Origin of the sequence: Exiguobacterium sp. OS-77 (genome assembly GCF_000414195.2) — a bacterium.
Taxonomy (GTDB): Bacteria; Bacillota; Bacilli; order Exiguobacteriales; family Exiguobacteriaceae; genus Exiguobacterium_A; species Exiguobacterium_A indicum.
On the sequence record NZ_DF239008.1, the window covers coordinates 2,716,345 to 2,821,877 of the forward strand.

At 48.6% G+C, this 105,533-nt stretch carries 105 protein-coding genes and 4 riboswitches; of the genes, 35 read left to right on the forward strand and 70 right to left on the reverse strand.

The annotated features are described in order from the left end of the window. Nucleotides 1–96 precede the first annotated feature (96 nt). The 9 genes from guaA to mtnK form a co-directional block, all read right to left on the reverse strand. Complete coding sequence (gene guaA, locus EXG77_RS13875) at nt 97–1,617, reverse strand: glutamine-hydrolyzing GMP synthase (protein WP_051353615.1); 1,521 nt, start codon at nt 1,615–1,617, stop codon at nt 97–99. A 129-nt stretch (nt 1,618–1,746) separates the two neighbouring features. After that, nucleotides 1,747–1,848, reverse strand: a riboswitch (purine riboswitch). A gap of 40 nt (nt 1,849–1,888) precedes the next feature. Continuing rightward, nucleotides 1,889–3,961: a transglutaminase domain-containing protein gene (locus EXG77_RS13880; protein WP_035398986.1), complete on the reverse strand. Its 2,073-nt coding sequence runs from the start codon at nt 3,959–3,961 to the stop codon at nt 1,889–1,891. Beyond that, nucleotides 3,958–5,040 (reverse strand): DUF58 domain-containing protein, encoded by a 1,083-nt coding sequence (locus tag EXG77_RS13885; RefSeq protein WP_035398988.1) that lies wholly within the window; start codon nt 5,038–5,040, stop codon nt 3,958–3,960. The genes EXG77_RS13880 and EXG77_RS13885 overlap by 4 nt, the downstream gene beginning before the upstream one ends. Then, nucleotides 5,037–5,993, reverse strand: coding sequence for a MoxR family ATPase (locus EXG77_RS13890; protein WP_023467045.1), 957 nt, complete (start codon nt 5,991–5,993; stop codon nt 5,037–5,039). The genes EXG77_RS13885 and EXG77_RS13890 overlap by 4 nt, the downstream gene beginning before the upstream one ends. A 365-nt stretch (nt 5,994–6,358) precedes the next feature. Beyond that, nucleotides 6,359–7,363 carry an ABC transporter permease gene (locus EXG77_RS13895; protein ID WP_035398989.1) on the reverse strand — a complete coding sequence of 335 codons (1,005 nt, stop codon included), beginning with the start codon at nt 7,361–7,363 and terminating at the stop codon, nt 6,359–6,361. Then, entirely contained in the window at nt 7,360–8,868 is a 1,509-nt protein-coding gene (locus EXG77_RS13900) for a sugar ABC transporter ATP-binding protein (RefSeq protein ID WP_035398991.1), read from the reverse strand. The genes EXG77_RS13895 and EXG77_RS13900 overlap by 4 nt, the downstream gene beginning before the upstream one ends. Continuing rightward, the gene (locus EXG77_RS13905; protein ID WP_029340727.1) at nt 8,865–9,947 is read right to left on the reverse strand and encodes a sugar ABC transporter substrate-binding protein; all 1,083 of its coding nucleotides are present in this window, start codon (nt 9,945–9,947) and stop codon (nt 8,865–8,867) included. The genes EXG77_RS13900 and EXG77_RS13905 overlap by 4 nt, the downstream gene beginning before the upstream one ends. A gap of 11 nt (nt 9,948–9,958) precedes the next feature. Further along, nucleotides 9,959–11,008 carry an S-methyl-5-thioribose-1-phosphate isomerase gene (gene mtnA, locus EXG77_RS13910; RefSeq protein WP_023467041.1) on the reverse strand — a complete coding sequence of 350 codons (1,050 nt, stop codon included), beginning with the start codon at nt 11,006–11,008 and terminating at the stop codon, nt 9,959–9,961. After that, the gene (gene mtnK / locus EXG77_RS13915; protein WP_035398993.1) at nt 11,005–12,171 is read right to left on the reverse strand and encodes an S-methyl-5-thioribose kinase; all 1,167 of its coding nucleotides are present in this window, start codon (nt 12,169–12,171) and stop codon (nt 11,005–11,007) included. Before mtnK ends, mtnA begins: the two co-directional genes overlap by 4 nt. A 78-nt stretch (nt 12,172–12,249) precedes the next feature. Beyond that, nucleotides 12,250–12,353: riboswitch (SAM riboswitch) on the reverse strand. Nucleotides 12,354–12,558: 205 nt separating this feature from the next. Next, nucleotides 12,559–12,660, forward strand: a riboswitch (SAM riboswitch). A gap of 70 nt (nt 12,661–12,730) precedes the next feature. On the opposite strand from mtnK, the gene EXG77_RS13920 reads away from it, so the two are divergent. From EXG77_RS13920 to EXG77_RS13945, 6 genes are all read left to right on the forward strand, one after another. Then, on the forward strand, nt 12,731–13,921 hold the full coding sequence (locus tag EXG77_RS13920; protein ID WP_023467037.1) for a 2,3-diketo-5-methylthiopentyl-1-phosphate enolase: 1,191 nt from the start codon (nt 12,731–12,733) through the stop codon (nt 13,919–13,921). Next, the gene (locus EXG77_RS13925; RefSeq protein WP_035398995.1) at nt 13,918–14,577 is read left to right on the forward strand and encodes a 2-hydroxy-3-keto-5-methylthiopentenyl-1-phosphate phosphatase; all 660 of its coding nucleotides are present in this window, start codon (nt 13,918–13,920) and stop codon (nt 14,575–14,577) included. Before EXG77_RS13920 ends, EXG77_RS13925 begins: the two co-directional genes overlap by 4 nt. Then, nucleotides 14,574–15,194: a methylthioribulose 1-phosphate dehydratase gene (locus tag EXG77_RS13930; protein ID WP_023467033.1), complete on the forward strand. Its 621-nt coding sequence runs from the start codon at nt 14,574–14,576 to the stop codon at nt 15,192–15,194. The genes EXG77_RS13925 and EXG77_RS13930 overlap by 4 nt, the downstream gene beginning before the upstream one ends. A gap of 16 nt (nt 15,195–15,210) precedes the next feature. Next, nucleotides 15,211–15,747 carry an acireductone dioxygenase gene (locus tag EXG77_RS13935; RefSeq protein WP_023467032.1) on the forward strand — a complete coding sequence of 179 codons (537 nt, stop codon included), beginning with the start codon at nt 15,211–15,213 and terminating at the stop codon, nt 15,745–15,747. Between the two features lie 124 nt (nt 15,748–15,871). Beyond that, nucleotides 15,872–16,360: an arsinothricin resistance N-acetyltransferase ArsN1 family A gene (locus EXG77_RS13940; protein WP_035398996.1), complete on the forward strand. Its 489-nt coding sequence runs from the start codon at nt 15,872–15,874 to the stop codon at nt 16,358–16,360. A 60-nt stretch (nt 16,361–16,420) separates the two neighbouring features. Then, complete coding sequence (locus tag EXG77_RS13945) at nt 16,421–17,176, forward strand: MBL fold metallo-hydrolase (RefSeq protein WP_035398998.1); 756 nt, start codon at nt 16,421–16,423, stop codon at nt 17,174–17,176. 68 nt (nt 17,177–17,244) lie between these two features. Here EXG77_RS13945 and EXG77_RS13950 read toward each other — a convergent pair whose 3' ends face one another. Then, entirely contained in the window at nt 17,245–17,883 is a 639-nt protein-coding gene (locus EXG77_RS13950; protein ID WP_023467029.1) for a pentapeptide repeat-containing protein, read from the reverse strand. Nucleotides 17,884–18,059: 176 nt separating this feature from the next. Here EXG77_RS13950 and EXG77_RS13955 point away from each other — a divergent pair, with 176 nt between their 5' ends. The 8 genes from EXG77_RS13955 (at nt 18,060) to EXG77_RS13990 (ending at nt 24,613) form a co-directional block, all read left to right on the forward strand. Next, nucleotides 18,060–19,382 carry a DNA polymerase gene (locus EXG77_RS13955; protein WP_035399000.1) on the forward strand — a complete coding sequence of 441 codons (1,323 nt, stop codon included), beginning with the start codon at nt 18,060–18,062 and terminating at the stop codon, nt 19,380–19,382. Next, complete coding sequence (locus EXG77_RS13960) at nt 19,366–19,695, forward strand: YolD-like family protein (protein WP_023467027.1); 330 nt, start codon at nt 19,366–19,368, stop codon at nt 19,693–19,695. The genes EXG77_RS13955 and EXG77_RS13960 overlap by 17 nt, the downstream gene beginning before the upstream one ends. Nucleotides 19,696–19,746: 51 nt before the next feature. Continuing rightward, nucleotides 19,747–20,559 (forward strand): ZIP family metal transporter, encoded by an 813-nt coding sequence (locus EXG77_RS13965; protein ID WP_023467025.1) that lies wholly within the window; start codon nt 19,747–19,749, stop codon nt 20,557–20,559. A gap of 359 nt (nt 20,560–20,918) precedes the next feature. Beyond that, nucleotides 20,919–21,755 (forward strand): undecaprenyl-diphosphate phosphatase, encoded by an 837-nt coding sequence (locus EXG77_RS13970; protein WP_023467024.1) that lies wholly within the window; start codon nt 20,919–20,921, stop codon nt 21,753–21,755. 107 nt (nt 21,756–21,862) lie between these two features. Then, nucleotides 21,863–22,456, forward strand: coding sequence for a LemA family protein (locus EXG77_RS13975; protein WP_023467023.1), 594 nt, complete (start codon nt 21,863–21,865; stop codon nt 22,454–22,456). Next, a complete protein-coding gene (locus EXG77_RS13980) occupies nt 22,453–23,190 on the forward strand; it encodes a YgcG family protein (protein WP_023467022.1) in 738 nt (245 codons plus the stop codon). Before EXG77_RS13975 ends, EXG77_RS13980 begins: the two co-directional genes overlap by 4 nt. A gap of 18 nt (nt 23,191–23,208) precedes the next feature. Then, on the forward strand, nt 23,209–23,472 hold the full coding sequence (locus EXG77_RS13985) for a DUF1294 domain-containing protein (RefSeq protein ID WP_023467021.1): 264 nt from the start codon (nt 23,209–23,211) through the stop codon (nt 23,470–23,472). Nucleotides 23,473–23,650: 178 nt separating this feature from the next. Further along, nucleotides 23,651–24,613: an EAL domain-containing protein gene (locus EXG77_RS13990; RefSeq protein WP_023467020.1), complete on the forward strand. Its 963-nt coding sequence runs from the start codon at nt 23,651–23,653 to the stop codon at nt 24,611–24,613. Between the two features lie 51 nt (nt 24,614–24,664). On the opposite strand, the gene EXG77_RS13995 is transcribed toward EXG77_RS13990, so the two are convergent. Next, nucleotides 24,665–25,690, reverse strand: coding sequence for an iron-containing alcohol dehydrogenase family protein (locus EXG77_RS13995; protein ID WP_035399001.1), 1,026 nt, complete (start codon nt 25,688–25,690; stop codon nt 24,665–24,667). 132 nt (nt 25,691–25,822) lie between these two features. Between EXG77_RS13995 and EXG77_RS14000 the strand changes: the two genes are divergently transcribed. Then, entirely contained in the window at nt 25,823–26,638 is an 816-nt protein-coding gene (locus tag EXG77_RS14000) for an aldo/keto reductase (protein WP_023467018.1), read from the forward strand. A gap of 111 nt (nt 26,639–26,749) precedes the next feature. Here the strand turns inward: EXG77_RS14000 and EXG77_RS14005 are convergent, their stop codons facing one another. From EXG77_RS14005 to EXG77_RS14015, 3 genes are all read right to left on the reverse strand, one after another. After that, entirely contained in the window at nt 26,750–27,493 is a 744-nt protein-coding gene (locus EXG77_RS14005) for a general stress protein (protein WP_035399003.1), read from the reverse strand. A 128-nt stretch (nt 27,494–27,621) separates the two neighbouring features. Continuing rightward, nucleotides 27,622–27,939: a multidrug efflux SMR transporter gene (locus EXG77_RS14010; RefSeq protein ID WP_023467016.1), complete on the reverse strand. Its 318-nt coding sequence runs from the start codon at nt 27,937–27,939 to the stop codon at nt 27,622–27,624. Continuing rightward, a complete protein-coding gene (locus EXG77_RS14015; protein ID WP_035399004.1) occupies nt 27,936–28,265 on the reverse strand; it encodes a multidrug efflux SMR transporter in 330 nt (109 codons plus the stop codon). Before EXG77_RS14015 ends, EXG77_RS14010 begins: the two co-directional genes overlap by 4 nt. A 269-nt stretch (nt 28,266–28,534) precedes the next feature. Here EXG77_RS14015 and EXG77_RS14020 point away from each other — a divergent pair, with 269 nt between their 5' ends. Both EXG77_RS14020 and EXG77_RS14025 read left to right on the forward strand, forming a co-directional pair. Then, complete coding sequence (locus EXG77_RS14020) at nt 28,535–29,089, forward strand: GNAT family N-acetyltransferase (protein WP_023467014.1); 555 nt, start codon at nt 28,535–28,537, stop codon at nt 29,087–29,089. 141 nt (nt 29,090–29,230) lie between these two features. Next, on the forward strand, nt 29,231–31,585 hold the full coding sequence (locus EXG77_RS14025) for an SH3 domain-containing protein (protein ID WP_238987959.1): 2,355 nt from the start codon (nt 29,231–29,233) through the stop codon (nt 31,583–31,585). A 58-nt stretch (nt 31,586–31,643) separates the two neighbouring features. On the opposite strand, the gene EXG77_RS14030 is transcribed toward EXG77_RS14025, so the two are convergent. Next, nucleotides 31,644–31,937 (reverse strand): putative quinol monooxygenase, encoded by a 294-nt coding sequence (locus EXG77_RS14030; protein WP_035399006.1) that lies wholly within the window; start codon nt 31,935–31,937, stop codon nt 31,644–31,646. Nucleotides 31,938–32,014: 77 nt separating this feature from the next. On the opposite strand from EXG77_RS14030, the gene EXG77_RS14035 reads away from it, so the two are divergent. The 4 genes from EXG77_RS14035 (at nt 32,015) to EXG77_RS14050 (ending at nt 36,051) form a co-directional block, all read left to right on the forward strand. Further along, nucleotides 32,015–33,193: a M20 family metallopeptidase gene (locus tag EXG77_RS14035; RefSeq protein ID WP_035399007.1), complete on the forward strand. Its 1,179-nt coding sequence runs from the start codon at nt 32,015–32,017 to the stop codon at nt 33,191–33,193. A 62-nt stretch (nt 33,194–33,255) separates the two neighbouring features. Beyond that, a riboswitch (SAM riboswitch) is annotated at nt 33,256–33,359 on the forward strand. Between the two features lie 95 nt (nt 33,360–33,454). After that, on the forward strand, nt 33,455–33,985 hold the full coding sequence (gene msrA, locus EXG77_RS14040; protein ID WP_023467010.1) for a peptide-methionine (S)-S-oxide reductase MsrA: 531 nt from the start codon (nt 33,455–33,457) through the stop codon (nt 33,983–33,985). Between the two features lie 231 nt (nt 33,986–34,216). After that, nucleotides 34,217–34,816, forward strand: coding sequence for a winged helix-turn-helix domain-containing protein (locus EXG77_RS14045; protein WP_035399009.1), 600 nt, complete (start codon nt 34,217–34,219; stop codon nt 34,814–34,816). A 29-nt stretch (nt 34,817–34,845) separates the two neighbouring features. Next, nucleotides 34,846–36,051: an MFS transporter gene (locus tag EXG77_RS14050; RefSeq protein WP_255415728.1), complete on the forward strand. Its 1,206-nt coding sequence runs from the start codon at nt 34,846–34,848 to the stop codon at nt 36,049–36,051. Between the two features lie 53 nt (nt 36,052–36,104). On the opposite strand, the gene EXG77_RS14055 is transcribed toward EXG77_RS14050, so the two are convergent. From EXG77_RS14055 to EXG77_RS14070, 4 genes are all read right to left on the reverse strand, one after another. Continuing rightward, entirely contained in the window at nt 36,105–36,587 is a 483-nt protein-coding gene (locus tag EXG77_RS14055; protein WP_035399013.1) for a DMT family transporter, read from the reverse strand. 12 nt (nt 36,588–36,599) lie between these two features. After that, nucleotides 36,600–37,268: a Crp/Fnr family transcriptional regulator gene (locus EXG77_RS14060; protein ID WP_035399014.1), complete on the reverse strand. Its 669-nt coding sequence runs from the start codon at nt 37,266–37,268 to the stop codon at nt 36,600–36,602. Between the two features lie 15 nt (nt 37,269–37,283). Next, nucleotides 37,284–37,712, reverse strand: coding sequence for a DMT family transporter (locus EXG77_RS14065; RefSeq protein WP_035399016.1), 429 nt, complete (start codon nt 37,710–37,712; stop codon nt 37,284–37,286). Nucleotides 37,713–37,847: 135 nt separating this feature from the next. Further along, nucleotides 37,848–38,786, reverse strand: coding sequence for a nitronate monooxygenase family protein (locus tag EXG77_RS14070; RefSeq protein WP_035399018.1), 939 nt, complete (start codon nt 38,784–38,786; stop codon nt 37,848–37,850). A gap of 91 nt (nt 38,787–38,877) precedes the next feature. Between EXG77_RS14070 and EXG77_RS14075 the strand changes: the two genes are divergently transcribed. Further along, nucleotides 38,878–39,417, forward strand: a complete 540-nt coding sequence (locus EXG77_RS14075; RefSeq protein ID WP_035399020.1) for a gamma carbonic anhydrase family protein — start codon at nt 38,878–38,880, stop codon at nt 39,415–39,417. Nucleotides 39,418–39,473: 56 nt separating this feature from the next. Here EXG77_RS14075 and paaX read toward each other — a convergent pair whose 3' ends face one another. From paaX to EXG77_RS14135, 12 genes are all read right to left on the reverse strand, one after another. Beyond that, on the reverse strand, nt 39,474–40,358 hold the full coding sequence (gene paaX, locus EXG77_RS14080; RefSeq protein WP_035399021.1) for a phenylacetic acid degradation operon negative regulatory protein PaaX: 885 nt from the start codon (nt 40,356–40,358) through the stop codon (nt 39,474–39,476). 73 nt (nt 40,359–40,431) lie between these two features. Continuing rightward, on the reverse strand, nt 40,432–41,199 hold the full coding sequence (locus EXG77_RS14085; RefSeq protein WP_035399024.1) for an enoyl-CoA hydratase-related protein: 768 nt from the start codon (nt 41,197–41,199) through the stop codon (nt 40,432–40,434). Further along, nucleotides 41,196–42,404, reverse strand: coding sequence for an acetyl-CoA C-acyltransferase (locus tag EXG77_RS14090; RefSeq protein WP_035399026.1), 1,209 nt, complete (start codon nt 42,402–42,404; stop codon nt 41,196–41,198). The genes EXG77_RS14085 and EXG77_RS14090 overlap by 4 nt, the downstream gene beginning before the upstream one ends. Next, entirely contained in the window at nt 42,401–43,267 is an 867-nt protein-coding gene (locus tag EXG77_RS14095) for a 3-hydroxyacyl-CoA dehydrogenase (protein WP_035399028.1), read from the reverse strand. Before EXG77_RS14095 ends, EXG77_RS14090 begins: the two co-directional genes overlap by 4 nt. Before the next feature lie 74 nt (nt 43,268–43,341). Continuing rightward, a complete protein-coding gene (locus EXG77_RS14100) occupies nt 43,342–44,850 on the reverse strand; it encodes an aldehyde dehydrogenase (RefSeq protein WP_035399029.1) in 1,509 nt (502 codons plus the stop codon). A gap of 5 nt (nt 44,851–44,855) precedes the next feature. Beyond that, nucleotides 44,856–45,635: an enoyl-CoA hydratase/isomerase family protein gene (locus EXG77_RS14105; protein WP_023466997.1), complete on the reverse strand. Its 780-nt coding sequence runs from the start codon at nt 45,633–45,635 to the stop codon at nt 44,856–44,858. After that, entirely contained in the window at nt 45,613–45,936 is a 324-nt protein-coding gene (locus EXG77_RS14110) for an EthD family reductase (RefSeq protein WP_023466996.1), read from the reverse strand. Before EXG77_RS14110 ends, EXG77_RS14105 begins: the two co-directional genes overlap by 23 nt. A gap of 15 nt (nt 45,937–45,951) precedes the next feature. After that, nucleotides 45,952–46,446 (reverse strand): 1,2-phenylacetyl-CoA epoxidase subunit PaaD, encoded by a 495-nt coding sequence (gene paaD / locus EXG77_RS14115; RefSeq protein ID WP_035399031.1) that lies wholly within the window; start codon nt 46,444–46,446, stop codon nt 45,952–45,954. Nucleotides 46,447–46,460: 14 nt separating this feature from the next. Next, a complete protein-coding gene (gene paaC / locus EXG77_RS14120) occupies nt 46,461–47,246 on the reverse strand; it encodes a 1,2-phenylacetyl-CoA epoxidase subunit PaaC (protein ID WP_035399033.1) in 786 nt (261 codons plus the stop codon). After that, entirely contained in the window at nt 47,243–47,587 is a 345-nt protein-coding gene (gene paaB, locus EXG77_RS14125; RefSeq protein WP_023466991.1) for a 1,2-phenylacetyl-CoA epoxidase subunit PaaB, read from the reverse strand. The genes paaC and paaB overlap by 4 nt, the downstream gene beginning before the upstream one ends. 14 nt (nt 47,588–47,601) lie before the next feature. After that, nucleotides 47,602–48,573: a 1,2-phenylacetyl-CoA epoxidase subunit PaaA gene (gene paaA, locus EXG77_RS14130; RefSeq protein ID WP_023466990.1), complete on the reverse strand. Its 972-nt coding sequence runs from the start codon at nt 48,571–48,573 to the stop codon at nt 47,602–47,604. Between the two features lie 18 nt (nt 48,574–48,591). Further along, nucleotides 48,592–49,869, reverse strand: a complete 1,278-nt coding sequence (locus EXG77_RS14135; RefSeq protein ID WP_052017212.1) for a phenylacetate--CoA ligase family protein — start codon at nt 49,867–49,869, stop codon at nt 48,592–48,594. Nucleotides 49,870–50,200: 331 nt separating this feature from the next. On the opposite strand from EXG77_RS14135, the gene EXG77_RS14140 reads away from it, so the two are divergent. The 7 genes from EXG77_RS14140 (at nt 50,201) to EXG77_RS14170 (ending at nt 57,054) form a co-directional block, all read left to right on the forward strand. After that, nucleotides 50,201–50,602 carry a thioesterase family protein gene (locus EXG77_RS14140; protein WP_023466986.1) on the forward strand — a complete coding sequence of 134 codons (402 nt, stop codon included), beginning with the start codon at nt 50,201–50,203 and terminating at the stop codon, nt 50,600–50,602. Nucleotides 50,603–50,639: 37 nt separating this feature from the next. After that, the gene (locus tag EXG77_RS14145) at nt 50,640–51,782 is read left to right on the forward strand and encodes a Glu/Leu/Phe/Val dehydrogenase (RefSeq protein WP_023466985.1); all 1,143 of its coding nucleotides are present in this window, start codon (nt 50,640–50,642) and stop codon (nt 51,780–51,782) included. 13 nt (nt 51,783–51,795) lie between these two features. Then, nucleotides 51,796–52,845 carry a pyruvate dehydrogenase (acetyl-transferring) E1 component subunit alpha gene (pdhA, locus tag EXG77_RS14150; RefSeq protein ID WP_023466984.1) on the forward strand — a complete coding sequence of 350 codons (1,050 nt, stop codon included), beginning with the start codon at nt 51,796–51,798 and terminating at the stop codon, nt 52,843–52,845. Between the two features lies 1 nt (nt 52,846). Further along, complete coding sequence (locus EXG77_RS14155; protein ID WP_035399036.1) at nt 52,847–53,845, forward strand: alpha-ketoacid dehydrogenase subunit beta; 999 nt, start codon at nt 52,847–52,849, stop codon at nt 53,843–53,845. A 13-nt stretch (nt 53,846–53,858) separates the two neighbouring features. After that, entirely contained in the window at nt 53,859–55,076 is a 1,218-nt protein-coding gene (locus EXG77_RS14160; protein WP_203229919.1) for a dihydrolipoamide acetyltransferase family protein, read from the forward strand. A 1-nt stretch (nt 55,077) separates the two neighbouring features. Then, nucleotides 55,078–56,475: an NAD(P)/FAD-dependent oxidoreductase gene (locus tag EXG77_RS14165; RefSeq protein WP_035399037.1), complete on the forward strand. Its 1,398-nt coding sequence runs from the start codon at nt 55,078–55,080 to the stop codon at nt 56,473–56,475. Nucleotides 56,476–56,553: 78 nt separating this feature from the next. Next, nucleotides 56,554–57,054: a methylated-DNA--[protein]-cysteine S-methyltransferase gene (locus tag EXG77_RS14170; RefSeq protein ID WP_035399038.1), complete on the forward strand. Its 501-nt coding sequence runs from the start codon at nt 56,554–56,556 to the stop codon at nt 57,052–57,054. On the opposite strand, the gene EXG77_RS14175 is transcribed toward EXG77_RS14170, so the two are convergent. From EXG77_RS14175 to EXG77_RS14250, 17 genes are all read right to left on the reverse strand, one after another. Then, a complete protein-coding gene (locus EXG77_RS14175) occupies nt 57,028–57,438 on the reverse strand; it encodes a VOC family protein (protein WP_035399040.1) in 411 nt (136 codons plus the stop codon). The two genes, EXG77_RS14170 and EXG77_RS14175, sit on opposite strands and share 27 nt — an antisense overlap. Nucleotides 57,439–57,557: 119 nt before the next feature. Further along, nucleotides 57,558–58,562 (reverse strand): aldose epimerase family protein, encoded by a 1,005-nt coding sequence (locus EXG77_RS14180; protein ID WP_035399043.1) that lies wholly within the window; start codon nt 58,560–58,562, stop codon nt 57,558–57,560. Further along, on the reverse strand, nt 58,559–60,055 hold the full coding sequence (locus EXG77_RS14185; protein ID WP_035399044.1) for a UDP-glucose--hexose-1-phosphate uridylyltransferase: 1,497 nt from the start codon (nt 60,053–60,055) through the stop codon (nt 58,559–58,561). The genes EXG77_RS14180 and EXG77_RS14185 overlap by 4 nt, the downstream gene beginning before the upstream one ends. 30 nt (nt 60,056–60,085) lie before the next feature. Next, the gene (gene galE / locus EXG77_RS14190) at nt 60,086–61,084 is read right to left on the reverse strand and encodes a UDP-glucose 4-epimerase GalE (RefSeq protein ID WP_035399046.1); all 999 of its coding nucleotides are present in this window, start codon (nt 61,082–61,084) and stop codon (nt 60,086–60,088) included. Further along, nucleotides 61,085–62,257 (reverse strand): galactokinase, encoded by a 1,173-nt coding sequence (locus tag EXG77_RS14195; RefSeq protein ID WP_035399048.1) that lies wholly within the window; start codon nt 62,255–62,257, stop codon nt 61,085–61,087. Beyond that, nucleotides 62,254–64,377 carry an alpha-galactosidase gene (locus EXG77_RS14200; RefSeq protein WP_035399050.1) on the reverse strand — a complete coding sequence of 708 codons (2,124 nt, stop codon included), beginning with the start codon at nt 64,375–64,377 and terminating at the stop codon, nt 62,254–62,256. Before EXG77_RS14200 ends, EXG77_RS14195 begins: the two co-directional genes overlap by 4 nt. 14 nt (nt 64,378–64,391) lie before the next feature. Beyond that, nucleotides 64,392–66,386: a beta-galactosidase gene (locus tag EXG77_RS14205; RefSeq protein WP_035399052.1), complete on the reverse strand. Its 1,995-nt coding sequence runs from the start codon at nt 66,384–66,386 to the stop codon at nt 64,392–64,394. Between the two features lie 25 nt (nt 66,387–66,411). Next, nucleotides 66,412–67,197, reverse strand: a complete 786-nt coding sequence (locus EXG77_RS14210; protein WP_023466970.1) for a carbohydrate ABC transporter permease — start codon at nt 67,195–67,197, stop codon at nt 66,412–66,414. Between the two features lie 13 nt (nt 67,198–67,210). Then, complete coding sequence (locus EXG77_RS14215) at nt 67,211–68,173, reverse strand: carbohydrate ABC transporter permease (protein WP_023466969.1); 963 nt, start codon at nt 68,171–68,173, stop codon at nt 67,211–67,213. Between the two features lie 73 nt (nt 68,174–68,246). Continuing rightward, nucleotides 68,247–69,557 (reverse strand): ABC transporter substrate-binding protein, encoded by a 1,311-nt coding sequence (locus EXG77_RS14220; RefSeq protein ID WP_035399053.1) that lies wholly within the window; start codon nt 69,555–69,557, stop codon nt 68,247–68,249. Between the two features lie 29 nt (nt 69,558–69,586). After that, nucleotides 69,587–70,069 carry a hypothetical protein gene (locus EXG77_RS14225; protein ID WP_035399054.1) on the reverse strand — a complete coding sequence of 161 codons (483 nt, stop codon included), beginning with the start codon at nt 70,067–70,069 and terminating at the stop codon, nt 69,587–69,589. Between the two features lie 221 nt (nt 70,070–70,290). Further along, complete coding sequence (locus EXG77_RS14230; protein ID WP_023466966.1) at nt 70,291–71,451, reverse strand: ROK family transcriptional regulator; 1,161 nt, start codon at nt 71,449–71,451, stop codon at nt 70,291–70,293. Nucleotides 71,452–71,561: 110 nt separating this feature from the next. Further along, the gene (locus EXG77_RS14235; protein WP_035399056.1) at nt 71,562–72,266 is read right to left on the reverse strand and encodes a hypothetical protein; all 705 of its coding nucleotides are present in this window, start codon (nt 72,264–72,266) and stop codon (nt 71,562–71,564) included. Between the two features lie 107 nt (nt 72,267–72,373). Further along, a complete protein-coding gene (locus EXG77_RS16620) occupies nt 72,374–72,502 on the reverse strand; it encodes a hypothetical protein (protein WP_255415721.1) in 129 nt (42 codons plus the stop codon). A gap of 77 nt (nt 72,503–72,579) precedes the next feature. After that, the gene (locus tag EXG77_RS14240) at nt 72,580–73,428 is read right to left on the reverse strand and encodes an MBL fold metallo-hydrolase (protein WP_023466961.1); all 849 of its coding nucleotides are present in this window, start codon (nt 73,426–73,428) and stop codon (nt 72,580–72,582) included. A gap of 84 nt (nt 73,429–73,512) precedes the next feature. Next, entirely contained in the window at nt 73,513–76,179 is a 2,667-nt protein-coding gene (locus EXG77_RS14245) for an MMPL family transporter (protein WP_035399058.1), read from the reverse strand. 31 nt (nt 76,180–76,210) lie between these two features. Then, nucleotides 76,211–76,654 (reverse strand): MarR family transcriptional regulator, encoded by a 444-nt coding sequence (locus tag EXG77_RS14250; protein ID WP_029343331.1) that lies wholly within the window; start codon nt 76,652–76,654, stop codon nt 76,211–76,213. A 128-nt stretch (nt 76,655–76,782) separates the two neighbouring features. Between EXG77_RS14250 and EXG77_RS14255 the strand changes: the two genes are divergently transcribed. After that, on the forward strand, nt 76,783–76,980 hold the full coding sequence (locus EXG77_RS14255; RefSeq protein WP_023466956.1) for a hypothetical protein: 198 nt from the start codon (nt 76,783–76,785) through the stop codon (nt 76,978–76,980). A gap of 40 nt (nt 76,981–77,020) precedes the next feature. On the opposite strand, the gene EXG77_RS14260 is transcribed toward EXG77_RS14255, so the two are convergent. From EXG77_RS14260 to EXG77_RS14270, 3 genes are all read right to left on the reverse strand, one after another. Next, entirely contained in the window at nt 77,021–77,470 is a 450-nt protein-coding gene (locus tag EXG77_RS14260; protein ID WP_023466954.1) for a universal stress protein, read from the reverse strand. A 28-nt stretch (nt 77,471–77,498) separates the two neighbouring features. Continuing rightward, nucleotides 77,499–77,948, reverse strand: a complete 450-nt coding sequence (locus EXG77_RS14265) for a general stress protein (protein ID WP_035399060.1) — start codon at nt 77,946–77,948, stop codon at nt 77,499–77,501. A gap of 64 nt (nt 77,949–78,012) precedes the next feature. Next, complete coding sequence (locus EXG77_RS14270; protein ID WP_035399062.1) at nt 78,013–78,747, reverse strand: hypothetical protein; 735 nt, start codon at nt 78,745–78,747, stop codon at nt 78,013–78,015. A gap of 123 nt (nt 78,748–78,870) precedes the next feature. Between EXG77_RS14270 and EXG77_RS14275 the strand changes: the two genes are divergently transcribed. Next, on the forward strand, nt 78,871–79,509 hold the full coding sequence (locus tag EXG77_RS14275; protein WP_035399063.1) for a FusB/FusC family EF-G-binding protein: 639 nt from the start codon (nt 78,871–78,873) through the stop codon (nt 79,507–79,509). Between the two features lie 66 nt (nt 79,510–79,575). On the opposite strand, the gene EXG77_RS14280 is transcribed toward EXG77_RS14275, so the two are convergent. The 12 genes from EXG77_RS14280 to EXG77_RS14335 all read right to left on the reverse strand — a co-directional run bounded on the left by EXG77_RS14280 (nt 79,576) and on the right by EXG77_RS14335 (nt 92,851). Next, nucleotides 79,576–81,114, reverse strand: coding sequence for a GGDEF domain-containing protein (locus EXG77_RS14280; RefSeq protein ID WP_035399064.1), 1,539 nt, complete (start codon nt 81,112–81,114; stop codon nt 79,576–79,578). A 198-nt stretch (nt 81,115–81,312) separates the two neighbouring features. Beyond that, the gene (locus EXG77_RS14285; RefSeq protein WP_052017213.1) at nt 81,313–83,883 is read right to left on the reverse strand and encodes an ATP-binding protein; all 2,571 of its coding nucleotides are present in this window, start codon (nt 83,881–83,883) and stop codon (nt 81,313–81,315) included. 145 nt (nt 83,884–84,028) lie between these two features. After that, a complete protein-coding gene (locus EXG77_RS14290) occupies nt 84,029–86,875 on the reverse strand; it encodes a S8 family serine peptidase (protein ID WP_035399066.1) in 2,847 nt (948 codons plus the stop codon). Between the two features lie 145 nt (nt 86,876–87,020). Further along, complete coding sequence (gene msrB, locus EXG77_RS14295) at nt 87,021–88,121, reverse strand: peptide-methionine (R)-S-oxide reductase MsrB (RefSeq protein WP_035399068.1); 1,101 nt, start codon at nt 88,119–88,121, stop codon at nt 87,021–87,023. 186 nt (nt 88,122–88,307) lie between these two features. Further along, on the reverse strand, nt 88,308–88,535 hold the full coding sequence (locus EXG77_RS14300; RefSeq protein ID WP_023466945.1) for a sulfurtransferase TusA family protein: 228 nt from the start codon (nt 88,533–88,535) through the stop codon (nt 88,308–88,310). A gap of 43 nt (nt 88,536–88,578) precedes the next feature. Beyond that, nucleotides 88,579–89,715, reverse strand: a complete 1,137-nt coding sequence (locus EXG77_RS14305; RefSeq protein WP_023466943.1) for an MBL fold metallo-hydrolase — start codon at nt 89,713–89,715, stop codon at nt 88,579–88,581. Between the two features lie 35 nt (nt 89,716–89,750). Then, nucleotides 89,751–90,326, reverse strand: a complete 576-nt coding sequence (locus EXG77_RS14310) for a sulfurtransferase TusA family protein (protein WP_035399070.1) — start codon at nt 90,324–90,326, stop codon at nt 89,751–89,753. 28 nt (nt 90,327–90,354) lie between these two features. Beyond that, complete coding sequence (locus EXG77_RS14315) at nt 90,355–90,651, reverse strand: rhodanese-like domain-containing protein (protein WP_023466941.1); 297 nt, start codon at nt 90,649–90,651, stop codon at nt 90,355–90,357. A gap of 25 nt (nt 90,652–90,676) precedes the next feature. After that, a complete protein-coding gene (locus EXG77_RS14320; RefSeq protein ID WP_035399072.1) occupies nt 90,677–91,036 on the reverse strand; it encodes a rhodanese-like domain-containing protein in 360 nt (119 codons plus the stop codon). Between the two features lie 22 nt (nt 91,037–91,058). After that, nucleotides 91,059–91,538, reverse strand: a complete 480-nt coding sequence (locus EXG77_RS14325; protein ID WP_023466937.1) for a DsrE/DsrF/DrsH-like family protein — start codon at nt 91,536–91,538, stop codon at nt 91,059–91,061. Between the two features lie 56 nt (nt 91,539–91,594). Beyond that, nucleotides 91,595–91,858, reverse strand: coding sequence for a metal-sensitive transcriptional regulator (locus tag EXG77_RS14330; protein ID WP_023466936.1), 264 nt, complete (start codon nt 91,856–91,858; stop codon nt 91,595–91,597). A gap of 144 nt (nt 91,859–92,002) precedes the next feature. Then, complete coding sequence (locus EXG77_RS14335; protein ID WP_035399074.1) at nt 92,003–92,851, reverse strand: LysR family transcriptional regulator; 849 nt, start codon at nt 92,849–92,851, stop codon at nt 92,003–92,005. 115 nt (nt 92,852–92,966) lie between these two features. Here EXG77_RS14335 and EXG77_RS14340 point away from each other — a divergent pair, with 115 nt between their 5' ends. Next, the gene (locus EXG77_RS14340) at nt 92,967–93,815 is read left to right on the forward strand and encodes a sulfite exporter TauE/SafE family protein (protein WP_035399075.1); all 849 of its coding nucleotides are present in this window, start codon (nt 92,967–92,969) and stop codon (nt 93,813–93,815) included. Between the two features lie 50 nt (nt 93,816–93,865). Here the strand turns inward: EXG77_RS14340 and EXG77_RS14345 are convergent, their stop codons facing one another. Next, a complete protein-coding gene (locus EXG77_RS14345; RefSeq protein WP_023466934.1) occupies nt 93,866–94,723 on the reverse strand; it encodes a YihY/virulence factor BrkB family protein in 858 nt (285 codons plus the stop codon). Nucleotides 94,724–94,910: 187 nt separating this feature from the next. Between EXG77_RS14345 and EXG77_RS14350 the strand changes: the two genes are divergently transcribed. Then, a complete protein-coding gene (locus EXG77_RS14350; protein ID WP_035399077.1) occupies nt 94,911–96,005 on the forward strand; it encodes a nitric oxide synthase oxygenase in 1,095 nt (364 codons plus the stop codon). Further along, nucleotides 96,002–96,448 (forward strand): NUDIX hydrolase, encoded by a 447-nt coding sequence (locus EXG77_RS14355; protein WP_035399079.1) that lies wholly within the window; start codon nt 96,002–96,004, stop codon nt 96,446–96,448. The genes EXG77_RS14350 and EXG77_RS14355 overlap by 4 nt, the downstream gene beginning before the upstream one ends. A gap of 21 nt (nt 96,449–96,469) precedes the next feature. Here the strand turns inward: EXG77_RS14355 and EXG77_RS14360 are convergent, their stop codons facing one another. The 6 genes from EXG77_RS14360 to EXG77_RS14385 form a co-directional block, all read right to left on the reverse strand. After that, on the reverse strand, nt 96,470–97,249 hold the full coding sequence (locus tag EXG77_RS14360) for a GNAT family N-acetyltransferase (protein ID WP_158408683.1): 780 nt from the start codon (nt 97,247–97,249) through the stop codon (nt 96,470–96,472). Nucleotides 97,250–97,342: 93 nt separating this feature from the next. Further along, a complete protein-coding gene (locus tag EXG77_RS14365) occupies nt 97,343–98,731 on the reverse strand; it encodes an amino acid permease (RefSeq protein ID WP_023466930.1) in 1,389 nt (462 codons plus the stop codon). A 216-nt stretch (nt 98,732–98,947) separates the two neighbouring features. Beyond that, entirely contained in the window at nt 98,948–100,744 is a 1,797-nt protein-coding gene (locus EXG77_RS14370; protein ID WP_023466929.1) for a mechanosensitive ion channel, read from the reverse strand. Between the two features lie 215 nt (nt 100,745–100,959). Continuing rightward, entirely contained in the window at nt 100,960–102,816 is a 1,857-nt protein-coding gene (locus EXG77_RS14375) for an ABC transporter ATP-binding protein (protein ID WP_035399080.1), read from the reverse strand. Further along, nucleotides 102,813–104,537, reverse strand: coding sequence for an ABC transporter ATP-binding protein (locus EXG77_RS14380; protein WP_035399082.1), 1,725 nt, complete (start codon nt 104,535–104,537; stop codon nt 102,813–102,815). Before EXG77_RS14380 ends, EXG77_RS14375 begins: the two co-directional genes overlap by 4 nt. After that, nucleotides 104,530–105,015 (reverse strand): MarR family winged helix-turn-helix transcriptional regulator, encoded by a 486-nt coding sequence (locus tag EXG77_RS14385; RefSeq protein ID WP_023466926.1) that lies wholly within the window; start codon nt 105,013–105,015, stop codon nt 104,530–104,532. Before EXG77_RS14385 ends, EXG77_RS14380 begins: the two co-directional genes overlap by 8 nt. Before the next feature lie 156 nt (nt 105,016–105,171). On the opposite strand from EXG77_RS14385, the gene EXG77_RS14390 reads away from it, so the two are divergent. Next, complete coding sequence (locus tag EXG77_RS14390; RefSeq protein WP_035399084.1) at nt 105,172–105,513, forward strand: ASCH domain-containing protein; 342 nt, start codon at nt 105,172–105,174, stop codon at nt 105,511–105,513. Nucleotides 105,514–105,533 lie beyond the last annotated feature (20 nt).

Here is a 105,533-nt window from a genome sequence, read left to right on the forward strand (position 1 = left end):
GTGGTTGAAGGTGAAACAGATTCATCTTCACCTTTCTCCTTTAAAAGGGTGTTACGACAGGATTCATGAGACGAATCGTCTCAGTAAGCCCAGTACTTATTCCCACTCAATCGTTGAAGGTGGTTTCGACGTCACATCGTACAGGACGCGGTTAACGTTCTGAACTTCATTGACGATTCGAACCGAGATCTTCTCGAGCACGTCCCATGGGATACGTGCCCAGTCTGATGTCATTCCGTCAATAGACGTGACAGCGCGGATTCCGACGGCATAGTCGTATGTCCGCTCATCGCCCATGACACCAACCGAACGGATTGGAGGAAGGACTGTGAAGTATTGCCAGATTTCGCGCTCGAGTCCAGCTTTTTTAATTTCATCACGAAGAATGAAATCAGATTCGCGGACGATTTCGAGTTTCTCATCTGTGATTTCACCGAGGACACGAATTCCGAGACCTGGTCCTGGGAACGGCTGACGCCACACGATTTCATCGGAAAGACCGAGTTCTTTCCCGAGTTCACGGACTTCATCCTTGAACAACGTGTTGATCGGCTCGATCAATTCAAACTGCATGTCTTCCGGCAATCCACCGACGTTGTGGTGTGACTTGATCGTTTGTGCCGTATCCGTACCACTCTCGATGATATCTGTGTAGAGCGTACCTTGGGCAAGGAAGTCCATGTCCGTTAGTTTTGAAGCTTCTTCATCAAAGACGTAGACGAACTCGTTGCCGATGATTTTACGTTTCTGCTCTGGATCTGAGATACCACGGAGTTTGTCGAGGAAACGGTCCTGGGCATCAATCTTGATGACGTTCATGTGGAAGTGATCCGCGAATGTCTTCATGACGCTCTCCGCTTCACCCTTACGCAGTAAACCGTGATCGACGAACATACATGTCAATTGATCACCGATTGCTTTGTGAATCAAGGCTGCGACGACAGACGAGTCGACACCACCAGAAAGTGCACAGAGGACTTTTTTGTCGCCGACTTGTTCTTGAATCTTCGCTACTTCGATTTCGATGAAGTTCTCCATCGACCAATCGCCTGCACATTTACAGACTTCAAAGAGGAAGTTCTTGAGCAATTCTTTTCCGAAGACCGTATGGTTCACTTCCGGGTGATACTGCACACCGTACATTTTCAATTCTTCGTTCTTGATCGAAGCGATCGGACATGACACGTTCGTTCCATCGACGACGAATCCGTTTGGCACAGATGTGACGAGGTCGCTGTGGCTCATCCAGACCGTTTGTTCAAGCGGTAGGTTCGCATACATCGGTGACGGGTCTTGTAACGTCAATGTGGCTTTTCCATATTCACGATGTCCCGCACGTTCTACTGTTCCGCCGAAATGTTGTGACATGAGCTGCATGCCGTAACAGATCCCGAAGATTGGAATACCGAGGTCGAAGATTTCTGGGTCACACCGGTACGCATCCTCTGCGTAGACGCTACGTGGACCACCTGAGAAGATGATACCAGCAGGTGCGATTTCCTTTACTTCTGCTGCAGTGATTTTATGCGAATGCAATTCACTATAGACACCAAGGTCCCGAATACGACGTGTGATCAATTGATTGTACTGTCCTCCAAAATCGAGGACGAGAATCATTTCCTGGTCCAAATGTGCTTCCAAATCTGTTCCCGCCTTTCTGATTTCATGCGCACCCTATGAAAAAAGCCCACTCTTCGCCCATGGATAAAATGGAAAAAGAGCAGGCCGCTTCACAAAAAAATGTATACGAAGGGTCTGCTCCTTCATAGTCAGGTCGTTTAAGGTGACCCGGTAGAGACTCTCGCGCCATATTCGCGAGTATATACAAAGGAGATTGCATGTGTGTGATTTACGTTGTTCCCATTGTAACTGTATCGTTTCGTAAATATCAACCCTCTACATGACGAATGATATTTTCGAAATATTCACGTTTTTTCTCGGCAGATAATGATTCTCCACCATAGACCATCCGTTCGTAAGCATCCGTCAACGGTCGCATCGCGTACGTCTCGTAGTACCCATCGACTTCGTGAGCGAGTTCCGCAAGCGTCCGACCATCTTGATAATGGAATCCTTTTTTATCAAGACGTCGCAAGAGGTACCGGTACATCCGTCGGAATCCTTCTGGTCGCTCGATTTGTCTCCGGAAGAAGAGAATCGCGAGTGTTCGAATGATTGGTTTTCGGAACAGGTAAAGGAACAAGAGAGCGAGTGCCGTCATAAGGATTGGCCAAAACGGAATTGACTTCTGCTCCGTCTGTCCGGCGCTAGTCGTCTGTTCTTCGTCGAGAAGATTTTCCTGCGGACGATTTGGTGTCGTCGTCTCTGTATTATTTTCTGTTTCGCGTTGTGGATTTGTTTGCTCCGTCTCGTTGTTCGTTTCTCGGTCAATCGTATATTGACCTGCTCCGTCGAAGCTAACAGTCGGCTCAAGCGGTACCCAGCCTGGTCCTTCAATGTAGACTTCGACCCACGAGTGGGCATTTTTATTTCGTACCGTATAACTGGTCACGGCGGAGCCGATGACATCGGACTCGCCTCCCGTGAACCCTTTTACCCAGCGTGCGGGTAATCCAGCTGCCCGAAGCAACACAGCGGCGGACGTCGAGAAGTTATCACAGTATCCGAGCTTCGTTTCGAACAGGAATTGATCGACGTAATCTTGATTTTCTCCTGGTACGGCGACTTCCTCCGTATTATATTCGAAGTTTTCTTCTTCGAAATAGTTTTCAATCGCTCGCGCCTTGTCCCACGGTGTTTCTTCACCCTCAACGATTTGATTCGCTAAATCACGGACACGTTGTGGTAATCCATCTGGTAGCTGCAGGTACCGACGTGTGTCATCCGCTGATAAATCGAGCGGCTCATCTGTCTGTAACTGCTCTTCTGTGAAGAGTGGATAGGCATATTCGATTTGATAGTTGCGCTGCTGATTCGTATCGTCGAGATACGAGATTTTTTGATTCTCAGGATCAACCAGTACATTTTGTCGTTGCTGGTCGACCGTCAACCGAACATTATCACCATTGTACGGAACGAACGGCAGTTCACGTGCCATCTCAAACGTTGCCGTCTCATTTCTTGTCTTGACCTCTTTTCCGAAATGCGAGAAGAAACCACGCGCATCGATTTCCGGATTCGATTCCGACAGCACCCACCCCTTGCCGGTATAGATATCTTTCGTCTCGACTCGCCAGTAGCGGTTCCCTTCACTTTCGACTTGGAAAACTTCTCGATCGTCCATCTGAAACGGTCCACCGAGTTGCTCATCATTGTTACCGTAGCCGACCTTTTGAATCGCATTTGACGGCTCTCCTTCACCTTCAAGACCGGACGTCAAATCGTACCAACTGTCTTGCCATGTCGCATTGATGACAGGACTTTGGACAGCAGCGACGATGACAGCACCCATGATGAATAAAGCACTCAGCGGACGAACGTAAGAAGCGCGCGGTCGTTCGTTAACTTCCGTCGCATAGAGTAATAATAAAGATAGAATGATCGGATAGAGAATGAAAGTCTCTCCCGAATAATCCGTCCACGTATCGCAATAGGCGATAAATCCGATGACACCGAAGGCAAGACCAAACACAAATCCGCGATTCGGGAATGTCCGCCGTGCTAAATAAGCGATCAAGAAACTGATCAGTCCGATCGAGAGTGCAAAGGCTGGTCGTCCCGGTAACTCACCATTGATGACACTTTGAACATCTGAGCTGATTTCCGTAAAGATGCCCCATGGTGCTGCTCCCGGCGTCAAAATCAAATAAAACGATAGGAGTAGTCCACCGAGACTTCCGAGTAAAAAGTAACGCCGCGATAGATGCGACAACAGCAACGGCAGAAACAGCATCGGTAAGAAGGACCAAAGATGTTCGAACGTCGTCAGTTCAAGAAGTGGTGGCATGAAACAAGTCAGGACGGCTGCCGCGATAGCGTTCCAAAGTAAGCGTCGCATCATCGCACTCCCCTCCGTTCTGGTGTATAGACATGAACGGTGGCTTCTTGATTAATCTTCGAGATCCATAGTTCATTGTTCGATTCAAGATCCGGCGTGATGAAGAGGACGTTGCCACTCAATCGAAGCGCTTTTGACGAGTACTCCCATGACTCGATGAACGTCCGCGTCCGACTCGGTTGCGCCGTCATCAAGTAATGCGTCAGTTTCGCACCCTCGAGTGGTAACGATAACGATTGAACAGCATGTCCGACGAGGTGAATGCGGTAGCTCAGCCGTCTTTTATTTAGCTGATCCGTCGCTTCTGCCAGCATCGAGATGACGCGTTCGAAAGCTTCACCCGCTTCCGTCCCCTCATCAAAGACGATCGTCGTCTCCCGTTCCTGCTCTCGTTCAAACGTTTTCGTCATTAAACCTTGGCGTTTTGCTGTCGCTTTCCAATCGATCTGATTCATCCGGTCACCACTGACGTATTCCCGGACCCCGACGACAGTAAAGGACGACTGACGAAGATCAAGCGACACAGGGGAGATTCCTCCATCGCCGCGATCCTCCTCATGCGGAAGTTGAACGGTAAGGCGTGCCGGTTCAATCGCAAGATACGTCTCGACCGGAAACATCCGTTTCCGCTTGAACAGACCAAACGGATCCGTAATTTCAACGATACAGCCAGGAATCTGGTAGACTCCTCGACGAATCGATGGAATCGTGTAGTCGATTTGCTCTGTCTTCCGGTAGTGGGCACGGAGCGGACGGCTGATATCGAGTTTTTCTTCGCTGAGTTCGTTTGGAATCGCCTCCGTCACCTCGACGGCTCCGACCAAAAACGGAAAACGCCGGCGAACCCGTAAGGAAACCGGGATATCTGTTCCGGCAACGAGCATCTTATTCGAGACTTCGCGCGTCGCCAGTGCCTGCGTGACGGGCCAAACGAGGAAGAGCGTCCAGTAGACAGTCAGACCGGCCATGACATAAAACAGCAAGGAAGCGACATTTCCGCCATCGACGCGCGCATATGTCCATAAGGCAACCGTCGTCAAAAGGAGTACAGCGTAACGCCAACCAATTTGCCACTTCGTCATAGGGACTCCACGTCTTGTTGGATAGGTACAGCAACCTCTTTTTTGATTTGTTCTAAAATCCGTTCAGACGATTGACCGTGATAACGCGCGTCCGCTGTCAAAATCAAGCGGTGTGACAGGACCGGAATCAAGAGATGTTTGACATCATCCGGTAAGACGAAACTGCGTCCTTCCATGTATGCCCACGCTTGCGCGACTTTCATCAAAGCAATCGAAGAACGGGGACTCGCGCCGAGATAAAGTGAACCGTTCGTCCGGGTCGCTTGGACGAGATGGACGATATATTTTTTGACGGGCTGTGAGACATGGACGTTCTTGACTTCTTCTTTCATCTGGAGCAATTGCTCGCGACCAATCACCGCTTCGAGCGTTTCAATTGGTTCATCCCGTTCGAAACGTGTCAGTAGCTTCATTTCCTGGTGGAAATCAGGATAACCCATTTTGACTTTGACGAGAAAACGGTCGAGTTGTGCTTCTGGTAACGGATACGTTCCTTCGTGTTCGATCGGGTTTTGTGTCGCCATGACGAAAAAGGGATTCGGAAGCGTATGAATCTCACCATCGACGGTGACGTTCGCTTCCGCCATTCCCTCGAGTAAGGCAGATTGAGTTTTTGGTGATGTTCGGTTAATCTCATCGGCTAAGACGATGTTTCCCATTAAAGGACCCGGTCTATATTCGAATTGGCTAGTTTTCTGATTATACATCGATACACCCGTCAAATCTGACGGAAGTAGGTCTGGCGTGAACTGAACACGTTTGAAGGTCAACCCGATCGATCGGCTGAACGCACGAACGAGCATCGTCTTCCCGACTCCCGGTACGTCTTCTAATAGGACGTGACCGCCCGCTAGTAATGCTGCCAATGATTGTGTGATGACATCTTCCTTACCAATGATGACTTTCTCTACGTTGTCGATAATCGCTTGAATCTCCTTAGTGTATGTTCGCATTGTCAGGCCCCTTGCTCTCGTAGTAGTTGAATTTTCTGACTTTTTATATCATCTCATATTCCGCTACGCTTTTAAAGAAATACGAGCAGTTTCTAGCACATGAAAAAGGGGGAACGCCGTAGCGTTTCCCCCTTATTTGTTTCAGGAACGAACACATGCCGTGATCCGTTCTTGAACCGTGCAGTTGCACGTAAAACACGAATACATCCGTGTCAATGGACAACGTTCGTCAAGTCCGGTGATCCTCTTCTTTCAGAAGCGACATGCGATCGTTCCCTCTACATTGGTAATCATTCATGTGCATCACCATCCTTTCATATATTGAATATTACCGAATATGTTATAAACGAAACGTCGAATTTTAATTATTTTTTTCGATACCGTGCATAGGTCGTCGCGAGTGCGACCGCAAGGACCAGCCCTTTGATGATATTCAACGAATAGTATGGAACAGACAGCATAACGAGACCATTTTCAAGAATCCCGACGAGACAAGCCCCGACGAGTGTGCCAAGCGCATTCGGCTTCCCTTGTCCCGCGAACGACGAGCCGATGAATGCGGCTGCGACCGCTGGCATCAGATAACCGGAACCGGCATTAATTTGTGACGATCCGACTTGTGACGCAAGTAAAATTCCACCGATTGCCGCAAGTAATCCAGCAATCAGATACGCGAGTGCCCGGTAGCGATTGACACGAATTCCTGTCAGGCGTGCTGCTTCTGGATTCCCACCGATGATATAGAGAAAACGACCGTGTCGCGTATGGCTTAAGAAGACATGTGTCACAGCGACGACGACGAGCATGATGACGATGATCCAAGGCGCCTGGCTGATTTTCGCGAATGCCTCCGGAATCGTGCCGACTGTTGGTGTACCGTCCAGGCGCGGCATTCCGGCACTGATTGAACCACCACCGGTATACGTCATCGCGACACCTTCGACGATAAACATCGTCGCAAGCGTCGCAAACAAATCCGGAATCTTAAACCAAACGATGAGTAAGATGTTCACCAGAGCAACGCTAAGAGATAAGAGAAGTGCTAAACTAATCGAGACACCGAGCGGCAGACTGTACCAGACGAAGAACGAAACGACGAAAGAACTCGCAAGCGTCGCGGTCGAACCGACCGATAAATCAAATCCATTGACCGTCAAAGAGACGGTCAAGCCGATCGCGATAATCGTCACGATGGAGATACTTCGTAAAATATTAATCAAATTCGTCCCTTGTAGGAATGTTGGAGCCGTCGTCGCAAAAAACAGGACGAGGGCAAGGATCGCGAGGACGATCCCCCAGTCGTTCAAGAATCCGAGGACAGGACGTAACCCCTTCCCTCGGTTCGTTTGTTTTGATACTACCTCATTCATCGTTGCCCTCCTCCTGTCGCATACCACAACAAGGTTTCTTCTGATGTATCCGCCGTCTTCGTTTCATGGACGATCCGTCCATCGAACATGACGTAGATTCGGTCCGTGACGGTCAAAAGTTCATCCCATTCACTCGTCGCGTAAAGGATCCCTTTTTGTTGTTGCGCGAGTCCGTCAATCAGACGATAGATATCTTGTTTGGCTCCGACGTCGACACCTTTTGTCGGTTCGTCCAAGACGAGTACAGAAACATCGGTCAGTAACCATTTTCCGATGGCGACTTTTTGTTGATTCCCACCGGATAGTTGACCTACTTCCTGTTTCACGTCTGCCACTTTAATGCCCAGCTCCTTGACCCATTGCGATGCCTGATCTGCTTCTTTGCGACGATTCATCAGCCCCCAACGGTTGACGAAATCATGAGCTGCCGCTGCTGTTAGGTTTTCTGCGACAGAATCGGCAACGAGGATCCCTTCTTTTCGTCGTTCTTCTGGAACGAGACCGATCCCCGCTTGAATCGCAGCTTGTGGATTGCGAAGGCGATGGGCTTTTCCACCTATCCGAACCTCCCCTTCCTGAAACGGACGATCACCGAACAATGCTTTGCATAATTCCGTTTTACCGGCACCGACAAGACCCGCGATACCAACGACTTCACCTGCTTGAACCGTCAAGGAGATATCGTGGACGTCCGCATTCGTGGCACTCTCGACCGTCAGTACGTTCGTTGCATTTACCTGTGACGTTTTCGCAACAGACGTAAGCTGACGCCCAAGCATTTGCTCAACGACATCTTCCTTCGTGATGTCTGTCAAAAGATGTCGCGAGATGAGTTGACCGTCGCGCATGACCGAGATGGAGTCGCAAATCTCATATAGTTCCTGTAAACGATGCGAGATGAAGATGATCCCAAGCCCCCGTTCGGCTAAACGACGCACGACTGAAAAGAGATGGCTTGTTTCCGCCTGACTGAGCGGTGCCGTTGGTTCATCTAAAATCAAAAAACGGCGTTCTTGGACGAGGGCGCGAGCAATCAGTACGAGTTGCTTTTCAGCAAGCCGCAACTCCTCGACACGTGTCTTGACGGAAATATCCGCCTGTAATGTTGCTAACGCTTCTTTGGCACGCTGTATGTAACGGCGTTGGGATACGAAGCCAGTCATCGTTCCGTCCGTCAACAGATCGAGACAGATATTCTCAGCGACCGTCAAATACGGGACAAGCGCCACATCGACCTCTTGTTGGACGAGGTCGATTCCAATCTGTTTCGCATCACGCGGTGACGTGATGGTCAACTCCTTCCCGTCGAGACGGATCGTTCCTTCGTCCGCTGTTTCCGCTCCGGATAAGACTTTCATCAACGTCGACTTACCGGCACCATTCGCACCGACAAGCGCGTGGATTTCACCGGATTTCACTTCAAACGAGACTTGTTTTAAGGCTTGCACTCCCGGAAACGCCAGTGAAATCCCGGTCATCTTCAAGTGATGATTGGTAGACGTCATTGTTTCTTATGGACGTCACGCAACCGGTCCATCCACGGTTCATTGAATTTGTCCGATGTACTCCATCCTTTGATGATCGTATCGAGATTGTACATCGTCGTGTCCTGCTTCAACGCCTTCTGCTCCACGAGTTTCGCGTCGAGATCAAAGCTATCCGGTGTCTTCTCGCCAGCGATTTTCTTAGCCAGTAATCGCATGTCCGTTTGTCCAATCAAGAATGGATCCACCGCACTCGTCGAGACCCAGTTACTGCCTTTTTCACGCATCAGGTTGATATCCTGATTCGAGACATCGATCGAGATTAGCGGGATTTCTTGACGTTTATTATCCTTGAGCGATTTGTAAGCCCCTTTTGCGACTTCGTCCCACGCTCCCCAAACCGCATCAATGCTTCCTTTCGGATATTTCGCGAGAATCGCATTCATCTTCGTTGCGATATCCCCTTGGACATCTTGGAAATTTGTCGGTCCAACTGTCTCAAGCGTTTTGATTTTACCGTCTGCTTCGTACGTCTTATAGATTTCCTGACGACGATCGAGCGGGGCAAAACCTGGTCCGAACCAAAGTTTGATGACACGGACTGGCTTTTTGTCCGTCACCTTCGTCACTTCATCAAGCGATAGCTTCGCGAGTTGATGATCGTTTTGGAACGTTTCCGTCACACCTTTTAACGCCGTTCCTTTTTTCTTCGTGACCGTATCGAACGTCACGACCTTCAGCCCTTTGTCGACCGCTGGTTTAATCATGTCATAGGCGTAGTCTTCCTTACCATGCGAGATGATGAGCCCATCATAATCTTGCTGAATCGCTTGCGCGACAAGCTCCTTGAACTTGACGTCGTTACCTTCCGAAATGAACGTGCTGACTTTAAAGCCAAGCGCTTCGCCTTCACTTCGTGCGCCATCAAGGAATTGTTTCGTATGGTCGTCCGATGCTAGGTTGCGGATCACGGCGATCTTGACGTCTGATTGAACCCCTTTTGGTACATCCTTAACGACCTTCGTCGTCGTGGCTTCTCCATTCGCACAAGCCGCTAGTAACAGTGCCGGTGCTAGGACGGCGTAAGCTAGTTTTTTCATGACATATCTCCTTATCCGAGGGGTTGAAGCCCTGTTAATTGTTCAATCGTTTCTTCATTCGGTTGCGTGATGACACCAAGTTCGGTGATGATGCCCGTGATGAATGTGTGTGGTGTGACATCAAACGCCGGATTGAAGACAGCGACGCCTTCCGGTGCTGTCGCGACACCTTGGACAGTCGTCACTTCTTGCGGATCACGTTCTTCGATTTCGATCGCGTCTCCGGAAACGAGCGAGAAGTCGAACGTCGAGAGCGGTGCTGCGACGTAAAACGGAATACCAAAAGCTTGCGCGAGCAATGCTAATTGGAACGTCCCGATTTTATTCGCGGTATCTCCGTTTCGTGTAATGCGGTCGGCACCGACGATGATCGCATCGATCTGTTTTTCTTTCAGCGTATGGGCGACCATGTTGTCCGTAATTAACGTGACATCGATCCCGGCACGTTGAAGCTCCCATGTCGTCAATCGTGCTCCCTGCAGTAACGGTCGCGTCTCACTCGCAAAAACGGATAATTCAATGCCGCGTTCTTTTGCGATGTAGAACGGCGCAAGTGCTGTTCCATAAGCAGCGGTCGCAATCGATCCAGCATTACAAATTGTTAGAATCCGGTCGCCTGACTGGAATAATTCCAGTGCATGAATCCCGATTTGACGTGACGTCTGCGCATCCTGGTCGTATAAAGCGACCGTCCGTTTTTCCAACCGTTCGCGAATCTCTTCTACCGACGTCCCGTCTTGAATGATTGGATTCAATTGATCGAGGACATTTCGCAAGTTGACGGCCGTCGGTCGTGTCGCGAGTAACGTCGCCGATGTCTCAAGCAAGGCTTGCTTGTAGACCGGAAGCGCCGCTTCAAACCGGTATGCTTCTTGAACGAGCACGAATCCCCCAAATAAACTGATCGCAGGTGCGCCCCGAACGCGCAGTTGTTTAATCGCCTCAACGGCTTGCGCGAGATCAGCAATGACTTCATAGTGCTCTTCCTGCGGTAGACGTGTCTGATCGAGAATCGTCAAGACACGGTCTTCGTAACGGATACTTTGAACGAATGTAGTCATCGGCTAAGTTCCTCCGTTACGTCAAAGTTTCGTAAATCATCGAATGTCCGACATTCTGTACGGCGTTTGATTAACGCTGTTCCTAGACGGAGAGCGTGACGTTTCCGCTCTAAGCGTTCCGTCGTTGAATTGATTGATTCTAAATCAGCGACCAGTGCTAGACCGATCGTCCGCCGAATCAATTCGCAACCGGCGAAGCCAAGGGCATCCTGCAAGATCGTGCTCAGTACATCATCGACGAGTCCTGGTGCCTGGAACGGTTCGACGGCTTCCCGTTCCCATAAGGCACGGAACGTTGAAGCGAACGTCAGCCAGAACGTATCGATATCCTTGATTCGGGCGTCACGTCGTGTAGGGTAATCCGGATATGCCGCGAAGAATAAGTGGGCGATGAACTGTCCGACATCGAATCCAAATGGACCATAAAAGGCGAATTCAGGATCGATGACTTTCGTTTCCGTCGCTGAGGCGAAGATGCTTCCTGTATGTAGATCGCCGTGCAGCAATGCATCTCCTTTCGTGATGAAGAGCGCTTCGAGTTTTGCGACTTCGCGTTTCAACTCATCGTCTGCCCATAGACGTGCCACCTCTTCTTCGAGTCCGGCTTCAATCTCGTTCGTCTCCGCGTCATGAAACGGATCCGTGAAGATTAATTTTTCCGTGATGTCGCACAAGTCTGGATTGTAGTACGTTCGGGCGACACGTTTCTTTTCAACCGGACCAAGCGCAAAGTCCGATGTATGGAATAACGTCCGAGCGAGATAAGAACCGATATGTTCCGCAAGCAACGGATACTGTTCACCTGCGAGTAAACCGCTTCGAACGATCGTCAAATGTGAAAGATCTTCCATGACCGTATACGCCTCTTCGTGACTAGCATGAAAAACACGTGGTACGAACGGTACGGCATGTCGCGCGAATTCACGGAGTGCGGATTGCTCGATCCACGCTCGTTCGAGCGATAACGGCCAGCTCTCCCCGACGACCTTCGCATATGGTAATGCTTGTTTTAAAATCAAGCGATGTTCGCCTTCTCGAATCCGAAAGACGAGGTTGAGGTTCCCGTCGCCAATCTCTTCTGCTTCGACGGCTCCATCGCCGATCAGTCCTAATGTCCGAACACGATCAATCGCGTCCTGTTCTGTGAATGCTTTATATGTCATCTCAGTTTCCCCCTATGTGATACACGAAAAAGCGCCTCTTTTCGTCATCGAAAAGAGGCGCAGAAAAGTCACTGCGTCCTCTTATCTCTCAGACGAAACGTCTGTTGGATGTAGCACCGTGCCTAGTGGTCGGTTGCTGCGGCGTCATCGGGCCAATTCCCTCTGCCAACTCGCGATAAGAGTCGTATGTAGTTGTCGTGTGTGATATTGATTTGAATCTTACGCAATCGACTTCCTCGCTGTCAAATCGAAATCAAGCAGAAACGGACATCATTTTTAAGTCATCTATAGAAAGAGTATTTCCAAAAAAATAAATTTTCTAAAAATAGTTTGACAAGTCACGATTCTCATGTAAAAATTGCAATTAGATTTCACAATTTCATCCAATTCTTATCAAGAGCAGACGGAGGGACAAGCCCTACGATGTCGCAGCAACCGACCTTTTGGCACGGTGCTAATTCTTGCAGCTACTAAGCTGACAGATAAGAGTCCACGTTCGAATCATTCATGGTCTCTTGTCGCTGACGAGAGACCATTTTTTTGTTGAAGGAGGAAAGACATGGCTTATATCACTGCTACTTATCAATTGACTGCCCGTGATCGACTCGAGCAGCGCGCTGAACAACTCGCGCTTGGTCTGACAGTCGGTTCTTGGACGGAACTGAATCATCTCGAACAACAACAACTCGCCTCGTTCAAAGGGGAAGTCGTACATACCGAAGAGCGCGATGGCAAAGGATATATCACGATTCGTTATCCGGAACATAACGTGTCGCGCGACTTTTCTGCGATTCTGACGACCGTCTTCGGGAAACTCTCACTCGACGGTGAAATCAAATTAACGGAATTGCTACTACCCGATACATTTACGTCGGACTTTCCAGGTGCGAAATTCGGGATTGAAGGGGTCCGTTCCTTGATCGGTGTCGAAGATCGCCCATTATTAATGAGCATCTTCAAAGGAGTCATCGGACGCGATTTATCGTTTCTTCGTGATCAACTCGAAGGACAACTCGCTGGTGGGATTGATCTCGTCAAGGACGATGAGATCCTATACGACAATCCATTGACGCCAACGATTGACCGGGCACGAATTGGACGTGAGGTCATCGACGCTCACTTCCACCGGACCGGTAAACGCGCGTTATATGCAATCACACTCAGCGGTCCCGTCTTTACGCTCAAGGATAAAGCCAAGCGATTGATTGACGCTGGAGCGACCGCTTTCTTGCTGAATACCTTCACATACGGACTCGACGTCTTACGCGAACTGGCAAGTGATCCGGAAATCAACGTCCCAATCTTCAATCATCCGGCCTATAGCGGTGCGTTGATCGCTAGCCCGAATCACGGAGTCGCAGCTCCTGTCTTACTTGGCACATTACCGCGTGCTGCTGGAGCAGACTTGACGCTATTCCCGTCGCCTTACGGCAATGTCGCTTTGCCAAAGGATGTCGCCCGTGGTATCGCGGTCGAAGCGACCCGTCTCGGTCAGACGAAATCGATCTTCCCGGTTCCTTCAGCCGGTATTCATCCTGGACTCGTCGCTCAACTCGTACGGGACTTCGGGATCGATTCCGTCATCAACGCCGGTGGCGGCGTACATGGTCATCCGCAAGGTGCTGCGGCTGGTGTCACCGCTTTCCGTCAGGCACTCGATGCGGCACTCGCAAATGAATCCCTATCGACGGCAGCATCGCGTCATGAAGAATTACGGATCGCCCTCGACGCTTGGGGGATCAAGTCATGACCGTACGGATTCTTTGTGACTTCGACGGTACCGTGACGACACAGGATAATATCATCGCACTCATGCAGGCATTTGCGCCAGCGAGCGACTTCGAACCGTTGAAACAAGGTGTACTCGACCGGACGTTATCGATTCAAAGTGGTGTCGGGCAAATGTTCGCACTTCTGCCATCTGATGGGAAAGCGTCCTATCTTGACTTTTTACTGGAGCGCGCCGTCATTCGCGACGGATTTTCGGAGTTGCTTCAGTACAGTCGTCGTCAAGACATCGATTTCTCGATCGTCAGCGGCGGAATGGACTTTTTCGTCGAACCGATCTTAGCGCCATTCCTTGAGCAGGAGCGCATCTATTGCAATGTCGCAAATTTTGACGGTCCATTCGTTCATATCGATTGGCCACACGCCTGCGATACCCATTGCACGAACGGGTGCGGCTGTTGTAAAACGTCCGTTGCTCGGACACTACGTAAAGACGGTGACGTCATCATCGTCATCGGCGACTCGGTGACGGACTTCGAACTCGCAAAACAAGCGGATCGTGTCTATGCCCGTGATTATCTGATCACGTTGTGTGAAGAGAACGATATCGCCTATACACCGTTTGAGACGTTCCATGATATCGTTCATGATTTAACACGAGCGGAGGTGACAACATGACATTCATGCGACGCTATGAAGAGCTACGCGCCATCAAACAAGAGCTTGCGGCTCGCGATTGGTTCCCTGGTACGAGTGGCAATCTCGCCATTCGGACATCCGGTGTCCCGGTTGAATTCCTTGTGACGGCAAGCGGAAAAGATAAACGGCAGACGACTCCTGACGACTTCGTTCATGTCGATGCGACCGGTCAATTGATCGGTGAGCAATCCGGGCGTCCTTCTGCTGAGACATTGCTCCATGTCGAAGTGTTCAATCGAACGGACGCCGGTTGTTCCCTGCATGTCCATACGATTGCGAACAATGTGATTTCGGAACTCTATGGCGATCAAGGCAGCATCACCTTTTCCGGTCAAGAAATCATCAAGGCACTCGGACACTGGGAAGAGGATGCGACGGTCACGGTACCGATCATTCCGAATCATGCGGACATTCCGACGCTTGCCGCTGCTTTTGCACCTCATGTCACAGCAGACAGTGGTGCCGTCCTGATCCGCAATCACGGAATCACGGTCTGGGCACCGACCGCCTTTGAAGCAAAGAAACACCTCGAAGCCTTCGAGTTTTTATTCAATTACACGTTGACGTTGCAATCATGCCGTCAATCCATTCATTAAAAGGAGGAATCATCTCATGGCAACAGTCTTATTCCAAGAAACAAACACACGGTATACGGATCAAACGGAAGTCGCTGACTTCCTTGCGTCACGCGGCGTTCTTTACGAACAATGGGACGTTTCGAAACTTCCAGCGCCTCTCGTTGAGAACTTCACACTGACGGATGCAGACAAACAAACGATTCTCGATACGTTCGCTCCCGAAATCAAAGACGTATCAGAACGTCGTGGGTATCAGACAGCTGATATCATCTCACTTTCGGATACGACACCGAACCTGGATGAGTTACTCGTCAACTTCCAGAAAGAACATCATCACACGGATGATGAAGTTCGTTTCATCGTTAGCGGTCATGGCGTCTTCGCGATCAAAGACGAAGAAGTCGGCTACTATAACATCGAACTCAATCCTGGTGATTTGATTTCCGTTCCTGTTAACACACGCCACTACTTTACGCTTCAAGACGATCGTAAAGTCGTTGCTGTTCGGATCTTCGTCACGACAGACGGCTGGGTTCCGATTTATGAAAACGAGACGTCAACGGTCTCTTAAGAACGATATAAGCGCTGATTTCCTTTATGTGAAGGAAATCAGCGCTTTTCTTATCGCACAAACATATCACTACATTGATACGTAACCGATATAATGAAGGAAAAGCGATGAGGAAGTGAGCGTCATGCATATTCGTCCCGTAACGGAACACGACTTATCAGCGATTCTCGCCATCTATAACGAAGGCATCGAAGATCGAATCGCAACGCTTGAGACCGACCAAAAGGACTTATCCTTCATGACCCAGTGGTATGTAGAACGCACCGATCGATATGCCGGATATGTCGCTGAAGATGACACAGGTGTCCTCGGCTTCATTTCCCTCGATCCGTATAATCCGCGTCCTGTCTACGCATCCGTCGGTGAGATTTCGGTTTATATCACCCGGACTCATCGTGGACAAGGGATTGGCACACGTTTGCTTGAAACGGCTGAGCAACACGCCCGTGATCATCAGATGCATAAACTCATTCTCTTCACCTTCCCATTCAATAAAATCGGACAAAAACTCTATATCCGCTCCGGGTTCCGGATCGTCGGAACGTTTAAGGAGCAAGGACAGTTGAACGGCGAATATGTCGACGTCATGGCGATGGAGAAACGCTTGCGATAGGATTCATTGAATGCCAGACGGGGAATAGTCAATCCGAGTCATTGAGAGAGGATGAACCTAATGGATATTCAACAAATTCGCAATGCAACACTCGTTGTCACGTATGCCAATCAAGTCTTACTAATTGATCCGTTCCTCGGCGAAAAAGGCAGCTTGCCTCCCTTCGGTCAAACACCGAATGCCGTCGCCAATCCACTCGTCGACTTACCGGTCGATGTCAAGACACTGCTCGATCCTGACGCCATCTTCGTCACGCACCTGCACGCTGATCATTTCGATGATGCTGCTAAACAACTATTACCCAAGCATTTGCCACTCTATGCGCAGCAAGAAGAAGACGCGCAGCACATCCGAGAAGCCGGCTTCACGAACGTCTCTTCCTTCGATTCCGGTGTGACGATTGGTGATATTCAAATCCATCGAACAGGTGGACAGCATGGTGTCGGTGAAATCGGCAAACGGATGGGACGTGTGTCTGGGCTCGTCCTCACCCATCCGGACGAACCAACACTTTATATCGCAGGTGATACGATCTGGTGCGACGAGGTCGCGCATGCAATCGAACAACATACACCCGATATCATCGTCGTCAACAGTGGAGCCGCCCAGTTCTTGACCGGAGAGCCGATCACGATGTCACAGCGTGATCTCCTTGCCGTACACGAAGCAGCGGCGGAAGCAACGATCATCGTCTCGCACCTCGAGTCCGTCAACCACTGTCTCTTGCGACGTGATATGATTGCTGACTTTTTAACTGCTTTCCATCTCTCTGCCCATTTCCTGATTCCGGAGGACGGCGAAACGATGTCATTTTAAAAACAGTAACCTTCATCAAAAAGAAGTCCTGCTTTTCGAGTAACAATCGAAAGCAGGACTTCTTTTTGTTATGGGATGACAAGGCCTAACAAGCGAGCAAAGGCGACTGCTTGCTCTTCCGTAATGACAGCGCCTGGTAAAAATCGCGGATCGATCGTAATACCAGAGAGTTCCGTCTGCCGGAGGTCGAGACCTTTTAACGGTGTTTCAATCCATTGGCTATCTGTAAGCCGGACCGCTTCGAGTTTCCAATGGGTCGGCTTCACTTCGAAGAACTGTGCTTCTTTCATCGTCGTTTCGCTCCAGTGTTGATGACGGACCGTACTGCGAATGAACTGTGCGTAATCCGCAAGCCCTTCCTGAATCGTTAAATGGTCAAGCGTACAATCTTCAAACTGGATGCCCGTCATCCGGCATCCGACGAAGGACACACGGTGAAAACGAGTTTCTTGGAAGTGACATCCCGTTAAGTCGCATTGCTCAAAACGAATATCTTCGAACGAACCACGGTCAAAGGTCAGATTCGCGAACGAGACATTTTGAAAACACACTTGATAGGCATCGATGCGTTCTGTCAGTTCACTCGGCATCGACTCTTTCTCATAACGCGCTCCTTTTAGATACGGGTCATCGATTTCGACTTGATCGAACGTCTCTGGCTGAAGCGTCTTCGGTAATTCTGGTAATCGGATAACGGTCTCTTTCAATGAAGGTTCCCCCTTTTTTCTCTCCCTTAGTGTACCAAACTCCTTTTATATGAGGAGAAATCGTTCGAATTCCCCTTTTTTCAACAGTTTTTATTTTGAGACACTTTGAGACCATGCTATAGTCAAGGAAAATCAAAATAAGAACATACGTTCTTTTATGTAAAGGAGTGATTCAGATGTTTCCTTCCGTCGTTTTACCACAAGATAAACGTATTTTTTGCGTCGACAGTGTGTCCTTCTACGCCAGCTGTGAATGCCAGTATCGCAATCTTCCTCCCTTGACGACACGCCTGGCGGTCGTCTCCGATTTAAAACGAAGCGGATCCGTCATTCTCGCTGCCACCCCTGCCTTAAAAGCACTAGGAATCAAGACAGCCGGTCGACTGTACGAAATCGAGCAATTGCCATACGCTGTTCGTCGTACGATTCAACTCGTCGAACCACGTATGCTCGCTTATATGAAGACGTCGATTCGTGTCCTGGATGTCCTGCACCAATTCGCCCCACCTGAAGCCATCCGCGTCTATTCGATTGATGAAAGTTTCATTGACATGACCGGAACCGATCGCCTATTTGGTTCCGACCTGCAAGCTGCCCTCAAAATTAAAGAAGCAATCCTGAAACAGACCGGCATCCACGTCCGGATCGGGATTGGTCCAAATAACGTCATCGCGAAACTGACGCTTGATTTAATCGGGAAAAAAGAAGGCATCGCGCGATGTGGATATGCTGATGTCGCACGACGTCTTCATGACTTTCCGATTCGGAAGATGTGGGGAGTCGGACACCGCATGGAACAACATCTGCAGATGATGGGGATTGAAACAATCGGTGATCTTGCCATGCGCCCTGTCGAAGAGTTACACGAACGCTTCGGTGTCATCGGTGCCGAACTGTGGCATCACGCTTGGGGACTCGACGCGTCACCGACACTGCTCCCCCCGCGTCATCTGTTCGAGAAAACTCCTCAACGGACGATTGGACACGGTGTGACCTTAATGCAGGACTATTATCAGTTCGAACGCATCCGGAATGTGCTCAATGAACTGGTGCAGGATGTCGCCGCACGTTGCCGCTTTTCGAATCAAGTCGGCTGGACCGTTCACATCGGTGTCCGTTATTCTCGAAACGTCGTCCGAAGTGGCTTCTCCCGTCAAGTGCGGTTGCCTTACCCGACATCCGATGAACGCATCATTCTGCGTCACGTCTTACAATTGTTCGAACCGAATTGGCTCGATGGGGAACCTGTTCGATTTTTATCCGTTGCAGTGGGGCATTTGACTGCCGATCAAGGCACCTTACAGTTGTCTTTGTTCGAGGATAATGCACGGCTCTGGAAACGGCGACGGTTATTAAAAGCAATGGATGTCGTTAACCTCCGCTACGGAAAAGGAACGATTCGCCTCGCTGTCTCGTTTCTTGATACGAGTGTCGCCAAACGTCGCCTTCGTTTTGTCGGCGGTCATCCGGGAGGTGATCTTCATGACAGCGTATCGTGATCGGGGAAATTTAAAATGGATTCCTTTTCTCATGCCGGAACATTTGCAATTGCTGCGGGAATACTATGTCCAGATGCATCAGCTCGACTTGCCTGAAATTGATGAACAGTTGCAAGAATCATGGCACTTTCTGCTTCAAGAAGCTTTAATAGAAGGAAACGAACTTGAAATCACGTATTATAAGGAAAGTAGCTACGTGACGGTCGTCGGTTTCGTCGAACGATTAGAACCCGAACGTTCCGTTCTCTTTCTGCGCGGACGTGAAGTCATTGAAATTCCCTTCACACGAATCGTCCGGATCGAAAACGGGTAAGCTCTCATACAGATGGATGCTTTAAATCGTGCCCGGAAAGAAGGAATAGTCATGTTGGATTGGTTTACTTCTCTCCCCGTCGTCGTGCAAGCACTGCTTGCCGGAATGATGACGTGGGGGTTAACCGCACTTGGTGCGGCACTCGTCTTTGTCTTTACGACGATTGAAAAACGCGTCATGAACATGATGCTCGGTTTTGCTGCCGGCGTCATGATTGCCGCGTCGTTTTGGTCGCTGCTTGCTCCTGCGATCGAGTTCACGGAGCAGGATGGAGGAATCGCCTGGATTCCTGCCGCCATCGGTTTTCTCGCTGGTGGATTTTTCGTCCGTCTCCTCGACTTCGTTACGCCGCATTTGCACTTATCTGCACCACTCGAGACAGCGGAAGGTCCTTCGACAGGACTCAAGAAAACGACGTTACTATTTCTTGCGATCACGTTGCACAATATTCCCGAAGGTCTTGCGATTGGTGTCGCTTTTGGCGCCGCTGCCTTGAACATGGACGGAGCGACCGTCGCCGGTGCTTTGACGCTCGCACTCGGGATTGGGATTCAAAACATGCCGGAAGGAGCTGCCCTATCGATTCCATTACGCGGTGAAGGGATGTCGCGCCGGCGCGCCTTCCATTACGGTCAATTGTCAGCGATCGTCGAACCGATTGCCGCGATGGTCGGAGCAGCCGCGGTCTTCTTCGTTCAACCGCTTCTCCCGTATGCGTTATCGTTTGCTGCCGGAGCGATGATTTTCGTCGTCGTCGAAGAATTGATTCCGGAATCACAAGCAGAAAACGGATCCGATTTAGCAACGCTTGGTTTGATGGTCGGTTTTACGGTCATGATGATTCTTGACGTCGCTTTAGGATGAAGCCGTTGCAAAACGAGCAGTGGATGATACCGTCTTCTGCTCGTTTTTCTGTTTGTAGATTCAGGCGCATTCTAGCAAAACCAATCGATTTGAAGTTTTTCTGACCTTGTGTCCTAACAGAAAAATTTCCCTATCTCTCATAACTATCTCAATGTGAATGGACACGACGGAGTGTCTTAGTCATATCCTATGGAATCTAGATAACTGCTCACTCTTATTCAAACGAATCTAGGCATCGGGTTTCGTCTGAAGCGCATCATACTTTCTCAGACCTGCGCCCGATATTCCGATTAGTTCTATCTCACAAGAATAAAACATGATATGTTTTTAACTAGCACATCGTATAGAAGGAGATTACCATGACAATCATTGAACTTTTAAAAGCGCTCTTACTCGGTTTCGTCGAAGGGATGACGGAATTTGCACCGGTCTCTTCCACGGGTCACATGATCATCGTCGATGACATGTGGTTGCAAACTACCGATTTTCTCGGTAAATATTCGGCGAACACCTTTAAAATCGTCATTCAGCTCGGATCGATTCTTGCGGTCGTCGTCGTCTTTTGGAAACGCCTCTTCAGCTTGATCGGTTTGTATAAGATTGAAGGCGAACATGACGCAGCAGGGACACACAAGTTAAAACTACGGCACGTCTTGATCGGTCTTCTACCAGCAGCTGTTCTCGGATTGTTATTCGAAGATTTCATCGATGAGAACCTCTTCTCGATTGAGACGGTCATCATCGGTCTTGCAGTCGGTGCCCTCTTGATGATTGCAGCCGATAAATTCGGACCAAAGGAACCAAAAACGACATCGCTTGATCAGATTACATATCGCCAAGCAGCACTCGTCGGTCTGTTCCAATGTATTTCCCTTTGGCCTGGCTTCTCTCGTTCTGGTTCAACGATTTCCGGAGGGGTCTTCCTCGGGATGAATCACCGGACGGCAGCTGACTTTACGTTCATCATGGCTGTACCGATCATGTTCGGTGCTAGTTTCCTTTCGCTCGTTAAGAACTGGGAGAACATTCAACCGAACCACTTCGCATTCTATGCTGTCGGTTTCGTTGCGTCGTTCGTGTTTGCCCTCTTATCGATTCGCTTCTTCTTGAAGCTGATCAACAAGATCAAACTCGTTCCGTTCGCCATCTACCGTCTTGTCTTAGCGGCTGTCTTAGCTGTCATCGTCTACATGTAAGTTCAAACCGTTAGCTATTTTAGCTGACGGTTTTTCATTTTTTTGAAACTAATTCAGTCGCTTAAGGGTATATAGGGATGAGACATAATTAAAGGAGTGAATGCCACATGGCACGCAGAAGTCGGAGTACATCAAAACTCCCAATCATCATCGGAGTCGTTATTGTTGCCGTGATTGCCTTTTTAGCAATCGGACAATACAATAGCCTCGTCAATGTAGAAGAAGATGTATCGAATAAATGGTCGCAAGTCGACAACCAAATCAAGCGTCGTGCGGATTTGATTCCGAATCTCGTTGAAACTGTCAAAGGTGTCGCGGGTCAAGAAGAAAAAGTATATGGAAAAGTCGCAGAAGCCCAAGCTGGTCTTGCGCGTGCTGCGTCAACCGAACAACGGATCGAAGCCGACCAACAAGTCACGTCTTCGCTTCGCGGATTGATTGCCTTGCAGACGACTTATCCTGAACTAAAATCAAGCGAACGGTTCCAATCTTTGATGGATACGCTGGAAGGAACAGAAAATCGTCTCGGGATCGCCCGCAAAGATTACAACGATGCTGTAACCCTCTATAACAAAAAACGTCGGAGCTTCCCAACGACACTCTACGCATCCGCCTTCGGATTCGAGAAAAAACCATATTACGAGATTTCAGACAGCGACCGGGAAAATCCGACCGTCGACTTTAACAGTGATTCGAAATGATTCGGCGGTGGACGCGACTTCTATTGAGCGCGTTCCTCGTCTTCTTCCTCTTCGTTCCAACAGCTAGTGCCGTTTCAGAACGGACGGGAGCAGCCTTCTTCATTCAGGATGATGCTCAGCTGCTCACCCCTTCGGAAGAAGCCGAACTCGCGCAACTCGGTCAGGAACTCGAACAATATACGACGGCACAAGTCGTCCTCAAGACGGTTCCCGATCTAAAGGGACAGGATTTAAGCTCTTACGCCAATGAAACGTTCCGGCGCCAAGGCATTGGTCAAGAAGGAAAAGACAATGGTGTTCTTGTCGTCGTCGCTCCAAACGAAAAGGATCGCCAATTTCGGATCGAGGTTGGGTATAAACTCGAAGGGATTTTGACAGACATCACAGCCGGACGTATTCTCGATCAATATGCTGTTCCCTATAAAGAGAACGGTGAGTATGGGAAAGCAGCGTCTGAAACATATAAAGCGGTCGTCAGTGTCATTTCAAAGGATCAGTCGCTTGAGTCACAGGATCCTCCGAAAACACAAAATGACGACGGACTTCCGCTTTGGACGAAGATTCTGATCGGTGCTGGATTACTGATCTTATTGTTCCTCGATATGAAGTTCACCGGTGGTATGTTCTTCTTCGCGATTTTGAACATCTTCTCCGCGATCATGCGTGGTGGCGGTGGAAATGGTGGCAGTCGTGGTGGTGGCGGAAGTTCTGGCGGTGGTGGTGCCGAACGGTAGAAAAGGAGTCGTTTTTTCATGAGGATCATCTTAGGGTATTACCTCCTCCTGACACTCATCGGATTTGTCTCGATGTGGCAGGATAAACGTCGAGCGCAACAACATGCTTACCGGACACCCGAAGCAACACTATTGACGATTGCTTTCCTCGGTGGTGCGCTCGGTTCTTGGATTGGTATGTACACAGTCCGGCACAAGACACGGAAAGCGAAGTTCCAATGGCTCGTTCCAATAGCCGCTATCTTGCATCTCGCTTTCTGGTTTGTTTACACTTCACAATGAAAGAATGTGACCGATAGAGAAGAGAACGTACGGAAATGTGTCCGTCGTTCCTTCTTTTTTTGTATGAGGTCAATGATTATGAATAACAGGTTTAATTTCTTTTTTGTTCAGGGTAAAGAATTTAACCAATTTAATAAATACATCTTTTTTTGATGTACTGAGAGGTGGACATCCCTTTATGTGGCATCCTTGCGCCGAATGTACGACATCAATCCGTTTCGTTGAAGCGGGAGCACTCCATATTCAATCACCAACGCCAGAAATCTATTCCTATCAATCGTTCGAACAGCTCGAACAGTTATTGACATCGCTCTTACGTGTAGCGGATTATCCAGTGTCGTGTCGCGCCACACAATCGCGTTACGTGACAGCACCTATCCTAGCTTCAGCGCTTCTAGAACAACTGAAGCATCGATCTGCGATTGATTTCATCCAGCATGGGGTCATGACGAGCCACCTACAACCGATTTATGATATCCAGCGTAACGTGCTCGTCGCGAACGAAGCCTTGCTACGAGCAGCTGATGACAATACGCCGATTTCACCAGGTGTCCTGTTTTCAACGGCCTCGAAGATGGGACTTCATTCCCGTCTCGATCAACGAGCGCGTGAAGAAGCCATCCGTGCGACGCACCATATTGGTGGCACAGCAAAAACGTTCATCAACTTCCTTCCTTCGACGATCTATAATCCGGAGTATTGCCTGCGCCATACGTTTGAGATCGTCGAACGTTATCAAGTCGATCCGAGTCGGCTCGTCTTCGAAGTCGTCGAAACGGAAAAAATTGAAGACGTCAACCATTTGAAACACGTCTTCGAACAGTATAAAAAGCAAGGTATTCAAGTAGCACTGGACGATGTTGGCGCTGGTTTCTCGACACTCGATATGTTGTCCTTGCTTCAACCGGATTATATTAAGATCGATCGTTCCTTCATCGATCACTGTGATACGAACTCAGAAAACGAAGCCTTTTTACGAAAAGCCCGTCATCTGACACGAGAAATGGGGATTCAAATCTTAGCGGAAGGTATCGAACGGCAAGAAGAACTCGATCTTTGCCGCGAACTCGGCTTCGATCTTGGTCAAGGATACTTACTCGGTCGTCCTGCTCCTTATGCTCGCTTTGCGAAAGCACAATAAAAATACGCACATGGACCTTCTGATGATTCGGTCCATGTGCGTATCTTTATGTTAAGTCGTCGAAACGGAAACCGTCTCGTTCCGTGTGATAGCATCGACTAATTGTTCTGTTGATACAATCGGACGCAACAGACGACACAGTTCCTCTTTTGATGTCCGTAAAGCAAGTGCTTCGACGACATCGAGCGATAATGCGAAGTCTGCGAGTGTCGTCGGCTGTTCTTGTACAAGAAGATAGTCACGCAACTCTGCATAATCGTCATCATGTCCGAGTAACTTCTCCTGAACGAGTAGTCCGTAACCGACCTTACTCCCGTGTAAAAACGCATGCGTTTCTGGATGAGGCGATAACGCGTTATGCACTGCGTGTCCGATTGCACCACGCGTCGCCGCGTCACCAAAACCACCAATGCTTCCGGCTAACGGAATGACGGTTTCGACGAGATGTTGGATTTCAACGGGATACTCACGAAAACGCGTTTCCGTTATATTCGTCGACAAGATAAGATCCTTACAACGTTCAGCTGTCCGAAGCGCCATCTCAATGATGGGATCTTCAGCCGATGATCCGCTTAAGGCACGTGCTTCATACCACTTCGCTAGCGTATCGACGAGTCCCGCTACAAAATAAGCATACGGACTTGCTGCGATGATCCGATGATCGAGTAAAAGGGCTTCAATCACGACGGGGAACGTATCAAATCGGATGTACTGTCCCTCTTCGTTATACATGACACTGAGCGGAGTCCACGGAGCACAGTTCGAGACGATCGTCGGAATGACGATGACCGGGCGTTGTAATTGAAACGCGACCTGTTTTGCCGTATCGATGACACTCCCACCTCCGAGCGCGAGAATCACATCGTACGGAGCACATACTTGTTTGAAAGCTTCCACTTGTTGATCCGTACAATGCCCTTCAAATGAAAGACGTGGTAATGCTGGTAAAGCAAAAGCGGCTGCTTCATAGGCTTGACGTCCATGAATCAGGACTGCTGAACGATTACCTATCACTTCTTTGAGTTGATCGAGCGCGTTTTCCTCATGTATGTATTGCAAAACAGCTTGTCGAATCACAGAATCGCCTCCTAATATTTGTTATCGCTCAGTATACGCAAAAGAACCCGCTTCGGCAATCATTCGATTTTTATAAGAGGAGCGCGTACACTAGAAAAGAGAAGAATTTACTAAAAAGGAGTCGATGAATCGATGCAACAGATTACGTTAAACAACGGTATCAGCATGCCCCAACTCGGATATGGTGTCTTTAAAGTACCGGAAGAAGAAGTATATGAAGCGGTCAGCGAAGCACTCCGCGCCGGGTATCGTTCGATCGATACGGCGATGATTTACGAGAATGAAGAAGGTGTCGGTCGCGCACTGCGTGACTCCGGCATTCCCCGAGAAGAGATCTTTCTGACGACGAAAGTCTGGAATTCCGATCACGGCTACGAAGAGACACTTGCCGCTTTCGAGACGAGTCTACAAAAGCTTGGTGTCGATTATGTTGACTTGTATCTGATTCATTGGCCGATGCCAAAAGAAGATCGTTATGTCGAGACATGGCGGGCGCTCGAACATCTCTATGCCGAAGGGAAGACGCGTGCTATCGGTGTTTCGAACTTCCATATTCCGCACTTGGAACGAATTTTAGCCGAAGGATCGATCGTTCCTGCCGTCAATCAGATTGAACTCCATCCGTTCCTTAGCCAAGAAGCGATCCGAGACTTTTGCCGCAAGCACGGTATCGTCGTTGAAGCTTGGAGTCCGTTGATGAAAGGACGCGACGCGTTGACGCATCCGGTCATCGTCGATATCGCGAATCGTCATCAGAAAACGCCGGCTCAAGTCGTCCTCCGTTGGCACTTGCAACACGATATCGTCGCGATTCCGAAATCCGTCACGCCAAGCCGCATTCGCGAAAATCTTGATGTCTTCGACTTCAGCTTGTCAGACGCTGATATGCAAGCCATCGATCAATTGAACGCCAACGTGCGTACAGGATCAAATCCGGATCATAAATAAGACGAGACGATTCTCGTTTAATCTCCATACAAAAAGAAGGTACTTTTCGGATTTGATCCGGAAAGTACCTTCTTTGATGATGACCCTAACGCGTGATTCCAATCGATTATTTTAGCGGTCTAAATTATTTCCATGATCTTGCTTGGCGATGTCATCCGATTGATGTTTCGATTGACGACTTTCTTCGCCGTCTTGCGTTGCATCATGTTCTTTTTCCTCGCGTTCTGTTTCCGGACGTCGGAAATCGTCATCCCGACGCATTGCAATATCCGGTTCTCGGTTCCCGTCGAGTTTTTTTGAATGATCGATTGCCTGCTCGTCTTGCGGCATCTTATCCGTACCGGCGCGATGCAAATCAATTTCCGCATGCTCTTCCTTCGAATCTTTATCAACATCAAGCGGATTACCGGAGCCGAGCTGTGCATTGGAATTCGCATCTGATGACGTATGCGTCTCTTCGCCACTACCATAGCGAACTTTAACATCAGGATGCGTATTATCTGTATTTAAATGTGGATCGAACTGGATGTCTTGGACTTCAAGTAACAGAACGAAGCCCCCACCTTCGACTTCCGTTTTGCGTTGTTCGATTTCATTGTCTGATAGATCAAGTGATCCAAACAAATCATCGACTTCTTGATCGCGTCCTTTGTTCCCGCGAATTCGATCAATCCAAGACGGTTTCGTCGTCGCGATTTCGGCATCCATTTGGCTACGAACGAGTGCGATGTTCGACTTCTCTTTGACGATGACGTAGAAGTCTTCCTCCCGATGCCCTTGAATGTGCAATTCGTCCATTTTTGAGATCAATTCTTCTTCTGAATAGAATGTTCCGATATATTGTTTCGTTTTCATGGATGTTCTCCCCTTATCGACACGATTTGTCATGCGTGACTTCTATAAGGAGTATTTCCTCTTTTGCGTTAAAATATGCCAAAAAACATGCGTTCCATTAAAACGTCATCTGTTTGACATGTAAACGATCATTCGCCGACAAGTTTCAGACCAATCGTCGCACTTAAGACAAGACCTATACAAACCAGTCGCTTCCAGTCTTTTGATTCGTTATAGAGCACCATGCTGAGGATCGCACCGCCCGCTGCTCCGATACCCGTCCATACCGCGTACGCCGTTCCCATCGGTAAACCATTCATCGCAAGTGTCAAAAATAGAAAACTGAGTCCAAATCCTGTTCCCATCAACAGTAGATTCTTTGCATTCTTATTTTGATTGAACGTATTGATCAAGACGACACCAAACATCTCAAAGATTCCGGCAATGATTAAATAAATCCAACTCATGCTGATTTCTCCTCTCCACTGACTAATTTCAGACCGATGACGCCGACGAGTAAGACAGCAATCAATGCTAATTTCATCACGGAAGCGGTTTGATCGAACAAGACGATGTCCGTCACGACCGTTCCTGCTGTTCCGAGACCGACGAAAACAGCATAGACCGTTCCAACTGGTAAATGGTTACTCGCTTTAATTAGCACGGTAAAGCTAACGATGATACAGACGATCGTTGCAGCCCACTCAAGTGGTGTTGCCGCATGTTTTAATCCGATGACCCAGCCCACTTCAAAACACGCTGCGACGATGATCCCAATCCAATACTTTGCCATAATAATTGCCTCCTAATAGGTAAATTCAAATGAAAAAGCCCGGGAGCAAGCGAGACGATTCGCTTTACTCCCGGGCTTTTATCCCTCCGTTGCATGGACAAACGTCCATGTTCCTCCCTCGGTCCAGCCGTACGGAACCCTAGAGGATACTCCCTATTCCATTCGATACAACCACCCTAGCACGCCCTTTTTCCCATGTCAAACAGGAATCTGTTCCCCATCTGTCAAATAGAATCAAAGTGACTTCATCTGAATGAGGAGGATGCTGCATGCGTTATAAAATCAATGATCAACTTCGGATTCGTCGTTTTACACCAGAAGATGTAGAAGCGGTTCACGCCTATGCCTCACAACCCATCGTCAGTCAATTCCAGTCATGGGGACCGAATACCGAAACGGATACGAAACAATTCCTACACGATGCGCTTGAAAGTGAACTCGAGACACCAAGACGTCGTTATGTCTTTGCCGTGACGTTTCCAAGTGACGTCGTCATCGGTGCCGGTGAACTCGTCATCACAGACGTTGAGAATAAAATCGCCGAAATCGGATACGTCCTCTCGCCTGATGAATGGGGGAACGGATACGCGACGTCAATCGCCTCTTTCCTTCTCCAATTCGGTTTCGAAAAACTAGAACTACACCGAATCACGGCAACGTGTGACCCACGAAACGTCGCTTCCGAACGTGTCTTGCAAAAGGTCGGCATGACGAAGGAAGGACAGCTTCGCGAGACGGTCTATCTCGAAGACCACTGGCGCGATTCCTTGATTTACGGCATGCTCGACTGGGAATGGCAAGTGGATCACGAAGAAGATAACTAACATATGACTTCAAACGGTGTGCCGAGGCATACCGTTTTTTCATGAACAACCTCCTATTTTTTTGATTTTTATCAATTTTTAAACAAGCGCATGCTACACTATTCATAATGACAAATTTTAAGAATTGGAGTGAACCTCTTGATGAAAAAATGGACTGCTCATGTTGCTGGACTTGCCGCAACGTTAATGTTGAGCTCGGTTTTACCCGCACCCGCTTTTGCTGAATCGCCACCTGTTCAACCGACAGCAGAAACACAAACAGTCACCGAGACAACCGGGACGGCTTATTTGAAAGAGGATGCTGCGTTGCTACAAACGGCTGATTCCACAACGGTCATCCAACAACTACCAGCAGGAACGACATTCAAGACACTCGGTACGGACGGTGACTTCACTCGTGTCAGTTGGCAAGAAGGTACTGCTTATGTCGCAACAAACGCGTTAACGCAAACAGCACCTGTTTTTCAAAAACAAGCAACGCTGATGTCGAAAAGTTCACTCTCATTAGTTGCTTCACCATTTGATCCCACCGTCGTGACGACACTTCCCGCTTATCAGCGAATCGATACATACGGCACCTTCGACACGTTCACGCGTCTGAAATGGAACGAGCAATACGCCTATGTATCAACGACACAACTCGAGCAACTTCCGAAATTGGTTGGGACGCGTTATGCCAAACGAGCGACTTCTCTTTTCGTTGAGCCGAAGACGACGAGCGCGAAGACTGCCGTCACTCAAAATCAATCATTCGAAACGTTCGGAACGACGGGTACTTTTACACGTGTGGCGACTAAGACCGGTTACGCCTTCGTATTGACGACTGATTTAGCTGATACGCAGGTCGTGAGCCATCCAGAAACAGGAGTGCGTTACGTCCAACAGCAGACGACGGTCTATGCCACTGCGACTACGAAAGGAGAAGTCGTACAATCGCTTCCTGTGAATACTTCTCTTCAGACGTACGGCGTCGAGGGTTCATTTACACGAATCAAACGAAACGACGAGTATGCCTATGTATTGACGGCACATCTCGGTACGTTGAAATACTATCCAAAGACCGCACGCCTCTATGTTCAGCGCGCTACACCGATCTATAGTGCACCGAATGCTTCCGGCTCCATAATCGATCAACAAAAAACAAATACTTTATTAACGATCTATGGTAAAAGTGGCGTCTACAGTCGAATTATTTTCCGCGGAGTCCATGCCTACGTTAAAACAGCTGATCTTGGTAGTGAAAAAGTATACGCCGCAACCGGAACACGGTACGCAAAACGCAACTTGTCCGTCTATACGTCTGCTTCAACGAAAAGTAAAATGATGTATTCTGTCAAACGAGCTGATAAACTAACGATTTATGGTACGAGCGGTAGTTACACTCGATTAAAAAAAGGGACGGTCTATGGTTACGTCAAGACGAGTGATCTCGTCACGAAAAAGCCGGATCTGTATGACGTTACCGGTCAACGTTACGTGACAGAGGACGACGTCGTCATTCGGTCACAGGCAAAACTGTCGGGTAAAAAAATCGGTACGTTGAAAAAAGGAAAATCGATCACCATCTATGGAAAAAGCGGTTATTTTACACGTGTCAAATATAACAATATCTTTGGTTTCGTCGATTCGAGTCGGATCGGACTAAATAAACCAAAAGCAAAAGCGAAAAAAGGGACAACGTTTTATGTCCATCTGGACCAAACGCCACTCTTCTCTGCTGACGTCGCTTACAGTCGGCCAGCTGCCTATTTGAAAAAAGGGACAAAATTGATTGGTCTGAAATCAATTGATGATGATTTTTGGCAAGTTCGCTTAGTCAGCGGTCAAACGGGTTACGTCCTCAACCCTTATATCAGCACGAGCAAACCCGATATGAAACTGACACAAAAAGCAATCAATCGAACGAAAATCTATACCGTCAAACAGACGACATCCTTCTTTTCGAGTCCAACCAGTCCAAAAGGCAGCGGACTCGTTGAGCAAGGCAAACGTGTTTATCCGCGTCACCGGGTCGGAAACTTCTATGTCATCCAGTCAGGCTGGACACCCGTCTATCTTCCGGTCTCAGCTGTGACGATTACGTCCGATAAACGGGTCATTAAAAAGAATAACACGCGCGGTGAAAAGCTGATTCAAGCAGCCGTCCAACATATCGGTACACCTTACACATGGGGATCGCAAAATGCCGTGAACGGTGGCTTCGATTGTTCCGGTTTGATTCACTACGCGACAAATAAGGCTGGAAAATACGGTGGTCGGACGAACGTTCGCGGCTACTGGTACGGTGCTTTCTTTACGAATCGCCGGACGAGTATCTCGAGTGGTAAACGCTCGGATATCGTCTTCTTCCAGAACACCTACACGGATGGTCCATCGCATATCGGAATCATGCTCGATAGCGAACACTTCATCCATGCGGGCGGTTCACAGCTCCAAATCAATTCGATTTATGAACCGCGTTGGCAAGAGCATTTCCTCGGATTTAAATCGATGTAAGACAAAAAAAGACGAAGCCGTCGAATTCGACGGCTTCGTCTCTTCTTATCGCAACACGTCAGAATGTCATCTCGACGTATTTCGTTACTTGTCGATCCATCAAGTATAACTCGATCTGTTCACGGTATGCTTTATAGTGATCGGATGCGATATGCGCTTCAAGTGCCTCTTCGTCCTGATACACTTCATACAGCATGAATTGATGCTCGTCTTCGATCGATTGGTGCAAGGAATAGCGTAAGCATCCTTCCTCTTTTTGTGCGGCATGATAGACCGTTTCTAAAATCGGAAAGACTTGATCCGCGAGTCCTGCTTTGATTGTAAGTACAGCGTTGACGACGATTTCTCCCATGTTTCATTATCCCCTTTCGTGATTACCTGTATCTGTACCCATTTTCACGAAAAAACACACGTCAAAGGAGCTTGAAGATGCAAACTCAACTTTTTGAAGCACTCGAACAATTCGAACCGACGATGATCGCGTTACGGCGTGATTTCCATCGACATCCGGAACTCTCTTTTCAGGAAGTCCGCACACCAGAACGAATTGCAAACTTTTACGCGGAACGGGGCATCCCTCACGAAACAGCCGTCGGAGGTCGTGGTGTCGTCGCGACGATCGAAGGCAAACACCCTGGCCCAACGATTGCGGTCCGTGCAGATTTTGATGCTTTACCACTTCAAGAAGAGACAACACTTGCTTTCCGGTCAATCCATCCCGGTGTCATGCATGCTTGCGGACACGATGGGCATACGGCGATGGTGATGGCTCTTGCTGCTACGCTCTATCCGTTACGGGATCAATTGCAAGGAACGATTCGAATCATTCATCAGCATGGAGAAGAGGTCTTTCCTGGCGGAGCCATCCAAATGATCGAAGCCGGCGTTCTCGAAGGCGTCGATGCGATTTTCGCGACACATCTCGAAAATGATTTACCGGTTGGTACGATTGGGTTTCGGGAAGGACATACATTATGTGCGATCGACGAATTCGAAATCATCGTTCATGGTCAAGGTGGGCATGCCCAGGCACCGCACAAAACAAAAGATGCGCTCGTCGCTGGGGCACAACTCGTCTGTAACTTACAACACCTTGTCAGTCGACGGGTCGACCCATTTGAGCCAGCAGTTCTCGCAATCGGATCCTTCCACGCAGGAACGGCGCCGAACATCGTCACGGGTGAAGCACGCATCGTCGGGGAGATCCGGACGTTCAATGAAACCCTGCGGCATCAGCTCCGACAAGAAGTCGACCTTGTCGCCAAAACGACGTGTGCCGGCATCGGTGCTACTTATTCGATTGACTTCACGACGGGTTACCCGGCGCTTTGGAATCATCCGGACGAGACAAAACTCGTTCAGGAAGCTGCTTCTTTCTTACCGGAAGCATCTGTCCGGTCACTCACACCGATGATGGCGGCGGACGACTTCGCACATTATCTAACACACGTCCCGGGAAGTTACTTCTTTACCGGCTCCGGATATACGGACGGTCGCATCAATCATCCACAGCATCATCCGCAGTACGAGATCAACGAACAAGCGTTATTGGTTGGTGCGAAAACACTCGGAGCGACGGTTTTACGTGCCTTGAAACCTAAGGATTGACTTTATTTCTATGTGAATGGTATCATCACAACAATGATAACGAATGACATCAACTTCATATACCCTTATCAAGAGTGGACCGAGAGATCTGGATCGATGACGTCCCAGCAACCTGCGTATAGCAAGGTGCTACGACCAGCAAAGCGAAAGCTTTGGTTGATAAAAAGCGGCGACTCCTTTTGCAACCAAGCGAAGGAGTCGTTTTCGTTTTTCTCGCTGTCAGACATACAATGGGAATTTCCCACGGAGAGGAAGAGACGGATGGAAAAAGCAACATTTGCAGGTGGATGTTTTTGGTGCATGGTGACACCATTTGAAGAATTACCAGGAATCGAGGGAATCGTATCAGGTTACATGGGCGGTCACGTCGACAATCCGACGTATGAGCAAGTCAAAACAGGAACGACGGGACATCTCGAAGTCGTCCAAATCACGTTTGATCCGAGCCTATTCCCGTACGAGCGTCTGCTCGAACTCTACTGGCCACAAACGGATCCGACGGATGCAGAAGGTCAATTCCAAGATCGTGGCACGCAGTACGCACCAGCGATTTTCTATCATACGGATGCGCAGCATGAAGCAGCAATCGCTTCCCGTGACGCCCTTGCTGCAAGCAATCGTTTCAAACAACCCATCGTGACGCGGATCGATGCCGCTTCTGAATTTTATCCGGCGGAAGAGTACCATCAAGACTTCCATAAGAAAAATCCAGAACACTATAAAAAAGATCGTGCTGCCTCTGGTCGCGATGCTTTCATCGAGCAGGAATGGAAAGATACGACGACGGTCTAATCACCTCGAACCACATACAGTAGCTTAGACTGATTTCAAACATCTCGTTCTTCCCCTACTTTCCAGTAGAAAGTGGAGGATGACCGAGATGTCACTGGAGTCAGTCTTTTTGTATGTAAACAAATGATGTCTTCTTTACCAACACCCTCACACAAATTTGTAATCGTTTACAAATGAAGTCTTTTGTTTTACGGTTAATAAAAATTAACCGGTTAAAAAGGAGATGATTGCATGGAACAAAAAGCGATTCACATATTAGAGAGCTATGAACAGTTAAAAGTGATCAGTGATCCGTTACGAACAAAAATCCTCATGTTTCTCGTCGAAAAACCACATACGGTACATCAGTTAGCCCACTTGCTGACGTTATCCCGCGCAAAGATCCTCTATCATGTACGAGAACTTGAAAAGCATGACTTGATTCGCCTCGTCCGGACGGAAGAACAGGGCGGCAATCTATTGAAATACTATCAAGCGATTGCTCGAGGCTACATTCCTGCCGATCATCTACTGAACTTCGTCGAGACGAATGAAGCGACCCGGCAGTCGTATCTTGAGGTATTGGACCGAGCAAAGACACGCGTCCTCACCGCTCCAACTACTGCTTTTTCTCCTGTGTCTTCAAACGTTGAAGACTGGATGAGCTTATCGCTTCAAAAGGAACTGACGATGTCTGAAGCCAATTTTCGGCAATTTGCTACCAAATATCGTGCTCTATTGGACGAGTTCACACGGTCCCCTTCACTAGACGAAGAAGATAAAAAACACTTCTATATCATGACGACTGCCTTTGCAATTGATGAACCACTATTTGAGAATGACGACGTCTAAACCGGAGGTGCCATATGCTGCCTGTTGAAATGGATACGCAACAATCGCTGTTTAAAAATCGATCTTTTTTATTTTTATGGGGGTCCAGTATGTGCTCTGCCCTCTCCCTATCAACCTATTTATTTGTTGAACAATGGTATGTCATCCATACGCTAAACCAGGCGTCATATCTCGGATTCGTCCTCATGGCCACCTTGTTACCCCGTATTTTTCTCATGTTGTTCGGTGGCGTCTTATCCGATCGCTATAAACGTTCGACGATCATGCGCATCTCGAGCGCTTTACGAATCAGTTTCATTCTCTGTCTTCTCGTATTACTTCATGCCGATCAGCTTACATTGTTGACGATTTTAGGATTCGCCTTGCTATTCGGTAGTGTGGATGCATTCTTTTCGCCAGCGAATGCTTCCTTACTGCCTACACTCGTTCCGAAAGAACAGCTCACTAAAGCCAATTCACTGATTCAAACATCTAATCAAATCGCCCTCTTTTCAGGTCCGATTCTTGGTGGAGTCATCCTCAGCCATTCTTCTTACTCGCACGTCTTTCTCGTGATTTTCGGCACACTCTGTCTGACGCTTCTCTTCACGTATGGTATTCGTGAATCTAAGATCAAGCGATCGCTTCAGCATTCAGCTCTCTTTGAACTAAAAGAAGGGCTACATTACGTCTTTCACCTTCAGCAACTCAAGCAGACACTTTTTCTTGTCATCTGTGTCAATTTCTTTTTCTTTGGACCACTCTTACTCGGAATCCCCTTACTCGTTCATGATGTGCTCCAAGGAGATGCGATGGATTTAAGTTATATGCAAGGGGCTTATCAAATGGGAATGCTCGGAGGGGCGCTCTGGAGTGGTTTAACGCAGAAGAAAGAAAACGGACTTACCTCATCGGTCCGATTGATTGGCGCCTTAGGTTTGCTTTTCTTCCTGCTTAGTCAAGTCCAGCAGATTTCGTTGTACCTGATCATCCTGTTATCACTTGGTGTCCTTTCTTCGATCATCAATATTCGCTTCATTACGTTCATCCAGTCTCAGTGTGCGGAAAAGACGATGGGACGTGTCATGAGTGTCGTGAATGCCGCGTCAAATGGTCTCGTTCCATTATCTTACGCGCTCCTTTCGTTTCTACTGTCGTTTCACGTTTCGATCACGACAATCATGTTGTACTGTGGTCTTCTCATTATTGTTCTCTCGCTTTACTTCAGAAAACGCATGATCCAGGTCGAAAACTAGTCAAAAAAAGACAGTGGATTGGAATGCCACCGTCCTTGTTCTGTATTCGGTTATTACGAAACACGTTCTAGTTGATCCTTTGCCTGTTGTTCCGGTGCCACGACTTGATACCGTTTCAAGACGAAGATGCCACACACCATGACAGCGAGACCGATGAGCTGACCAAACGATAAGTCGATTTGCGGCAAACCGAACCAACCGAACGTATCAACGGCGAGGGCAAAGCTTAACTGCGAAATCAGAACGACAGAGATCGCGACGGACGGACCAAGCAACTGAATCCCACGCATGACACAAAAAACGACGCCAACACCGACAAGTCCACCAAACCAATAGAGTGGTGATACGTTTTGGATCTGCCCGATTGTTCCACCACGAAACAGAACATACGTGACATTTGCTCCGATGAAGCCGACGAAGAAGACCAACGTCGTCGTCGCCCAAGCACCGAACGCGTCACTCATCCGGGCATTCAATACCGTCTGTAAACTGATTAGCATCCCTGCCAATACAGCACACACGATGCCTATTACCATGTTCGTTCCTCCTTACTCATAGCTGTTGCCGTTCGCCTTCTCGCGAATCCGCTCCAGATCAACGATGATGATTTTCCCACGTCGTCGAACGAGAATCTCTTCTTCACACAACTTCGTGATGATCCGGTTGAGATGGCGATAACTTGTTCCAAGCCAGTCAGCAACGTCATGTAGATTCGACGTCCGCATCTCCTGATAAAACAAACTGTCACTAGCTTCGGACGCAATCGATAATAAGTAGCCTGCAAATCGCTCCTCGACCGTATAGAGTACGTGGTGCGACGCTGATTTCGAATCGGCATACCACTTCGCTGTGATCGTGCGTAATAAGAATTGCAGAAAGACATTCGTCGTATTGTGCTCGCGTAAAATCGCATACGGCACGCTCAACACATCGACATCGGTCACCGCCTCAACTGTATTCAACACTTCTCGTTCATTGATGAACTCGGCGTCACCAATCACTGTCAGTGGTGTTTTGAATCGTAAAATCCGTTGTTTCCCTTCTGACGAAGCAGCAGAAATCTTGACCTTGCCTGCGACGATGAAGTACATCCGGTCGATTGTCGCACCGGTCGTACAGAGGAGTTCTCCTTTTCGGAAGGTTTCTTCACGCAACCAAGCGCGCGTCTCTTCCGTCAAAATCGTATCCAGTCCATATTGTTGGATGACGGTTTCCATGTTCGTTCCCTCCCTTTAGGCAAGTGAGAAAATCGCAACTCCTACAAGCATGAGACCCACACCAACCCACTGACCACGATTTCCTTGTTTTTTTAAGACACCGAACCATCCTTTTAAATCAATCAGAAAGGCACATAAAATCTGCGCGACGAGTAACAAACACATCGCCCATGTCATCCCGAGTTTTTGGATCGCTGTGAGTTCCGTTACGACGACTAGCACGCCAATCAAACCACCGCTCGCATAAATCCACGGTAACTGACGGAATCCGCCGATTTTCCGATCTCGTACGAAGCTATAAATGACTAAACAACCCATCAGACCAACAAAGTGGACGATCAATACGGATAACCACGGTCCGACGCCTGTCGCAAGGCGCGCATTGAATATACCTTGCAGGGCGATGAACAGACCGCTCATCAAAGCAAACACGACTCCTTGCACGTCATCTCCTCCTTTAATCTCTACACTAGAGTAGACCTTATTCGTGCCTCACTTGAAAAGGACAAATGTCCCGTTTTCAAAAAAACATGAAAAACCCGCTTTCCACAAGCGGGTTTACGGGTCATCATTGTATGTTCATGTCGCAAAACGAGCAGTCGTCCGCTTCAGCTGTTCCTCTGCTTCCTCCATCATGCGCGTAAACAACTCAGCAACCGTTGGCACATCACGAATCAAACCGGCAACCAGTCCAGCGTTGACATATCCTTTCTCTTCATCGCCTTCAAGAGCGCCTGTAATATGATACGACTCATTCGTCTGATCGAGAAAAGCAGCAGGTGTCTTGGCTGTGAGCTGTTCGACGTAAGGACCATCAAGGACACGTCGGACAAATCCAACGGAGCGCCCGATGATGCGTGTATCGGTATCTGTCGCATCCGTTAAGCGCGATTTATAAACTGGGTGGACCTTCGCATCTTCCGTCGCGATCAACCGTGTTCCGAGCTGGACGCCGGCAGCACCAAGCAACAAAACAGCTGCCAGTCCACGACCGTCACCAATCCCCCCTGCTGCAAGAACTGGAATGTTGACCCGATCGACGAGTTGCGGAATCAAGGTCAGCGTCGTCAACTCGAGCGGTGAGTTGATGCCTGCCGCTTCAACTCCCTCCGCTACGAGTACATCTGCCCCTGCCTGTTCTGCCTTTAACGCCTGTTTGACTGAAGCGACAACCGCGATCGTTTTGATGCCGGCAGCTCGGAGTCGCTCTATGTACGGTGCCGGATTTCCTGCCGACAAGGAGACGACCGGAATCTTTTCTGCGATCGCGAGATCAATCAGTGCTTCTGTATAGGGAGACACACGAATCGCAATGTTCAAGGCAAATGGTTGATCCGTCAGCATTCGTGTCTCGCGAATCCGCGACGCCACTTCGTCGACCGACAATGTCCCGCACCCGAGCGTTCCGAGTCCCCCGGCATTCGACACTGCTGCCGTCAGCGCCGCATGACTAATGTTACCCATTCCTCCTTGGATCAAAGGATATCGAATTTTAAAGAGCTCACAAATCGGAAACATGTCTTTCCTCCGTTCTCGCCTTCACTCACATGCTATACTGACATGGAATGAATAGTAGTTCATCTTATTATAGAAACGAGGTCATTCTGTTATGAAGATTCCGTATCAATCGATTCATCCGAACGTCGCCTCCGATGTGTTCATCGCTCCTGGCGCTTATCTGATCGGAGACGTCACGATCGGTTCCGAGTCTACCGTCTGGTTCAACGCTGTCTTACGCGGTGACGAAGGACCGATTACAATTGGGAAACGATGCAGTATCCAGGACAACGCGACGATTCATCTCTATGAAGGGGCACCCGTCGTCATTGAAGATGAAGTAACGGTCGGACATAACGCGATTTTACATGGTTGCAAAATCGGACGTCGTTCGATCGTCGGAATGGGTGCGACCGTTCTTGATCATGCAGAGATCGGTGAAGAATGCATCATCGGGGCGAATACGTTAATTCCATCGGGAAAAGTTTTCCCACCCCGTTCGCTGATCATCGGCTCACCCGGTAAAGTCGTGCGTGAACTAACAGAAGCGGATCTTGCGATGATTCAGGAGTCGATTGATTCTTACGTCGATAAAGGATATGCCTTCCGAAACATTCTCGCAGAATCAGCTGAACAGAACACATCTGAATGACACGAATGCGGGGCGGATCAACTGATCCGTCCCGCTCTTTTCATTCGAATATATGCTCACCGCTCTGCAAACAGCGGGTGTTCCGCTGCGTCGTACGAGGCACTGCGTTGCGACACATCGTGCGTCTCTTCAAAGATCGATTCGAAGAACCGACTCGCTGGTTGTGCGAGCAATCGGTAATATTGTTCGAACAAGAGCGCCGCGTGATGTCCGCTCCAAGCATCTGGTAACAGTTCTTGCGGTAATCCGGGATCCGTGAACAGAAACTTCCGGTACTCATGTACGAGCATCGTCCGTTCGACGAAACACTGTTCATCCGTCATTTCTCCGAGTTGGAGCTGACTCTGATGGACGATGTATTGCCGGCTGTAATCCGTGATGAACGTCTCGTAACGCTCCTGCAATTCCTCCAGCGGAAACGCGCGCTCAACGAGGGATTGATCCTGCTTCGGACCATGGTATTCACCGACGAAGAAATCGACATACTCTTCGATCTCATACGACGCGATCAATCGTTCCGCCTCTTTTTCAAGTGGGTTCGGTGAAATCCAAACCCCGTTCGATAAGTTGCCAAACCCACTCCACGTCAGTTCTTTACGGAGCTCGTCACGAATCTGGCGTTTATCCTCCGGAATCGTGTACATCAGCGTCCGCCATTTCCCGTCCCAGTCGTGCGGTGTTGATCTGTAGATCCGCCGTGCGGCCTCCTCCATCCGTTCCACCCCACGTGGTGTTAATGAATAAAAGCTTTTATTTCCTTGTTTTTCGGAGACGAGCCAGCCTTGTTTAACCATTCGGGAGACAGCAACCCGAACGGCCTGCTCGTTATGTCCGAACTCTTTGACAAGTCGAATCAAACTCCCGACCCAGATGTGATTGCCGTAATGACGGATATAATCGCCGTAAATCGTAAAGATCATCGATTGGGTGTTCGCACTCATGGTATTCACTCTCTCTTCAGTCGTTCATAGTGTGTATCGTTAGTATACGGGTTATTTCAAACGTCGACCATCCTCATCTTCCTTCAAAGCGCGGTGGTCGTTTTTCAGCGAAGGCTTGTAGCGCTTCCTGACGATCAGCCGTCGGAATGACGACTTCATAGGCTTCTGTTTCGAGCTGCAGTCCTTGTTCGAGCGAGACGTCCCGCCCTTGATCAATCGCTCGCTTCGCCTGGCGCAAGGCGATTGGTCCGTTCTGTAACATCTGATTAGCAAACTCAAGACACGTCGTCATCAACGCTTCCCGGGCAACGACGGCTGTCGCGAGTCCGTACCGTTCTGCTGTCATCGCATCGATTTTTTTCGCCGTGAAGATCAGTTCCTTTGCCCGTGTCTCCCCAATCAGTCGTGGCAAGCGTTGTGTTCCACCGGCTCCTGGAATGATCCCGAAGCTAGTTTCCGTCAAGCCGACGAGTGCATCCTCGACGAGAAAACGGAAATCACAGGCAAGGATCCACTCGAACCCACCGCCGAGCGCGTGACCGTTGACGGCTGCGATTGTTGGTTGCGGCAATTGTGCGATCGAAGTGAAGACATTCCGGATCGCAAGGACATTGCGCCGGACTTCTTCTTCGTTTAAATGCACGCGTTCTTTTAAATCGGCGCCGGCGCTAAATGCTTTCCCCGTTCCCGTAAACAGGACGACCCGCGCTTCCGAGTCGACTGATAACGCATCGACCTGTTCTTGCAAAGCGACAAGCGTCGGATAATCGAGACAGTTCAAACGTTCCGGACGATCAATCCGGACGATTGCGATATAGCCTTCTCGTTCTAAGTGAATCATGCGAGTCCCTCCCGATCGACGACAAGTGCGATCCCTTGTCCGACTCCGACACACATCGTCGCAAGACCATACGTCCGGTTCGTCCGGCGCATCTCATGCAATAATGTCGTCAAAATCCGCGCCCCACTCGCACCGAGTGGATGACCGAAAGCGATCGCACCGCCGTTGACGTTGACCTTTTCGCTTGGTAAACCAAGTGCTTCGATACAGGCAAGACTTTGAGCCGCAAACGCTTCATTCAACTCGATTTGATCGAGCTGTTCGACCGTCAACCCTGCCCGCCGGAGAACTTTTTCCGTCGCGTCGATCGGTCCAATCCCCATGATGGCAGGTTCGACCCCTGCCGTCGCACTCGCCCGGTAATACCCGAGCGGCGTCAAACCGAGTTCGTTTGCTTTTTCTTCACTCATCAATAACAGTGCCGACGCACCGTCGTTGACACCAGATGCATTCCCCGCCGTCACGGTACCACTTGGGAATAACGGACGAAGTGTCGCCAGTTTCTCACGTGTCGTCTCGGGACGAGGATGTTCATCACGATCGAAGACGCTGACGTTGCCTTTCCGGTCCGTTTGTGTGACCGTAATCAGTTCGTCCGTGAAGCGCTCTGCCTCGATCGCTCGTTTCGCGCGTTGCTGGCTTTCGAACGCAAAGTCGTCCTGCGCTTCGCGTGAGATCCCGTACTGACGGGCGACGTTCTCGGCTGTCTCCGGCATCGAATCCGTTCCGTATTGATCTGCTAAACGATCATTGACGAAGCGCCAACCAATCGTCGTATCGTACATCGTCTGATTGCCACGTGGGTTGGCCTGATCCGGCTTCGCGAGAACGAACGGTGCACGCGTCATGCTTTCCGTCCCACCAGCGATATAGATATCGCCTTCACCTAAGGCAATCCCGCGCGCCGCCGCGATGACAGCGTCGAGCCCTGACCCACATAAGCGATTGATCGTCGTACCGGCGACTTCGACCGGTAGACCAGCTAGTAGTCCCGACATCCGGGCGACGTTACGATTGTCTTCTCCCGCCTGATTCGCATTGCCGAAAATGACTTCCTCGATCGTCTTCGGATCGACTTGTGGATTACGCTCAAGCAACGCTTCGATGACGCGTGCTCCTAAGTCATCCGGACGAACCTGACGCAATGCGCCGTTATAGCGACCGATCGGTGTCCGAACGGCATCGATGATGGCGACCCGTTTCATGATGTCACCTCGCGATTCGTATAGTCATAGACGCCACGACCGGTTTTACGTCCGAGTCGTCCGGCTTTGACATACTGTTCGAGCAGTGGTGCCGGACGGTATTTTTCGCCGAGCTTCTCATGCAGATACTTTAAGTTATGGAGACGGGTATCGAGTCCGACTAAGTCCCCGAGTTCGAAGGGTCCCATTGGATAGTTTAAGCCGAGTTTGATTGCTTTATCGATCTCTTCTGCTGTCCCGAGTCCTTCTTGTAACATGTAGAACGCTTCGTTTCCGACGAGCGCACTGATCCGCGAAGTCACGAACCCCGGAAACTCGCGGATGACGACCGTTTCCTTCTGCATCTGACGCGCCACCTGCTCAAGAGCTGCGACCGTCTCATCCGACGTCTCAAGACCACGAACGAGCTCGATCAGTGGCATCAGATGGACCGGATTGAAGAAATGCATCGCCATGACCCGGTCCGCTCGGTTCGTAAAGGAGGCAATTTCCGTTGGACTCATCGTTGACGTGTTCGTCGCAAAATAACAGTCCGGACGTGCATGTGCTTCTAGCGTTTCAAAGACTTGCTGTTTGATGCTGAGTTGTTCCGGTACTGCTTCAATGACGAGATTTGCTTGTTGTGCCGCCTCGGCTAGATCGGTCGACAGATGCAGCCGATCGAACAGTCCCTCGACCTCACTTGTCGTCATCTTGCCACGGATGATGCCTTTTTCCGCGATTCGTTCTAATTCTTGCAGTGCTCCTTTGACGTATTCCTCTTTGATATCAACGAGTGTCACCTGAAATCCGCGGTGTGCGGCAACGTACGCAATGCCACGTCCCATGACGCCGGATCCGACAACGACGATTTGTTCTACCATCTAAATTCCCCCTTATCCCCTGTGCTGTTAAAAAAGGCTGGACTTCCCGACGGAACCCCAGCCTTCCCTCTTGCTTATAGTCCGAACGGATTGAGTGGACGACTGCCGTAATACGACAAGATACTTTTTGTTTCCGTGTACAGATCAAGTGTTTCAATACAGAGTTCACGACCGAAGCCCGATTGTTTATAGCCACCAAACGGTGTACCCGGGAAGGCAGAGAACGGACAGTTGACCATGACGATGCCGGCTTTGATTTGATTTGCGACACGTGTCGCTTTCGCGCCGTCTTTCGTCCAAACAGCTGAGCCGAGTCCAAACGATGTATCGTTTGCTAGACGAATCGCTTCTTTTTCATCTTTGAACGGCATGACGACGACGACCGGTCCGAAGATTTCTTCATTGACCGCTTTCATCTCATGTGTGACGTCTGTGATAATCGTCGGTGCGTACCAGAAGCCTTTTTCGTATCCTTCTGGTGCTGAAGCATGACCTCCTGTGACGATTGTTGCCCCGTCCGCTTTCGCTGACTGGACGTATCCATCGATGACATCGACTTGTTGTTGGTCGATGATCGCTCCAACGTGTGTTCCTTTATCGAATGGATTACCAAGGACGAGTTGTTTTGTCTTCGCGACGAACTGTTCCATGAATGCTTCGTAGATCTCTTCGTGGACATACAGGCGCGAGCGCGCTTCACACGATTGACCGCTGTTATAGAAGATGCCGAACAACGAACCATCAACGGCTGCTGTCACGTCCGCATCTTCAAAGACGATGTTCGGTGATTTCCCACCGAGTTCGAGTGTGACTCGTTTTAGCGTCTCGGACGCACGTCCCATGATGTCTTTACCGACTGGCGTTGAGCCCGTGAAGGCGACTTTATCGACGTGAGGATGCTCGACGAGATGGTTGCCGATCTCGCGTCCGGATCCCGGGATGACGTTAACGACACCTGCCGGTACGCCAGCCTCTAGACAAATCTCTCCGAGAATGATCGCTGTCAACGGTGTCAATGTCGCTGGTTTGACGACGACCGAGCAACCGACTGCGATTGCTGGTGCGACTTTCCAAGCTGCCATCATCAACGGATAGTTCCACGGAATGATTTGTGCACAGACACCGACCGCTTCTTTTTCCGTGTAGTTATGGAATTGCCCCGGTACGTTATTGACGACACCACGATGACCGACGATCGCACCCGCATAGAATTCAAAGTCTTCAATCGCTTGCGTGACTTGTCCTTGCGCCGCTGCCAGTGATTTCCCTGTATCAAGAATCTCCAGTTCGACGATTTCGTTGAAGCGGGAACGCATGATGCTCGCAATTTTATTCAAGATTTGTGCCCGACGCCCGACCGGCCACATCTTCCACTTTCCGTGATCAAACGCATCGCGCGCTGCTTGAACAGCACGATCCGCGTCTTCTTTTGATGCTTTTGCGACTTCCGCGATCACTTCGCCCGTCGCCGGATTGTATGTTTTGAACGTCTCGCCTGTTGCGCCCTCGACCTGTTCGCCGTTAATGAGCAAATGATAGACGGACCGTTTCATTTCAAGTGTTTTTTCATGTACTGTCGACATTGTATTCACTCCTGTTCCTGTTGATTGAAAATCGGTGATCGTTTTTCGAGAAATGCTTGCATGCCTTCTGTTTGATCGGCTGTCGCGAACAAGAGATAGAAGTTACGGCGTTCGTGCTCCATCCCATCCTGTAACGATAAATCGACGGCTTTGTTTGCCGCGTCCTTGATCAGTCGCAACGCCATACTCGGTTGGTTCGATAACCGCTCTGCCATTGCCAGTACCGTCGCTTCGACATCAGCCGTCACCCGGTTGATGATACCAAGTCGTTCCGCTTCCTCTGCCTTCATCCGGTCGCCGGTGAAGAGCCACTCGAGCGCCCGCGTTCGACCGATGCATTTCGTCAAGCGCTGCGTCCCGCCTGCTCCTGGCATGACGCCGAGTCCGACTTCCGGGAATCCAAACTGTGTCTCGGGATCTGCGTAGATTAAATCACAAGCGAGTGCCAGTTCAAAACCGCCGCCAAGGACGAACCCATGGACACCTGCGATGATCGGCTTTTTGATTCGGCTGATCCGGTCCCAGTCCGCGAACGGATCGAGGAGTTCCATCGAGATCGGTGTCGCCTCGAGCATCTCCTCGATATCGGCGCCCGCTGAGAACGATTTTCCATTTCCGGTCAAGACGATGACCGTCACCCGTTCGTCTCGGTCGAACGTCTCCATCGCCTCGACGATTTCCCGGACCATCGTTCGGTTCAGCGCATTGTATCGTGCCGTTCGGTCGAGTCGAATCCGACCGATCCGATCGACCATTTCCGTCTTAACGTACTGTTGTGTCGGCATGGACATCTTCACCAATCATCAATGTGACGAGATCCCCCGCAAAGCTCATCAAGTCTTTCCCGGACGCTTTTCCTTCGAGCGAACGCATACCTGCTTGCATCGCTTCCTGACTTTCATAGACCATCTCGCACATCAAGTAATACTTTCCGTCTCCGCCCATTGGTGAACCGACGATTTTCGTGACATTCATTTCTTGCAGTCCTGGAATTTTTGCTGTCAATGGACCATGGACCTCAAAGTAGTGCTGATCGAATGCTTCCTTGTTTTCTGGATGTTTGTACAGTGCGATTAATTTTGCCATCTTGATTACCTTCCTTCACATGAGAGTAGAGACGGGTTTCATCGCCTCGAATGGATTTTTACACGATTTACAGTAGAGAATACTTCGACATGCTGTCGGTCCGAATAAGTTTTCCATCGTCACATACGTCGATCCACAATACGGACAGTCAATCTCCCACTTCCCTTGCTCAAACCGAGGAGGAGCGATACCGAATTCCTTCAATCCTTGCATGCCTTGTTCCGTGATCCGGTCTGATGTCCACGGTGGATCAAACCGGAACTGGACGTCGACCTGTTCGACATTTGGAATCACCTGCAAGGCAGATTCGGTGTTTTTTTTAATGATTTCAAGCGCCGGGCAACCGAGAAACGTCGGGAGAAGCGTGACGCGCACCAGGTAACCATGCTCCGTCGCTTCCGCGTCCATCGTCTCGACCATGCCAAGATCTAAAATACTGACGCTATCAATTTCCGGATCCTTCACCCCGTTCAGGGCTTCCCGGATTGCATCCTGGAGTGTCGTCGTCATGCTTCCCTCTCCTTTCACCACGTCGCGGTCTGATCAATCAAGTAGACTTCTCCGAGTGTCGCAAGCGCGTCATTCAAATCTTCCGTGTGATCGCCGTCCCGCCCGTTACGCGTCATCTGCATTTCCGGAAGCGTCACGTTCAATTCGACGAGTAACGGTGTGATCGTCTGATACCAACGATCGAGTAAAATCCCTTGCCCTTCGATCAACCGCATCTCTTCGATCAATTGACCGTGTTCGCCATAATCGAACATGTCACCGAAGTCATAGAGGACTTTTTCTAGGGCTGCATCCATCTTCTGCCGCGCCGTCTCCGTCGATTGATAAAGCTGGGTGAACCACGTTTGCCAGTGCAGCAAATGATAGTACAATTCCATGTTGATCTTGACGGCAGCCGTAGCGAGTGGCTCGTAACTGCTCGACTTCAAAGCATCAATCCGAATCTTTTTCGCGACCGTGTAGCAATAGTTCCGTACGACGGCGAATGCCCAGTCATATTCAGGCTTCTCCATGTAGTAGCCAGGTCCGTTGACACGTTCGACGAGAATCGAATTCTTTCGTTCATGCGCCAGTCGGACATGAGCTAATGCATCAGCATTTCCTTCGCCGAGTTCTTCGAGGAGTTGGTAATACATCGCCGCGTGTCCCATCGAATCTTGCGCAATCGACGAGGAAGCGACGTCCTCTTCGATATGCGGTGCGAGTCCGAGCCATTCCGAACCACGATACGCGTAAAGGAAATCATCATCCGCGAGTTGATAGAGTAAGGAAGCGAGTACCGTCCGTTCTTGTTCCGTCATTTGGAATCGCCTCCTTGCCAAGACATGATCTCTTTTTCATCGAGCATCTGTTGCTCGTAATGACGCCATTTTTTCTTCAAGTAGCCGTATCCTTTCGTTGTCCGGTAGTCCTTATTATCGAGGCGTTGGAGCATCTGCTTCTCATCGGGTGATAAACCACGGATATCTTCGCGTTTGACGACCCAAATGTCGACGACCGGTTCCCGGCGCATGAAGTTTTCTTGCGCCATCAACAGTGCCATCTCCTTGTTCGGAGCGAGCAAGCTGAATTGATGGGTGAACGCCGCGTTCGGCGTCCGTTTGCTAAAGACTTCGAATTCATGATAAAACGTCTCGTTCATCGTGCTTTCCCCTCTCATGCCTTCGTTTCAGCGAGTGCATCCCGTACCCAGGCGTTATTTTCGTAAGATGTCCGGCGCAGATCCAGTCGCTCTTTCGAACGTGGTCCTCCCCCTTGGATGATTGTCTTGAATTTTGTCCAGTCTGGCTGCGCATATTCCCATTGCCCTGTCTCTTCATCAAAACGTAACGTCGGGTCTGGAATGACGAGTCCGAGTGAACGAATCCGTGGCACGTACTTCGTAAAGAAGTTTTGTCGGAGCTCTTCATTCGTTTTCGTCCGAATCTTATAAGCGATCGTCACGTCCTGTTTTGATGTCCCGGTCGTCTCTTTCGAGGCTGGTCCAAAGAACATCAACAAGGATTCCCACCACTCATCCAGTGATTCCTGAATCATCGCCCGCTGTTCCGGTGTTCCTTCCGCGAGTGCCATGATGATCGACTCTCCGTGTTGCGCATGGAAGACCTCTTCCGCACAGATTCGTTGCAAAGCCCGTGCGTAAGGACCGTACGAAGCCCCGAGCATGTTTGTCTGCGTGATGATCGCCGCGCCATCGACGAGCCAACCGATCATCCCGGCATCGGCCCATGACCGCGTCGGCATGTGGAAGACGTTGTGGAACTTCAATCGTCCCGTGAACAAATCATCCATCAAATCCCCGCGCGTCTTGCCATATGGCTTCATCAAATCCTCGACGACACGAAGTAACAGTTGCCCGTGTCCCATCTCATCCTGGACCTTCGCCATGATGCCGAGCTTCCGGCGAAGTGATGGTGCTTTTGGAACCCATTCTTTTTCCGGAAGCGCACCCATGATTTCACTGATACCATGCATCGAAATCAATTTAATTAGCGTGTCCCGGTAAAAATCAGGCATCCAGTCATCGGCTTCGATCTTTTCACCTTGCTCGATTCGTTCCTTGAAGCGTGCTAATTTTTCTTCTTCCGTCAGTTGGACGGGTTCGAACAGTTGTGTTGCATCATACATGCTAGTTCCTCCTTTGAATCAGACGAGTGATGTCGAGCGTCGATCAACGATCCGAACGGCTTTCCCTTCCGATCGTGGTAACCCTTGGTGCGGGTGACAGACGAGATCAATGGAAATGAGGCATTCCGACTTGATGGCGTCACATATCGAACGCATTTGTCGCTCCGAGATGTTTTCGAATTCGATATGTAGCTCAACGGCATCGAGTCCTGCTTTACGCACGAGATGAATTTGATAATGCGGCGTCACGTCCGGTTGTTGGAGTAAGACCCGCTCGATTTCTGACGGGAAGACGTTGACCCCTCGGATAATCAGCATGTCGTCCGTTCGCCCTTTGACACGTGACATCCGTGTCGTCGTCCGACCACAAGCACACGCTTCGTGCGTGATCGATGCTAAGTCACCTGTCCGGTAACGAATTATTGGAAGCGCTTTCTTTTTCAAGCTTGTAAAAACGAGTTCCCCGACCATGCCATCTGGTACCGGTTCCCCCGTAACGGGATCGACGACTTCCGTAATGAATAAGTCATCCATGATATGCAGACCTGCCTGCTCCTGACATTCCATCGCGACACCTGGTCCCATGATTTCACTGAGTCCATAAATATCGAATGCCTGTAGATCAAAGGTCTGTTCGAGTGTCTGACGCATCTCTTCCGACCAGGGTTCAGCTCCGAAGATGCCGTAACGCATGCTTGTCTTTCGTGGATCGATGCCCCGCTCGATCATGCGTTCTGCTAATCGCAAGATATAAGAAGGTGTCCCACAGATGCCATCCGGTCGGAAATCCTCGATCAATGTGATTTGGCGATCCGTATTGCCGCCGGAAATCGGCAAGATTGTCATACCTAGTTTTTCAGCACCTGCATGAAGACCGAGTCCACCTGTGAACAGTCCGTAGCCGTATGCATTGTGCAACAAGTCGGCTGATGATCCACCGGCTAAGACTAAGCTACGTGCCACGGCACCTGCCCAGTCGTCTAAATCTTCTTGCGTATACCCGACGACGGTCGGTTTACCACTCGTACCAGACGAGGCGTGAATTCGGGTGACCTGTTCTCGTTCGACGGCAAATAGCCCGAACGGATAATGATCGCGTAAATCTTGTTTACGTGTGAAGGGAAACTTTCGTAGATCCTCAATCGTTTGAAAGTCATTCGCTGTCATCTGTAAGGCCTGGAGGCGTTCTTGATAGAACGGGACACGCGTGACGTGTTCCATCGTTTGACGCAATTGCTCCATCTGTAGCTGCTCCCGCGTTTGAGCATCCATCGTTTCGTGATGTTGATCGTACATACCTGCACCTCCTCATCATGTATACAATAATAAAACGGTCGTTTATTTTTAGTTATATGTTTAACGTACGACACGTTCACAATGTTGTCAATCTTGTTTTGTTAAATGCTCCCAAACGATTCTCACTTTATCACTTCAACGCACTTTATCAATAAAATAATTGGCTTAGAACAAGAGATTTCATGATAGACAGTCTTTTTTTGGAAAATATTTCTGAAATGATTTGCTCATTTTGTAACGGGTTGATAAAATATCGTGTGACAAGTGTTATACTATTTTTGGTAAGACCACTTAATTGAATAAAGATTCGGTGTTGTGAAAGGGGATCACGATGAAACTAGGATTAGCTGTCGGGGATACAGCAGAGATTCAAGCGGTCGTCTCAGAAGATATGTTTGCACGATTTGAAGGTCAGCTCGTTCATCCTGCATACTCCACCGTTTCGATGGTTTATCACATGGAATGGGCAGCACGTCAACTGATTTTGCCTTACTTAGAAGCTGGTGAAGAAGGTGTCGGGGGTGCAGTTTCACTGAAGCATCTTGGTATGGCAGCTGAAGGAACACGATTGATCGTTACCGCTACAGTAACTGCGATGACATCACGTCGCGTTGATGCTAGCATCGAAGTCCGAGACGGACAAACGATCATCGGTACAGGGGAAGTCACACAATTCATTTTAGAAAAAAGCCGGATTCAAGAAAAATTACAAAATAACGTTCCAACAAAATGAAAGCGCTTACTTATATTTGATAGAGGAGGACTCTACTATGAACATGTTAAATCCATCTACAAATCCAACGCTCTCGATCATGGAAAAAATCGCTGGTCACGAACAAGTCGTCTTTTGCAACGATCCTGTCTCGGGGTTACAAGCCATCATCGCGATTCACGATACGACGCTCGGTCCTGCTCTCGGCGGATGTCGAATGGCGCCTTACGCTTCTGTTGATGAAGCACTCGACGATGTGCTGCGTTTGTCACGCGGTATGACGTATAAATGCGCTGCCGCTGACGTTGATTTCGGTGGTGGTAAAGCTGTCATCATCGGTAATCCAGCGACGGATAAATCACCGGAGCTTTTCCGTGCTTTCGGTCGCTTCGTCGATTCGCTTGGTGGTCGGTTCTACACGGGAACAGACATGGGCACGACGATGGATGATTTCGTCCATGCTAGCCGAGAAACATCACGGATCGTCGGCATTCCGGAAGCATTTGGTGGTAGTGGTGATTCATCGATTCCGACGGCTGAAGGTGTCGTTTACGGGCTTCGAGCGACGATCGAGACGCTCTTCGGTTCAGACGACTTAAGTCGGGCAACCTATGCGATCCAAGGACTCGGAAAAGTCGGCTTTAAGGTCGCAGAACAACTGTTGCTCGCAGGGGCGACGATTTATGTCTCTGACGTCAATGAAGCCGCACTCGCAGCAATCGTAACCCAAGCTGAAATGGCTCCTGGCACGGTTCGCGTCGTCTCGCCTCACGAAATCCATCTGACGGATGCTGATATTTTTGTTCCGTGTGCATACGGTGGTGTCATTCACGCCCAAAATATTGCTCTCTTACCGTGCAAAGCCATCTGTGGTTCGGCGAACAACCAACTCGCGGAAGAACAACTTGCTCACGTCTTGATGGATCGCGGCATCTTATATGCCCCAGACTATATCGTCAATGGTGGTGGTCTGATCCAAGTAGCAGACGAACTCTATGGAGCGAATCATGAACGGGTTCTCTTAAAGACACGCCACATCTACGACGCAGTGCTCGAAGTCTTCAAGGAGTCGCAAGCAGAAAACATCACAACGGTCGAAGCGGCGAACCGGATGTGTGAAAAACGGATGCAGATCCGAGCGAAGCATAACAACATTTTCACGAACACGACAAAACCAAAATGGGATATCCGTAACCACTGAAGGAGGGACTGACATGGAGCAACATTTTCCGATTCAACGCATCATCGATGAAGAAGGTCGTCTCATCGACGCATCAAAAGAACACGATCTGACAAAAGAGCTCGCCCTCACCCTGTATGAACAGATGCACCGAATTCGGACGTTCGACCGGAAAGCGATTAACCTACAACGTCAAGGGCGCCTCGGCACTTATGCACCGTTCGAAGGACAAGAAGCCGCTCAAGTCGGTAGTGCACTCGCGTTGTCCGATCAAGACTGGTTATTTCCGACGTACCGGGATCATGGTGCGACATTGACGTTTGGCGCTGACATGGTTCGGACGCTGCTCTACTGGAACGGTCGTGTCGAAGGTTGTGTTCCGTCTGAGAAACACATCTTCCCTCCTGCCGTTCCAATTGCAACGCAAATTCCGCATGCCGTCGGTGCCGCGTGGGCTGAAAAACGAAAAGGTACGAAGAATGTCGCTGTCGCCTACTTTGGTGACGGGGCGACGTCTGAAGGCGATTTCCATGAAGGAATGAACTTCGCAAGCGTCTTCCAAGCACCAGTCATCCTCTTTAACCAAAATAATCAGTTCGCGATCTCTGTTCCGATCGAAAAACAGATGCATTCTGAGACGATTGCGCAAAAAGCGATTGCCTACGGGATGCCGAGTGTTCGGATTGATGGAAATGATGCCTTTGCCGTCTATTTTACGATGCAAGCAGCCGTTGAACGTGCCCGCTCTGGTGGTGGACCAACATTGATCGAAGCTGTCACGTGGCGGTTTGGTGCCCATACGACAGCAGATGATCCAACGAAATACCGGGATCAAGCCCGCTCGCGTGACCGGGTCGATCCGCTCGATCGACTCGAACAATTCCTAAAACACCAAGGCTATTTTGACGAAACGTGGATGCAACAGCTGCAGGAACGGCATCAAACAGAAGTCGAAGCGGCAGTAGCTGCGATGGAGCAATTCAAGGCACCAGATGTCAATGATCTGTTCGATCATACGTACGCGACCTTACCGGTTGATGTCCAGCAACAAAAAGAAGCGTATCTGCTAGCAAGGGGGAAATGAGATGGCAACACCAATCAATCGTCAAACAGAGATGACACTCGTTCAAGCTGTCACGGATGCCCTGCGGACAAAATTGTCGGAGGATAAGACAACGCTCGTTCTTGGAGAAGACGTCGGAAAAAACGGTGGTGTCTTCCGAGCGACAGACGGCTTACAGGAAGAGTTCGGGGAAGACCGGATCGTCGATACACCGCTTAGCGAAGCTGGCATCGTCGGTACGTCGATCGGTCTTGCCATCAATGGCTTTAAACCGATCGTCGAGATTCAATTTCTCGGCTTCATCTACCCTGCCTATGAACAAATCATGACGCACGTCTCCCGTATCCGGATGCGGACGATGGGACGGTACAGTGTGCCGATGGTCATCCGTGCGCCTTATGGTGCCGGCATCCGGGCACCGGAAATCCATTCCGACAGCACAGAAGCGCTCTTTACATCGATGCCTGGTCTCAAGGTTGTCTGCCCGGCAACACCGTACGATGCAAAAGGGTTGTTGATTGCTGCGATTGAAGATCCAGATCCTGTTTTGTTCCTCGAGTCGATGCGCAGTTACCGCTCATTCAAGGAAGTCGTACCGAGCGAATCCTATACCGTTGAGATCGGAAAAGCGCGCTGCGTCAGTGAAGGGACGGACGTGACATTGATCGCTTGGGGAGCAATGGTTCAAGTAGCCCAAAAGGCAGCAACGGTTGCACAGGAACGCGGGATTTCTTGCGAAGTCCTCGACTTACGGACGCTTTATCCATTTGACCGGGAAACGATTGCTGCTTCCGTTCAAAAGACGGGTCGTGCCGTCATCGTCCATGAAGCCGCAGCAATGGGTGGTCTCGGTAATGATCTCGTGACTTTGATTAATGATACGGCGTTTCTTTATTTACGGGCACCGATTGCCCGCGTGACCGGTTTTGATGTTCCGGTCCCGCTGTTCGCCCTCGAAGACCATTACATTCCGACGCCAGAACGTGTCCTTGCGACGATTCAGCGTACGGTCGAGTTTTAAGGAGCTGAATGCCATGATCGAAGTTAAATTGCATGATGTCGGTGAAGGAATGACAGAAGGTGAAATCGCCCATTATCTCGTTCAAGTCGGAGACCATGTCACGACGGATCAACCAGTCGTCGAGGTTGCGACCGATAAGATGGTCGCCGAACTACCGGCTCCCGTTTCCGGAATCGTCAAGGAAATCATCATCCCGGTCGGTCAGACGGTGCAAGTCGGTACGACGTTATTGCACATCGAAGCAAGTAACGCTTCCGACATGCCAGTCGCGGTAACACCGGAAGCGTCGCCCGCTCCTGAACCAGCATTGGTTGCTGTCACCGCCCCACCTGTTCAAGTTTCTCCAGCAAAACGGGTCCTTGCGACACCCTATACACGAAAAATCGCTCGTGATCACGGGATTGATATCGAAACTGTCACGGCTTCCGATCCATCAGGTCGTGTCTCCGAGGACGATGTGCTTCGCTTCGTCCAGACTGCTACTGCTCCACAAGAATCAGTTGCGCCGATCATTGAAGAGGTCACGTACCAAGAGACCTCACCGGAAACGATTCCGTTCCGCGGCATTCGCAAGCAAATCGCGAAAAAAATGACCCAGTCGCTGTACACGATTCCCCATGTCACTCACTTCGAAGAAGTCGATATGACGCGTTTGCTTGCACTACGTGCCGAATGGAAAGCAGCTGGACGAAACATCAACGTCAACGCCTTCTTCATCAAAGCCTTGATTGTTGCCTTAAAAGAGTATCCTGTCTTTCATGCCAAACTCGATGAAACAAATGCATGTATTCGATTAGAGCAGGATTTCCACTTTGGCATGGCAACCGAAACATCGGACGGGTTGATGGTTCCGGTCATCCGTCATGCCGATCAGCTCTCACTGACGGAACTGCATGAACAATTGGTCGCGTTGCAACAACGTGCTCAAAACGGTGCCTTGCGCGCAGCGGACTTAAAACCAAGCACTTTTACGATGAGTAATGTGGGTCCGCTCGGCAGTACGGGAGCAACACCGATCATCAACTATCCGGAGACAGCACTGATTGCCTTCCATAAGACGAAAAAACGAGCCTGTGTCGATGAGAATGATCAAATCGTCGTTCGCTCGATGATGAATTTGTCGATGTCGTTCGATCATCGTGTCGCAGACGGGGCAACGGCTGTTGCCTTTACGAACCGATTCGTGTCACTGATTGAACATCCGACTACCCTACTTCTGGAGTTGATCTAACATGGTTGTTGGCGAACTTACACAAGAACGGGATCTTCTGATCATCGGTGGAGGTCCCGCAGGTTACACGGCAGCGATCCGTGCTGCACAAGGCGGTCGAAACGTTACATTGATTGAACAAGCTGAACTCGGTGGACTTTGTCTGAACCGAGGCTGTATCCCGTCCAAGGTCTATGCGCATGCGGCAGAAGAGATGTTACGCTTGCCGCATCTTGAAGACCTTGGATTCACCGCCCCTGCTGTCCATGATTTCAGTAAACTGAATGCTTACCGGAATCGTGTCGTGCAACAATTACGTCAAGGAGTGGTCGCCCTCTGTCAGGCGAACCAGATTGAGCATATCTCTGGTGCAGCCTCCTTCCTGTCAGAGGACCGGATCGGCGTCGAGTCGGGACATCAGTTCGATACGTACCGGTTCCAGGACGTCATCATTGCGACCGGTAGTCACAGCATCCAGCACGAGGAAGCGTGCCGTTTGAATGCCGAACAGCTTTATCAACTCGAGCAACTACCAGAGAGCTTATTGATCATTGGATCTGACACGTTAGCACTCGAAGCGGCCGCCTGTTTCCATGCACTTGGGACAGAGGTGACGTTGTTCGCGGATCAATTCTCACTCGAACCTAGCCTTGAAAAGGAACTGAAGCGGACATTCAAAAAACAAAAAATCCGTCTCGTGTCGGATGTCGTGACACGTATCGAGGCTTCATCGGACGCGACCGTCACCGTCATGAAAAACGGAGAAGAAGTCGCCTATCAGGGTGCCTATCTGTTCCAGTCTCTTTCCCGGATCCCGAACAGTTTGACACTCGGTCTCGAACGGATCGGTGTGACGCTTGCAGAAGACGGGACGATTCCAGTTGACGCAACTGGACGAACGAATCAACCGCATATTTACGCAATCGGTGATGTGACACCAGGTCCACAGCTCGCCATCCGTGCGATTCATGAAGCGAAGCGAACGGCAGCTCACTTGTCTGGTCAAGACGTCGATCCGACGACACCGTATTACCCGACGGTTCTACGGACCTTCCCACCGATTGCTTCGGTCGGGATGACAGAACAAGAAGCGGTCGAAGCCGGACATGCTGTTCAGAGCGGACAGTTCCCGCTGAATGCAAACGGAGCGACGACGATCGAAGGTGGCAGTGGGTTCGTCAAGGTCATCGCTGACGAGCAGACATCACTGATCCTTGGTATTCACATGATCGGGGACGATGCTCATCGTCTCGTCGGACAATTCACCCAAGCGCTGGAACTGACAGCAAAACGGGAGGATCTCCTCTTCCCTGTCATGGCCCATCCGAGTCGAAGCGAAGCCTTGACGGAATCGATGGAAGCCTTATTTGGTCAATCGATCCATCTTCCACCACGTCAACAAGTCGGTTCGCGCGCGTAATCAAAAAGAGGTGCCTCTGCGTCAGAAGCACCTCTTTTGGATTCATCACTTCATTTCGCGTAGAAAGGAAAACATGTCATGGAACTGTACTTCACTCGTTTGCACTGGAATACGCATACGTTTCCGGTCGCTGCTACAGCAGATGGTCTCTGTTATGTTGGCGCTTGGGATGAACCGGAGGATGTATTCGACGACTGGTCGCGGAAACACTTCCCCCGAGCCGATCGGATTGCTTCTGATACCGCGCTTGCTCTGTATACGGAGCAGCTACTAGCTTATCTAAATCAACAGTCGACGACACTGTCCTTTCCAATCGCTCCAGTCGGTACCCCGTTTCAACTTGAAGTCTGGCATGCTTTACGCGCGGTACCGTACGGTCAAACCGCCACCTACTCCGATATCGCGGAACGTCTCTTCCGGCCGAACGCGACTCGCGCAATTGGCACAGCAATCGGGAAAAATCGATTACTGCTTGCGATCCCATGTCACCGGATCATTGGCAAAAAAGGCGATCTGCTCGGCTATCATGGCGGTCTGAATATGAAGCGGACACTACTCGCGCTCGAGCAACGCCTCTGATTCTCGTCCCTCTTCGCTGAAAGATAGAGCGAACAGAATCCCGAACGGGTCGCGGACTTGCGCATACCAACCTCCAAAGTCTGCTACCGCAAGGGGTGTGACGATTTGACCGTCTGTCGTTAATTGCAGATACACTTGCTCGAGCTCTTCAAGCGACGTAAAAGTCAACAACAGATGGAGCGAAGAAGAGGTATTCGGTGCGTCACCCTCGTCCCAGAGCATCAATTCAAACGCACCATTGGATAAATGTGCGTGGTAGACGGTATCTCCCGCTTCATCCAGTAAGAGACGACGACGTGTCATCGCAAATACGTTTTCGTAGTACACGATCGCCTGCTTGGCTTGTCCCGAAAAAACGAGACAAGGAGTAGCGGCATACTGCATGAAAAGCCCTCCTTTCATTATGCTTTAGTATCATCTTTCGCACTTTTCTTCCCGATTTCCTTCTATACACAAAAAGCCCCACTTTCCTGTCCAACCGGACATGGAAAATGGGGCTTTTTTCAAGAAACTACACCAAAGCGATAAGTTGTTTTCCAGTGATAGGTTTCACCGGGTGACAACAAGATTGATGGAAAAGCAGATTCATGGACTGCATTCGGATGGACTTGTGCTTCAAGGCATAGACCAAGTGATGGTCGAGCCGGAACACCATGAACCGTATAATCAGTCAGCAGTTGCGTTCCAGTATAGAGCACGACCGCCGGCTGATTCGTTGTCACGTCGACGAAACGACCGGACACCGGATCTTCAAGTCGAAGTGTGTCATCCCGTAATACGAAGGGATGATCATAGCCGTTTCCAACTGCAATCGTCTCGGGATGCTCAAGCGTAATCCCGTCACGAATCGACTGACCGTTTCGGAAATCGAACGGGGTTCCGGAGACGTCCCGTTGTTCCCCTGTCGGCAAGCCGTCTGGCTGGACCGGTAAGTAGCAGTCGCTTGGTAACGTCAAGACATGATCCAACACATCCCGCTTCGCATTTCCCGATAAGTTGAAGTACGTATGATTCGTCAGATTGAGGGGTGTCGTCTGATCCGTCACGGCCGTCATCTCAAGCGTCAGTGTCGTTCCCTCTAATCGATAATACACGTCGAGTGTGACCGTTCCCGGATAACCTTCTTCTCCATCCGGACTGTTCAAGCGCAAATGGAACAATGTATCCGTCGCTTCAATGACATCGAACCATGCTTGATCGAATCCGTGAATCCCCCCATGCAGATGATTCGCACCGTCGTTTGCGACGAGCGGATAGACCTCTCCCGCTACTTCGAAGCGTGCTTGTCCGATTCGACCAGCGACGCGTCCGACGATTGCCCCGAAGTAAGGCGAATGCTGTTGATAATCTTTCACCGTTTCAAGACCGAGGACGACACTTTCCAAATGCCCCTCCCGATCAGTCGTCCGGATATCTTGGATGATGCCGCCGTAGTTCCAGAGTGTCACTTCGATGCCTTCCTGGCGTAACGTATGTCGGATCAACTCTTTCTCAAGTAGTTGTGTCATCGTTGTTCCTCCACCGGTTGGCGCGTCACGAGTTGAACGAATCGTCCGAACGCCGCCTGACCTGCTTCCGTCTGTTTAAAGACGCCACAGTCCTCGAGACCACGTACGAATTTCGCAGCGACCGCTTGCTCGACGTACATCGTGACATCTTGACCGTCATACGCTTGTTTTAGTTCTTGCGCCCAGTCAGCATGCGCGACTGCCACTTCGTCGACTTCACCTGTGATGAACTGTTCGACCTGTTGCAACTCTTGAAGCAGGCGTGCCGGTAAGACTGCCAGTCCCATCACTTCGATCAAACCGATATTTTCCCGTTTGATGTGGTGAATATCGGCATGCGTATGGAAAATACCGTCCGGATGTTCTGCTGACGTCCGGTTGTTCCGTAAGACGAGATCGAGCTCGAATTGTCCATCACGTTGACGGGCGATCGGCGTCACCGTATTGTGTCGCGTCTCACCGGTATGTGAACGGATCTCTTGGCTCTCATCCGTATACGTCAACCACGTCTCATAAACGGTCGTCGCAGCATCGAGTAGTGCCGACGCATCTTCACTCTTCAGACGCAACACACTCAGTGGCCAGTGTAAGGTTTCGCCAGTGACTGTCGGCTGATCCGGGAACGTAAAGGATGTTAATGCGTTTGCCCGGTCCATCGCAAACGTATAGCGTCCACCTTGATAATGATCATGCGTCAGAATCGATCCACCGACGATCGGCAGGTCCGCATTCGAACCAGCAAAGTAATGTGGGAACTGCTCGACGAAGGCGAGCAGACGTGCAAACGCATCCCGATTAATGACCATGTCACGATGTTCCTGCGACAAGATGATGCTATGTTCGTTGTAATAGACGTATGGTGAATACTGCAATGCCCACGATTCTTCCGTCAGCGTCAGCGGAACGATTCGGTGGTTCGCACGGGCTGGATGATTCGCACGCCCCGCGTAGCCAACGTTTTCGACGCACAACAGACACGTTGGATAGTTCGACGCCGTTGGTGCCTCCGTCCGAGCTGCTGCGATTTCACGTGGATCTTTTTCCGGCTTCGATAAGTTGATCGTGACATCAATCGTCCCGTAAGCCGTATCCGCTTGATAGCGTTTATTCTTAGCAATTCGTTTTGTTTGGATGTAGTTACTCGCTTGGCTCAGTTGATAAAAGTAATCCGTCGCCGCTACTGGTGATTCAGCGTACAGACGCCGGAATGTCGCTGTCACGTCAGACGGACGGGCGACGAAGACATCCATCACGTCTGCAGCAAACTGTTCTTTATCCTCAAGGCGCGCCGGTAGCTGTCCGCTTGTGATCAACACTTCAATCATGTCGTCCAAAATATCCGGAATTGGACGTGATGGTACGTCTGCCTGTTCTTCATAATCGGCTTGACCAATTTGTGCTAGAATTCGATTTCGGGCATAGATCGCATCTTCCGGTTCAATCAAGCGTTCCTGGATCGCTTGTGCTACTAACTGTTGGATGAGTTCATTCATCGCCGTCACTCTCCTCTTTCTGTCTCTCTATTAACGAACGCTCGTCCGGTATCCTTCTGGGTTGTGCGCATGCCAATTCCAAGCATCACGGATGATCGTTTCGATATCGGTGCGTTGTGGTATCCAGCCGAGAACTTCTTTTGCTTTGGCGGATCCAGCGATTAAGATACTCGGATCCCCTGCACGACGTTCAATGATTCGTTCCGGAATCGGATGTCCCGTCACGCGACGTGCAGCTTCGATGATTTCCCGAACAGAGAACCCTTGGCTCGAACCAAGATTAAAGACTGTGCTATCGTTTCCGTCCGCCAAGTAATCGAGTGCCCGTACGTGGGCATCAATCAAGTCCTCGACATGGATGTAGTCGCGGATGCAGGTACCATCTGGTGTTCGATAATCATCACCGTAGATCGAAATTTCTGCCCGTTGTCGGTTAGCGACTTCAAGGACGAGTGGAATCAAATGTGTTTCCGGTGTGTGGTCTTCTCCGATTTCCCCCGTTGTACGCGCACCGGCGACATTGAAGTAACGTAACGCGACGTAACGTAAGCCATACGCTTGTTCAGACCAGCGCATCATCTTCTCCATCATCAACTTCGTCTCGCCATATGCATTCGTCGGACTCGTTTCCGCTGTTTCAAGAATCGGCATCTGTTCCTGTTCACCGTACGTTGCTGCCGTCGAAGAGAAGACGATCTGTTTGATGTCGTGAGCAATCATCGCTTCGAGCAACACTTGTGTACCATAGACGTTGTTGTCAAAGTAGCGTAATGGTTCTGCCATCGACTCTCCAACGAGTGAGAAGGCAGCGAAATGAACGACTTGTTCAATCGTCTCTTCCGTAAAGACGCGATCGAGAAAAGCACGATCGCGTATATCTCCTTCATATAAACGTGCTTGCGGGTGAACCGCTTCACGATGACCGGATTGCAGATGGTCGATGACGACGACATCCTTTCCGGCATCAATCAATTGATAGACGGCATGGGAGCCGATATAACCAGCTCCACCTACGACTAACGTTGCCATTTAGATGACCTCCCGTTCGATTTCACGTGCTCCGTCACCGACCGTCGCCGTATAGAACGTCGCCGGGTATCCGATCCGTGCTTCATAGTGTTCGCCGACAGATTGTTTGAACGCATCGACTACCTCGTCTTCAACGATCGCAATCGCACAGCCACCAAAACCAGCACCTGTCATCCGTGCGCCGAGTACGCCCGGTTGCTCCCAAGCGGCTTCGACGAGTGTATCGAGTTCAATCCCTGTCACTTCATAATCTTCCCGTAACGAGACGTGTGACGCATTCATCAACTGACCGAACGTCGTCAGTTCTCCCGCTTCGAGTGCCGCTAGCGCCTGAAGCGTTCGTTCATTTTCTGAAATCGCATGGCGAGCGCGACGCATCAAGATTTCTTCTTCCCACGCCACTTTTGCGAATTCTGACGTCGTCCATTGTCCGAGTGCTTCCCGTGGCGTGAATTGATTGAGATAAGCGAGTGCTGCTTCACACTCTGCACGGCGTTCATTGTATTTTGAATCCGCTAGTTCACGGCGTTTGTTCGTATTCATGATGATGATCGTATATCCTGTCAAATCGAGTGGGGCATACGTATAATCGAGCGTCTCACAATCGAGCAACAATCCCGCTCCTGCTTTTCCCATACCGATCGCAAATTGATCCATGATGCCACTGTTGACGCCAATATAACGGTTTTCGACTTGTTGACCGAACCGGACGAGATCAAGACGTGGAATCTCTAATCCGTATAATCGATCGAGCAAGACACCAATGACGAGTTCAAGCGAAGCCGATGATGAAAGACCTGCCCCGTTCGGGATGTCACCTTGAATCAGGATGTCACATCCCGTATCGATTCGGTATCCTGCTTCCTGTAAGACTGTAATCATACCCTTCGCATAGTTCGCCCAACCGTGCGTCGCGTCATACGCAAGTTCGTCGAGCGCGACTTCGATGATGCCGTCTTGCTCGAAATTCAGTGAGTAGAAGCGGAAGCGTTGATCGTCTCGTTTTCGTGCGATTGCATGCGTACCGAACGTCAACGCACATGGAAAGACGTGACCGCCATTGTAATCCGTATGTTCGCCGATTAAGTTGATCCGTCCTGGTGCAAAGAAGCGATGCGTCGACGGTAAGCCAAACCGCTGTTCAAATTGTTCTTCTAACGTCTGGTCTGTCATACGATCGTCTCCTTTGATTCGAGTAGTGAGAGCGCACGGTGGACTGGCTGAATCCGCAAGCAGCGGGCTTCATAGTCCGTCGTGTATGAGAATGTTAAGCCTTGCTGCATCAAGTAAGCGCCGCTTAACGTCCGGTCCTCGACTTGATAACGCATTGCTGGGTCGAGTCCTTTTAGCTTGAAGTGATACTGATGTGTTCCGTATTGTCGAAGTGGCGCGATCGCAAGTAGAACCGTTTCTTCTTCTGATGTATACTGCATGACGCTTGGCGTCTGTTGTGTAAAAGCAGATAAGCGATACTGGATACCGCGTTGAATCGTCGGACGAATCGCTTGATATGTCTCGATCCAGCCTTTTGCTTCCGCAAGTTCATCCGTTGACCATTCGCTTAAGTTACCACCAATGCCGAGTGTGCCTTGCATCGAGGAGACAAAGCGTGTTGCAAGCGGTACGTTGCGTCCATTTAACCAGTTCGGTCCGTCCGTCACCCAACAGCTCATCATTTTCGCATTGTAAGCATACGAGAAGTCGTACTGAATTTGTAAGCGATCGAGTGGATCGGTGTTATCACTCGTCCAGACTTGTTCCGTCCGTGAGAGGATTCCAAGGTCAATCCGTCCGCCACCACCTGCACAGGCTTCAAAGTCGACCGTCGGATGCAAGCGACGTAATTCATCAAAGATTCGGTACAACGCATCGACGTGACGTTTCCATAATTCCTGTTGGCGATCCGTCTGGTCTTTTGGAACACCTGGTTCTGAAAAGGCGCGGTTCATGTCCCATTTGATGTAGTCGATCGCGTGACGTGTCAGCAAGTCGTCCATCATCTCGAGAATGAATTGCTCGACTTCTGGTAATCCGAGGTTTAAGACGTATTGATTCCGAGACGTCGTCCGGACTGCATCGCGCGCATGGTAAATCCAGTCTGGATGCGCCCGGTATAGATCAGAATCCGGATTGACCATCTCCGGTTCGACCCACAGACCGAATTGTAACCCTTGTTGTTTCACATACGAGATCAAAGGCTGAAGACCGTTCGGGAACTTTTCTCGATTGACATGCCAGTCACCGAGTCCCGCTTGATCGGTATGGCGTTCACCGAACCACCCGTCATCGACGACGAACAGTTCACAGCCGATTCCTGCTGCCAGATCAACGAGTTCACGTTGACCAGATTCCGTGACATCGAAATACGTCGCTTCCCATGAGTTATAAAGAACCGGACGATCGGTCGCACGTGGCATGATGACGTCACGCTGAAAGGCATGCGCATGGGCGCTCATATCCGCGAAACCGTCCGCATAGCCGATGTAGAACGTTGGTGTCGTCAACTGTTGTTGATGTGATAGTTTCCAACTGAAGTCAAACGGATTCATGCCACCTGATAGCTGAACGAAACCGAACGCATCTTGTTCGACGTGAATCGCCCAGTTACCGGAATAAGCAAAATGTCCGTAGACGACTTCACCGCCATCTTCTGTCGCGTCCTGCTCGAGTGCGAACCAAGGGTTCGCTTGGTGACTTGTCACTCCACGTCGACTTTCAATCGTCTGGCGCCCTGGTGTCACTGGTGTGATCTGTTTCTTGAACTCACCTGTCCACATGCCAGCGAAGTGATGCAGTTTTAAATTCGGTTGATGCCAGCGTCCCATCGCAAAGGACTGGGCTGCTGTTAAACGAACAGGTAATCGACCTGTGTTTTCAACGACAATCGAACGACCGATGATGTCGTAATCAGCGAACACTTCGTACTGAACCCCGACACGCATCTCCTGCAAGGGATCAAACAGCCAGAGTGTCAATTTCGTTTCCGTCTGTTCGGAGCGCTCAAACTGGAACTGGTGAATCCGCTGTCCATCCTCTCGTTCCGATTTCAAAGTTGGCTCCGTATACAACATCTCGCCGAATGGTACGAAATCGTACGTCGCGACGCCGTCTGGTGATTCAAACGAACTGTGCGCGACGACTGGACTCGGTAACGCTTTATAATCATCCCGGTATGGTAACTTGGCACCGAAATAGGTGTGAATCAGCTTACCGTTCGCACCGACCGTCACGACGTGAGCGACCCGTTTCCCTTCGACGACGAAACGACGTCCTGCTACTTCAAAGATTGCCATGGTTCTCTTCCTCCTTACGTCGTCAGAATCAGTGTCTCGAGTGGTGCGAGCCGGACCGTTCCACGATATGTCTCTTCATCTGTCAATACTTTATATGTGCCGTCCAAGTTAACGTCCCGTGCTTCTTTCGTGTCATGGTTCATCAAGAAGAGGAAATCGCGTTTTTCGCCGTGACGACGCACGATTTCGACTTGATCCGGCGCCTCGATCATCTCGATGCCGGCCTCCGTGAACGCTTGACGGTAAATCGTATCGATCATCGCGTCATCAATCGATGAGCCGATGTAGGTAATCATTCCTTTATAGGCATTGCGCGTCACAGCCGCTACACCCTCGTAGAACGTATCTTTATAAACAGCGAGCGTCTCCGCTGTCGTTGGTGTGATGAGATCACACCAGAGGCGGGCTGTTGAGGATTGTCCTGCCATCTCGCCGATGCCTGCCACCTGATGTTGCTGAACGGATTGGAGTGACTCGTATTCGTCGATCTCGATGCCCGCATACGGTGCGAACTTACCTGGTAACGTCGTCGGTACGACATGATTCCGTGCATCCTTCACGCCTGTCCGGTACGTGAAGATGACGTGACCGCCTTGTTCCATGTACGCAATCAAGGCGTCATCGAACGTTGGATTCGTTAAGAAATAGAGCGGAACGATGATCAGTTTATAACGAGATAGATCATCATCTGGGAAGACGATGTCGGTTGCGACTTGTTGACGAACCGCTCCACCATAGAAGCGGACGAACTCCGTCCGGAAATCAAACGCATCACTGTGTGGCTGGTGTGTCCACGCCCAGACGTTTTCTTGATCGAAATAGACACCGACTTTCGCGTCGTAACGGCTCGCGTTGATCTCATCGCCATACGTATTCAGTTCCGTCATGATCTGCTTGACTTCTTCGAATTTCCGTTTCGGTTTGCCATCATGATCGATGATACCGTGACAGAACTCCTCTGTTCCGAAATGAGCAGCCCGGAAGCGGAAGTAGACAATCGCTTCTGCTCCCCGCGCGACCGCTTGGTACGTCCAGAGGCGAATGTGTCCTGGTCGTGGCAAGTAACCAATTTTGCTCCAGCCCTGTGCGCCACTCAATTGCTCCATGACCCAGAACCCTTTTCCTTGCTTCGAAGAGCGGCAAAGATCGTGATCACTCGCCATCTTCTCGAACCGGTTCGGCTCAGGTAGTCCACCCCAGACTGGGTAGTTATCGAACGCCACGTAATCAAGGTCTTGCGCCATTTGTTGCTGATTGACCGCCATGTCACTGTAGACCAGGTTGTGCGTGATGAAGACGTTCTCTGGAATGTAGCGACGTAAGACATCGACTTGTAATTTGTTGTAGTACGTATAGCCGTCGGCACAGAAGCGATCGAAGTCGACGAGCAGTGATGGGTTGTGTTCCTGATAGACTTTACGCGGTACCGGGATTTGCTCCCACGCCGTGTACGTCTGACTCCAGAAGACGGTTCCCCACGCTTCGTTCAAGGCATCGAGCGTTCCGTAACGATTTTCTAACCAACGCTGAAAAGCAGCGCGGTCGACATCACCGTAAGAACGATCCGATTTCTCATGCCCGTATTCATTATCCGTTTGCCACCCGATGACACGAGGATGTTGACCGTAGCGTTTCGCCATCTCTTCCGTGATCTTGACGGATAGACGCTGGTACGTTTCGCTGTGGACCGTATAATGGCGACGGGCACCAAAGCTGATCGTCACACCGTTCTCATCGACCGGTAAGATTTCTGGATACTTCGTACATAACCAAGCCGGTGGTGTCGCAGTTGGTGTTCCGAGTACGATATCGAATCCTTCCGCACTCAAGCGTTCGATGACGTCATCCCAAAAGCTGAAGTCATAGACGCCTTCTTCCGGCTCCATCATCGACCAAGCGAATTCCGCGAGACGAACGACGTTGACGCCAAGTTCCTTCATCAGTCGGAAGTCTTCCTCCCATAGTGCTCGTGGTGTTTGTTCTGGATAATAATCGACTCCTAAATACATTGTGCTCCCCCTTACGCAAAAACAATTATTTTACTGCACCCGCCGTCATTCCTTTTTGGAAGAAACGTTGGAAGAAGATATAGAAGATCATCGTCGGTAAACTGATCAAAACAAGTGATGCGTAGATTTTTCCTGGATCCCCACCGAGCGCATCCTTGAAGAAACTTGGTGCCATCGTCACTGTCTGATAGGCAGGATCCGTCATGAACGTAAGAACCATCAAGTATTCGTTCCATGAGTTAAGGAACGCATAGATTAAAGCTGTTGCGAGCGCTGGTTTTGCGAGTGGTAGCATGACTTTGAAGAACACTTCAAGAATCGTCGCCCCATCGATATACGCCGCTTCCATCAGTTCGTTTGGTAGTTCATCGAAGTATCCTTTGATGAGCATTAGACCGAATGGTAAGAAGAACGCAACTTCCGCTCCGATCAGTCCCCAGTGGTTGTTCAGTCCGTCAAACGAACGGAGCGTGAAGAACAATGGAACGATCATCGAAGCGACGGGTAACATCAGACCCGCTAAGACCATGTTGAACAACAGGCGTTTTCCAGCAAACTCAAGTTTCGAGAAGGCAAACGCCGCGAATGCCAGAATCGTGATCGAGATGATGATCATGAAGAAGGCAACGAAGAAACTGTTGAAGACGAACGTTGGGAAGTTCGGGTTTTGTAGTGTCGCGATATAGTTGTCGAATCCATTGATTCGGAGACTCTCTTTGAACATGACGAAAATCGGGAATAACCAGACGATTGATGCCAGCACCAATACAAGGTTGATCATCCAGCGGCTTTTTTTAGATTCTACATCCATGGGTCGTTCCTCCTTAGTTATCCATTTTCTTTTGTACGCGCAATTGGAAGTACGTGATGAGCAGGGCAATCGTCAATAGGATGATGGCAACAGCACTCGAGTAACCGACTTCCTGTTGCAACATCGATTTCCGGAATAGATAAGTCGAAATGAACTCCGTCGACGATCCCGGTCCGCCGGCTGTCGTGATCCAGACTAAGTCAAACGTCTTCAGACCACCGATGACACCGAGGATCGAAAGTGTGAACGTCGTTCCTTTCAAGTTCGGGAAGACGATGCTCCACAGTGTCCGGAAGAATCCAGCTCCATCGATTTTTGCTGCTTCGAAGATTTCCTTCTCAATCGTCAACATCGCCATGTAGTACATGACCATTGAAGAACCCGTCCACTGGAAGATGTTGATTGCAATGACGGAATAAAGCGCGATGTCCGGATCACCGAGCCAGTTCTGTTCGAGGCTACCGAGACCAATCGCACGGAGGAATTCATTGATGTAACCAAACTGGAAATCATAGATTTGTGAGAATGCCGCACCGAGTACGACAGGGCTCAAGACGACCGGGAAGAAGAAGACCGACTTCATCGCCGTCCGCAATGGTCCCGGTGTATGCAGGAAGTACGCCAAGACAAGACCGATACCGGCTTGGATCGTGACTGTTAAAATCGTGAAGATGAACGTATTCTTCAGCGAGAGATAGAAGTCTGGATCTTGGAACATCTCAGCATAGTTGTCGAGTCCGACGAACGCTTTGTCAAACGAGATTCCGTCCCACGAGAAGAACGAGTTATAGGCGTTATAGAAGATCCCATAATAGATGAAGCTGACAACGAACAAGACGATCGGGGCAACGAAAGCCCATCCGACCATGTTCCGCTTCATGTTCTTTTTCTTCTTTGGCGCAGGCGTACGTGTCGCTACCGGCTGGAGCGGTTCTGCTTTTGGTTTAATCGGCAATTCCTGTCGCTCTGTCTGCATATGGATTCCCCACTTTCCTCAAGTCCAAAAAATCAGGAAGTGGCACGCAGGCGTACCACTTCACTGTCGAGTCTTATTTCGCTGATTGATCCGCTGCGTCTTGAACGCGTTGTAATGCTTCTTTCGGATCTTGTCCTGTCGCGATGTTTTGAAGTTCCTTACCGAGGATATCGTTTAATTTCGTATCCCGGATACCACGGCTAGCAACCGCTTTTGCTAATGTGTCGTTCAACATCTTGTACGACTCTTTTTCACCTTCCGTTGTGAAGGCAGCATCCGAATCGACTTTGACGTCCTTGATGCCAGGCGCCATCTCGAACTCACCCATGTAGACTTCTTGTCCTTTCCCTTGGCTCATGAAAGCGATGAACTCCGCTGCACCCTCTTGTTGTTTTGACTCTTTGTTGACACCAAGTGCCATATCGATCGATGCGATGACAGGTTGCTCTGTTCCGCCTGCTAAGTTCGGGAGTGGAACGAATCCGAGCTCATCATCGATTTTCCATTTTTCTTTTTTCTCTTTCGTCGTCATCGAGTGTGCTTCCCATGAACCGATGACCCACATCGCTGCTTTTTTATCGAAGAACTGGTTCATCCCGTCATTGTATGTCGCTAGACCAAGTGCACCTTCTTGGAAGACTTTATCCTTGAAGAGGTCTTGCCAGATTTGTGCTGTTTTGACCATCTCGTCGTCTGTCCACTTCGCTTCACCCGAAAGAACTTTTTGGATGTAACCTGGCGCCACTTGGTGACTGAGGACGTTGTAGACGTCGATATCGATCCACGCATCTTTTGCTCCGAGCATGAGTGGGATGACTTTATCACCTGAGTCTTTGATCTTCTTGACTGCACTGACTGTTTCTTTGTAGTTCTTCGGTGGTGTCACGCCGTATTTGTCGAGCATCGTCTTGTTGTACATCAAGTACGCTTGACCTGTGAACCCGATTGGCACTGCATATTGTTTACCGTCGAGTGTCGTTTGTTCGATTCCAAGCTCGACGAACTTGTCTTTCCAGCCTTTGCCTGCTGCTTTATCCATGTACGAATCAACCGGTACGACACGATCCTTGTACTGCTGGATCATCGGTTCTTTTAGACCGATGATGTCTGGACCCTTACCTGACAACATCGCGACTTGTAATTGTTTTTCATAGTCTTCACTGTAGCGTTTGAATTGAACGACGTATTTGTCTTGCGATTCGTTGAACGCATCAACGACTGCTTTCCCCGCTTCTGGTTGTGGCGCCCAGCCCCACCATGTGACGATCGTCTTGCCGTCTTTCGTTTTCGTTTGTTGCTCGTCTTCGCCACCACAAGCAGCAAGGAATGCGGATAATGTTAGGACTGATGCTGCAGCAACGAGTTTCGTTTTTTTGAATTTCATGTAAGAGCTCCCCTTTTATGTGTAAGTAGTCAAGCGTATCGTCTAGCGTGCTCCCCTTCAATTTGTGCTTGTTTGCACCATTCTTCGATCACTTTCGTCTGAATCGGCATTCCCTGTAGCTGAATCAATACGCGGGCAATCAATCGAAGACGGTACGCCAGCGTATCAACGTCCGGTCGGACGAAGAGATATAACTCCCCACCGAGCGTCAAACAACCGGCAGAGCGCATGTGTTTCATGAGTGCGCGTAATTCAATGTATCCGCTCTCATTTTTTCGAATGTGTAGCTCGGATGAACGGATCGTCAGGACCCCTTGTACCGATGACATCCGGAATTGAAACACACCGTCACGTCGTGGTCGGACGAGCACGATATCCTGCTCGTCTGTCGGGACATCGCCTGGACCCTGTTCTGTCATCTGTTGCGTCGACCGATGAAAATAAAAACCGCGGATTGCTCCGTAACGCCCGAAAGCTTCACGGTACGAAACCCATGGATCGTATGGTTCCATTGCGCGATGCCTCCCTTTCCTGCTTCAGCTTGATTAGCCCCTGCTAACCTGCATCCACCTCCACTTAGTTGACCATGAACTTAGTAAATTAAATTTATTATCTAACTTTACATCGACTATAGCACATCACTTTTTAATTTGTAAACGGTTTCATTAAATTATTTTTGAATAACAAAACCGATTCCATCTCTTGCTGGTTCGCAAGACACGGAATCGGCTCATTAAATCGTTTGAAATAAACTGTTTGTTGCAAGGGCCGCTGCACTGAGTGCTCCCTGTTTTTCACCCCACGGGACCATCTTGACATCGGTTTCACGTGAAGCAGCGGTCAACGCCGTGTGCTCGACCCGTTCCTTGATTTGATCAACGATCGTAGGTGCGAGCTCGAACATCGGTCCCCCAAGTAAAATCCGGCGTGGATTCAAAAGATGAATCGTATTCAAGACCCCGATTCCGATATATTCCCCCGCCCGTTCATACGCACGAACCGCCTGCTCGTCTCCCTCGTTCAACCGCTTGCGCAAATCAGCAAGCGTCGAGACTTGTGGATCAACGACAGCATAATCCCGTAACAATGCTTTTTCGCCTGCCAACGCTTCAAGACATCCTCGGTTCCCACACGAGCAAATCGGACCATCGAGATCAAGGCGCATATGTCCGACCTCTCCCGTAATATGATGTTGTCCGTCGACAAGCTGTCCGTCGAGCACATAAGCACCCCCGATTCCTTCCCCAGCATAGAGATAGAAGAATTGTTCGACCCCGACGCCTTCACCGAACAATAACTCAAACGAAGCGAGTGCCCGGACATCATTTTCGATGAAGACAGGATAGTCAAAACGTGCTTCGAGTTGTACCTTCAACTCAACATCATGCAGATGGAATCGTGGAGCAAAAAGAATGACACCTGTCTCCGGATTGACCATCCCGTGGACAGAGATGCCGATTCCGTGAATCGTTCCCCGTCCTTTTGTCTGTGCAATCAACGTCTCGCATAAGCGACCGATTGCTTCAATCAATTCTTCATTCGTCTCAAAGCGTCCCACGGCTTCGGACTCATGAATCGTGTTCCCACTTAAATCCGCAACGACACCGATGAATTGGTGACTTGTTGCATCGATGCCGATGACGTATTGCTCTGTTGCGACGAGTTCGAGCATGATCGGTTTTCGTCCCCCATTTGATACCCCAAGCTCTCGCTCTGTCACGAGTTGTTCTGCAATCAATTCACTGACGATGTTTGATACCGTCGGCTTCGTCAAGTTCGTCCGTTGTGCTAACTCGACCCGCGAAATCGGTTGATGCATCCGGATCAGTCGCAAGACGAGTGCTCGATTATAAGAACGCATCCATTTAGAATTACGCGGTGTTTCTTTCGCCATGTCCCCCTCAACCCCTTTGGTCTGTCTCTTTACTATCTTCGCATATTTTGTAAGGGATTTCACGGTCTCACACAAAAACCGTTCATCTGCTGAACGGTTTTTGTGCACTTTCATGCTTCGTCGTATGGTTGTTCCAAGATCAAGACACGTGAACCGTCCGGATTCTCGGTCAGTTCGATTTCGACGATAGCTTGACCGACTAACAAGACGATCGGTTGAGACGGATCATTCTCGCGAAAGAAACCGATTTTTCCATGATATGCATCCATATAGTCCGCATATAAAAACGTTCCGTTGACGTGTAACTCATCCTTCATGCGATTAAACGTCAGACGTGGAACACCGTACCAAGCTTCTCCATTCAAATAAAGTAACGGACGCTCGCCGACCGATTCATTCATCGCCCGTCGGACTTCAATCGCCCCCGTCGTATCGTAATACAATCGATCCTGACCACGTGTCGCGATGACGATCGGATGTTTCTGATACAAGACGACTTCTAAAATTTCATCTGCTTGTTCGACGAAATAACCAGTCTCATCCGACTGGGCAAAACTAATCGTATACAGCTGCATCCAGGAAACAATGTCCGTCACTTGAACCGGTTTATGAAAAAGCGCAGAAACAAGCAGTGTTTCTTGCGGAGTCACAATCAGATTGACGGAGATATCCGCTAAGCGGATCGTCCGGATTTGTGTCGAAGGATACGTATGGTCATAACTCGGAACAAGCATCGCTTCATAGTGATCATCCTTTTCGACCAGTTCAATCGATGGCATGCGTCGATCAAAATCCGCAATTTGAATTCGTTTCATCCGACATCTCCTCTCACCTTCTCGAACAGCCTCACGCAAGTTATTACCCAATATCTGGTTTTCGTGCACTCCCCTGAATTCAAAAAACCGGAACGCATGCGTCCCGGTCATTGTAGGTACAAATCATATAGTAGATATAGAATGCCTCCGACGATGATTAAAAACGAGAAGATGCCCGCTTTCCCAAAAAAGACGCGATCGACGGTTTCATCCCGTTCGAATCTTGGCTTCGTCATGTAGTACCGCTCCCTTTAACAAGCTCGTAGTACTTCTCTTTTTCGACGTCTCGTATCCGATCCCTTGTTATGATCTGTCATTTCGTTCCATTTGCGAAATAAATCAATGTTTCGGTCTCATCTTCTGTCAACGGTCGTCCTGTCTCTTCTGCATATAAGGTCCGCATGTCCTTCAGTCGCCCTCCGGTCGCTTCTGTTACGCGAATGGCTCGACGCAACATGTTGATCTCTTCTTCAAATTCCGACTTCGGCATCGCTTCTCCATGCGACCAGATATAATAGTCGGCATCTAAACGATCGAGTGTCGTTAGTAAACGCGTCGTCCGTTCGACCGTATAATTCCACTTCGGTGAAAAGATATCGGCATACATCGCGTCGCCTAAGAACACGACACGTTCTTCCGGAATGTAGACGAGTAGACTTCCCGGGGAATGATCGTTTTCGACTTCAATCAACTGACAGTGTACCCCGCCCAAATCAAGATCCAGTTGTCCTTCAAAGCCGATCGTCGGTAAAACGACTTCAATATCACGTGTCGAACCGAACTCGAGCTTGATCGCGTCCGCACAAAACGGAATCTCGATGCCTTGATCCATTCGTTCTTGTAACGCTCCATCTGTCCAAGCGTATGGTTGCATCTCCTTCATTCGTTCGATCGTTTGCTTGGTCGCGATTGACGGCAGACCGAGATGTTTCATCCCAAAAATATGATCCCAGTGCCAGTGGGTCAATGCCAATAAATCAGGTGATCCAAGATTGTGTTTCTTCATTTCTTCTAAGAATAGTGCTGCATGAGCTGACGAGTTTCCCGCATCGATCATCAATTGATGATTTTCCCCACGTACGACGGCGAGAATCGGGCGGTCCGTCTCGCTGACCGGTGTCTGATACCAAATCCGTGAAGTTAGTTGTTTGAAGTGTTGCATGCTCTACCTCCTTATCATCTGCTTTTAGTATACGTCATGACAAAACCGGGTTCATCTAGAAGACGAACCCGGTCTGGTTAGTTATTATTTTTTAGCGTTTGGTCGAAACGGCCACCAGACCCCTTTGCCAAACGATACCGTGATCGCTGGAATCAAGAGTGGTAAGACGATCAAACCATACAAGAGTAGACCTGTGATGACGATCGTCGCGATTTGAACGAGACTCAAGACACCAGACGGCATCATCGCTCCGAAGGTTCCTGCGAGGATGATCGCTGCCGTGATGATGACAGACCCCATCTTTTTCATCGACAGGAACATCGCTTCCTTCGTATCGAGTCCCTTGATGGTCTCTTCCCGGAAACGGTCGAGTAGGAAAATCGAGTAGTCGATACCAAGGGCAATCAACATAACGAATCCGAAGAACGGAACGGCCCAACTGATACCGTCATATCCGAGTCCGTTGACGAAGATCAGCTCTGCGATCGACATCGACGTATAATACGTCAGCAATAACGAACCGATCATGAACAACGGCATGATCAACGAACGGAACATGATTGCTAGAATCACGAAGAGACTGATCAGCATGACCGTCACTGTTCGTTTGAAATCGGCTTTCGACGTATCGTTTAAATCACTGTTGACGCTTGAAATCCCACCATATGCAACGGTGCTATCTTCAAACGGTGTACCTTTGATTGTCTTCGCTGTCGTCTCTTTTATTGCAGCGACGGTTTGAATCGCTTCCGGAGAATACGGATCATCTTCGAGGATGACTTCGAACTTCAATCCCGTCTGTTGATCGATCGCGTAACGATCAATTGCTGGTTTAAAGGCTTTATCCGACAGCGTATCTTTTGGAACGAACACACCTGTCCCCCGAATCGATGTCGCTTGTCCCATCTCGGTCAGAAGATCAGAAATGTCTTCAAGACCACTTTCGATTTTCGTCAATCCTGCGTTCGCTTGACCGACACCGGCTGCGAGTTGCGTCAACCCACTTCCAAGTTGACCCGCTTGCGCACCTTGAGACGCAATCCCACTTGCTGCTTGACTGATGCCGGCTTGAACTTGGCTCAATTGACCAGACAAGGCATTCAACGTTCCAACGGTTTGCGGGATGTTTTGGGTCGATTGTAGACCTTGACCGACGAGCGTCAACTGTTGGTTAATTTGCCCAAGTCCGTCTGCTGCTTGTTGCAACTGACTCGCACCTGCTGAAGCCGCGTCTCCTGCTGGTAGCTGTCCTGTAATCCCATTCAAATTATCTTCCACCGTCGTCAGACCAGACTGAACATCCGTGAGACCGGCGGTAGCTTTCTTCATACCATCAGCAACTTGTTTTAATTGACGATCGACGTAGAAATCATTGATGACTTCGCCTGTCGGACGAGAAATCGAACGAACCGATTTGACCCCGTCAATCTTCACCAGTTCGCGACTGAGTTGTTCCGCATAAGGAACTGTTTTTTCAGTAATCAAATCATCGTCACTCTTCAGGATGACGTTGACCGGGAGCGACTCACCTGCACCAAATCCATCCGAGATCGCATTGAGTCCTTTTACCGTCTCATACTTCGCACCAATCTCATCGACGGTATTAAACGAAAGGTCATCATCATACGTAAAGAGTGTCGGAACCGTGATGATCGCAACGATGATCATCGCAAGCAACGGACGACGAATCGATAGTCCACCATACTGTGCCCACAGTTTACTGTCTTGGTGACTCGCCGCCTTCTTCGATGGCCAAAATAGCTTTTCTTTTAATGTCGCCATGAAGAATGGAACAAGTGTAAACAAGACAAGCAAGAGTACGGCAATCCCGACTGCAACAGCGACCGACGATTTAAAGATCGGGAAGTCCGCAAATCCAATCGCCGAGAAGCCGACGAGAACAGCGAGACCACTGATTAGTAACGTACGCCCTGCTGTCTTATACGTGTTGACGATTGCTGTCTCAACGTCGTGTCCTGCCGTCAACTCTTCCTTGTACCGGCTCAGGAGCAAAATACAATAGTCCGTCCCAATCCCGAACAGGATGGCAACGAGGAAGATTTGCGTATAGTTCGATACTGGGAAGCCGAACCAATCGACGAAAAAGGCGACGAGTGATTGGCTGATCAGGTACGTAAACCCAACCGCAACGAGTGGGACGAACGGTGTGACGACTGAACGGAAGACGAGCAGAAGCAGTCCGAAAATCAATCCGACCGTAATCAGTTCCGTCCGCTTCAGTCCCTCTTGCGAGCTCGTATTGACGTCATCATTGATTAACGCTTCACCCGTTAGATAAATCGTTTGATCCTTTGGTAAGAGGTCCGTCCGGATTTGTTTTGCCAGTTTGACGATCTCTTCTTGCGAACCGTCGACCGTGATTGGCACGAGAACTGTCTTTTTGTCTTTTGAGACGAGCTGTCCTTCCGTCTCTTTGTTTTCAAACGGATCGAGCACATCCGTAACCGGACGATCAAGTGCTTCTAAATCCTGAACGATTTGCCCGATTGATGTTCGATCGGCATCGCTGACTTTGTCTTTGAGCGGAATGACGAGAGAAATGGTTTCTTCACTTGCCCCCGCTTTTTCTAAAATGTCAGCTGCCCGTTGTGAATCGGCATCATTTGCAAGCTGAATCGCACCTGCTTCTTCTGCTTGTTTAGCCAAGTTTGGTGCCGTAAATAGTAAACCTACTGTGACGATGAGCAATAACGCAAGAATTGCCCAACGCCATTTGACGATTTGTCGCATATCCGATTCTCCTCTTCCTTCGATTCTGTCTTTAGTCGTTCAACTGCAAAATCTCTTTGATCTTCTTAAAGGTTTCGATGAACTGGATGATTTCTTCTTCCTCGACCTTTCCTTCAATCAAATTTTCAAGATACGTATAGATTTCTTGCTCCGCTTCAGTTGCCACTAACCGACCTGATTCCGTCAGTGAGATATACTTCGTCCGGTGGTCGTCTTCTCGTCGTTCGACGATGACGAGACCTTTTTCCGTCAACTTTTTCAGCCGATTCGAGATGGCACTTTTGTGAACACCCTGCACTGCCGCGAGACGCCCAGACGAAATCGGTCCATATTTTCCGACGAGCTTCAACACATGAAGTTGTTCCGGTGAATACATTTGCCAAACGGGTGCTTCGACCGACTTCAACACGCGTTCTGTTCCGTGGATCATGACTTCTTCAAACAGGAGGACTGCTTCACGTAAATTGTCTTTCATTTTTAGTTTACCCCCTAAACTTATGAAGTTAGTTTAGCCCCTCAACTAGAAGTCTGTCAACTCTAAACTGTCACAACTTACCGATGCAGAACATGACCAATTTCTGTATGATAAAGGAAGAGAGGAGCATGCTTATGTTGACTTTGTTTTGGATTGCGTTAGTCATCTGTCTCGTAGGTCTTGTCTTTACGTTACGGATTGCCAAGCAACCAGCAGAAGAAAAGTATGACCACAAAACTTCGGCCAAAAACATGTCTTGGATGTATTTCATTTTTCTTCCGATCATTTTGATTTTATTAGGCATCTTCTATTATTTTTTAACATGATATAAAACAGCACACATCAACCGATGTGTGCTGTTTTATATCACTTCAAGGTTTTCGGACGGACGATATAGATATCGCATTTTGCATAACGGGAGATGTTTTCAGAGACACTCCCGATCATGATGCGTTCCATCGCATTCATCCCGACCGCCCCACAGACAATCAACCCAGCACCGACACGTGGTGCGATGACCTTCGGAATCAATGTTTTTGGAGAGCCATTTTCGATGACCAGTTCAACTGTCTCGACGCCTGCTTCTCGTGCCCGCTTCTCGTAACGATCGAGCAGTCCTTGTGCATATTCCGTGACGTTTTGATCAATGAAACGCTTATTGGCACGTACATTAGCAAATGTCTGAATATCGATGACATGGGCGATGACGAGTTTGGCATGATCGAGTTTGGCGAATTTCACTGCCTTTTCAAAGGCAAGATCTGCCGTCTTTGATCCATCGACTGCCACTAAAATCGTATGATACTGGCTCTCCATCAAGAATCATCCTTTCTGCACGACTCTCTTACAGCATCCGATCATTTTCATTTTCGAGGGCGCGGTTTTCATGATCGAGTTTCCGTTCTGCCTCGATTCCTTCTGGCTCTGTCTCCAAAATACTTTTTGGTTTCGGCGCAGGACGTGTTGCCCCTGCTTCGTCTGCTAACAGGACATACTCACCTTGTTGAACACGTAAGACATGCTGACGAATATCCGACTCCGGTAATCCGAGTTCCGTAAAGGCAGTTTGAATTTCCTCAGCCGAAGCTGGTTTGCCCGTAAATCGCTCAAACAGCGTCCGTTTACCGGAGACGAGTTGCGCCGCTGATTGTCCGCGTAACATCGCCATATCGGTTTTATCTTGTAACACGACATATAAATCTTCTTCTAGATAACCCGCAAAATGTAGATCCTCAATTTTTCGAATCAAATCCGTTTCATTTTGATAGACACCGATCCATTGTTTTTTTCCCATGACACACGTCTCCCCCTTTTATAACAACTATATGAGATATACCCCAAATTCATCTAAAACATGACTAGGATGAAGAAGACTTCGGCGATTGCTGTCGAAAAAGACGTTGCCGTTTATAGAAGACGTAATAGCACAAGAGTAAAACACATACGATTCCGACCCCTGTTACAATTTGTTGCAGAAGAAAGAGGCGATCGTTAAAGTACAATCCAATTAAATACCAGACGAGCGCGAGACCAAACACCCAATCGGAATGAATGACGACAAACAATAGTCCTCCGATAATCGCTACGATAAGTGCAATAGTACTCCATTGCTGTTCGGAAAGAGCAAATAGCGAAGTGAACTGAAAATCGGATAAGATCCGAAATGGTAAAATCAACAACATCGTACTCATCCAAGCGAGAAGGACTGAAATCGGAGAGCGCATCCAAGGCGAGCGCCGAGGATGATACTGAATTTTCATATAGACTAAACAAAGACTGATGAATGAAATCGTAGTCCAGACGAGTTCCCAAGGTGGTCCGGTCATACTACTGACGCCAAGCGTCACGAGTGATAACGAGAGCCATCCTCCGATATCTTCAATCAGTTCTCGATCTGCTGGGAAGGCACGAACCGGTCGAATACACCAAATTAACAACGTTGTGAACACAATACCTGTAATCGCATCAAAAAAAGGGGCTGGAACAAGAGGCAACGTAGGAAGGGTGACCGGATTTGACCAAACGACGCGCGCTAGCAATGCAAAGAGGAATGCTCCTATATTCATGAGGCGTAAAAATGTTAAATACTGCACGCCCCTCTTCACCTCCTCGTTCATTCTGTTATTCAATTCCCCCTGCAAGAGGCAGAAAAACAAAAATGTCGCTTTGTTCTGTTGCCAAATTCCGGTACGATGAAAAGAAAAGGAGGAACGCGAATGGACACATTTTTATTGCCCTATCAATACAACTTCATTCGGAATCAAGTCGACCTGTTGCAACATCAATTCGCTGCCGTTCATGATCCGGATGTTCGTGATGCTGTCCGGTATAGTGCCGCTGAAAAGATATTTGATCTATTGCCCGTACTTACACCGGAACAGGAAGCGCTGTTGACGAACATTCGTGACGCCGAATCCGAACAGGATCTCCTCGCATATTTAGCACACGTCGAACCATTCGTCCAACCGTTTCCGAGCATTTCTGAATCACGGATCCGTCAGCTCTTCAAAAAAACGAAAAAGTTACATGTTCCACCACTTCACTCCTTTGAATGGGCTCACACGACGTTTTTAAGCTGGAACGATACCGGGAATCGAAAAAAATATTTCGTCTATCCTTTGGACGGTCAATGGATCGGCGTCGAGGGAACCTATCTGCCATCGATCCAAAAAGGGATCTGTGCGATTTGCCATACGTATAGTGACATCACACTCGTAACCGCAACGACACGTCGTTCAGCTGAACAGCATCAGACGATTGGTCATCATATGTGTATCGACAGCGATGCATGTAATCAAGCTATGACGAATCCAGAAGTCATTGAAACGTTCTTAGCACGCACGCAAAAGAAATGATAGGCATCAAAAAAACACGTTCGTATGACTGATCCGATGAGGTTCAGTATACGAGCGTGTTTTTGTTTACATCTTCGTTACTGCGGATTCGTGTAAACAGAATTGATTTTTCCCGCGACGTTTCGCCTCGTACATCGCTAGGTCTGCTTGCTCGATCAAGTCCGATCGAGAAGCTGCATGCGCCGGATACATTGCTCCACCGATGCTCGCCGTTATCGGAAGTGGAATGATGCCATGATGAAACGGCTGTCGGAACAAGGAAACGAGATGTTCTCCACACTGCACCACTTCTGCTTCTTGTTCAACGTCAAATAATAAGACGACGAACTCATCTCCACCTTGTCTTGAAATGACTGTATTGGGCGGTAATTTCTTTTGTAGACGTGTCGTAACATCGATGATGAGTTGATCTCCGACACGATGTCCATACGTATCGTTAATCTCTTTGAAGTGATCGATATCAATAAAGAATAATCCGACTTGTCTTTCACTCGCTTCCGCTCGGTACAAGGCATCTTGGAATAGTCGCGCAAACAAATAGCGATTCGGTAGTCCTGTTAAGGCATCGTGATATGCCATGTGTCGCATCTCCTCCATGGCAGTTGCTAATGCTTCCGTTCGCTCCTCCACCTTCGCTTCGAGATTCTCGCGCAACCGTTGATTGTCCACGACGATCCGGATTTGACGCGAAATCAATAACGGGATTGCAATCATCAAACCAATCGTCAAACCGTTCCAACTAATCGTTTGCCGTGCCATCGTCACGAATAGAATCAATAAGAATAAGTAAGGTGTAATTAAACGTAAGACATCGATCCATCTCCGTGTGACGTCAAGAGGAACGAGCGCTTCTTCAGCGTCAAAGCGATATGCGGCAAGCCCGACGATCATGACAGTCGCTAACCATAACGGATCGAGCCAACTCGAAGGAAATGGATAATCAAATCGTTCTAGGACGACGTATAGGAGGTCGGCAAGTAATTGAAAATGAAATGCGAGTAGAATCAATAATAACGATCCGCCATTACCACGTTTCATCAAACCAAAGAATAAGACAATCATTCCGCCGAGCAACAATAAATCACCGATCGGATAACGAAGCCATAAAAGCGTTTCGATCGTCAGCAAGGCATTTGCTTCTAAATAGGGTGTCACTAAGTAGTGCCACGAGAGCGATCCAGCAACGACTAAAATGATGAACTCATCAAATAGAAAAACGCGTAAATTGACTTCTTGCCGTCGATTGCGAAGGAAATAACCGAAAGCAATGATATAGATCAAAATTTGAAAGCTGAAGATCAAGTCGATCCAATCAAACGGTTCTGTTCGCGTCCATTCTCGGAGGAAGTATAGAAGTTGTCCACATTCGCCTATACCAAGCATCGCATTAGCGAATAATAATAGAAGAAATAAGCGGTAAGTAAAAGGGCGTCTTGTATGGCGTCGTTGTGCCCGCCAAATCAAATAGAGGGAGATGGTTACGCCACCGATCGTGAACAGACTGTTGACGACTTGTCCGATTACCGTATCCGTGCCTACATACGTCACCCAGACGATATGAAACAGCAACCAGCCCATAACGACTCCCAACCATCTCTGATACATGACGATTCCCCCTTTCCTTTTTTAACCATAGTTCGTTTGTCCTATAGGTATATCGGTTCAGGATTGCTGTTTATTCACTCTTTTTTTATTTTATTAAAATCTTTTTTTCGCATGATTACTCATTTTAAAAACAACCAAAAACCGTGTTCACACCTAAGCGGTCTGAACACGGTTTAACTGGAACGTATCACGTTTTCTTTAACTAGAACGTCGATTCTTTTCTGTCGACTCAATGGATTCACTTAGACTGAGCGGTAACACGATGATGAATCGACTACCTTTGCCAACTTCAGATTCGACATGGATGATGCCTTCGTGTTCTTTGACGATTTCCTTACAAATCGATAAACCGAGTCCCGTTCCACCGATTCGACGTGTATCCGAGTTATCGACACGATAGAATTTATCAAACAAGTGAGCAAAGGCATGATGCGGAATCCCAATTCCTTCATCCTTCACTTCAATGATGGCTTGATCGTCTTTCGTATCAATCCAGACGTCAACACGCCCACCATCTGGAGAATACTTGATCGCATTGTTGATCAAGTTACTCATTAATTGTTTAATCCGGTCTTCATCTCCTAAAATGAATGGACGATCCGGGCTGAGCAACTGCAAATGGAGATCGTGCTGTTCACTTGAAGCGTCATACAAGGACATCACTTGTTCAGTTAGGGTAAACAAATCGAGATGTGCCATTTGGTACAACTGTCCACCCGACTGCATTCGCTGAACGTCTAAGAAGTCCGTGACGAGGTTCGATAACCGTTCCGTCTCATTATGGATCGTCGCTAGATATTTCTGCTGTTTTGAGTCATCGATCTTTCGATTCAGCATCAACTCTGTAAAACCATAAATAGATGAGAGTGGTGTTCGTAACTCATGCGATACGGTCGAGACGAGTTCTGTTTTGAGACGATCGGCTTCTGTTTCCCGGGTAATATCCCGTAAGACGAGGATGATTCCCTTCCATCCTCCGACAACATCAATACGTTCTGCGTAGACTTCGAGATGAGCGGTGTTGTTTCGAATATCAAATCGGACCTTGTCCGGTGAAATCTCACCGGAACGAATCAAATCTAGATACGTATTAAAGGCTTCGACGTCATCCACCAACTGACGCATTACATTGATGACGTACTCACTCGACGGTAACGTTCGATCTACCGTAAATTCCGATTGTAGTTCTGGAATTAACTCAAACAACGGACGGTTGACGTATAATTCTCCATTTCCATCCTCAAGATAAATGATTGCTTCTCGGATTGAGTCCAACACTTGCTCGGTCTTTTCTTTTTCTTGACGCATCCCTTCGTAAGAACGCGTTCGTAGGAGCGATAACGTCATCTGTTGCGCGAACTCGCGAATATCCGTTAACTGCTGTCCTTTATAGGCAGATTTATAACGAACCAGATAGATGGCTGCAATCAATTCATGCGTTTCTGGATCTTCGATAGGAATCGTCACTTCATACGTGCTAAATGAATATGGATAGTCTTTTTGACGCGTCACCCGTTTTTCCGATTGGACGAATTTCATCTCCCGAACCGATCGATTGATGACGGACATCTCATCTTTCAGGAGAACTTTTAAATAATCCATCGTCATCCCATTCGTTGTCGCACCCATGAACGCTCCTTCTTCATAGAGCAACAGTGCACCGTACTCCGAAGAGGTGATATCGATCATCTTTTGAACGATTGCCGGATACGATTCGACGGTTTCGCGAACAGCAAGCGCCTCTGTCAGTTCGCTACGTAATCGGAGCTTTTCCTCATTCTTTTTCGTCGTTTGATAAGCTTCTTCGAGTTCTTCTTGTTGCGCCTGCAATTCTTCTTGTTGCGCGAGCAACTCTTCACTTTGCGCCTGCAGCTCTTCATTTTTTCCTTGCATCGCATCCGTATGGGCATTCGTCGTCACGACCATCCGATTAAAGGCTGCGCGCAATAATCCGATTTCGTCTGGTCGCTGCTCGGCAGCTTTATCAATCTTAATCGGTTCTTTTCGAGCAAGTTTTTGATTATCATCAATCAAACGTAACAATTGCCGTGTCATCCGGCGAAGGAACGGGTGCACGAAGAGAAGGATGAAGGCAATGAGCACAACGATACTTGAAATCCAAATCCATTGTGACTTTGCGACTTCACTCCGCAGTTCCCTGACAGCCGTTTCTTGTTGTTGGCTGAGATTCGTCCGGTATTCATCAAGTGCTGCAGAGGCTTTTTCAATGTCTGGTGTAATATCAATCGAACCATCGGCAGTTGGCTTTAATCGCCCTTGATCGACAAGACGCTCCGCAATCGGTAAAGAAAACAGACTATCCCCCTGTAAGAAGTCCTCATTGATCCGATTCGCCTTTTTCTCATTGACGTAAGACTGGGTCAACGGGAACAAGGCATCATAGTATAACTCATATAAATTCGTCATTTGCGCTGCGAATTCTTCTTCTTCATCCGTTTTGGCGTTTCGCATGAACCAATCCGTCTCACTTTTGATATCTGTTCGGAGCGCCTGAATCTCATCAAACCGTTCTTGGTTACCAAAAATGACGAATCCTCGCAATCCAAACTGGACGGTTTGCCAATTGTCCCACAAATCATTGGCCCGGCGATTTTGTTCACTGATCGTCTCGAGATTCTGTTTTGATGTTTCGATTCGTCCTTCCATATAGTCATAGACAAAGAACGAAGTAATCGATACTACGATCAGTACCGCATAAAAAACAGTCAGCAACTGCCGACCGATTCGTCGCCGAATCCAATTCACCATGAATGTATCCTCCTCATCATTCATCGAATGATGCTTTTTCATTTGTTTCTTTAAATATAATAGAAACGCTTTCGAAGCAACAGCTAGGATATACAAAAAAAGACCTTTTCTCGGAATGTACCCGAAAAAAGGTCTTTTTATCCGCTTATTTTTTTGCTTTCTTCACTGTCACAGAAGTCACAGGGCTCACTTGACCACGCGTATTCTTAACGTAGACAGAAAGCTTCGCTTTTGCTTTTTGCTTCGGAATTTTGACAGAATAGTTTCCTTTTGCAGAAACCGTTCCTTTTCCGATGACTTTTTTCTTCGCATCTTTTACATAAACACTTAATTTCTTTTCAGCTGTCCCGGTTACTTTCGTTTGTCCGGCATAGACGGATTTCACTTTCGGTGCTGCTGGGGCTGGTAGGACTTTTACGATCGTCGGTTTACTTGTGCGTTTAGCAATATCCGTCACTGTGACGATCAAGCTTGAACCACCGACTTGTTTTGGTAATTTCGCACTGAAGTGACCTTTTGCGTCGACTTTCGCTGTGGCGATTTTCTTTTGTTTTGCATCTTTGACAGTAACCGTACCGCCCGCAAGAGCTGTACCTGTCATTTTTGTTGCACCGGCAAGTACTGGTTTAACTTTTGGAGCTGCTGGCGCTTTTCCAGGAAGGACTTCTGTACGTTCTGACGTGATATCCAGTCCATTTGTGTAACGAATTGTTAGGACCGTACCTTTGTTTTGACGTGGAATCGTCACACTATATTTTCCGGATTTAGCTGTAGTAGAACCCAACTTCTTAGTGGACCATACTTCCACTTTTGTTCCGGTTTTAACCGTTCCTGTGACAGTCAGTTTATTATCATATACGTTGTTGACAGTTCCGTTCAGATTCAATTGCGAAATTGCCCGAGGAATACTGACTTTACCGTATCCTGAAACCGGACTGACATAGGCAGGAAACTTGAATTCAAGCTCTTCTCCCTCTTCTTCCTCAAACCAATCATTCGGATTTTCGAAAGCGAGTGGTTCTGCACTTTTTTGTAGAATTTGTTCGATTTGTTTAGGTGTTAGTTTAGGATTAAGTGACTTCAAGATTCCCGCAACAGCTGCGACGTGTGGTGAAGCCATACTTGTTCCATCCATATACACCGTATTTCCGTCTGGAATCAAACTCGCTACTTTTGAACCCGGTGCAACGACATCAAGGCCGACTCCATAATTCGAGTAATCTGAAACCATACCGAGCGTATTCGTCGCTCCAACAGAAATCGCATATTCTGAGTTTGCTGGGAACCCGACCATCATATCGTAGTCGTTTCCTGAAGCCGCAACGACTGTCACACCATGATCTGCAGCATATTTCATCATATAAGCCATCGTGCGGCTTTCACCGCCACCAAGACTCATATTGATGACTTTCGCTCCATGATCAACAGCATATTTAATTCCAAGTGCGATGGCATCCGTTTCTCCTTCGCCATTTGCATTCAATACTTTAACTGGTAAGATTTGTGCCGACTGATGAATCCCTTGGATCCCGTAATCATTGTTGATCGTCGCTGCGATGACACCTGCCACGTGTGTTCCGTGACCATTATCATCAATCGCGTCGCCATCTCCGTTTACGGAAACATAGTTCTTCTCATTCGCAATATCAACTTTCCCTTGTAAATCCTTTAAGCGATAATCAACACCTGTATCGATGACCGCAATTTTGACAGGTGCTAATTTTTTCCCACTAAATCGTTTTTGGAACTCCTCAAAACCAATTCCAACATTCGGGAACTGTTCGAAGACTGTTTTCTTATTGATGGCCCATTGGTAATCAAAATTGATATCACTTGTTGCTTTGTAAGTTTGAATCTTTTCCACATATTCGACTGCTGATGAGCGACCAATCGATTGCTTTAATGCTGACGCTGATTGTCCCTTCACCGTTGGATCTTCTGTCACTACAATGAAATCACCAGCTTTACCAAGCGGTAAACGCTCAACATCTGCTGATTGAATTCCAGCAATTTTCATCGAACTGACTGTTTTCCCTGGCTTTAACTTAACGATGAATCGCGTAGTTTCTTTTGACTGAATGTTCATCCCTAATGTTCCGAACGTATCGTCTAACGTACTGCCGCTCATCTCAGATATCTTCATTTTTTTGGCATATCCATCGATTTCTTCTGCAATCACAGCAGGCGATGCATCGCGTGATAATGTATAAAGACGGTCAACGGCTTGTTGATCTGTCTTTGTCAGCGTGTACGATGTTCCACGTACGAGTGCCTCCATTGCAGGTTTCAATGTTTTTAAATCTTCGTACGCTTGTTGACGCTTATCTTTATTGAAAAGAAGCGTTTTGACAACGTAAGGCGATGTTTTGTAATAAAGCGACGTCAAGGCACGACCTGCGTCCGATTGACTCAATACCTGTTTTTGGATCGAGTGCATAAGAGCAAGCATTGGTTTTTCTTCTTTTGTTTGTTTTAATGCTTCTTCTGCCATACAGCTAATATCACTGATTGGCTCATATTCGACAGCTAATTTGACGTTATTGTATGTCAGCTTAACGTTTGCTGCTTTTGTCGTTTTCCCCTCTTCGATGTTCGGGTAATATTCGACTTTGACATAATACGGTCCATCCCATGCATATGGAACGGCTAATTTTGTCGTTGCTTTTTCATTCGGTTCTGCTTCTGTCCGGTAACGATCAAATGTATCATCTTCAGCTGCCATCGCTTCGCTCGGGTAAGCTGTCACTTGAACAGGTTGATCCGTATCGATTGATAACTCAAAGTGTGACGCTGTTTTTTCTACACCTGCTTCATGATTGACACGGTACCAATATGTATTTTTTTCTTCCATTCCGGTCTTAAGTGTCGTTTCTTGTCCTGCTTGTAAAAGTGTTGCGCTTGCAAGAGCGGTCTCCGCTTTTGCAGTAGTTGGTCCTACGCCGAGCGTTAAAACTAAACAGCTCAGAATGACCCAAATCATCAGTTTCTTCACACATGCTCCTCCTTCAAAATGGATATACTTTAATTTGATTATAAACAGTATATGGATAAAATGGATAATTAATTTATAGTGAAATCTTACAATTTTGAAAGAAAGACGCATCATGTTCTAAAGAACACGATGCGTCTGACTCCATTCATTTAAAATCTGCTACATATTCGCCGTATCCTTCTTGTTTCAAGTCCTCTTTCGGAATAAAACGTAAGGCGGCTGAGTTCATACAATACCGAAGCCCTGTTGGCTCTGGACCATCCGAGAAGACGTGTCCAAGATGGGCATTTCCATGTCGACTTCGGACTTCCATCCGTTTCATGCCGATTGAAAAATCACTTTTCTCAATGATATTACCTGGCTCAAGTGGTTTCGTAAAACTCGGCCATCCTGTCTTCGAATCATATTTATCATTTGATGAAAACAGTGGTTCTCCAGAAATCAGATCGACATAGATCCCGTCTGCTTTCAAATCGTGATACGGATTATCAAACGCCGGCTCCGTTCCATCCTCTTGTGTCACTTTATACTGGATGGCGGTTAATTTCTTTTTGATTTCTGCGTCTGATAATTTTGGATAGGTTGGAAGATCGACCTTTGGCTGATCGTTCCAGTAGCGATCGATGAAGTCGTCGCGTCCAGAAGCTGCCCGGTAAAACTTATATTTCTTCTCACTCTTCAAATAGTAATCCTGATGGTATGCTTCCGCTTCATAAAAAGGACCTGCCGCAATCAACGGTGTGACGATTTTATCATCGAAGATCTGTTGTTTCTCTAAATCCTGTTTCGATTGTGCTGCGATTTCTTTTTGTTTCTCATTCGTATAGAAAATCGCCGTTGTATAAGACTCACCACGATCGACGAATTGACCATCTGCATCCGTCGGATCAATCTGGCGCCAGTAGACATCTAATAATTGCTTGTACGAGATGACGTTCGGATCAAACGTGATCAATACCGCTTCCCGATGACCTGTCGTCTCCGCTGACACTTGATTATACGTCGGATTTTCAACATCACCGCCCGTATAACCAGAAATGACGGACTTGACTCCTTTTAATTCTTCGAACGGGGGCTCCATACACCAGAAGCATCCTCCAGCTAAAATCGCTGTCTCTTCCGGTTGATAACTCAATTCCTTACTGCCACTTGATTTTGCTTGCTGTTGCTGGAACACGAAGTATCCCCCGACCATGATGACGATGAGACCGATGACTGATAAAATCGTCCACATTCGTTTCTTCATCTCCCTTCGCCTCCTTTATTTAGCTTACGTCGCATGACGTCGATTGGATGTTCTTTTATTTAACTGTACCGCGCTAATACCGTCTTGTCGTAGCATGTGCTCAAAAGAAGCACATTCAATACTATGTAGAGTTCTTGTGTGTTTCTCCACAAAAAAAAAGAGCCTCATATCGACTCTTTTCGAAAATTAACCTTTTTGAATCCAGAATTTTAGGACGCTTGCTTCTTCTTCATGTTTGACGAGTGCATGACCACCTGATGTCGCCCACGCCTGAAGATCGTTTTTTGCCCCTTTATCCGTTGCATGGACTTCAAGGATTTGACCTGATTCGAGTCCAGCGATGGCTTTTTTTGTTTTTACGATTGGCATCGGACAAGCAAGTCCTTTTGCGTCGAGTACGAGTTCTGATTTCATGTTGTATTCCTCCTGAATGATTTGATGTTCGTTATGCATCGGCTTAGCGTACCGCACAGCGGTTCGGTCCGACTTCCATTTCCCGTTGTGTTTCAAGATCGGGTGTCTGTTTCCCCATGTTTGTTTCACGGATATCTTGATACGCGTTCGGTTGTGGCGGCAGGTTCTCTGTGACCATTTTCCGGAATGTTGCTTCATCGTCGATGTTGAGACCATGATTGTTCGCAAGCAAGATGCTTAATTTTTCCGCTACACTACCATCCGTGTTCAATTCTTCAATGATCATGAAATGTGCCGGTAAGACGATGAGTTCTGGTGAAAGATCACGATACGTGTTGTAGAGCGAATCGCGTAAGTCACCGACCCAGTCTTCCGCGAGACCGGCTAAATCCGGACGACCAATCGAGTCGATGAACAAGATATCACCTGTCAATAAATAACGCTGATCGACGATGAATGAAGTCGATCCAATCGTATGTCCCGGGGAATAAAGAGCGCGTACTTCAATCGCTGTATCCCCCACTTGAACCGTACTACCGTCTTCAAGTGGTGCATAATCGAATGTGACATCCGACGCATCTTTTGGCGGCAACCAGTATGTCGCGCCTGTTTTTTCGGCGATGTCGCGTCCTCCAGAAATATGATCCGCATGAAGATGTGTATCAAATACATGCTTAATCGTGACGTTGCGTGATGCGGCATAATCCAAATACACATCCGTCATTCGTGTCGCGTCGATGAGTACGGCCTCTCCTTCTGAGATGACCATATACGAGAGACACCCTTTACCGATTCGGACGAACTGAACGACTTCGCCTTGATCAGTTCCTGTTTCGTTCAGCGTTCCGATTGAAATCGGTTCTAGATGTTCACTCCATGCTTTCATGCCGCCTGACAGATACGATACGTCTCGTCCTGCTTCTTCTAGCATATCGGCGACGAAAATCGATGACCCTTCTTTTGCGCAAACGACGAGAACATCCTGATCCTTCGGAAGCTGATCGAGAATCTCCTCGACACCATCCAACAATTCAAAATACGGAATGTTGAGGTACTTGAAGTTCTCTCCTTCGATTTTCCAATCTTGAAACGCATCCTCATTCCGGACATCTAAGATGAACAGAGACTCACGTCCAATGATTTTTTTTGTAACTTGTGCGGCTGTCATTGCTTGTGCCATATCTACTCGTTCCTCCTCTACTTTACGCTGTTGTATTATTTCGCTGAAACGAGTGTCGTCGTCTCAGACGCCCATTCCTGCATACCCGGTACGACATTGTGGATCGTATACCCCTTGTCACTGAGCTGTCGGCATGCCATGTCACTTCGGCTACCTGTCCGGCAGATGACATAAATCGTCTGATTTGAATCCAGTTCTGCATGGCGTGTCTCCAGTTCGCCTAACGGAATATTGATGGCTCCCGGTACATGGGCGAAGGCATATTCTGCTTGTTCACGAACATCAAGCACCGTGATCGAGTCGTCTTGGCGTGCTGCTTCGACTGTTGCGTTGTCGACGGTTTGAGCGAATGCTGCTGGTTCCGTGACATCACCTGTTGATTTCCGAACGTAATGACGGAGTATTTCTCCTTCTTCGATCGTGCCTAAATAATGATTGCCGGTGCTGTTTGCCCAGGCACGGAGATCTGCAGTTGATCCTTTATCCGTCGCCTGGACTTCTATGACTTGTCCCGGTTCTAACATCTTGATCGTTTTTTTCGTCCGAACGATCGGCATCGGACAAGCGAGACCTTTAGCGTCCAATACGATATCTGATTTAATCCTAGTCATACAATTCGCTCCTTTACGGTGTGGGGTATTATTTCGTTTCGCCTTCGTACGACATCATGCCGCCATCCATGTTCGTCACGTCATATCCTTGTCCTTCGAGATATGTCGTTGCGCGACCACTGCGCGCACCAGAACGGCATACCATGACATACTCTTTTTTCTTGTCGAGTTCGTTCATCTTGAATTCGATCAATCCGAGTGGAATATGGATTGCTCCCGGAATCATTCCTTCTTTGACTTCATCGACTTCACGGACATCAATGACGTTCAGTTGTTCACCACGTTCGATTTTTTCCTGTACTTCGGTTGCTGTCATGCGTTTCATGTTCAATTCCTCCTCTTGATTCGATTTAGCGCCAGGCATTCATTCCGCCACGGACTTCCGTGACATTTGAATAACCGGCTTTTTTTAGTACTTTGATGGCTTGTTTGCTTCGCATCCCGCTTTGACAGATGACGAGCACTTCTTTGTCTTTCGGGATTTGATTCAGTTGACGGTTTAGCGTTTGTAACGGAATGTTCTTAAATCCTTTGATGTGATTGCCTTTGAATTCTGCCGGTGTTCGAACATCGAGATAAAATCGTTTGCGGTCGTTTAGTAACGGCTTCAGTTCCGTGGTCGACACTTGCTTGACGCCTTTTGTTGGGGCGAATATCTTATAAGCGAGATAGCCGACGACGAGCAACAAGATAATCGATCGTACATCCATGCGTCACTCCTCCTTCAGATCATTAGATGAATAGATTGACGTTTCCGTTCTCCGCATCGGCGAGGTAGGCGGCAACACCTGCATACTCAATCCCGTCGTGTAATTCTTCCTGTTTCAAACCGAGTAAATCCATCGTCATCGTACAGGCGACGAGTTTGACATCCTGTTCTTTCGCTAATTCGATTAAGTCTGGAAGTGGCATCGCATTGTGCTTCTTCATGACGTTTTTAATCATTTTTTGACCTGCACCACCGAAGTTCATTTTCGAGAGTGGCATCTTATCAGCACCGCGTGGCATGAACTTACCGAACATCTTCTCAAGGAATGTTTTATCCGGCTGGATCGGTTCATCCTTACGCATCGCATTCAAACCCCAGAAGGTATGAAAAATCGTGACTTCGTGATCGTATGCGGCTGCACCGTTGGCAATGATATAAGCTGCCATGACTTTGTCGTACTCTCCACTAAATAAAACGATGGTTGTTTTTTTCGTATCTGACATGAACGTAATTCCTCCAAGTATTTACCCTAAGGGGTATATTAATTCGTAAAAATTTTTTATCTGCTTTTCATTAAGAGTTGAACAGCCTCTGCAACGGCTTGTTCATGATTTTCCGTCGCATCATCCTGACGGACACAGTCGATCAAGTTCTCACTGACGACAAGACCAATGACACGATCGATTGCACTACGTGTCGCACTCAGTTGTGTGACGACATCCTTACAGGACGCCTCTTCTTTCATCATTCGAACGATACCGTGGATTTGTCCTTCAATCCGATTCATCCGATGAATGATGCGATCTTCATAACCGTTTTCCATATGAAGTTCATCTCCTTTTTTAAATGTGACATACGTCATATCTCGTTGGTACATTTCATACAATAATACCTACAGGGGTATAAGTCAACGAAAAAGATTTCCGATTTTGTCGCCATTGTAGAACGTCCGGAAATCTTTTTGCATTTAACCTTTCCAATTCGCCTGTAAAAAAGTGATCCAATGTTCTGCTAGGCGAGTCGGCATCTTCTCTGGTAACAGATAACGAAACGTTCGTTTAGAAATCCCTTTCGCATGAAGCGTAAAGGACTCGGACGGGAAAGACGTGACGAGTCGTTCCGACAATGCTGCAATGCCACTCCCATTAAAAACAAGTTGACGCACTAAATAGTTGGCATCGACTGTAATCTTTCGTGCGGGAACGATCGACGAAGCATCTAGCCAACGATCGAGCGCATAGCGGGATGCAGATCCTTCTTCGCGAACGATCCACGTTGCATCGTTTAACGAAAGGTGGGACGCACCCATGATGTGCAGTTGATCTTTTGCAAAGACGATTTGTTTGACCCCATCAAGTGTCAGTTCTCCTTCGATCATCCCGAGATCAATATCACGATGTCTTAAGGCTGCTGCCACTTGATCGTGATTCATTAATTGGATATCTAGTGATACCTCGGGATGAGCGCTTGAAAACAGATGAATCATGTCATCGAGCAACATTTCGTGAATCGTATGCGTTGCTCCTATCCGTAAGGTTCCGCGGAAGACACCTTCCGATTCATCCAGCTGGGACTGCATCTGTTCGAGTTGGAATAGAATTTCTTTTGCATGGCGATAGACAATCCAGCCCATTTCCGATACCTCGACCCCTATTGTGAATGAATCACGTATTAACAATGAATGTCCGATCTCTTCTTCTAGTCGTTTGACGTGAACACTGACCGTCGGTTGCGACAGAAATAACTGTTCCGCTGTTTTCGTAAAGTGACGTGTTTCAACGAGTGTGGCGAACGTTCTGAGTTCAGTTAATTTCAACAATACCCCTCCTCATTACATTTCATAATCATTTATATATAATTAATTCATTTTTATAATCTTGTATTCCTCTTTCATACTCAAGGTATCACGTATTAGAAAGAAGGACTGTTTCATGATGTATATCTCATTTATTTTGTTAGGAGCAACCATCGGTATACTCTCCGGCTTTTTCGGAATCGGTGGCGGCATTATCCTGACCCCACTTTTATTGATTCTCGGCTATGAAGCCAGCACCGCGATCGTCCTCAGTCTGTTGCTGACACTCGGATCGACTGTGACCGGCACGCTTTCACATCTTCGATTAAAAACATTCCGTTTTCGTGATGCCGGGATTATTGGTCTGTCCGGCATCATCGGTTCTGCGTTGATCACACCAATTGTCTTTTGGCTCGAGCGTCATGCTGGTGCTGATGTCGTATTATCGAGTCTCTACATCGTTTTACTGATTGGTTTTTCGATTCAGTTCCTTCGTCCCCGTTCCAAGGAACGTCCGTCTTTTCCGGTCTATGATGCTTCGATCGTAAAGCTCGCCGTCATCGGACTTGCTGCCGGAATCCTCTCGTCATTGATGGGGGTCAGCGGTGGATTCTTGTTGACGCCTCTCTTGCTCGGATGGGTTCGTTTTCCGCTCAAACAAGCAATCGGAACGAGTATCGCCTCTGCGACATTGATCGTTCTTGGAGGAGTGACGAGTTATATTGCTTCCGGAACCAGCGCTCCGTTATCACTCGGGATTGCTTTAATCATCGGTGCGTTCATCGGCTCACCACTCGGTGCTTCACTTTTGCATCGCTTCAATGAACCGTTCGTTCAAAAGACGTTAGGAATCTTTTATGGTGTCGTCGCCTTAAGCGTCATCGTCAAAGTGTTCGGTCTTCCCTATCTGTCACTCGTCTTACTCGCTTTGTTCACACTCAGCCTGTTAAGCGTCTTCGGTTACCGGATTCTTAAAACGGTCTAAATGAAAAAGCAGCTGACACATCGTCAGCTGCTTTTGTGCGTGCTCAATGATTAACGTACGCTTTCTTCTTTGATTTTTTGTGGTTTCATGATTTTTGCTTCTTTTTTCTGACGCATGCGTTCTGCATTCATTAGTCCCCCTAACATCAGGACGACAGCAGATAAATAGAACCATGTCATCAAGACGATGATTCCGGCAAGCTGACCGTAAAGACGATCGTAACTCCCGAACTCGGCATAGTAAGAGAAGAATTCCGAAACGACTTGCCAAGCGATCGTCGCAAAAATAGCTCCAGGGAGTACTTGACGAACCGTCAGTCGGACACTCGGTAAAATCCGATACAATAAGATGAAAAAGACAAGTAAGAACAACGTCCCGAGTCCCCAGCGGAATAAGAACCAAATCCACGAATAGTTCGTCACGAAATCAGCGACGATTGCAAAGTGGTTGATGAAACGCCGCGTTAACTTTTCTGAAATCGGAACAATCAATGAGATCGGTAAGATGATCATCATCCCGATCGTAAAAGCGAAGTCTTGCAACAGTCCGCGCCAAAATGGCGCTTTTCGCGTCACTTCGAGCGCATCGTTCAGCGAGCGGACAAGTGACTGGACCGACATCGAAGCAAGCCAAAAGGCGGCAAGGAAACTGATCGAGGCAAGTTTAAAGCCGCCTTGATCAAAGATTCCAACGACGTTCCGCTGAATCAAATCGTACGTTTCTGCCGGAGCAAACGGTCGAATTAAATCCAGCACGTTATCGGACGTAAACGGTAAGAACGAGACGATCCCAACTACGAATAATAAGAACGGGAATAAGGACAACATCAAATAATAGGCGAGCTGAGCCGATTTATCAAAAAAGGCTTCACCAAAAAAACGGGCAAATACAGGTTTGATTAAAGACATACAAATTTCCTCACTTTCAACTAATTCTCTACACTATCCCCCATTTCATACCTCCTTTAAACTTTTGGGAGTCTTTTGAACTTATAACAACCTCATACATCATTCAAGTTTGGCGCTTCGGTTCTGCGCGGGGTACACTAGGAACAGAGATTGTATCGTGCTTGTTTTTCAGAAAGGATTTCGATTCGTGTACTCACTCATTCAAACCGAAGCAGAACGCTTCTTTACTTCTTATATAGAGCAATACCCCGAAATGGCCGGACGTCAGCAAGAAGTCATCCGTTCGATTGAAACAACAGGAACGTACGAACAGACGGCTTCCGAGCTCGCGTTCGGTGCCAAGCTCGCTTGGCGGAACAGTAACCGATGTGTCGGACGTCTCTTTTGGGAACAACTCCATGTCTTTGACGCGCGGGATGCATTGACCGTTGAAGCGGTCCGCGACGCGTTATTTGAGCATATCCGGTTCGCGACGAACGAGGGACGAATTCGCTCGACGATCACGATTTTCCATCCGACACGTGTCCGGCTGCATAATCACCAACTGATCCGCTACGCTGGTTACGAAACCGCAGCAGGAATCATCGGCGATCCGGCTTCGATCCAACTGACGCGACAATGTGAAGCACTTGGCTGGACCGGAGCGCGTACACCCTTTGATATCCTGCCCCTCTTGATTGAACTCGATGGACAAGTCAGCCTGCATCCGATTCCAGATGAGCTCGTGCTCGAAGTCAGCATCACACATCCTGACTTTGACCTGTTCGGTGGTCGCGAAGTCCGCTGGTATGCTGTGCCGATGATTGCCGACATGCAGCTTGAGATCGGTGGCATCGCCTATCCGTGTGCTCCGTTCAACGGATGGTACATGGGAACAGAGATCGGTGCCCGTAACCTCGCTGATACGGATCGTTACGATCTGTTACCGCTCGTCGCGACACAACTCGGTCTGAATACCTCGCGTGAACGTTCGCTTTGGAAAGACCGAGCGCTCGTCGAACTGAACGTTGCCGTACTCGAATCGTTCGAACGTGCCGGTGTTACGATTGTCGATCACCATACGGCTGCGAAACAGTTCGCTCGTTTTGAAAAAAACGAAGCCGCGTGTGGTCGTGATGTCACCGGGGAATGGTCCTGGCTCGTGCCACCGATGAGTGGGGCAACGACGCATGTGTTCCATAAGGATTACGACCCAGAAATCAAACGACCGAACTTCTTTCCAAAATCAACACAGACGGCACCTGTGACCGGCTGTCCGTTTCACCAAGGAGCCCTGAAATGAATTATGTCGAACAGTTACGTCAAAAAATCGGTCATGACCCAGTCATTCTCGTCGGCTCCGTCGTCCTCGTCGTACAAAATGAACACATTTTGCTCGAACAACGGAACGAAGCACAAGCTCGCTTTGGTTTACCAGGCGGATTGATGGAATGGGCCGAATCACCGGAAGAGACCGCGCGTCGAGAGCTTAAAGAAGAGACTGGCTTAGAGGTGGAACGATTAACGTTACTCAATGTCTACTCCGGTCCGCAATACGTGACGACGTTAACGAACGGAGACATCTTTCAAAGCGTCACCCTCGCCTATATCGGTGAACATCCGATCGGAATGTTAAAACAAAGTGATGAGAGTATCAAGCTCCAGTTCGTCCCGCTTGATGACTTACCTGATCACTTAGTCGGTTCTCACGCTCGAATGATTGAAGACTACAAAAACCGCCGCTAAATGAATAGCAGCGGTTTTTGTTTATAGCGACTGACGCATGATGTATTGTTTCAAATCCCGCTGAGTCCACCCTTCAGAACGTAATGCCTCCCAAACCTGCACATCTGTTGATTGATAATGGTAGGTCGTTCCCGGTAAACGACGGACGACTTCTGTGGCATGTCGTGCTTTTTGTTCTGCTGGACCTACGACTGACAAGAGAGATGATCCGGCTACTGCCACTACACTTGCTTCTAATTGGTAATAATCCGTTTGTAATTGCTGCATGACATGAGGATCTTGCTGCCAGATGTATTCTCCTTGTCCATGGTATTGTTTTAAAAACTCCACTTCTTCGATCGTCGGCAGAGCGACCTCTTGACGTTCATCCGTTAAATGAAAATAACCGATTTCTCCAACAATCGTGTAGTGAAGCGATTCATACAAGCGAATTGCCGGATCGTTCCCTTGAATGACTTCAAGCATCAGACCATCCATTCCGATTTCTTTAGCATGGCTCAGTTGTGCTTGATACAAGGCTTTCGCGATCCCAAGACGACGATATTGTGGTGAAATCCCCAGTCCCCCACACCGCATGATGCGTTGACCCTCGATCTCCTTCCAACCGTTCAGCCAGAGACCGACCGGTATTTCTCCATGATAGGCAACGAATGAATGCTCCAATTGGTTCCCGTCTCGTTCGATGATGCGCTCTTGGAATTCTGCTTCCGATAAGTGCAGTGGAATCAAATAATCTTGGAATCCATCCTGCATCGCTTTGTACGCCGTTTTTACGCCAGGTGCGCGTTGAATATGAATCATCGAAAAACCTCCTTTTCCACTGAGCTGTTTCGCTTTCGTTCGCCTCATTTCCTGCATACAAAAACACCCTTGTCGCCAAGGGTGTTAGTCGATTCATTGATGGAGTTTCGAACGCTTGCGTCCATATCCGAAGTACAACAGTAATCCAATGGCTGTCCAGACAAAGAAGGCAATCCACGTGAATGGTTGTAAGTTGAACATAAGCATGATACAAGCAAGGACTGACAAAATCGGTAAGACTGGGACGAACGGAACCTTAAAGGCGCGCTTCAAATCGGGACGCGTCCGGCGTAGGACGATGACCGCGATCGAGATGAGCGAGAAGGCTGCCAGTGTTCCGATGTTGATCAATTCAGCAAGTGTACCAAGCGGCACGAATCCAGCGATTAAACCAGCAGTCGTTCCGAGAATCCAAGTCGCTTTAACTGGTGTGTGTGACTTTTCATTGACGTCTGAGAAGACTTTCGGTAATAATCCGTCACGGCTCATCGCGAACAAGAGACGGACGAGACCAAATGTCATGACGAGGATGACCGTCGTCATACCAACGATGGCTCCTAAGTCAACGAATCCAGCGACCCAGTCTTGCCCAGCCACTTTTAAGGCAAGGGATACTGGGCTATCAACACCTTCAAACTGTTTGAATGGAACGATTCCGACCATGATAGCAGAGACGACGACGTACAAAACGGTAACGATCGCAAGCGATCCTAGAATCCCAATCGGTAAGTTACGTCCCGGGTTTTTGACTTCTTCTGCTGCCGATGTGACGGCATCAAATCCAAGATAAGCGAAGAAGGCAATCGCTGATGCTTGCAAGACACCGCTCATACCGAACGGCGCAAACGGCTTGTAGTTGCCTGGTTCGATATACCAGATCCCGACGACGATGAACAAGACGACGACGGCAACTTTGACGAGTACCATGATGTTGTTGACGCGTTTTGTTTCTTTAATCCCAAGCGAAAGCAAGAGCGTGATGACCATCAGAATCAAGAACGCTGGTAAGTTAAAGAACGTTTCGCTTCCTGGTACAGCACCTGGAGCAGCTGTTAAAGCTGTCGGTAAATGGAGACCAAAGCCTGCTAACAGTGACTGGAAGTACCCTGACCAGCCGGTCGCAACGGCACTCGAAGCGAGTCCGTATTCTAAAATGAGACACCAGCCGATGATCCAAGCTACGACTTCCCCAATCGTTGCGTATGTATACGTATATACACTACCTGAGACGGGAATCATCGACGAGAATTCAGCATAACAAAGGGCTGCGAGCGCACAGACGATAGCGGAAATAATAAATGAGATCGGTAAAGCAGGTCCTGCATAAAGAGCGCCCGTTCCTGTCAGAACGAAAATCCCGGTACCGATGATGGCACCGATTCCAAGTAAAATAAGGTCAAACCCTGATAAGTGACGTGCCAGTTTGGAATGTTGTTTCATGTCCATCATCACACTGACATCTTTCTTGCGAAGCAAACTCATGTTTCATCCTCCGAACTTTTCTCTTTTTTCTGAATATTCAAATCATTGAGGTAATTGACTTTCTTATCATAACAAACGATGTCAGGTTCGATAAGTCTTTTTTTCTGTATTTTTTCACAAAGTGGTCAAACCACTTTTGTGAAAATGCGACAACGCTTTGATGCGTCAACGCAAAAACACCCTTTCCTCAAAATGAGAGGAAAGGATGTACTCGTATTACGGACGATCGTTTGGATGATCGAGGTTAGGACCTTTATGATCATCTGGATCGATCGGGTAATCATCTTGCTGTGCTAAATCGTTTTCTGGCAATGCACCTTTTGGTGTACCATGTGTCGTCTCATCTGTTGAAGAAGAGCGCGCTGAACGTGGTGCACGATCTGGTGTGACATCATCTGCTGCTTGTGAAGCTGCACCTTTTGCTGCATCTTTCAAGCTCGGTGATGAAGAAGTCGATGCTGACTTACTTGGAAGGTTCGATGTGTCAACTTCCGTGTTCTCTGCTTTCTTTTGCAGACGATCGAGGTAACGCGATGCATTATCACGTCCACCGAGACCAAAGGCAAGACCGAACGCAAGCGCAAGTGCTCCCAAGATCAAGATGAAGGCTGAGTTGACGATCGTATCAGCAACACCCAATTGATCAAGTGCCATGAAGACAGCAAGTGCAAGGATCGCATACTTCGCAACGCTTGAGAGGACTTTTAGTTCAGAGTTACCGAACAGGCTGTCCATCGTACGTTTGACGAGGTTGCTGACGATGATCCCGATTGCGAGAATGATGATCGCTGTCAGGACGCTCGGTAAGAACGCAAGGACGGCGCGACCGAGGTCGACCATGAAGTCAAGACCAATCAAGTTGAAGGCTTCGACGACGAAGAGAACGACGATGACGATCTCAACGAGTGCACCAACGATCGAAGCTGGTGATGTAGAAGCTTGGTTTGCATCCCACGTACCGATTTTCAAATGACGTGTCAGGTTGTTGAAACCAAGACGTGATAAGAGATCCGTCACGAATTTCTTAACGAAACGTCCGACGTAAAGACCGACAAGAATCAGTACGACACCAACGATGATGTTTGGAATCATACCGAGGACATCGTTCAACATGTTGATCGCTGGTCCTGTGATTCCTTTAATGTTCAATTGATCAAGTGCTGAAATCGTGATTGGAATCAGAATCAAGATGAAGACGACTGTTCCGAGAATCGACGAAAGTGATTTCGCATCTTTTTGATCCGTTGACCCGAGATTGAAGCGAGCTGCGAATTTATCTGTTCCAACAGCATGAAGGAAATTCGTCACGATATCGCGGACGATTTTCGCTACGAGGAAGCCGACGAAGAAGATGGCTGCCGCAGCAATCAAGCGTGGAATGAATCCAAGGAATGACGATAACAATTGGCTGAACGGTTGTGAGACACTCTCAATGTTCAAGGCACCGAGTACACCCGGTAGGAACAGAAGCAAGACGAGGTAGAAGACGATCTCCCCTGCTACTTTTGGATAAGCTGAAAGATCCGTCTGACCTTGAAGCATCTTGTTCGAACGTACTTTGTCGTTCGCCATCAGCTTCGTTCCTGCTTTGACGATGATCATGCGGAGAACGACCGCGATGACGTATGCCAAGAGAAGGATGAGAGCTGCTTTCAAGATATTCGGGATTGCCGCGAGTAATGTACTCATCGTATCCGCAAGTGGTCCAGCAATGATGTTCAGATCAAGGATGTTGAAGACCAAGATAAGAACGAAGACCATGAGAACCCAGAAGACGACGGTCCCGATGATTTTTTCAGGTGTCCACTTTTTCTTCTTTGGTGGCGTACCCTCTTTTTGAGGTGACAACTTGTTGACGACCCCAGACTTCTCTAACGCTTTTTGAACTCCGTTCGCGATCAGCTTGGCAATGAGCCATCCAATCAAGAAAATGATGATCGCTCCAAGCAAGTTGCCGAGTGATCCGAGAATGCCGTTCAAGTTCAACGACGTTCCGTTCCAAATGTTATTCATCCTGCCACACTCCTTCACCTAAATAAAATTATATATTTCTGACACTTCTTTAATTTCCCCAGCTAAAGGATTTATTAAACCCTTGTCCGTACCAGAATGTGGCGTTTCTTGTTTCTCCTACAAAAAACTGGATGTTTACTATATGTGAGGATACACTGCTACAACAATCATTTCGTAAAAAAGCAGTATCGTCTAAATGACGACACTGCCTTATATCAAACGACTTCTTTTTCAGAGAATTGACTGTTGTACAGATCCGCATAAAAACCATCTGCCTCGAGCAATTCTTCATGTGTGCCCTGTTCGATGACACTTCCTTGATTCATGACGAGAATCAAATCGGCATCCTTGATCGTCGAGAGACGATGGGCAATGACGAAGCTTGTCCGTCCCTCCATCAAGCGACGCATTGCTTGCTGGATGAAGACCTCTGTCCGTGTATCCACACTAGATGTCGCTTCATCGAGAATCATGATCGGAGGATCAGCAAGAACGGCCCGAGCAATCGTCAACAACTGTTTTTGACCTTGCGAGATGTTCGAGGCTTCCTCGTTCAAGACCGTATCATACCCGTCCGGCAACGTCCGGATGAAGTGATCAGCGTGCGCCGTTTTGGCTGCGGCGATGATTTCCTCCTCGGTCGCTCCACTCTTACCGTAAGCAAGATTATCCCGGATCGTACCGTTGAAGAGCCACGTATCTTGTAAGACCATCCCGAACGTCGTCCGTAAGTCTTCGCGTGACATCTCGCGGGTATCGATGCCGTCAATCCGAATCGTCCCCCCGTTCAACTCATAAAAGCGCATCAATAGATTGATCATTGTCGTCTTACCGGCACCCGTCGGTCCAACGATTGCGACGGTTTGTCCCGGTGAGACATCGATGTTCATGTCCTCGATCAAGAGATCGGTTCCGTAACCAAAATCAACGTGTTCGAACGCGACCGCCCCTTCAGCCTGCGTGAGACGGTGTGTCGTCACTTCCTTGATTTCTTCTTCTTCGTCCAGTAATTCGAAGACACGTTCCGCTGCTGCGACCGTCGATTGGACGATGTTCGCGATGTTCGCCGTCTGTGTGATCGGTTGCGTGAACTGGCGTGTATAGGTGATGAACGCTTGAATATCCCCGATCGAGATCGCCCGTTGCGTGACGAGAATCCCGCCGACGATACTGATCAAGACGTAACTGATATTCCCGATGAACATCATCATTGGCATGATGATCCCGGAGATGAACTGTGCTTTACGTCCTGCTTCATACAACTCTTCGTTGACGGCATCAAACTGCTCGACCGCTTTGCGTTCATGTCCGAACGCCTTGACGACCGAGTGTCCGGTATACATCTCTTCGACGTGTCCGTTCAATTGTCCAAGCGTCCGTTGTTGATCGGCAAAGTATTTTTGGGACCGTTTCAAAATCGGACGGATCGCAAAAATCGAGACCGGTAATGAGACGAGCGAAATCAGCGTTAACAGCGGACTAATCGTCAACATCATGATCAGAATTCCGACGATTGTCACAATTGAGGTGATGAACGATGTCACACTTTGTTGTAACGTACTCCCGATCGTATCAATATCATTCGTCACGCGGCTGAGTGTCTCCCCGTTCGGACGACCATCGTAATATTTCAATGGCAGGCGTTCGAGTTTATGATTGACGTCTTCGCGTAAATCGTAGACTGTTTTTTGAGCGATACCTGACATCAAATACTGTTGCAAGTAATTGAACAGACTACTGATGATATACAGTCCAGCCAGCCAGAGCAGGATTTGTCCGATTTTCGTGAAATCGATCGCTGCTCCCGGTACACCTTGGAACTTCGCATATGCCCCTTCAAACAATTCCGTGATTGCCGTTCCCATGATTTTCGGACCGGCAATCATGAAGACCGTACTGAGGATGGCTGCGAGGAAAACACCAACGAGTGCCGTCCGACGCGGACGCAGATACCGAAGCAGACGACGGAACGTTGCTTTGAAATCCTTTGGTTTTTCTCCGAGCATCATCATATTTCCGCCACCGGGACCACCAGGCGGAGGACCGCCGGCAGGTCGTTTTTTCTCACTCATGCGATTTCCTCCTCTGATAGTTGTGATTTAACGATTTCTTGATAGACGGCATTGTCAGCAAACAATTCATCGTGCGTTCCGATTCCAGCGACTTTCCCTTCATCCAGGACGATGATTTGATCGGCATCGATGACGGTGCTGACACGTTGAGCGACGATTAAGACGGTTGCATCGCGTGTTTCTTCCCGTAACGCTTTTCGAAGTGCCGCATCAGTTTTAAAGTCGAGCGCTGAAAAACTGTCATCAAAGACATATAAATCTGGTCGACGAACGAGTGCTCGCGCAATCGACAACCGTTGTTTTTGCCCACCGGAGACGTTCGACCCACCTTGTTCGATCCGTGCTTCGTAACCGTCCGGCATCCGTTCGATGAAATCGGTCGCTTGTGCGATTTGCGCTGCATGCGCGACTTCTTCGTCTGTCGCGTCCTCTTTCCCGAAGCGAATGTTTTCCGCGATCGTCCCCGTGAACAGTAACGCCTTTTGGGGAACGAAGCCGATTTTCGACCGCAGTTCCTCTTGCGGTACATCCTGGCTATCGACACCGTTGACCCGGATGCTCCCTTCCGTCACGTCATAAAAACGAGGAATCAAATTGACGAGCGTTGATTTACCGGAACCCGTTCCGCCGATCACAGCCGTCACTTCACCTGGTCGTGCCGCAAAGCTGATGTCGGATAAGACAGGTGTCTCAGCTCCTGGGTAACGGAACGTGACACGATCAAAGACGAGCGTTCCTTTTTCACGGTCAGCGGTTTGTGTACCTTCATCTGTCATCGTCGGAGTCATCTCGAGGACTTCATTGATCCGTTTCGCCGAGACGGCTGCCCGCGGAATCATGACGAACATGACCGACGCCATGACGAGCGCGAACATGATTTGCATGACGTACTGGATGAACGCCATCAAGTCCCCGATCTGCATGCCGCCATTATCGATCCGGATGCCCCCGAACCAAATGACACCGACGACCGTCAAGTTCATGACGAGCATCATGACCGGCATCAAGAACGCCATGATTTTATTGACCTTAATCGAGACTTCTGTTAAATCCGCGTTCGCTTTCGTTAACCGAACCTGCTCATCACGTTCTCGGTTAAAAGCACGGATGACACGGATCCCGGTCAAGTTCTCCCGCAAGACGAGGTTCAGACGGTCGAGTCGTTTTTGGACTTTCCCAAACAACGGAACCCCTTTCCACAGGATCAACAGGATTGAAATCACAAGGACCGGCATCGCCGCGACGATGACAAGTGATAGTTTTGCATCTTTTGAGACAGCCATGATCAATCCACCGATGAACATGATCGGCGCACTGACGACCATCCGTAACATCATGATGACGACTTGTTGGACTTGCGTGATGTCGTTCGTCGTCCGTGTAATCAATGACGCCGTTCCGACTTGGTCGAACTCTTGCAGGGAGAACCGTTCAACATGGTTGAAGACTTGGCGACGGATATCCCGTCCGAGTCCCATCGACGCCTTCGATGAATAATAACTGGCGGCAACGGCAGCTAACGCCCCGACACCGGTTATCCCGAGCATGACGGCACCAATTTTCCAGATATACGCGGTATCGCCGGTAACGACGCCTTTATCGATGATGTCCGCCATCAGTGTCGGTAAATACAAATCGGACATCGACTGCGCAAAAACCAAGACGAGCACAGCAAGGACCGCCCATTTATAGACCGTCAACCGTTTGAGTAACTTAATCATCCGAACATCCTCCTTTCAGATCTGGACGTAAAATCTGACCGATTCCCTCAGCAATCACTGCGTGTGTTTCAAGCATTTGTTCAAATACGTCCGAGTCAATCGTCGCAAGCACTTGCTCCAGTTGACGTTGCATCCCCTTCTCTTGTTCCTTGATGTCAGTGACGAATTGCTGACCTTGATCACTAAGCTTTAAGACGACTTCCCGTCGATTGTCGGGATTCGTCTCCCGAATGACCCAGCCCGATTGGACGAGACCTTCAATCGACTGACTGAGGGTACTTTTCGGTAAGTGCGTATGTGCAGCGAGCTCTTTTTGCGAGATCGGTCCACGCGGTGCAATCGTCATCAAGCTATGAAATTGCGGTAAACTGAGTCCGTTTTCCTGTGCCGTCTGGTGTGCTGCCCGGACGAGATGACGCTGGACGTTCCAAAACGACTGCATCATCGCAGTCGAACGGGTCGTTTCCGTTTGATCCATCTTGTTTCGCCTCCTTGTTCCATTTCAAATCGTTCCAAAAGGAACAATTACTTATATGAATTAAATTACGCTGATTATTTTCGATTGTCAACGAAAAGGCAATGTGAAAAATCACATAGTTTTGCTATGCTCAAGGAAGACAAGGAGTGAGCATAGATGAGACATGAAATGGGCTTATTCGAAGAACCGTTTCGTTCAATCGAACAAGGACGAAAGACCGTCGAGATTCGACTAAATGATTTAAAACGACAACAGGTACACGTCGGTGATCAGATTCGGTTCACCCATACGGAAACGAACGAGAAATTACTTGTCCGTGTAACAAAACGACAAGTCTTTCCTGATTTCCGAGCGCTTTATGAACAGATCGCAAACGAAGCTATCGACTGTGTCGGTTGGTCGCTCGACGAACTCGTGACGTCGACTTACTCGATCTATTCACCGGAAGCCGAGCAACAGTACGGGGCACTGGCTCTGACGATCGCATTAGAACCATAAAAAAAACGTACTTCTTACGT

Excerpts from the sequence above, each read along its gene's own strand:
- guaA (WP_051353615.1), bottom strand. The coding sequence starts at position 1,617 with ATGATTCTCGTCCTCGATTTTGGAGGACAGTACAATCAATTGATCACA.
- EXG77_RS13880 (WP_035398986.1), bottom strand. The coding sequence starts at position 3,961 with ATGATGCGACGCTTACTTTGGAACGCTATCGCGGCAGCCGTCCTGACT.
- EXG77_RS13885 (WP_035398988.1), bottom strand. The coding sequence starts at position 5,040 with ATGACGAAGTGGCAAATTGGTTGGCGTTACGCTGTACTCCTTTTGACG.
- EXG77_RS13890 (WP_023467045.1), bottom strand. The coding sequence starts at position 5,993 with ATGCGAACATACACTAAGGAGATTCAAGCGATTATCGACAACGTAGAG.
- EXG77_RS13895 (WP_035398989.1), bottom strand. The coding sequence starts at position 7,363 with ATGAATGAGGTAGTATCAAAACAAACGAACCGAGGGAAGGGGTTACGT.
- EXG77_RS13900 (WP_035398991.1), bottom strand. The coding sequence starts at position 8,868 with ATGACGTCTACCAATCATCACTTGAAGATGACCGGGATTTCACTGGCG.
- EXG77_RS13905 (WP_029340727.1), bottom strand. The coding sequence starts at position 9,947 with ATGAAAAAACTAGCTTACGCCGTCCTAGCACCGGCACTGTTACTAGCG.
- mtnA (WP_023467041.1), bottom strand. The coding sequence starts at position 11,008 with ATGACTACATTCGTTCAAAGTATCCGTTACGAAGACCGTGTCTTGACG.
- mtnK (WP_035398993.1), bottom strand. The coding sequence starts at position 12,171 with ATGACATATAAAGCATTCACAGAACAGGACGCGATTGATCGTGTTCGG.
- EXG77_RS13920 (WP_023467037.1), top strand. The coding sequence starts at position 12,731 with ATGGCTTATATCACTGCTACTTATCAATTGACTGCCCGTGATCGACTC.
- EXG77_RS13925 (WP_035398995.1), top strand. The coding sequence starts at position 13,918 with ATGACCGTACGGATTCTTTGTGACTTCGACGGTACCGTGACGACACAG.
- EXG77_RS13930 (WP_023467033.1), top strand. The coding sequence starts at position 14,574 with ATGACATTCATGCGACGCTATGAAGAGCTACGCGCCATCAAACAAGAG.
- EXG77_RS13935 (WP_023467032.1), top strand. The coding sequence starts at position 15,211 with ATGGCAACAGTCTTATTCCAAGAAACAAACACACGGTATACGGATCAA.
- EXG77_RS13940 (WP_035398996.1), top strand. The coding sequence starts at position 15,872 with ATGCATATTCGTCCCGTAACGGAACACGACTTATCAGCGATTCTCGCC.
- EXG77_RS13945 (WP_035398998.1), top strand. The coding sequence starts at position 16,421 with ATGGATATTCAACAAATTCGCAATGCAACACTCGTTGTCACGTATGCC.
- EXG77_RS13955 (WP_035399000.1), top strand. The coding sequence starts at position 18,060 with ATGTTTCCTTCCGTCGTTTTACCACAAGATAAACGTATTTTTTGCGTC.
- EXG77_RS13960 (WP_023467027.1), top strand. The coding sequence starts at position 19,366 with ATGACAGCGTATCGTGATCGGGGAAATTTAAAATGGATTCCTTTTCTC.
- EXG77_RS13965 (WP_023467025.1), top strand. The coding sequence starts at position 19,747 with ATGTTGGATTGGTTTACTTCTCTCCCCGTCGTCGTGCAAGCACTGCTT.
- EXG77_RS13970 (WP_023467024.1), top strand. The coding sequence starts at position 20,919 with ATGACAATCATTGAACTTTTAAAAGCGCTCTTACTCGGTTTCGTCGAA.
- EXG77_RS13975 (WP_023467023.1), top strand. The coding sequence starts at position 21,863 with ATGGCACGCAGAAGTCGGAGTACATCAAAACTCCCAATCATCATCGGA.
- EXG77_RS13980 (WP_023467022.1), top strand. The coding sequence starts at position 22,453 with ATGATTCGGCGGTGGACGCGACTTCTATTGAGCGCGTTCCTCGTCTTC.
- EXG77_RS13985 (WP_023467021.1), top strand. The coding sequence starts at position 23,209 with ATGAGGATCATCTTAGGGTATTACCTCCTCCTGACACTCATCGGATTT.
- EXG77_RS13990 (WP_023467020.1), top strand. The coding sequence starts at position 23,651 with ATGTGGCATCCTTGCGCCGAATGTACGACATCAATCCGTTTCGTTGAA.
- EXG77_RS14000 (WP_023467018.1), top strand. The coding sequence starts at position 25,823 with ATGCAACAGATTACGTTAAACAACGGTATCAGCATGCCCCAACTCGGA.
- EXG77_RS14005 (WP_035399003.1), bottom strand. The coding sequence starts at position 27,493 with ATGAAAACGAAACAATATATCGGAACATTCTATTCAGAAGAAGAATTG.
- EXG77_RS14010 (WP_023467016.1), bottom strand. The coding sequence starts at position 27,939 with ATGAGTTGGATTTATTTAATCATTGCCGGAATCTTTGAGATGTTTGGT.
- EXG77_RS14015 (WP_035399004.1), bottom strand. The coding sequence starts at position 28,265 with ATGGCAAAGTATTGGATTGGGATCATCGTCGCAGCGTGTTTTGAAGTG.
- EXG77_RS14020 (WP_023467014.1), top strand. The coding sequence starts at position 28,535 with ATGCGTTATAAAATCAATGATCAACTTCGGATTCGTCGTTTTACACCA.
- EXG77_RS14025 (WP_238987959.1), top strand. The coding sequence starts at position 29,231 with ATGAAAAAATGGACTGCTCATGTTGCTGGACTTGCCGCAACGTTAATG.
- EXG77_RS14030 (WP_035399006.1), bottom strand. The coding sequence starts at position 31,937 with ATGGGAGAAATCGTCGTCAACGCTGTACTTACAATCAAAGCAGGACTC.
- EXG77_RS14035 (WP_035399007.1), top strand. The coding sequence starts at position 32,015 with ATGCAAACTCAACTTTTTGAAGCACTCGAACAATTCGAACCGACGATG.
- msrA (WP_023467010.1), top strand. The coding sequence starts at position 33,455 with ATGGAAAAAGCAACATTTGCAGGTGGATGTTTTTGGTGCATGGTGACA.
- EXG77_RS14045 (WP_035399009.1), top strand. The coding sequence starts at position 34,217 with ATGGAACAAAAAGCGATTCACATATTAGAGAGCTATGAACAGTTAAAA.
- EXG77_RS14050 (WP_255415728.1), top strand. The coding sequence starts at position 34,846 with ATGGATACGCAACAATCGCTGTTTAAAAATCGATCTTTTTTATTTTTA.
- EXG77_RS14055 (WP_035399013.1), bottom strand. The coding sequence starts at position 36,587 with ATGGTAATAGGCATCGTGTGTGCTGTATTGGCAGGGATGCTAATCAGT.
- EXG77_RS14060 (WP_035399014.1), bottom strand. The coding sequence starts at position 37,268 with ATGGAAACCGTCATCCAACAATATGGACTGGATACGATTTTGACGGAA.
- EXG77_RS14070 (WP_035399018.1), bottom strand. The coding sequence starts at position 38,786 with ATGTTTCCGATTTGTGAGCTCTTTAAAATTCGATATCCTTTGATCCAA.
- EXG77_RS14075 (WP_035399020.1), top strand. The coding sequence starts at position 38,878 with ATGAAGATTCCGTATCAATCGATTCATCCGAACGTCGCCTCCGATGTG.
- paaX (WP_035399021.1), bottom strand. The coding sequence starts at position 40,358 with ATGAGTGCGAACACCCAATCGATGATCTTTACGATTTACGGCGATTAT.
- EXG77_RS14085 (WP_035399024.1), bottom strand. The coding sequence starts at position 41,199 with ATGATTCACTTAGAACGAGAAGGCTATATCGCAATCGTCCGGATTGAT.
- EXG77_RS14090 (WP_035399026.1), bottom strand. The coding sequence starts at position 42,404 with ATGAAACGGGTCGCCATCATCGATGCCGTTCGGACACCGATCGGTCGC.
- EXG77_RS14095 (WP_035399028.1), bottom strand. The coding sequence starts at position 43,267 with ATGGTAGAACAAATCGTCGTTGTCGGATCCGGCGTCATGGGACGTGGC.
- EXG77_RS14100 (WP_035399029.1), bottom strand. The coding sequence starts at position 44,850 with ATGTCGACAGTACATGAAAAAACACTTGAAATGAAACGGTCCGTCTAT.
- EXG77_RS14105 (WP_023466997.1), bottom strand. The coding sequence starts at position 45,635 with ATGCCGACACAACAGTACGTTAAGACGGAAATGGTCGATCGGATCGGT.
- EXG77_RS14110 (WP_023466996.1), bottom strand. The coding sequence starts at position 45,936 with ATGGCAAAATTAATCGCACTGTACAAACATCCAGAAAACAAGGAAGCA.
- paaD (WP_035399031.1), bottom strand. The coding sequence starts at position 46,446 with ATGACGACGACACTCCAGGATGCAATCCGGGAAGCCCTGAACGGGGTG.
- paaC (WP_035399033.1), bottom strand. The coding sequence starts at position 47,246 with ATGACGGAACAAGAACGGACGGTACTCGCTTCCTTACTCTATCAACTC.
- paaB (WP_023466991.1), bottom strand. The coding sequence starts at position 47,587 with ATGAACGAGACGTTTTATCATGAATTCGAAGTCTTTAGCAAACGGACG.
- paaA (WP_023466990.1), bottom strand. The coding sequence starts at position 48,573 with ATGTATGATGCAACACAACTGTTCGAACCCGTCCAACTGACGGAAGAA.
- EXG77_RS14135 (WP_052017212.1), bottom strand. The coding sequence starts at position 49,869 with ATGTACGATCAACATCACGAAACGATGGATGCTCAAACGCGGGAGCAG.
- EXG77_RS14140 (WP_023466986.1), top strand. The coding sequence starts at position 50,201 with ATGAAACTAGGATTAGCTGTCGGGGATACAGCAGAGATTCAAGCGGTC.
- EXG77_RS14145 (WP_023466985.1), top strand. The coding sequence starts at position 50,640 with ATGAACATGTTAAATCCATCTACAAATCCAACGCTCTCGATCATGGAA.
- pdhA (WP_023466984.1), top strand. The coding sequence starts at position 51,796 with ATGGAGCAACATTTTCCGATTCAACGCATCATCGATGAAGAAGGTCGT.
- EXG77_RS14155 (WP_035399036.1), top strand. The coding sequence starts at position 52,847 with ATGGCAACACCAATCAATCGTCAAACAGAGATGACACTCGTTCAAGCT.
- EXG77_RS14160 (WP_203229919.1), top strand. The coding sequence starts at position 53,859 with ATGATCGAAGTTAAATTGCATGATGTCGGTGAAGGAATGACAGAAGGT.
- EXG77_RS14165 (WP_035399037.1), top strand. The coding sequence starts at position 55,078 with ATGGTTGTTGGCGAACTTACACAAGAACGGGATCTTCTGATCATCGGT.
- EXG77_RS14170 (WP_035399038.1), top strand. The coding sequence starts at position 56,554 with ATGGAACTGTACTTCACTCGTTTGCACTGGAATACGCATACGTTTCCG.
- EXG77_RS14175 (WP_035399040.1), bottom strand. The coding sequence starts at position 57,438 with ATGCAGTATGCCGCTACTCCTTGTCTCGTTTTTTCGGGACAAGCCAAG.
- EXG77_RS14180 (WP_035399043.1), bottom strand. The coding sequence starts at position 58,562 with ATGACACAACTACTTGAGAAAGAGTTGATCCGACATACGTTACGCCAG.
- EXG77_RS14185 (WP_035399044.1), bottom strand. The coding sequence starts at position 60,055 with ATGAATGAACTCATCCAACAGTTAGTAGCACAAGCGATCCAGGAACGC.
- galE (WP_035399046.1), bottom strand. The coding sequence starts at position 61,084 with ATGGCAACGTTAGTCGTAGGTGGAGCTGGTTATATCGGCTCCCATGCC.
- EXG77_RS14195 (WP_035399048.1), bottom strand. The coding sequence starts at position 62,257 with ATGACAGACCAGACGTTAGAAGAACAATTTGAACAGCGGTTTGGCTTA.
- EXG77_RS14200 (WP_035399050.1), bottom strand. The coding sequence starts at position 64,377 with ATGGCAATCTTTGAAGTAGCAGGACGTCGTTTCGTCGTCGAAGGGAAA.
- EXG77_RS14205 (WP_035399052.1), bottom strand. The coding sequence starts at position 66,386 with ATGTATTTAGGAGTCGATTATTATCCAGAACAAACACCACGAGCACTA.
- EXG77_RS14210 (WP_023466970.1), bottom strand. The coding sequence starts at position 67,197 with ATGGATGTAGAATCTAAAAAAAGCCGCTGGATGATCAACCTTGTATTG.
- EXG77_RS14215 (WP_023466969.1), bottom strand. The coding sequence starts at position 68,173 with ATGCAGACAGAGCGACAGGAATTGCCGATTAAACCAAAAGCAGAACCG.
- EXG77_RS14220 (WP_035399053.1), bottom strand. The coding sequence starts at position 69,557 with ATGAAATTCAAAAAAACGAAACTCGTTGCTGCAGCATCAGTCCTAACA.
- EXG77_RS14225 (WP_035399054.1), bottom strand. The coding sequence starts at position 70,069 with ATGGAACCATACGATCCATGGGTTTCGTACCGTGAAGCTTTCGGGCGT.
- EXG77_RS14230 (WP_023466966.1), bottom strand. The coding sequence starts at position 71,451 with ATGGCGAAAGAAACACCGCGTAATTCTAAATGGATGCGTTCTTATAAT.
- EXG77_RS14235 (WP_035399056.1), bottom strand. The coding sequence starts at position 72,266 with ATGAAACGAATTCAAATTGCGGATTTTGATCGACGCATGCCATCGATT.
- EXG77_RS16620 (WP_255415721.1), bottom strand. The coding sequence starts at position 72,502 with ATGACGAAGCCAAGATTCGAACGGGATGAAACCGTCGATCGCGTCTTT.
- EXG77_RS14240 (WP_023466961.1), bottom strand. The coding sequence starts at position 73,428 with ATGCAACACTTCAAACAACTAACTTCACGGATTTGGTATCAGACACCG.
- EXG77_RS14245 (WP_035399058.1), bottom strand. The coding sequence starts at position 76,179 with ATGCGACAAATCGTCAAATGGCGTTGGGCAATTCTTGCGTTATTGCTC.
- EXG77_RS14250 (WP_029343331.1), bottom strand. The coding sequence starts at position 76,654 with ATGAAAGACAATTTACGTGAAGCAGTCCTCCTGTTTGAAGAAGTCATG.
- EXG77_RS14255 (WP_023466956.1), top strand. The coding sequence starts at position 76,783 with ATGCTTATGTTGACTTTGTTTTGGATTGCGTTAGTCATCTGTCTCGTA.
- EXG77_RS14260 (WP_023466954.1), bottom strand. The coding sequence starts at position 77,470 with ATGGAGAGCCAGTATCATACGATTTTAGTGGCAGTCGATGGATCAAAG.
- EXG77_RS14265 (WP_035399060.1), bottom strand. The coding sequence starts at position 77,948 with ATGGGAAAAAAACAATGGATCGGTGTCTATCAAAATGAAACGGATTTG.
- EXG77_RS14275 (WP_035399063.1), top strand. The coding sequence starts at position 78,871 with ATGGACACATTTTTATTGCCCTATCAATACAACTTCATTCGGAATCAA.
- EXG77_RS14280 (WP_035399064.1), bottom strand. The coding sequence starts at position 81,114 with ATGTATCAGAGATGGTTGGGAGTCGTTATGGGCTGGTTGCTGTTTCAT.
- EXG77_RS14285 (WP_052017213.1), bottom strand. The coding sequence starts at position 83,883 with ATGGTGAATTGGATTCGGCGACGAATCGGTCGGCAGTTGCTGACTGTT.
- msrB (WP_035399068.1), bottom strand. The coding sequence starts at position 88,121 with ATGAAGAAACGAATGTGGACGATTTTATCAGTCATCGGTCTCATCGTC.
- EXG77_RS14300 (WP_023466945.1), bottom strand. The coding sequence starts at position 88,535 with ATGAAATCAGAACTCGTACTCGACGCAAAAGGACTTGCTTGTCCGATG.
- EXG77_RS14305 (WP_023466943.1), bottom strand. The coding sequence starts at position 89,715 with ATGGCACAAGCAATGACAGCCGCACAAGTTACAAAAAAAATCATTGGA.
- EXG77_RS14310 (WP_035399070.1), bottom strand. The coding sequence starts at position 90,326 with ATGACTAGGATTAAATCAGATATCGTATTGGACGCTAAAGGTCTCGCT.
- EXG77_RS14315 (WP_023466941.1), bottom strand. The coding sequence starts at position 90,651 with ATGAAACGCATGACAGCAACCGAAGTACAGGAAAAAATCGAACGTGGT.
- EXG77_RS14320 (WP_035399072.1), bottom strand. The coding sequence starts at position 91,036 with ATGGATGTACGATCGATTATCTTGTTGCTCGTCGTCGGCTATCTCGCT.
- EXG77_RS14325 (WP_023466937.1), bottom strand. The coding sequence starts at position 91,538 with ATGTCAGATACGAAAAAAACAACCATCGTTTTATTTAGTGGAGAGTAC.
- EXG77_RS14330 (WP_023466936.1), bottom strand. The coding sequence starts at position 91,858 with ATGGAAAACGGTTATGAAGATCGCATCATTCATCGGATGAATCGGATT.
- EXG77_RS14340 (WP_035399075.1), top strand. The coding sequence starts at position 92,967 with ATGATGTATATCTCATTTATTTTGTTAGGAGCAACCATCGGTATACTC.
- EXG77_RS14345 (WP_023466934.1), bottom strand. The coding sequence starts at position 94,723 with ATGTCTTTAATCAAACCTGTATTTGCCCGTTTTTTTGGTGAAGCCTTT.
- EXG77_RS14355 (WP_035399079.1), top strand. The coding sequence starts at position 96,002 with ATGAATTATGTCGAACAGTTACGTCAAAAAATCGGTCATGACCCAGTC.
- EXG77_RS14360 (WP_158408683.1), bottom strand. The coding sequence starts at position 97,249 with ATGATTCATATTCAACGCGCACCTGGCGTAAAAACGGCGTACAAAGCG.
- EXG77_RS14365 (WP_023466930.1), bottom strand. The coding sequence starts at position 98,731 with ATGAGTTTGCTTCGCAAGAAAGATGTCAGTGTGATGATGGACATGAAA.
- EXG77_RS14370 (WP_023466929.1), bottom strand. The coding sequence starts at position 100,744 with ATGAATAACATTTGGAACGGAACGTCGTTGAACTTGAACGGCATTCTC.
- EXG77_RS14375 (WP_035399080.1), bottom strand. The coding sequence starts at position 102,816 with ATGAGTGAGAAAAAACGACCTGCCGGCGGTCCTCCGCCTGGTGGTCCC.
- EXG77_RS14380 (WP_035399082.1), bottom strand. The coding sequence starts at position 104,537 with ATGATTAAGTTACTCAAACGGTTGACGGTCTATAAATGGGCGGTCCTT.
- EXG77_RS14385 (WP_023466926.1), bottom strand. The coding sequence starts at position 105,015 with ATGGATCAAACGGAAACGACCCGTTCGACTGCGATGATGCAGTCGTTT.
- EXG77_RS14390 (WP_035399084.1), top strand. The coding sequence starts at position 105,172 with ATGAGACATGAAATGGGCTTATTCGAAGAACCGTTTCGTTCAATCGAA.